The organism is Desulfovibrio sp. JC022, from assembly GCF_010470665.1.
Taxonomy (GTDB): domain Bacteria; phylum Desulfobacterota; class Desulfovibrionia; order Desulfovibrionales; family Desulfovibrionaceae; genus Maridesulfovibrio.
Genome location: NZ_VOPZ01000006.1, coordinates 173,015 through 288,357, shown reverse-complemented (window position 1 = coordinate 288,357; position 115,343 = coordinate 173,015). Strand labels below are relative to the sequence as shown.

General features: G+C 51.3%; 98 protein-coding genes and 1 pseudogene (2 of these 99 running past the window's edge). 59 read left to right on the top strand and 40 right to left on the bottom strand.

From position 1 onward, the window contains the following. On the top strand, positions 1–427 hold the 3' portion of the coding sequence (locus tag FMS18_RS11855; RefSeq protein ID WP_163294768.1) for a rhodanese-like domain-containing protein. It extends 686 nt beyond the left edge of the window; the window shows 427 of its 1,113 coding nt (coding positions 687–1,113); the start codon falls outside the window, past its left edge; the stop codon is at positions 425–427. A gap of 58 nt (positions 428–485) precedes the next feature. After that, positions 486–1,487, top strand: a complete 1,002-nt coding sequence (locus FMS18_RS20905; protein ID WP_271121207.1) for a rhodanese-like domain-containing protein — start codon at positions 486–488, stop codon at positions 1,485–1,487. Here the strand turns inward: FMS18_RS20905 and FMS18_RS11840 are convergent. Next, the gene (locus FMS18_RS11840; RefSeq protein ID WP_163294763.1) at positions 1,474–2,124 is read right to left on the bottom strand and encodes a molecular chaperone; all 651 of its coding nucleotides are present in this window, start codon (positions 2,122–2,124) and stop codon (positions 1,474–1,476) included. The genes FMS18_RS20905 and FMS18_RS11840 overlap by 14 nt on opposite strands. A 52-nt stretch (positions 2,125–2,176) precedes the next feature. On the opposite strand from FMS18_RS11840, the gene FMS18_RS11835 reads away from it, so the two are divergent. The 3 genes from FMS18_RS11835 (at position 2,177) to FMS18_RS11825 (ending at position 5,070) form a co-directional block, all read left to right on the top strand. Then, positions 2,177–2,464, top strand: coding sequence for a metal-sensitive transcriptional regulator (locus FMS18_RS11835; RefSeq protein WP_163294761.1), 288 nt, complete (start codon positions 2,177–2,179; stop codon positions 2,462–2,464). A gap of 204 nt (positions 2,465–2,668) precedes the next feature. Beyond that, positions 2,669–4,795, top strand: a complete 2,127-nt coding sequence (locus FMS18_RS11830) for a methyl-accepting chemotaxis protein (protein ID WP_163294759.1) — start codon at positions 2,669–2,671, stop codon at positions 4,793–4,795. Between the two features lie 20 nt (positions 4,796–4,815). Continuing rightward, a complete protein-coding gene (locus tag FMS18_RS11825) occupies positions 4,816–5,070 on the top strand; it encodes a hypothetical protein (RefSeq protein WP_163294757.1) in 255 nt (84 codons plus the stop codon). Positions 5,071–5,224: 154 nt separating this feature from the next. Here the strand turns inward: FMS18_RS11825 and FMS18_RS11820 are convergent, their stop codons facing one another. From FMS18_RS11820 to FMS18_RS11795, 6 genes are all read right to left on the bottom strand, one after another. Further along, entirely contained in the window at positions 5,225–6,097 is an 873-nt protein-coding gene (locus tag FMS18_RS11820; RefSeq protein WP_163294755.1) for a DMT family transporter, read from the bottom strand. A 109-nt stretch (positions 6,098–6,206) separates the two neighbouring features. Further along, positions 6,207–7,589: an SLC13 family permease gene (locus FMS18_RS11815; protein WP_163294753.1), complete on the bottom strand. Its 1,383-nt coding sequence runs from the start codon at positions 7,587–7,589 to the stop codon at positions 6,207–6,209. Between the two features lie 8 nt (positions 7,590–7,597). Next, positions 7,598–8,515 (bottom strand): NAD(P)/FAD-dependent oxidoreductase, encoded by a 918-nt coding sequence (locus FMS18_RS11810; RefSeq protein WP_163294751.1) that lies wholly within the window; start codon positions 8,513–8,515, stop codon positions 7,598–7,600. Between the two features lie 27 nt (positions 8,516–8,542). Then, the gene (locus FMS18_RS11805; protein WP_163294749.1) at positions 8,543–8,851 is read right to left on the bottom strand and encodes a thioredoxin family protein; all 309 of its coding nucleotides are present in this window, start codon (positions 8,849–8,851) and stop codon (positions 8,543–8,545) included. A 64-nt stretch (positions 8,852–8,915) separates the two neighbouring features. Then, the gene (locus FMS18_RS11800) at positions 8,916–10,439 is read right to left on the bottom strand and encodes a sulfatase (protein ID WP_163294747.1); all 1,524 of its coding nucleotides are present in this window, start codon (positions 10,437–10,439) and stop codon (positions 8,916–8,918) included. Between the two features lie 179 nt (positions 10,440–10,618). Then, entirely contained in the window at positions 10,619–11,326 is a 708-nt protein-coding gene (locus FMS18_RS11795) for a Crp/Fnr family transcriptional regulator (protein ID WP_163294745.1), read from the bottom strand. Between the two features lie 338 nt (positions 11,327–11,664). Between FMS18_RS11795 and nifA the strand changes: the two genes are divergently transcribed. Further along, positions 11,665–13,260 carry a nif-specific transcriptional activator NifA gene (nifA, locus tag FMS18_RS11790; RefSeq protein ID WP_163294743.1) on the top strand — a complete coding sequence of 532 codons (1,596 nt, stop codon included), beginning with the start codon at positions 11,665–11,667 and terminating at the stop codon, positions 13,258–13,260. 87 nt (positions 13,261–13,347) lie between these two features. Here the strand turns inward: nifA and FMS18_RS11785 are convergent, their stop codons facing one another. The 12 genes from FMS18_RS11785 to nifH all read right to left on the bottom strand — a co-directional run bounded on the left by FMS18_RS11785 (position 13,348) and on the right by nifH (position 25,536). Continuing rightward, positions 13,348–14,211, bottom strand: coding sequence for a hypothetical protein (locus FMS18_RS11785; protein WP_163294741.1), 864 nt, complete (start codon positions 14,209–14,211; stop codon positions 13,348–13,350). A 213-nt stretch (positions 14,212–14,424) separates the two neighbouring features. Beyond that, the gene (gene nifB, locus FMS18_RS11780; RefSeq protein ID WP_163294739.1) at positions 14,425–15,696 is read right to left on the bottom strand and encodes a nitrogenase cofactor biosynthesis protein NifB; all 1,272 of its coding nucleotides are present in this window, start codon (positions 15,694–15,696) and stop codon (positions 14,425–14,427) included. A 130-nt stretch (positions 15,697–15,826) separates the two neighbouring features. Next, positions 15,827–17,185, bottom strand: a complete 1,359-nt coding sequence (locus FMS18_RS11775) for a nitrogenase component 1 (RefSeq protein WP_163294737.1) — start codon at positions 17,183–17,185, stop codon at positions 15,827–15,829. A 2-nt stretch (positions 17,186–17,187) separates the two neighbouring features. Further along, the gene (gene nifE / locus FMS18_RS11770; RefSeq protein ID WP_163294735.1) at positions 17,188–18,552 is read right to left on the bottom strand and encodes a nitrogenase iron-molybdenum cofactor biosynthesis protein NifE; all 1,365 of its coding nucleotides are present in this window, start codon (positions 18,550–18,552) and stop codon (positions 17,188–17,190) included. A gap of 15 nt (positions 18,553–18,567) precedes the next feature. Then, a complete protein-coding gene (locus FMS18_RS11765; protein WP_163294733.1) occupies positions 18,568–19,023 on the bottom strand; it encodes a GNAT family N-acetyltransferase in 456 nt (151 codons plus the stop codon). Positions 19,024–19,093: 70 nt separating this feature from the next. Beyond that, positions 19,094–19,396, bottom strand: a complete 303-nt coding sequence (locus tag FMS18_RS11760) for a ferredoxin (RefSeq protein WP_163294731.1) — start codon at positions 19,394–19,396, stop codon at positions 19,094–19,096. A 132-nt stretch (positions 19,397–19,528) separates the two neighbouring features. Next, the gene (locus FMS18_RS11755) at positions 19,529–20,656 is read right to left on the bottom strand and encodes a NifB/NifX family molybdenum-iron cluster-binding protein (RefSeq protein ID WP_163294729.1); all 1,128 of its coding nucleotides are present in this window, start codon (positions 20,654–20,656) and stop codon (positions 19,529–19,531) included. Between the two features lie 112 nt (positions 20,657–20,768). Beyond that, positions 20,769–22,142 carry a nitrogenase molybdenum-iron protein subunit beta gene (gene nifK / locus FMS18_RS11750; protein ID WP_163294727.1) on the bottom strand — a complete coding sequence of 458 codons (1,374 nt, stop codon included), beginning with the start codon at positions 22,140–22,142 and terminating at the stop codon, positions 20,769–20,771. 31 nt (positions 22,143–22,173) lie between these two features. Further along, on the bottom strand, positions 22,174–23,811 hold the full coding sequence (nifD, locus tag FMS18_RS11745) for a nitrogenase molybdenum-iron protein alpha chain (RefSeq protein WP_163294725.1): 1,638 nt from the start codon (positions 23,809–23,811) through the stop codon (positions 22,174–22,176). An 18-nt stretch (positions 23,812–23,829) separates the two neighbouring features. Further along, entirely contained in the window at positions 23,830–24,204 is a 375-nt protein-coding gene (locus FMS18_RS11740; protein WP_163294723.1) for a P-II family nitrogen regulator, read from the bottom strand. Position 24,205: 1 nt separating this feature from the next. Beyond that, complete coding sequence (locus tag FMS18_RS11735; RefSeq protein WP_163294805.1) at positions 24,206–24,553, bottom strand: P-II family nitrogen regulator; 348 nt, start codon at positions 24,551–24,553, stop codon at positions 24,206–24,208. Between the two features lie 155 nt (positions 24,554–24,708). Further along, a complete protein-coding gene (nifH, locus tag FMS18_RS11730; RefSeq protein ID WP_163294721.1) occupies positions 24,709–25,536 on the bottom strand; it encodes a nitrogenase iron protein in 828 nt (275 codons plus the stop codon). A 324-nt stretch (positions 25,537–25,860) separates the two neighbouring features. On the opposite strand from nifH, the gene FMS18_RS11725 reads away from it, so the two are divergent. The 25 genes from FMS18_RS11725 (at position 25,861) to FMS18_RS11605 (ending at position 61,019) form a co-directional block, all read left to right on the top strand. Then, positions 25,861–26,967, top strand: a complete 1,107-nt coding sequence (locus FMS18_RS11725; protein WP_163294719.1) for a LeuA family protein — start codon at positions 25,861–25,863, stop codon at positions 26,965–26,967. Continuing rightward, a complete protein-coding gene (locus FMS18_RS11720; RefSeq protein ID WP_163294717.1) occupies positions 26,964–27,830 on the top strand; it encodes a hypothetical protein in 867 nt (288 codons plus the stop codon). Before FMS18_RS11725 ends, FMS18_RS11720 begins: the two co-directional genes overlap by 4 nt. A 211-nt stretch (positions 27,831–28,041) precedes the next feature. Next, the gene (locus FMS18_RS11715; protein WP_163294715.1) at positions 28,042–29,079 is read left to right on the top strand and encodes an AraC family transcriptional regulator; all 1,038 of its coding nucleotides are present in this window, start codon (positions 28,042–28,044) and stop codon (positions 29,077–29,079) included. Beyond that, entirely contained in the window at positions 29,060–30,325 is a 1,266-nt protein-coding gene (locus FMS18_RS11710; protein WP_163294713.1) for an MFS transporter, read from the top strand. Before FMS18_RS11715 ends, FMS18_RS11710 begins: the two co-directional genes overlap by 20 nt. Positions 30,326–30,553: 228 nt before the next feature. Beyond that, positions 30,554–33,235 carry an RND family transporter gene (locus FMS18_RS11705; RefSeq protein WP_163294711.1) on the top strand — a complete coding sequence of 894 codons (2,682 nt, stop codon included), beginning with the start codon at positions 30,554–30,556 and terminating at the stop codon, positions 33,233–33,235. A 146-nt stretch (positions 33,236–33,381) separates the two neighbouring features. Next, positions 33,382–34,203: an outer membrane lipoprotein-sorting protein gene (locus FMS18_RS11700; protein ID WP_163294709.1), complete on the top strand. Its 822-nt coding sequence runs from the start codon at positions 33,382–33,384 to the stop codon at positions 34,201–34,203. After that, entirely contained in the window at positions 34,200–35,495 is a 1,296-nt protein-coding gene (locus FMS18_RS11695; protein WP_163294707.1) for a hypothetical protein, read from the top strand. Before FMS18_RS11700 ends, FMS18_RS11695 begins: the two co-directional genes overlap by 4 nt. A gap of 37 nt (positions 35,496–35,532) precedes the next feature. After that, on the top strand, positions 35,533–36,015 hold the full coding sequence (locus FMS18_RS11690) for a MarR family transcriptional regulator (RefSeq protein ID WP_163294705.1): 483 nt from the start codon (positions 35,533–35,535) through the stop codon (positions 36,013–36,015). Positions 36,016–36,173: 158 nt separating this feature from the next. After that, positions 36,174–40,157: an acyl-CoA dehydratase activase gene (locus FMS18_RS11685; RefSeq protein WP_163294703.1), complete on the top strand. Its 3,984-nt coding sequence runs from the start codon at positions 36,174–36,176 to the stop codon at positions 40,155–40,157. Between the two features lie 19 nt (positions 40,158–40,176). Next, positions 40,177–40,779 carry a class I SAM-dependent methyltransferase gene (locus FMS18_RS11680; RefSeq protein ID WP_163294701.1) on the top strand — a complete coding sequence of 201 codons (603 nt, stop codon included), beginning with the start codon at positions 40,177–40,179 and terminating at the stop codon, positions 40,777–40,779. 17 nt (positions 40,780–40,796) lie between these two features. Then, the gene (locus tag FMS18_RS11675; protein ID WP_163294699.1) at positions 40,797–41,348 is read left to right on the top strand and encodes a hypothetical protein; all 552 of its coding nucleotides are present in this window, start codon (positions 40,797–40,799) and stop codon (positions 41,346–41,348) included. Positions 41,349–41,550: 202 nt separating this feature from the next. Then, entirely contained in the window at positions 41,551–43,104 is a 1,554-nt protein-coding gene (tssA, locus tag FMS18_RS11670; protein WP_163294697.1) for a type VI secretion system protein TssA, read from the top strand. Positions 43,105–43,149: 45 nt separating this feature from the next. Beyond that, positions 43,150–43,632, top strand: coding sequence for a type VI secretion system contractile sheath small subunit (gene tssB / locus FMS18_RS11665; protein ID WP_163294695.1), 483 nt, complete (start codon positions 43,150–43,152; stop codon positions 43,630–43,632). A gap of 11 nt (positions 43,633–43,643) precedes the next feature. Continuing rightward, positions 43,644–45,125, top strand: coding sequence for a type VI secretion system contractile sheath large subunit (tssC, locus tag FMS18_RS11660; protein WP_163294693.1), 1,482 nt, complete (start codon positions 43,644–43,646; stop codon positions 45,123–45,125). An 83-nt stretch (positions 45,126–45,208) separates the two neighbouring features. Beyond that, a complete protein-coding gene (locus tag FMS18_RS11655) occupies positions 45,209–45,691 on the top strand; it encodes an Hcp family type VI secretion system effector (protein WP_163294691.1) in 483 nt (160 codons plus the stop codon). A gap of 164 nt (positions 45,692–45,855) precedes the next feature. After that, positions 45,856–46,275: a type VI secretion system baseplate subunit TssE gene (gene tssE, locus FMS18_RS11650; protein ID WP_136674171.1), complete on the top strand. Its 420-nt coding sequence runs from the start codon at positions 45,856–45,858 to the stop codon at positions 46,273–46,275. 216 nt (positions 46,276–46,491) lie between these two features. Beyond that, entirely contained in the window at positions 46,492–48,222 is a 1,731-nt protein-coding gene (gene tssF, locus FMS18_RS11645; protein ID WP_163294689.1) for a type VI secretion system baseplate subunit TssF, read from the top strand. Continuing rightward, positions 48,186–49,226: a type VI secretion system baseplate subunit TssG gene (gene tssG, locus FMS18_RS11640; RefSeq protein WP_163294687.1), complete on the top strand. Its 1,041-nt coding sequence runs from the start codon at positions 48,186–48,188 to the stop codon at positions 49,224–49,226. The genes tssF and tssG overlap by 37 nt, the downstream gene beginning before the upstream one ends. Continuing rightward, entirely contained in the window at positions 49,223–51,913 is a 2,691-nt protein-coding gene (gene tssH, locus FMS18_RS11635) for a type VI secretion system ATPase TssH (RefSeq protein ID WP_163294685.1), read from the top strand. The genes tssG and tssH overlap by 4 nt, the downstream gene beginning before the upstream one ends. A gap of 21 nt (positions 51,914–51,934) precedes the next feature. Further along, positions 51,935–54,220 (top strand): type VI secretion system Vgr family protein, encoded by a 2,286-nt coding sequence (locus FMS18_RS11630; RefSeq protein WP_163294683.1) that lies wholly within the window; start codon positions 51,935–51,937, stop codon positions 54,218–54,220. Between the two features lie 26 nt (positions 54,221–54,246). After that, positions 54,247–58,080: a DUF2169 domain-containing protein gene (locus FMS18_RS11625; RefSeq protein WP_163294681.1), complete on the top strand. Its 3,834-nt coding sequence runs from the start codon at positions 54,247–54,249 to the stop codon at positions 58,078–58,080. Then, positions 58,077–59,141: a pentapeptide repeat-containing protein gene (locus FMS18_RS11620; RefSeq protein WP_163294679.1), complete on the top strand. Its 1,065-nt coding sequence runs from the start codon at positions 58,077–58,079 to the stop codon at positions 59,139–59,141. The genes FMS18_RS11625 and FMS18_RS11620 overlap by 4 nt, the downstream gene beginning before the upstream one ends. 10 nt (positions 59,142–59,151) lie before the next feature. Further along, on the top strand, positions 59,152–59,775 hold the full coding sequence (locus FMS18_RS11615) for a DUF3540 domain-containing protein (RefSeq protein WP_163294677.1): 624 nt from the start codon (positions 59,152–59,154) through the stop codon (positions 59,773–59,775). Between the two features lie 42 nt (positions 59,776–59,817). Then, positions 59,818–60,222, top strand: coding sequence for a DUF4150 domain-containing protein (locus FMS18_RS11610; RefSeq protein WP_136674163.1), 405 nt, complete (start codon positions 59,818–59,820; stop codon positions 60,220–60,222). Between the two features lie 8 nt (positions 60,223–60,230). Continuing rightward, complete coding sequence (locus FMS18_RS11605; protein ID WP_163294675.1) at positions 60,231–61,019, top strand: hypothetical protein; 789 nt, start codon at positions 60,231–60,233, stop codon at positions 61,017–61,019. Positions 61,020–61,160: 141 nt separating this feature from the next. On the opposite strand, the gene FMS18_RS11600 is transcribed toward FMS18_RS11605, so the two are convergent. Next, the gene (locus FMS18_RS11600) at positions 61,161–62,621 is read right to left on the bottom strand and encodes a type VI secretion system contractile sheath large subunit (protein ID WP_163294673.1); all 1,461 of its coding nucleotides are present in this window, start codon (positions 62,619–62,621) and stop codon (positions 61,161–61,163) included. A gap of 196 nt (positions 62,622–62,817) precedes the next feature. On the opposite strand from FMS18_RS11600, the gene tssJ reads away from it, so the two are divergent. The 6 genes from tssJ (at position 62,818) to FMS18_RS11570 (ending at position 70,307) form a co-directional block, all read left to right on the top strand. Continuing rightward, a complete protein-coding gene (gene tssJ / locus FMS18_RS11595; protein ID WP_163294671.1) occupies positions 62,818–63,390 on the top strand; it encodes a type VI secretion system lipoprotein TssJ in 573 nt (190 codons plus the stop codon). Positions 63,391–63,393: 3 nt separating this feature from the next. Further along, positions 63,394–64,773, top strand: coding sequence for a type VI secretion system baseplate subunit TssK (tssK, locus tag FMS18_RS11590; RefSeq protein WP_163294669.1), 1,380 nt, complete (start codon positions 63,394–63,396; stop codon positions 64,771–64,773). 4 nt (positions 64,774–64,777) lie between these two features. After that, complete coding sequence (locus FMS18_RS11585) at positions 64,778–65,515, top strand: DotU family type IV/VI secretion system protein (protein WP_163294667.1); 738 nt, start codon at positions 64,778–64,780, stop codon at positions 65,513–65,515. A 27-nt stretch (positions 65,516–65,542) separates the two neighbouring features. Further along, positions 65,543–69,049 carry a type VI secretion protein IcmF/TssM N-terminal domain-containing protein gene (locus FMS18_RS11580; RefSeq protein ID WP_163294665.1) on the top strand — a complete coding sequence of 1,169 codons (3,507 nt, stop codon included), beginning with the start codon at positions 65,543–65,545 and terminating at the stop codon, positions 69,047–69,049. Between the two features lie 10 nt (positions 69,050–69,059). Continuing rightward, positions 69,060–69,776 carry an AMIN domain-containing protein gene (locus FMS18_RS11575; protein ID WP_163294663.1) on the top strand — a complete coding sequence of 239 codons (717 nt, stop codon included), beginning with the start codon at positions 69,060–69,062 and terminating at the stop codon, positions 69,774–69,776. A gap of 141 nt (positions 69,777–69,917) precedes the next feature. After that, complete coding sequence (locus FMS18_RS11570; protein WP_163294661.1) at positions 69,918–70,307, top strand: PaaI family thioesterase; 390 nt, start codon at positions 69,918–69,920, stop codon at positions 70,305–70,307. Positions 70,308–70,431: 124 nt separating this feature from the next. Here FMS18_RS11570 and FMS18_RS11565 read toward each other — a convergent pair whose 3' ends face one another. From FMS18_RS11565 to FMS18_RS11540, 6 genes are all read right to left on the bottom strand, one after another. Further along, positions 70,432–70,812 carry a RidA family protein gene (locus tag FMS18_RS11565; protein ID WP_163294659.1) on the bottom strand — a complete coding sequence of 127 codons (381 nt, stop codon included), beginning with the start codon at positions 70,810–70,812 and terminating at the stop codon, positions 70,432–70,434. A 19-nt stretch (positions 70,813–70,831) separates the two neighbouring features. Continuing rightward, positions 70,832–72,031: a YgeY family selenium metabolism-linked hydrolase gene (locus tag FMS18_RS11560; protein WP_163294657.1), complete on the bottom strand. Its 1,200-nt coding sequence runs from the start codon at positions 72,029–72,031 to the stop codon at positions 70,832–70,834. 109 nt (positions 72,032–72,140) lie between these two features. Next, positions 72,141–73,703 carry a BCCT family transporter gene (locus FMS18_RS11555; protein ID WP_203544615.1) on the bottom strand — a complete coding sequence of 521 codons (1,563 nt, stop codon included), beginning with the start codon at positions 73,701–73,703 and terminating at the stop codon, positions 72,141–72,143. Positions 73,704–73,726: 23 nt separating this feature from the next. Next, entirely contained in the window at positions 73,727–74,890 is a 1,164-nt protein-coding gene (locus tag FMS18_RS11550; protein WP_203544614.1) for a Xaa-Pro peptidase family protein, read from the bottom strand. A gap of 27 nt (positions 74,891–74,917) precedes the next feature. Then, entirely contained in the window at positions 74,918–76,129 is a 1,212-nt protein-coding gene (gene dpaL / locus FMS18_RS11545) for a diaminopropionate ammonia-lyase (protein ID WP_163294652.1), read from the bottom strand. 250 nt (positions 76,130–76,379) lie between these two features. Further along, on the bottom strand, positions 76,380–78,131 hold the full coding sequence (locus FMS18_RS11540) for a sigma-54-dependent Fis family transcriptional regulator (RefSeq protein WP_163294650.1): 1,752 nt from the start codon (positions 78,129–78,131) through the stop codon (positions 76,380–76,382). A 148-nt stretch (positions 78,132–78,279) separates the two neighbouring features. Here FMS18_RS11540 and FMS18_RS11535 point away from each other — a divergent pair, with 148 nt between their 5' ends. Next, complete coding sequence (locus FMS18_RS11535) at positions 78,280–78,765, top strand: Fur family transcriptional regulator (protein ID WP_163294648.1); 486 nt, start codon at positions 78,280–78,282, stop codon at positions 78,763–78,765. A gap of 77 nt (positions 78,766–78,842) precedes the next feature. On the opposite strand, the gene FMS18_RS11530 is transcribed toward FMS18_RS11535, so the two are convergent. The 11 genes from FMS18_RS11530 to FMS18_RS11480 form a co-directional block, all read right to left on the bottom strand. Continuing rightward, a complete protein-coding gene (locus tag FMS18_RS11530; RefSeq protein ID WP_163294646.1) occupies positions 78,843–79,733 on the bottom strand; it encodes a M14 family metallocarboxypeptidase in 891 nt (296 codons plus the stop codon). Between the two features lie 98 nt (positions 79,734–79,831). Then, positions 79,832–80,587, bottom strand: a complete 756-nt coding sequence (locus FMS18_RS11525; protein ID WP_163294644.1) for a DUF362 domain-containing protein — start codon at positions 80,585–80,587, stop codon at positions 79,832–79,834. 135 nt (positions 80,588–80,722) lie between these two features. Continuing rightward, a complete protein-coding gene (gene torA / locus FMS18_RS11520) occupies positions 80,723–83,155 on the bottom strand; it encodes a trimethylamine-N-oxide reductase TorA (protein WP_163294642.1) in 2,433 nt (810 codons plus the stop codon). Positions 83,156–83,298: 143 nt separating this feature from the next. Further along, the gene (gene torD / locus FMS18_RS11515; RefSeq protein WP_163294640.1) at positions 83,299–83,964 is read right to left on the bottom strand and encodes a molecular chaperone TorD; all 666 of its coding nucleotides are present in this window, start codon (positions 83,962–83,964) and stop codon (positions 83,299–83,301) included. A gap of 9 nt (positions 83,965–83,973) precedes the next feature. Continuing rightward, a complete protein-coding gene (locus FMS18_RS11510) occupies positions 83,974–85,113 on the bottom strand; it encodes a NapC/NirT family cytochrome c (protein ID WP_163294638.1) in 1,140 nt (379 codons plus the stop codon). Positions 85,114–85,429: 316 nt separating this feature from the next. After that, a complete protein-coding gene (locus FMS18_RS11505; RefSeq protein ID WP_163294636.1) occupies positions 85,430–86,866 on the bottom strand; it encodes a sigma-54 dependent transcriptional regulator in 1,437 nt (478 codons plus the stop codon). Positions 86,867–86,869: 3 nt separating this feature from the next. After that, the gene (locus FMS18_RS11500; protein WP_163294634.1) at positions 86,870–89,383 is read right to left on the bottom strand and encodes a transporter substrate-binding domain-containing protein; all 2,514 of its coding nucleotides are present in this window, start codon (positions 89,381–89,383) and stop codon (positions 86,870–86,872) included. A 20-nt stretch (positions 89,384–89,403) separates the two neighbouring features. Then, on the bottom strand, positions 89,404–91,071 hold the full coding sequence (locus FMS18_RS11495; RefSeq protein ID WP_239061021.1) for an FmdE family protein: 1,668 nt from the start codon (positions 91,069–91,071) through the stop codon (positions 89,404–89,406). A 239-nt stretch (positions 91,072–91,310) separates the two neighbouring features. Continuing rightward, complete coding sequence (locus FMS18_RS11490) at positions 91,311–92,162, bottom strand: MerR family transcriptional regulator (protein WP_163294632.1); 852 nt, start codon at positions 92,160–92,162, stop codon at positions 91,311–91,313. A gap of 147 nt (positions 92,163–92,309) precedes the next feature. After that, entirely contained in the window at positions 92,310–92,576 is a 267-nt protein-coding gene (locus FMS18_RS11485; protein ID WP_163294630.1) for a hypothetical protein, read from the bottom strand. Next, positions 92,576–93,661: a hypothetical protein gene (locus FMS18_RS11480; RefSeq protein WP_163294628.1), complete on the bottom strand. Its 1,086-nt coding sequence runs from the start codon at positions 93,659–93,661 to the stop codon at positions 92,576–92,578. Before FMS18_RS11480 ends, FMS18_RS11485 begins: the two co-directional genes overlap by 1 nt. Positions 93,662–94,415: 754 nt before the next feature. Here FMS18_RS11480 and FMS18_RS21070 point away from each other — a divergent pair. From FMS18_RS21070 to FMS18_RS11385, 20 genes and pseudogenes are all read left to right on the top strand, one after another. Next, a pseudogene (locus FMS18_RS21070) lies at positions 94,416–94,652 on the top strand (BMC domain-containing protein); the annotation flags it as partial. A gap of 96 nt (positions 94,653–94,748) precedes the next feature. Further along, complete coding sequence (locus FMS18_RS21065) at positions 94,749–95,033, top strand: BMC domain-containing protein (RefSeq protein ID WP_275405829.1); 285 nt, start codon at positions 94,749–94,751, stop codon at positions 95,031–95,033. Positions 95,034–95,095: 62 nt separating this feature from the next. Beyond that, entirely contained in the window at positions 95,096–96,583 is a 1,488-nt protein-coding gene (locus tag FMS18_RS11470) for an aldehyde dehydrogenase family protein (RefSeq protein ID WP_163294624.1), read from the top strand. A gap of 30 nt (positions 96,584–96,613) precedes the next feature. Next, the gene (cutC, locus tag FMS18_RS11465; RefSeq protein ID WP_163294622.1) at positions 96,614–99,166 is read left to right on the top strand and encodes a choline trimethylamine-lyase; all 2,553 of its coding nucleotides are present in this window, start codon (positions 96,614–96,616) and stop codon (positions 99,164–99,166) included. Between the two features lie 67 nt (positions 99,167–99,233). After that, positions 99,234–100,163, top strand: coding sequence for a choline TMA-lyase-activating enzyme (gene cutD, locus FMS18_RS11460; protein ID WP_163294620.1), 930 nt, complete (start codon positions 99,234–99,236; stop codon positions 100,161–100,163). Between the two features lie 101 nt (positions 100,164–100,264). Continuing rightward, the gene (locus FMS18_RS20990; RefSeq protein WP_163294618.1) at positions 100,265–100,912 is read left to right on the top strand and encodes a BMC domain-containing protein; all 648 of its coding nucleotides are present in this window, start codon (positions 100,265–100,267) and stop codon (positions 100,910–100,912) included. A 4-nt stretch (positions 100,913–100,916) separates the two neighbouring features. Further along, positions 100,917–102,362 (top strand): acetaldehyde dehydrogenase (acetylating), encoded by a 1,446-nt coding sequence (locus FMS18_RS11450; RefSeq protein ID WP_163294616.1) that lies wholly within the window; start codon positions 100,917–100,919, stop codon positions 102,360–102,362. Positions 102,363–102,464: 102 nt separating this feature from the next. Further along, positions 102,465–102,749, top strand: a complete 285-nt coding sequence (gene eutM, locus FMS18_RS11445) for an ethanolamine utilization microcompartment protein EutM (protein WP_136674136.1) — start codon at positions 102,465–102,467, stop codon at positions 102,747–102,749. A 159-nt stretch (positions 102,750–102,908) separates the two neighbouring features. Further along, complete coding sequence (locus FMS18_RS11440) at positions 102,909–103,574, top strand: phosphate propanoyltransferase (protein ID WP_203544613.1); 666 nt, start codon at positions 102,909–102,911, stop codon at positions 103,572–103,574. Between the two features lie 147 nt (positions 103,575–103,721). Further along, positions 103,722–104,537, top strand: a complete 816-nt coding sequence (gene eutJ, locus FMS18_RS11435; RefSeq protein ID WP_163294612.1) for an ethanolamine utilization protein EutJ — start codon at positions 103,722–103,724, stop codon at positions 104,535–104,537. Between the two features lie 193 nt (positions 104,538–104,730). After that, a complete protein-coding gene (locus tag FMS18_RS11430; RefSeq protein ID WP_163294610.1) occupies positions 104,731–105,330 on the top strand; it encodes a hypothetical protein in 600 nt (199 codons plus the stop codon). Positions 105,331–105,340: 10 nt separating this feature from the next. Continuing rightward, positions 105,341–105,610 (top strand): EutN/CcmL family microcompartment protein, encoded by a 270-nt coding sequence (locus FMS18_RS11425; protein WP_163294608.1) that lies wholly within the window; start codon positions 105,341–105,343, stop codon positions 105,608–105,610. Between the two features lie 5 nt (positions 105,611–105,615). Further along, on the top strand, positions 105,616–106,164 hold the full coding sequence (locus tag FMS18_RS11420; protein ID WP_163294606.1) for a BMC domain-containing protein: 549 nt from the start codon (positions 105,616–105,618) through the stop codon (positions 106,162–106,164). A gap of 2 nt (positions 106,165–106,166) precedes the next feature. Next, complete coding sequence (locus FMS18_RS11415) at positions 106,167–106,511, top strand: hypothetical protein (protein ID WP_163294604.1); 345 nt, start codon at positions 106,167–106,169, stop codon at positions 106,509–106,511. 28 nt (positions 106,512–106,539) lie between these two features. Continuing rightward, a complete protein-coding gene (locus FMS18_RS11410) occupies positions 106,540–106,824 on the top strand; it encodes a BMC domain-containing protein (protein WP_203544612.1) in 285 nt (94 codons plus the stop codon). A gap of 106 nt (positions 106,825–106,930) precedes the next feature. Further along, the gene (locus FMS18_RS11405) at positions 106,931–108,040 is read left to right on the top strand and encodes a 1-propanol dehydrogenase PduQ (protein WP_163294602.1); all 1,110 of its coding nucleotides are present in this window, start codon (positions 106,931–106,933) and stop codon (positions 108,038–108,040) included. A gap of 150 nt (positions 108,041–108,190) precedes the next feature. Continuing rightward, the gene (locus tag FMS18_RS11400; protein WP_163294600.1) at positions 108,191–109,516 is read left to right on the top strand and encodes a 4Fe-4S dicluster domain-containing protein; all 1,326 of its coding nucleotides are present in this window, start codon (positions 108,191–108,193) and stop codon (positions 109,514–109,516) included. 29 nt (positions 109,517–109,545) lie between these two features. After that, complete coding sequence (locus FMS18_RS11395) at positions 109,546–110,097, top strand: BMC domain-containing protein (protein ID WP_163294598.1); 552 nt, start codon at positions 109,546–109,548, stop codon at positions 110,095–110,097. Positions 110,098–110,243: 146 nt separating this feature from the next. Further along, positions 110,244–110,594 carry a BMC domain-containing protein gene (locus tag FMS18_RS11390; RefSeq protein ID WP_368854167.1) on the top strand — a complete coding sequence of 117 codons (351 nt, stop codon included), beginning with the start codon at positions 110,244–110,246 and terminating at the stop codon, positions 110,592–110,594. 2 nt (positions 110,595–110,596) lie between these two features. After that, positions 110,597–111,019: a EutP/PduV family microcompartment system protein gene (locus FMS18_RS11385; protein WP_163294596.1), complete on the top strand. Its 423-nt coding sequence runs from the start codon at positions 110,597–110,599 to the stop codon at positions 111,017–111,019. Between the two features lie 116 nt (positions 111,020–111,135). On the opposite strand, the gene larB is transcribed toward FMS18_RS11385, so the two are convergent. From larB to larC, 3 genes are all read right to left on the bottom strand, one after another. Continuing rightward, positions 111,136–111,888 (bottom strand): nickel pincer cofactor biosynthesis protein LarB, encoded by a 753-nt coding sequence (larB, locus tag FMS18_RS11380; protein WP_163294594.1) that lies wholly within the window; start codon positions 111,886–111,888, stop codon positions 111,136–111,138. 176 nt (positions 111,889–112,064) lie between these two features. After that, positions 112,065–112,862: an ATP-dependent sacrificial sulfur transferase LarE gene (gene larE / locus FMS18_RS11375; protein WP_163294592.1), complete on the bottom strand. Its 798-nt coding sequence runs from the start codon at positions 112,860–112,862 to the stop codon at positions 112,065–112,067. A gap of 124 nt (positions 112,863–112,986) precedes the next feature. Further along, complete coding sequence (gene larC, locus FMS18_RS11370; protein WP_163294590.1) at positions 112,987–114,237, bottom strand: nickel pincer cofactor biosynthesis protein LarC; 1,251 nt, start codon at positions 114,235–114,237, stop codon at positions 112,987–112,989. 218 nt (positions 114,238–114,455) lie between these two features. Here larC and FMS18_RS11365 point away from each other — a divergent pair, with 218 nt between their 5' ends. Further along, positions 114,456–115,343, top strand: the 5' portion of a protein-coding gene (locus FMS18_RS11365) for a patatin-like phospholipase family protein (RefSeq protein ID WP_163294588.1). It continues 348 nt past the right edge of the window; the window shows 888 of its 1,236 coding nt (coding positions 1–888); its start codon is at positions 114,456–114,458; its stop codon lies off the right edge, out of view.

The following is a 115,343-nucleotide window of genomic DNA, read 5'->3' as shown; positions in this document are numbered from 1 at the left end:
CGGCTATAAGGACGTTCATGTTGCAGAAGCCGGATATCCCGGTTGGAAAGAGCTTTACGGCGCATCCGGTTCTGTTGAAGTGAAGTCCGGCGGCGAAGAAGGCAGCATCGATATTGAGCAGTTCAAGAAGATCATTGCTGAAAAACCGAACTCCATCATGCTGATTGATGTCCGTGATGCTGACGAATTCGCTCAGGGACATATCCCCAGCGCAGTGAATATTCCCGTGGATATGCTGGAGAAGAAGATCAAGACTCTCTCCGCAGACAAGCCCATAGTTTTTGTCTGCACCACCGGAGCACGTAGCGGCGAAGCGTTCTATATGACCATGGATATGCGCCCCGACATCAAGGAAGCTTACTACCTTGAAGCGGAAACCGACTTCCATAAGGACGGTTCCTACACCATCCATACTCCCAAAAAGTAATTGAATAACAACAGGGGCCGGAATTTTAATTCCGGCCCCTGAATTTACCGGAGCAGCCATGGCCGGAACCAGAGCTTTACTGACAACGGTAATCGTCACATTTTTTATGTGCCTTATTTTTTTCTGCGGATCAGCTCAGGCGGTAAGTGATTTGCCCAGTTGGTGGGCGGATGCCCGGAATGAGGCTGATCGCTATGGTTATGGCTTGCTGGATGAAAAGGGATTGACTGACAAGTTGAAGAACGATTCTGAAACGCTGCTGCTGGATGTGCGGGCTGGATACGAATACAAGGATGGACATATCCCGCAGGCCCTGAACATGGAATTCGATTTAAGCGAAGAGCAGTATATTTCGGAAGAAAAGGAAGCTGCATTCAGGGATTTGCTTGGACCGGACTTGAGCCGTCCGGTAATTATCTATTGTCGAAGTTTCAGGTGACTGCGCAGTGCCATTGCGGCGCGCCGGGCAGCGCGTCTTGGTTATAAGGAAGTATATCGTTACCCCCACGGCTGGTTTGGCTGGGTGGAAAGCCATCCTCCGCCAAAACAGGCTGTCGATTTGAGAACATACCCGGACATGAACTTCTCTTTCAGCGGCAATACTGAACAACGTAAATATCTGGGGTTGCAGGAAGGGCAAAGTAAGTTGAACCTTGGTTCCCTTGAGGCAAAATATTTTCTGCTCCTACTGGTGGAAGAAGGTCATGCTGAAAATGCACAGGCGGTACGCAGTGTTGATGATGCCCGCAAGGAATTGGAATGCTGTACCCCGGACATGTTTTTCATCACTGTGGGCTTGGGCATGAATCGCCGTGAGGCCATGCGTTTTGACAAAATAAATAAGTCCGGTTTCCCTATTCTGGCTGATCCGTTGGAGCAAAGCACCGCGATGAGAGAGGGGCTGGATCTCCCGATAGTGTTCATGCTTCAAAAGAGAGATCAGGGCTTTGCAGAAATGTTTTCATGCAACGATCTGGTTTCCGGCCCGGCACCGCTGGTTAAAAGGATCAACGACGCCTTGAGCGGAAAACCGGGACGAAAGTGTGTCAGGAGGAAGTGATTTCTTCCAGTATGGCAACCAGCAGATCTGATGCTGCAACATAAAATTGCATTGCATCGCTGTTAGAAAGTTTTTCATTGAATTTGCGGACCCAGATAAGTTTTTCAGTGGCAAATTCACGGGCCCCGGTGAGGGAATTTTCATCGTTGCCGCCCCAGCCGTTGGCAAGCAGCACGTAGAGGTATTCCAGTTCAATGCACAGGTGGTCCATGGGTTCGGAAGCCTGTTCTCCGGTAGGTGCGAGACCTGCGGTTTCAAGGCGTTTGCGCATGGCAAGATGGGGTTTACCCATAACTTTGCCGGAGCCGGGTTCGTAGCAGGATTCATAAAGCGGGGCGGTTATGCCGCTGCGGCTGTTGATGAAGAGCCGGACATGTTCGGATTCAAGGTTTTCGCAGAATTCGTCGGTAATTTCCGGGCAGGAAGCTGCAATATTTTTCAGCGGCTCTGAAAGGGATTGCAGGGATTCCGTTGAAAGTGTAGCCAGTGCGGGCAAACCCTCGTCCAGAAGTGCGGCGCATTCTTCGGGGTTTATTCCCCGGAAAATTATTGCGCATAGTTCAATAGAATTGAGTAGGCAGACCTGATCAAGGTTTTCCTCTTCGGACGCTGGGGAGGGGGTGTTTTTATCAGTCATCGTGCGACTCTACTTAATCTCTCACACACATACAAGATGAAGGAACATGGTCATGCCCGAAACAGCAGCAGAGCAGGAAAAAATTAAAAATGATGTGCTGAAGCGCATGAAGCGTATTGAAGGTCAAATTCGTGGAATTCAGGGAATGATCGAAAGCGGCAAGGAGTGCGGCGACATTCTTACTCAGGTTAAGGCTGCACGCTCGGCCCTTAAATCTTCCAGTAAATTGATTATGAAACGTTACATGCTTAAGTGCTACGCTGAAGCCCTTGAGAACGGTGAAGACCCGGTGCAGGCAATGGACAAGTTTGTCACTGTCATGACTAACTATATGGATTAGGCTTTTGTTATTTGGGGGAATGTTCAGGTATATATAATTTGCCAATAAAAAGAGGAGGAACTTGTCAGTAATTTCCCTCGCATGGGTTGACGTATTAAGCAGAACGCACTTACAAATTAAGGTAGCCATAACTAATATCTTGCCGTGATGGTTGCAGGTTCGGTTGGCTGTACTAAAATAAGATCAGTTTTCAAGGGGAAGGAGATGCGTAAACTCAATATATCCATTGCAGGGAAGCTGGTGATGGGGTTCGGAATTATGGTTCTTATCCTCTGCGGGGTCGGAGTCAACTCTTTCACCTCTCTGGTAAGTCTTGAGCAGGGCGGTCAGGAAGTCGTTAAGACCTTTCCCTATGTTAATGCGGCTTCAAATATGGAAAATGTTGTCAACCGTTTGATGTGGCTTAGTACCAAGGTGCGGGCCATGGAGCACACTACCGAAGTCAATGATATCTGGAAGCAGAACGAAAGTAATTTCAATGTCTACCGCACTTACTCCAAAGCATTTTTGGATGGCGGTGAAACCGCTGTGGGGCACCTTGCTCCTGCTACCAATGAAAAAAGCACAGAGGCACTAACTAAGGCTCTTGATATTTACGAGAATACTTTCGCGCCTGCAGCTCTGGAGATTAAAAGCCAGATGCTCCGCTATTTGGAACTTGGCATGCAGGCCGCTAAAGCTTCCGGCGATGAAAAATCGAAACTGCTGGATGAAAAGGATACGGTCGGGGCCAGACTGTGGGAACTTGATTTTGAAGTGGAAATGGCCGGGGATGAACTTTTCAAGCTTCTTCACATTATTCAGGAACAGGCCAGAGATGAAATAACCGGTGCAGTTGCGCAGTCCGCAGAGACAGGGGCTATGGCCCGTATGACCACCCTTGTGGGGATTGGGGCCGGGATTTTGATTTCCATTTTTCTCGGTTTGTTCATCACCCGCAGCATCACAAAGCCGGTCCGTAATATTATCGGTTTTGCCGAAACCGTGGCCGATGGTGAACTTAATGCTGAAATAAAAGGAACCTATTCCGGTGAACTTGAGCGGCTGGTTGACTCCATCCGGGTAATGGTCGCGGAGTTAAAGAATAAGCTTGGACAGGCTCAGGGAATAATTGATGCAGTGGCAGCCAGTTCTCCCTGCCTGCTGACCGATGCTGAGGGCCGGATCAGCTTGATCAACAAGTCCATGCTTGATGTGCTTGGTAAATCCGGAAACCCCGGACAATATGTAGGTGTCAGTACCGGCTCCCTTATTGGCGGGAGCGTGGACGGCAATTCTCCAACGCAGGTGGCTTTGAAGAAGCAGAAAAGGGTTCAGTGCGAACTTGATTTTATGAATGGTGCCGGAGTCCGCAAAATTATAGATATCTGTGCCAATCCCATTGTTGATCTGGATGGAAATAAACTAGGAGTTTTTACCATCTGTTTTGATCTGACCGAGATCAGGGAAAAGGAATCCATGATCACTTCGCAGGCTGAAAAAATTGCCAGCATCGCCGGAAGGGCGGAGTTGATTGCCGCTGAAATGAACAGTTCGGCAGATGCTCTCATTGATCAGGTTAACAGTGCTGCGGACGGGGCTGCCGTGCAGAATGAAAGAACCACTGATACCGCCACTGCCATTGAAGAGCTTAACGCCACGGTAATTGAAGTTGCTTCCAGCGCATCTGAAGCGGCTGACAACGCCGATTCTGTAAAGGGCAAAGCTACTGAAGGGGCGCAGGTGGTCGGGGAAGTGGTGAATTCCATCACTTCCATTAGCGATCAGACTGCTGAAATGAAAGAAAATATGGATGTCCTAGGTGATAAAGCTCAGGAAATCGGCAGTATTATGAGTGTGATTCAGGATATTGCCGACCAAACAAATTTACTCGCACTTAATGCTGCCATTGAAGCGGCAAGGGCTGGCGAGGCCGGGCGCGGATTTGCGGTAGTTGCGGATGAAGTGCGTAAGCTTGCCGAAAAAACAATGGACGCAACTCAGGATGTGGGCAAGGCGATCAGTGCTATTCAGGCTGAAACGGATAAAAATATCCGTTCAACTGAAATGGCCCTGAGTACTGTTGCTTCCACCCGAGAGCTGGCAGACGGATCAGGTGCGGCCCTGAATGAAATAGTTGAGGCCGTGAACAGTACCGTGATTCAGGCGCGGCATATTGCCGAGGCAGGACAGCAGCAGTCTGAAGCCACAGAGCAGATTTCCCTGAGCGTGGAAGAGGTTTCCAGAATTTCTTCTGAAACAGCTGAAGGTATGACTCAGGCCCGTCAGGCAGTGGACTCATTGGCTGAACAGGCCCGTCAGCTTCACGATTTGATCGCAGAAATGCAATAATTAACCAACAGGTATAATAGATGAAAAAAGTAGTTTTTAGCGTAATTATGATTCTGGGTATGGCCGCAGCAGCTGTGGCCGGAGACGATCTTAACCGTTGTTTTTACAGTATGGACCGCAACGGCGACGAAGCTGTCAGTGCTGAAGAATTCAAGGCCGCACTCCCTAACTCAGCAGCAGCTTTCGCAGAAGCCGATGCAGACAAAAGCGGTTCACTGGATCACGATGAATGGGAAGCCTTTAAAGAATCCAAGGGGATTGAAGATAGTCACTAAGGCTAATAAATTTCATGGATAAACATATTTGCGGGAGTGCAGGGTTATTTCCTGCGCTCCCGCAAATTCTTATTACAGGGATGGATTCATGGACAGCTCCTGAATTTATCCCGGACAGAGCTTTGTCAGTACGGATTTGTGCTTTGGCTGCTGATTATTCCACTGAATCAGGAGATCCAGCCAGAAACATGCCTCCCAGAACGAGAGCGGCTCCGCCGTATTGCACGGGTGTGAGCGTTTCGTCGAGGATCAGGAAGGCAAGGACGAGGGTTGCCACCGGGATCAGGTTGGAGAATAGGATTACGTGGGCGGCCTTGATTTTGGTCAGGGCGTAGTTGATGACGAAATAGACCAGAAAGGTGATACCCAGTCCCAGATAGACCAGTGCGCCGAAGGCCTGCCAATTCAGGTTCTCCGGCATGGGAGACATGATTGCACCGGGCAGAAACAAAATGGTGGCCCCGAAGACCTGAATGGCCGAGAGATACATGAAGTGGTAGCGGGCGGCGAGATGCTTTACGGTCAGGGCATAGCAGGTGGCGGATAGCGTAGCGCAGAAGATGAAGAAGTTCCCCAGCAGCGGATTACTACCGTGTTCGTTGGCTTCCCCGAAAGCAGAGACAATGCCTACACCCACAACAGCAAACAGGATTCCGGCCATGCAGCGGCGGCTGATTTTTTCTTTGTAAACAACATAAGCCCCGATAGCCACGGTCATGGGTACGCAGGCGACGATCATTCCGCCCTGTGATGCGGATGTGTATTGCAACCCGAGAGTTTCAAAGGTGAAGAGCAGGAATGGTTCGCAAAGCGCAAGAAGCAGGAGCATTTTCCAGTCACCTTTTTGATATACAGGCTTGGGAATGCGTGACCAGAGGATGAGATAGAGAAGGGAAGCGAAAAGTACCCGGCCCAGAAGAATCTGTTCCAGAGTAAAGGTTTCCTGCACCATTTTGAGGACGATGAACCCGCCGCCCCAGATGATGTGAACCACGGCAAGGGCCACGAGAAGAAGGGTTTTAGACATGAAAATATCTCCTGAACGGTCACGGTAGACCTTCAGTAATTTAAATTTGATTTGATAATTAGGGTAAGGCGGGCCGCAGAAATGCAGCCCGCCTTTTATGAAGATGTGTTTAGAAAATCCACTGCCAGTAGGTGGAGGCTACAATCCAGACCGCAACGGCTCCGCAAAGCATTCTGATTGCCATGATCAGCATCAGGTAGCGCATGCGTACGTATCCGGTGGCGAACATGATCAGCGCGGCGGCAAGCTCGTACGGGAAGAGGAACTGGTCCAATCCGTAGAAGAAGCTGTACAGCAGCGGCTTAATGTCCATGCCAAGGGTGGTGGCGATTTCAGCCAGCGGGATACTCAACGATGTGGCCGCGGCAACAGGTGTCAGAGCAAAGTTGGCGAGAATCCCGGTGCAGTAGGCCAGCAGTGATGAACCGGCCAGACTCTGGACACTTTCGAGGTATGGCACAATCTTTCCGGCCATCCATGCGGGAATACCGAGGCTTCCGGCTACAATACCGATAGCCATACACCCGACAATGAAGAAGAGGATGGAGAATTGAACCTGAGCCACGTCTTCTTTCTTGAGCAGATTGAAGAGCGGGGTAAAACCCAGCAGGACCACGGCGCAGAAAGCGTAGTAACCGGGAATGCCGTGCAGTGTTTCAGTGGCAAAAGCGGCAAGGGCCAGTGTGGTCAGCATCAGGGTTTTCTTCTCGTCACGGGTGATGGACCCCATGGAGGCGAGATTCTCGCTGGCGTGCTCAAGGCATTGGTCCATGTATTTGCCCAGTTCCTTTGAACCGAAGAAGTGCAGGATTCCCACACAGGCAACACCTACAAGCAGGGCGAAAGCGATGTTCTCAATAAAGAAGCTCAGCCATTCAATGGGGACGCCCATATCCTTGACCATGAGCAGGCCGACAATACCGACGTTATTGGGCAGGTAGTTGGTGGCCGGGACGGTGGCACCGAAGAAAGCGGCCATAATCAGGGTTGTTGCGGCTTTGGAACCCTTATCCAGCTTCATTGCCGAACACATGCCCGAGGCAATAGCCATGAACAGGATGGTTACGGTGATGACATCCGGGATGATGGCACCAACGGCGTAACCGGCAACAATCATGGCGACGTAGAGTCTTAGGGGAGTGCGTCCGATGCGGGTGATAGCCAGCAGGGCGATGCGGTTGGAAAGCTTGGTTTTTTCCATGAGTACGCCGATAAGCATTCCGCACATGCAGACCCATGGGATGGGGGTGGTCCAGCCCACAAAAGCAAGGTCCGGGGTGGCGATCCCGGTAACAATGTAGGCCATGAGCAACAATACCGCTGTGGCGAACAGAGGCATAATCTCAAAGGCGAAACCCGCGATGGCGAAGATCGTTTCAAACCAGTAGAGGGCGATCTTGGGATTACCCGGATCGTGCATGATGAAAGCTCCGGCAGCACCGATTGCAGCGGCCATAGCCCATTTTTTTATTGTTTGCATTGCGTTGGTCATGGTTGTTCCTATGTGCGAATATATCTTTCAGCAGCCAAAGCCGCAATTGTTCCGTCGGACATGGCGGTGGTGATCTGGCGGTAGGCTTTATCGTTGATATCGCCTGCGGAGAATACGCCGGGAATGCTGGTCGCCATGTGTTCATCAGTGATGATGTAGCCGTTTTTGGAAAGTTTGATCTTTTCAGCAAAAAGTTCGTTATTGGGATTCTGGCCCAGAAATACGAAGGCCCCGTCCACAGGTACGGTTTCCTGTTGGTTGGTAGCTACATTTTCCAGCACAGCGGCTTTGAGTTCGTCATTTTCCACAACGAGATCGACAACTTTGGTCTCAGATCGGGCATCCACTTTACCGGTGCCAAGCAACTGGTCCTGAGTTCCCTGCGCAGCAAAGAAACGGTCCATTATTTCAACGAGAGTTATGTGCTCAATGCCGAGGGTGATCATGTACAGGCTTTCATCAAAAGCACTGTTGCCACCGCCGACTACGAGAACTCTTTTACTCTTGTAAGGACCTCCGTCGCAGATGGCGCAGTGGTGGACCTGATCGCACTCAGTGGGCACATCAAGTGGAATTGGCTTGCGTCCGGTGCAGATGATAACTGTTTTGGCTTTGAAAGTTCCTTCGTCTGTTTCCACGCTTTTCATATCTCCTTCCAGAGACATATTTTCAATTTCGCAGACTTCTTCAACTTCCACTTCAAGGCTGTCCACATGGGCGCGCATCTTTTTCATAAGATCCATGCCGTGGATGGTGGGGTAGGAAGGAAAGTTTTCCACCGTATAGGTGGAGTTGACCAGTCCTCCGGTGATATTTTCTTCAAGAATTACGGCTTTCAGTCCGGCGCGGGCTGCGTAGATGCCTGCGGTCATTCCGGCAGGTCCGCCACCCACAATCACCATATCGTATATTGTGCTTTCACTCATGATCTCTCCCGTTGCTTGTAATTGCTTCTATGCTGCGGCGAAGAAAGCTTTCATTTCTTTGGGATTCATCAATCCACCTTTGCGGGCCACCATTTTTCCGCCTTTGATGACGAAGATGGTCGGGGCGCGTTCGGAATCAAGGTCAGCCAGTGCTTCGGGGTTGGCTTCGCTGTCCAGTTTGAACAGGTTTACATCGGGATTTTTTTTGCTGAATTTTTCCAGTACCTTTTCCATGTTCTTGCAATGCGGGCACTGCTGCTTGTAGCAGATGAGCACACCGGATACGGTCTCGGCTACAGTTGCGCTGTAGTTTGCGTCAGTCAGTTCGGTAAACATGATTTCTCCACTGAAATATTATTATGGGCGGTCGGGATAACCTGACCGCCCTTGTTGGTTTGAATTAGGTCGTGCGCAGTTCGCCGATGACGAGTTTGAGCTTCTGGAGCAGCTCTTCGGCTTTTTCGGGATTCTCTTCAGCAATGTTGTTCAGCTGGAAGGGGTCCTTGCGGCGGTCGTACAGTTCGTTGTGCTGGGGAACTTCGATCTTGGCCCCGGCGGTGCAGGTCCACATATCCTCGGACATGACTTTGTCGGCACCTTCCACGCAGTCGGCGTTGTTCTTTTCATCTTCACTGACCAGCCAATGCACGTAGCTGTATTCATCGGTGATGATGGACCAGGACATGCCGTAGTATCCGGCAATGGCGTAATCGCGGATCTTGTCCACTTCGCCCTGCATCATGGGCAGCAAACTTTCGCCCTGATAATCTTCAGCACCGAAGGTTTTCATGCCGTGATCGCTGATGCCGTCTTCGGTATCGAGCAGGTCGAGGACATCCATGATGGTTGCGGTTACGTCAACGTTCTGCACAAAGGAGGAAATGCGCTGTCCGCCCTCAACTCCGGGGATGTGCATCATGAGCGGCACGTGGACCAGCTCTTCGTAAGGCCAGGGGCGGGATTTACGCATGATACCGTGGCCGTGTTCAGCTTCGCCCATGGGCTGGCCGTGGTCGGACATGATCACAACCATGGTTTCATCCATGAGTCCCTGCTCGCGGATGGAATCCAGAGTCCTGCCTACCCAGCGATCCACGTCAGTGATTTTTTCCATGTACAGAGCGCGGATGTGTTCGCATTCGCGCTCGGTGATACGGCCTTCCACCGGAACCCACGGGGCGAGCATGATGGGGTTTCCTTCGTACTCGGGATCGTAGGGGCAGGGTTCGCCTTTCCATACGGACGGCGGATCCCAAGGCTCGTGGGGATCAAATGAATCGATCCAGAGGAAGAACGGGCGGTTCTTGTCGCGGCGTTCCCTGAGCCAGCTGTCGGTGCGGTTCATAACCTTGGCAACGTAGCTGTCTGCTTCGGTGCGGCGGTGCTGCTGCTGGCGCAGAAAGCAACCGATTTCGTCCAGAAGCTGCGGGCTTTCATCATCGATGTATTCGCCGTTTTCATCCCAGACCATGGTGGCGGAGGTGAAATCTTCGGGTTTAAGGGCCGGATCGAGAGGCTCGTTTTCAAAAGTGGTGTGGTCCAGCTCCTGTCCGGGGCAGAAGTCCACATAATCGAAACCGCGGGAGTAGCCGAACTTGGCGAGGCGCATGGGGGCGGTGTCGTAAATGAGCGCGGTCTGCATGTTGCGACCCCAGAGGATGTCGGTGATGGTGGTGTCATCACTGCCTAAAGGCTGCCATCCACCGTAAGGGAGGGTGAAGCGTCCGGTCATGAGTGCGCGGCGTACCGGGACGGTCGGGACTCCTTCACTATAAGCGTTTTCGAAAAGAACGGATTGACGGGCGAAACGGTCAAGATGCGGGGTCTTGACCGTCTCGTTGCCGTAGCATCCGAGATAGTTGAATTGCAGGGTATCCAGCATGATGAATACCACGTTTTTAATCTTGCTTTTGTCAAAGGACATTATGCAGCTCCTTGAAAAATGTTTGCGAGGCAGTAGATTTTGTCTCGCGCTTTTTTTCACATATGGAGCAGGAAAAGGAAAAATTCTGTCTCATATGAGACAAAAACAAATTGAGTTGAATTTTTTTGAGTGGGTCAGAAGGGAAAATGAAAGGTTTAGTTCGTTGGTTGTCGCTTATCTCACAAGCTTAAATTTTGGAAAAGCAGCCCGCCCGCTTCACGGGAAAGTGTTTCAGGATCGAGGATTTCCAATGTGGTTTTGGTGAATTTACCGATGACCCCTTTTTGGCGCAGGGCCTTGATTACCCGGCACAAAGAGCTGCGGTGAACTCCAAGGGTGGAGGCCAGTTCGCTTTGAGTCAGGCCGGGGGAAAAAGATTCGGATTCGCCGTTTTCCTGCCAGAGTTGGTACAGGGAACGGCTGACCCGCGTACTCACCTCAAGCAGGCCGGAATCAAAAAGCTGGGCGAAAAAAGCCCCGGCCTTGATGCCCAGTGAATGGATCAGATTACAGGCCAGCTCCGGGTGCTGGCGAAAGAAATCATCGTTTTCCAGAATGTATTTGGGAAAACGGGCTACCACGCATTCTTCCAATGTGTGCAGGCTGTGACTTTGGAAAATAGAGCTGTGAATGTGTGAAACTTCATTGAAAAGGGTGCCGGGACCGATGCGCATGACCACCCGCTCCTGTCCGCTCTCTGAGAGGCAGGAAAGTTTGACAGAACCTTTGAGTAAGAAAAAGAAGTAGTTTGGATCATTGGCTTCTATCTCGTGAGCCTTGGGCAGGGAGGTCTGCACTGCTTTATCAAGTACACTTTCCCAAATGGAGTTCACTCCTTCAATACTGAAAAGGGCCTTTTCCTGACGGAATGTTTTGTCTGTAGGCATGGCTAACCATAGTAGGCTTGGTGCGGGGAGTCGATAGCTTTGTGGTTGTGAAAAATATTAGGCCGCCAATTGTTCGCAAATCAGTGTATCTAGTTCGGTAGTTTTGATAATGGGCCAGATAAGGCTCTGCTGCATGAATTAGACGAGAAATAGGTCGGTGGCAGAGTTTGTTTTTGAAGCTGCAAATGGCCAAGATCAGTTTTCCATTAATGTTCATTGGTTTGTGATAATTGACATAAATGTGAATATTTTCAAAAATTCATTTTCTCATAATGTCCAGAAATTAAAAAGTATTTCTCTGTTTGCAGTAATGGCATCTCCCTTGCTTAACTGCATATATGTATCCTTCACTGCATGGATTGAAACTTTCCGCGCTGCTGGCCATTTGTCAGGCCATTGAGCAGGCTCTTGATCTGGAGTCCGCACTTGACGGTGTGCTTAGTATTCTTTCGGAGAACCTGAGCATGAAGCGGGCGACAGTGACCCTTTACGACCCGGAAACAAAACAGCTTTCAATCAATGCCTCGTATGGTTTGTCCCTTGAGGAAAAACAGCGCGGGGTTTACCGCCTTGATGAAGGGGTCACTGGGCGTATTTTCCAGACCGGGGAGTCTTATTATGTGCCGGATATCAGTAAGGAGCCGCTTTTCCTTGATAAAACCGGAGCCCGCAAGATTGAGCGCGCTAAAACCGGATTCATCGGTGTGCCGATTATTCTTCACAGCGACCCCATCGGTGTTCTCAATGTGGATCGTATCTTCGGTGATCATGTCGCTGCGGAAGAGGATGTTGATTTCCTGAAGATCGTGGCTACGCTCATCGGTCAGTTTATAAGTCTCAACGAGAAGATCATGGAACGTGAGGCTGCCCTCAAGCGTGAGAATACTTCTTTAAAGTACCAGATTTCCAAAAAAACAAAGGGCCTCTACATTGTCGGGCAGAGTTCAGCCATGGTTGAGGTCCAGCGGCAACTTGAAAAAGTGGCACCCACCAAGGCCACAGTGTTGCTGCTCGGTGAATCCGGTGTGGGCAAGACGCTCATGGCCAAGATCATCCACGAACTTTCAGATCGCGCAAGGCACCCTTTTATCAAGGTTAACTGTGCTTCCATCCCGGAAAATCTTCTTGAGTCCGAATTATTCGGTCATGAAAAAGGATCTTTTACCGGTGCGGCTTCCACTCGTCCGGGCCGTTTTGAAGAGGCTGACGGCGGGACAATTTTTCTTGATGAGATCGGGGAATTTCCCATGAGCCTACAGGCCAAGCTTTTGCGGGTCTTACAGGAAAAAGAGCTGGAAAGGATCGGTTCAAACAAGACTCGCAATATTGATGTGCGTATCCTTGCGGCCACCAACCGCGACCTCGGGTTGTTGGTGGAGCGCAATGAATTCCGGCTGGATCTCTATTACCGCTTGAATATTTTTCCCATCACCGTGCCGCCCTTGCGGGAACGCAAAGAGGACATCACCGGGCTGCTCAATTATTTCATCCAGAAAATGGCTGAGGATTATGGTCGAAAAATGTTTTTTACCCCGGCGGCTCTTGATTCGCTTATGATTTACGATTGGCCGGGCAATGTTCGTGAGATGCAGAATCTGTTGGAGCGGCTGGTTATCATGTCCGACTCCGAATATATTACCCTTGAATTTCTTAAATCCTATCTTGCTCCGGGCCAGCGTGGAGTCTCCAACAGTTCTGATGGAGAAGTCAGCGTTCCTGCTTCAAACGATGCTCTTCCTCATTGCACCTCGCTCAAGGAAGTGGAGCGTAATGAAGTTGTCGCCGCTCTGGAACGTAGCGGCTGGATTCAGTACAAGGCCGCAGAAACTCTTGGCCTTTCTGCTCGTCAGATGGGCTACCGGGTTAAGCGTTACGGTCTTGAATCCATGATCGCCGAAGGGCGGGCGCGGCTTAGGCGTATGAAGAAAGGTTAAAAATTTCCTGACTGGCTAGTCCGCGATCATCGAGATTGCGGTTAAAAAAAAGAGGCTTTCCACGTCGGGTGGAAAGCCTCTTTTTTCCTAGTGATGGCAGGCTTTGAAAGCCTTGCCTTTGTAGCTGTATTCCCATGAATCGCGCAGTAGAATCTGCCGCGCTTCTGGAAATTCCACCTGAATAATTACGTCATGACGTCCTTCCGGGTGAGTCCAGATGGCACTGCCTCCGCCCCATTTGATGGGGATTTCCATGACTATCGTTCCCTCTTCATCTGTAGGCCGCCAGTGCCTGAGAATCTGCCCGTCAAAAATGGCCCGTCCGTCGGGCAGGATGACCACTGAAGCACCGGAGGGTGCTTTCCAGAGTCCCCAGGCCCAGCAACCACCTATATTTTTGAAGCTGCCGCTGGTTCCGGCTTGTTTCGGGGAATCATACGGGGTGTCTTCCTTGGCTGTGTCTTCGGGGAAATTCCATGTGGTCAGAGAGTGCCTGACCAGCTGTTCGGCTTCGCGGTCATCATCGGGATAACGGCCCTGAAAGATGTAATTCACTCCATTATGGCTACTGGCTGCCAGCAGTGATTCAAATGTCCTGCCGTCTGCTTTTCCTTCATATTCACGGAAAATTGCAGGGGCACCGGAGACATGTCCTTTGGTTTCGGAAATCTTATTCTGCAATGGAAAGCCCTGCTGTTTAAGGGCGGTAATCCAATTATCAAGCAGTTTCTCCAACGGAATCTTTTTACCGGGAGTGACATAAAGTTCCACACTGGAATCAAGTGACGGGGATATGCATTGCTTTACCCGGTTATCTCCGCGGGCAACTTGGTTATCGCTCCATCCGGGAGGGCAGTTGACCCCTTTGGCTACCTCATCGGCACTGGCGGAGGTGATACTGAAAAGGGTTAGTATAAAGAATAGAAGTACGGTTTTCGCGGTCATTTTCATTTGAGTGCTCCAATCTGGGTTTTGTCAAACATAATCGGTTTTACAAAATTTTGCCAGATAGTGGAGCAGAGGATATTTGAACTTTGTTCTGACTATCAAGGGAGAAGCCCCGGCAAGAGCAACTTTGCCGGGGCTTCACAGTGTAATTTATAGAAACGGAGCATTTCTATAAAATTTTATTTTATTGCAGATAGCTGTTTATGGACAGAATTTTTATCCGCACTTGGTGCCGGTTCCGGTGCAGCAGGCATCAGCAATAGAGCCGCGCCGTCCTTTATGGATATCCATATCCCCGCCGTTGTAGATAGTACGCAGTGCGTCTTCGATGAACCCGCCGATCACGTGCGGTTCCACGCCGTTTTCAGCCAGTTTTGCCTGCGGAGTTTCCCCGATGGCCGCCGCAAGCACCGCGCGACAGTCACTGAGGGTTGTCGCAAGCTCGGTCCAACGCTGCGGACCGCATCCGGCCTTGGGAGCGGGCCGTTTCTCCACCAGTTTGAAGTCGCCATCGCCGTCCTTGGCCCAGATGTGGAATTCACGGGCTTCACCGAGATGCTGATTGACCAGCATGCCTTCGCGGGAAGCAACCGCCACGTATGGGCGTGGTCCTTTCACATCAATGGGTTTCAGCTCGGAACAGGATTTTAAGGTGCCACAAAAAGCCACGGATTTATCATCACCCAGCAGTCCCACAGCATCTGCGCGGCAGCGGCGGCAGTGGGTCATCTGTTCAATGGTTCCCCCCGCTTCCTTGCGCAGAGAGTTAATCATTTTATGGTCCGGCTCTTCAAAATCAGCAAAAAGGGTATCCGCAGTGGGCTTGAGCGGGATCATGTTCTGAATGTCCGTGCCAAGTTCCGCTGCCACGCGGGCCACTTCCGCAATGTGCTGGTCGTTGATTCCGGGAATGACAATGGAGTTAACCTTCACGGTAATGCCACGTTCTTTCAGCCCTTTAATGGCTGCAAGCTGGCGTTCCAGCAGGACCTTCGCGCCTTTTTCGCCACGGTACACAACCTTGCCGGCCTTGACCCAGGAATAAATTTTAGCCCCGATTTTCGGGTCAACCGCGTTGATGGTGATAGTCACATGGGATACGCCCAGTGCCTTCAGGTCATCCAGATAAGGCAGGATGCCCATGCCGTTGGATGACAGGCAGAAGATCAAATGGGGATGCTTTTTATTGAGCAGCCGCATGGTTTCCAGAGTCTCTTCCGGATTGGCAAAAGGGTCGCCCGGTCCTGCGATACCCGCCACGGTGATACGCGGTTCTTTTTTCAGCACTGCGTCCATATATTCCGCAGCCTGAAAAGGTTTGAGCACACCGCTGGTCACGCCGGGGCGCGATTCGTTCACGCAGTCGTATTTACGATTGCAGTAGTTACACTGAATGTTGCACTTGGGGGCTACCGGGAGATGTACACGTCCACAGGAACCTGCGGTTTCTTTGTTAAAACACGGATGTTTGGTGGTATCTTTTTTCATGATATATCTCCCTGTTATGCCTCCGGCGGCCCTGCCGGGAGCCTTAAACCCTTTTGGGAAAAGGGTTTAAGAATCCCAAAACTTTTTATTAGGGCTTCGCCGCTGGTGTTATTAAATAGTCCTTTATTTCTTACATATAGCCATAGCCGACAGGGTTATCGGCCTGTTTCTTTTCGAGCATTGCGTTGACTATGCGGTCGAAAAGGTGCTGCGTTCCGCGATAGCCCAGCGTCGGGATGCGCTGCCCGCCGAAGCGGTCATGTACAGGAAAACCGAGCCGGATGAGCGGGATTCCCCATACCTTGGCGTAGCGGTAGCCCTTGGAATGACCGATGAGCAGGTCCGGTTTCAGTTCCCCGGCCCGTTCGGCGATGTCGTGGAAATCAACTCCTTCGTGGATTTCCGGGGTGGTCCGGCCTACGCCCTCGGTTACTGCGGAGATGGCTTCAGCCATGCCTTTTTTTTTTGCTCCGGACCCGGCAAGGACCACGTCCACGCCGATCTCGGCCAGAAAAGCGCACAGTCCGGTAACGAGGTCTTCCTCGCCGTAAACAACGGCCCGCTTGCCGAAAATGTATTTGTGTCCGTCCACGTAAGCATCGATGAGCCGGCCCCGTTCGCGTTCGTAACGGGCGGGCATCTTTTTGCCGGAAACAGCTTCGAGAGTTTCGAAGAAAATATCGGATTCACGCAGGCCCATGGGCAGGCCGATGCGGTGGTTGGCTACACCGAACCGCTCTGCAAGGCTGGTTCCGCCGCTCTTGGCGGGAACACAGCGGCCCAGTTCGATGGTTGCTGCCGCGCCGGACATCTTTTTAATGTCCTCAACCGGAGTACCGCCGACGGGGATTTTCACGTAATCCTCCAGTGCCGGGCCATCGAGGGTTTCGGAAATATCGGGCAGGATGGTCGCCTTCAGGCCGAAATCTTCACAAATATCGAAGAGGTGACGCACATCTTCACAGGAAACCATGTTGGGCAGGATGTTTACGTGTCCGTCGTCTTCCGCTTTTTCAGTGCAGAGCTGTTCGACCATGGAACGCACTGCGCCGTGCCAACCGTCCATGTGGGTGCCGTTGTAGCTAGGTGTGGAAACCTGCACGATATCCGGCAGGTCGAGGTCGCCGAATTCTTTATTGAATTCATTGAGATACATGGGAACATCATCGCCGATTGTTTCGGTGAGGCAGGTGGTCGCCACGCCCACGATTTTCGGCTCGTATTTTTTCATAACATTGAGGATGCCCTTTTTCAGGTTCGGGCCGCCGCCGTATACAGCGTGCTTTTCACCCAGAGCTGAAGAAGCAATATCCACAGGCTCACGAAAATGGCTGATCACGTAACGGCGCATGTAAGTAGCGCAGCCCTGCGAGCCGTGCAGGAAAGGTATGGAGCCTTCAACGCCGCGAAAGGCCAGAGATGCACCTAACGGCGTACAAAGTTTGCAGGCATTAGTGGTCGATGTAAAATTTTTACTCTTAGTAGTCATGGCTATTCTCCTGCTTTCTTCGATCTTCTAGGTACAAAGTTCCAGACCGGGCTCATTGCTGAGGCGTGAATTTCGCGGGCGAAATTGAGCATGCCTTCGAAACCTTCGAGGGCTTCCTTGCGCTCGTGGTTGTGATCGCAGAACCCCACTCCCATCTTGAAGGCGATGGGGCGTTCTTTTACGCCGCCGACAAAGATGTCCACGTCCTTTTCCTTGATGAATGCAGAAAGTTCCAGCGGGTTGGCGTCATCCACGAGGATGGTGCCGGGATCGGAGATACGTTCCAGTTCAGCGTAATCTTCCTTGGTTCCGGTCTGGGAACCGACCATGACCACTTTCATACCCAGATGGCGGAAAGCCTTGAGCAGGGAGAAAGCCTTAAAGGAACCGCCCACGTACATGGCGACTTTCTTGCCTTCGAGATCTTTGCGCATGCGGGCCAGTTCGGGCATGAGCTTGGAGAGTTCGTCGCGCACGAGATTTTCCGTGCGTTTGACAATGTCCGGGTCGACATCCTTAAAGAAATCAGCAACCTGATAGAGGGAATCGGCCATGTCTTCGATGCCGAGGTAGGAGACGCGCATGTATGGCTTGCCGTATTTCTCCTTCATCATTTTTGCCAAGTCCAATGTCGCCCCGGAACACTGTACAAGATTAAGGGCCGCGCCGTGGCTGCGTCCTATATCCTTCACACGTCCGTCGCCGGTGATGTTGGCGACGACCTCCACCCACATCTTTTTGAAATATTCGCGGATGATCCAGATTTCCCCGGCAAGGTTGAAGTCGCCCAGGATGTTTACCGAAAGGGGGGAAACATCGGATACATCCTCGTTGCCCACCAGCTTGAACATGGCTTTGCAGGCCGCGAGATAGCCTTCGCGCTTGCTGCCCTTGAAACCTTCGGACATGACCGGAAGTACGGGAATTCCTTTCTTCTCGCTCATCTTTCTACATACCGCTTCAAGGTCATCACCGATGATGCCGACAATGCAGGTGGAGTAGACGAATGCAGCCTTGGGGCTGTGACGGTCGATGAGTTCATCAAGGGCTGCTTCAAGCTTCTTTTCACCGCCGAAGATAACGTCTGTTTCCTGCAGGTCGGTGGAAAAGGAGAGGCGGTGCAGTTCCGGGCCGCTGGAGAGCGCGCCGCGGATGTCCCAAGTGTAGACCGCACAGCCGATGGGACCGTGAACCAGATGCAGGGCGTCTGCGATGGGGTATAGCACCACCCGCGAACCGCAGAAAACACAGGCTCTCTGGCTTACTGCACCGGCAAGCGATTCCCGGTTGCAGGCCATGTCCAGTGCTCCCTCGCCCGTACGGTGGATCTGGTCTTTGCGTTCTTCTAAAATTGTGTATTCATTCATTGTTTTGCTCCGTTGCTATGCGTTCGTCTTGCGAAGGCAGATCAGGCTTGTGTTGCTCCAGCCGATCTTTTGGTAGAATTTCAGGGCCGGGGTATTGTCGCAGTCTGCAAGTAATTGCAGCCGTGTTGCTCTTTGTTCTTCTGCGAATCCGAGAATGGCTTCCATGAGTTGTGAGCCGATTCCCGCCCCCTGCCTGTCGCTGCGGACAACCACGTCTTCCACGAGGATGGACGGACCGCCTTCAGCTGTTGAGATTACAATCTGACCGGTGCACATGCCGACCACTTCACCATGTTCTTCCGCCACCAGAATGCGTGCCCGGGGATTGCCTAGCAGCATTTTGAGGCCATTCAGCTGTCTGCTCCCATCCACTGAAAAGTCTTTCTCGACGGAGAACAGAGATTTCAGCAGATCGGTCATGGGAACCAGATCAGCAGAGTTGGCGTTACGTATATGAACTGTGGTCGGCATATGCTCCCTCATATGGTTTTCCAAAATCCAGAAGCGTGAACTTTGAAATGTTGATTTTGCGTTTGTTTAATTAATCGAGCAGGTAATCTGCACAGGGCTCGCCGTCTTCAAGGCCGTCGAGGATTTCATCGATCTTTTCTTCTGAGTCCACACCCTTGAACCACCAGTTTTCCGGCTGGATCACGAGGATGGGACCGTTATCACACTGCTTCAGACAGCTGGTGGCTACCACCAGTGCGTCCAGACCACGGTCGATGGTTTCTTCTTCGATGTATTGCAGGAAACCGTCAGTCTGCTTGTGACAGATACCCTTGGGTTCGCCCGTAGCGCGGAAACTCTGACAACAGATGATCATTCTTTCAGGGGTAGCCATAATTTTTATCTCCTCGTATTTGATTATGCCTCCGGCGGCCCTGCCGGGGGCCTCAAACCCTTTTGGGAAAAGGGTTTAAGGATCCCAAAACTTTTTATTAGGGCTTCGCCGCTTCGCGTTAAGACTTGTTAATTACTTCTTGCATTTGCCTTTTTTCCCGCCGCCGTAGAGCACGTCCACTGTGCCTTCTACGTTTTCGTCGGTCTGGATTGTCCTGATACCTTTGGCGGCAAGCACTTTTTTCGGGGTCTCCCCGGCTGCGGAGCAGAGTAATACGAAGCAGTCGTTCAGCATTTCAGCCAGTTTTTCCCAGCGGGATTTTCCGCCGCCCGGTTCCGGGGCCTCTCTTGTCTCCAGCAGGCAGGCCAGACCATCTTCGCGGGGGCCGAAAATCATGAGTTTATGGGCGTGGCCCAGATGCAGGTCGATATCCATACCGCTGGAGCTTGCCACCGCTACATTAGGGCGGCTTTTACTCGGTTTGGGCAGGTTACTTGATACCGGCTTCTCCAGTTCGATGGATGATCCGCATCTGAGCCACGGCTCCATGAGTTCAATATGTTTTGCGGCGAGTGTTCTGGCTTCCGCAATCTGCTCGTCACTCACTGCTGAAAATTCGCTGTCTTCATTTGGAATAAAGGGGGTCAGTCCCATGATGTCCGCGTTAAGCATCTTTACGGCTATGGCGATGTTTTCGATCTGGTCTATGTTTTCGTTGTAAATTGTTGTGTTGACCTTCACGGTCAGCCCTGCTTCCTTGAATGCCTTGATGGCTGCGGCCTGTTCATTCATAAGCAGCTTGGCGGCTTCGGGCAGGGGGATGTTCTTGGTTGACGGGCGAATCCAGGCATAGATTTTTTCGGCGGTAGCTGAATCCGCCGCGTCCACCAGAACAGTAATGTGGGAAATCTTGAGTTCTGCCAGTTTTGCGGCATATTCCGCACCGTTTATGCCCAGAGTTGTCAGGCAGAGGGACATGCGCGGGTATTTATCGTGGACCAGCTTCAGGGTCTTGTAAGTTGCTTCGAAATTTGCCAGCGGATCGCCGGGGCCGGTAATGCCCACAACTTTGATTTTTTTGCCGGACTCAATCAGCCCATCAAGCATGCTCAATGCATCTTCGGGCATGATGGCTGCCGGCTGCTTGGTCATGGGAGCAAAGTTGGTGCGGCAAAAAGTTCTGGGAGCAACCGGAAGGTGAACGCGGGCTACAGAAGCGCGGGCTGAGGGTCCGAAACAGGGATGTGAGGTGGTAGTCATCGGTTTCTCCTTAAAAGCGGCGAAGCCCTAATAAAAGTTTTTGGGATCCTTAAACCCTTTTTTCAAAAAGGGTTTGAGGCCCCCGGCAGGGCCGCCGGAGGCCTCTTAGGTATTAAAGTACAAGTTCGAATGTTTCTTCGGGGGAATCGCGGTCTTTGCGATCCAGCAGCAGTCCGAGAATCTTTTCCAGCAGTCTCAGGCCGCCTTTGTAGCCCACGGTGGGGAAGTACTGGTGTCCCTGACGGTCAGTGATGGGGAATCCCCAGCGCAGGAACGGGATGTCTTCGTCACGGGCAATATATTTGCCGTAGGAGTTACCCATGAGCAGATCCACAGGCTCGTTCTTGATCCACTGGTGCATGAGGAACATGTCGCCTTTGGCTTTGACCTTACATTCGTAGGGCATGTCCGAGGTGAGTTCCTTGATCCGTTTTTCGAATTTCTTGCCGGGAGTACCGGTAACGACGTAGACCGGGCACATATCGATGGAACGGAGGAATTCCACCATGGAAATGAGCTGGTCGGGATCACCGAAGATGGCGACTTTTTTGCCGTAGAAGTACTGGTGCATGTCGGAGATGAGGTCCACCAGCTGTCCACGCTCGTAGGAGATGGTGTCGGGGATGGAAACTCCGGCCACGGTGCGCAGCACGTCGATGAAACGGTCGGTGGCTTTGAGCCCGAAGGGCATATCCAGCACGGTACAGGGAACCTTGTGCTTGGAATCCAGCCAGCGGGCCGCGTCTGCGCTGCACCATTCACCAAGGGCGATGGTTCCGGTAGCCTGTCCTGCTTCTTTGAGCTCTTTGATGGTCACGCCGCCGTCGGGGAACATCTTGTATTCACCGCTAAGGGGACCGTTGAGCACGCCGGAGGTATCCGGGAACATGGTGGTGTCCACGCCGATCATGGTGCAGAGACGCTTGATCTCTTCCATGTCGCAGGGTTCCACCCAGCCGGGGATGATGTTTACTTTGCCGTTCTTCTCTGAAGAAGGCTCGGCCAACTGGGCCATGGCTTTAACCATGTTGGAGAAACCGGTGACATGCGATCCCACGTAACTGGGAGTCGGTGCGCCGAATACGGTTTTACCTTCAGGGATCTTGCCGTCCTTGGTGGCCTTGGTAACGATCTGTTTAAGGTCATCACCGATGGTCTCGGAAAGGCAGGTGGTGTGCACCGCGATCACTTCCGGTTCGTAAACCGTGAAGATGTTGTTAATGGCCTGAATGAGGTTGGCCTGTCCGCCGAAAACCGATGCGCCTTCGGTAAAGGAGCTGGTCGCTGCGGATACGGGTTCTTTATAGTGTCTGGTCAGCATGGACCTGTGGTAAGCACAGCAGCCCTGTGAACCGTGGGAATGAGGCAGACAGCCTTTGATTCCCAGCGCGGCGTACATGGCACCGATGGGCTGACAGGTCTTAGCCGGGTTGACGACCAGCGACTTGCGTTCTTTGATTTCTGTGGGTGTGTGTCTGAGTAACATGTTTTTCTCCTGCTGTTTTGTGGCACTCTGGCTATTCCCACACGAATGTTGCGGTGAGCTCGGGGTTTTCCTGCCAGGGGGCCTTCATGTAGCTCCAGACCTTGCTGCCTACGAGGCGGTCGATTTCTTTGTAGAAGTTGATCGCGCCCTTGAATCCTGCGTAAGGTCCGCCGGAATCGTAGCTGTGCAGCTGTTTCATGGGTACGCCCAGTTTCTGGATGGAATACTTTTCCTTGATGCCCGCGCAGAAAAGGTCGGGCTTCATTATTTCCACCAGCTTTTCCGCTTCGTACTGGTTCAGGTCATCAACAACGATGGTGCCTTTATCCATGTCGGGGTTCAGTCCGTCGTAGTGCTTGAACTGGTAACCTGCGTCCTCAAGTGTTTTGATCTCTTCAGGAGTTTTGCGCGGTTTGTAGTGTACTTCATCAGCTACAACTTCGATTTCTTCGATGTTACGGGAGTCCGCATCAACTTTGATTTCCGGGATTACGCGGCGTCCTTCGTAGTCATCGCGGTGTCCGAATTCGTAACCTGCGGAAAGGGTCTTCATGCCCATTTCATTGAACAGTTCCTGATAGTGGTGAGCGCGTGAGCCACCCACAAACATCATGGCTGTTTTGCCTTCAGTGCGGGAGCGTACGTCTTTGGCAATTGCTTCCACTTCGGGCATCTCTTCAGCAATCACAGCTTCAATCTTTTCAATGAGTGTTTTGTCGCCGAAATATTCGCCGATTTTGCGCAGGGATTTGGCTGTTGCTTCCGCGCCGATGAAGTTCACCTTGATCCAGGGGATGCCGTATTTAGTTTCCAGCATATCCGCCACGTAGTTGATGGAGCGGTGACACATTACACAGCTCAGGTCCGCGTGCTGTGCGGATGCGAACTGGTCATATGTGGAGTTGCCGGAGAAGGTGGCGATGTTGGTAATGCCGCATTTTTTGAGTACGCGGTCGATCTCAAAACCGTCACCGCCGATGTTGTATTCGCCGAGCAGGTTGATTTTGTATTCTTCTTTGCGCGGTTCATCGTTTGTTCCCACCAGATGAGTGAAAACTTCGTTGTTGGCGATATGGTGACCGGCGGACTGGGAAACACCCTTGTAACCTTCACAGGAGAAGGCAAAAACGTTGCAGTCGCCGAATTTTTCTCTCATCTTTTTGGCAACGGCGTGAACATCGTCACCGATCAACCCCACCGGACAGGTGGAGAAGATACAGATGCCCTTGGGATGAAAGAGGTCGTATGCTTCCTGAATGGCAGCTTCGAGTTTCTTTTCACCGCCGAAGATAATGTCCTGATCCTGCATGTCGGTTGAGAAGCAGTAGGGCATGTAGTTTTCACCGTCAGGGCCTGCAGAGGTCTGGTTACGGCGGGTCAGCCAGGAATAAAATCCGCAGCCGATGGGGCCGTGGGTGATGTTCACGATGTCGCGGGTGGGGCCCATGATAACGCCCTTACAGCCTGCATAAGTGCAGCCGCGCATGGTGATGATACCGGGAATGGTTCTGACGTTGGCGACGATTTCAGGCGGTGCTTCGCTTTCAGTCGCTTCGTTGATCATAATCTGTTTGGCGCGCTTGCGGGCAACTTTCGGCGGATACTTCTTCAGAAGTTCTTCCTTGATGTCCGCCGGGTCCCACTGCACCACTTTGGTCTTGCTACTCATAATAATTCTCCTGAGTGGTTAGGCGATGGACTTCGCGCCTGTTTCTCCGGTTCTGACCCTGACAGAGTCGCCTACGGGGCAGACGAATATCTTGCCGTCACCGGGTTTTCCGGTTTTGTTGACTTTGATGATCTCTTCCACCACTGCGCCTACTGATTCTTCGGGAACAACAGCGGTCAAAATACGTTTGGGGTAGAGCTTGCCTTTTTCACCGAGGACTGCGGCGGCTTCTTCGTAGCCTTCTTCCGCGCCCTCAAGTACAGTAGCGTTTACAAAACCTTTTCCGCGGCCCTGTGCCTCGTGGGCGAAGAAAGCATCTATGCCCGCTTCGGTGAGGGCCTCTTTGGTGCGGTTCATCATGTTCATCCGCACAACTGCGATGACCTCTTTCATGCTATGCCTCCTCTGCCGGAGCCGCTTCGTTGATGCCGGAGCTGATGGTGTAGACGTCTTCAACTTCGGTTACGAAAATCTTACCGTCACCGAATGCGCCTTTTGCTCCGGATCTTGCCGCGTCCATTACGGTGTTGATTACAAAGTCTTTATCTTCAGCCTTGACCACGCTCATGAGCATGGTTTTGGGGATTTCGTCGTAAGTTACTTCGCCGATTTTGATGCCGCGCTGTTTACCGCGGCCTGCAACGGAATATTTGGTTACTGCGGGGTAGCCGTTGTCCATGAGCGCGGCCAGTACGTCGTCCGCTTTTTCCGGTCTTACAATTGCTCTCACCATGATCATGATATTTCTCTCCTTGCTCTGCTATTTGATGCGCTGTGCGCTTTAAGAATGGATTGATTTTGCCTCCGGCGGCTTAAACCCTTTGAAAAGGGTTTAAGAATCCCAAACTTTTTTATTAGGCTTCGCCGCTTTGTGTGGAGGAGGTGGGGGAATTTCTATTATGCTTCCATGAGTCCGTAATCGAGGAGCAACTGCTCCAGTTCTTCGATTTCCAGCGGGGTGGGGACAACGAACATTTCGTTTTTGTCGATGGCATCGGCGAGGCCCATGTAAGCGGTGGCCTGCGGTACGCTGTCGTCCCATTCGATTACGGTTTTACGGTTGATTTCCGCGCGCTGTACGTCATTGTCGCGGGGGACGAAGTAGATCATCTGGGTGCCCAGCTTTTTAGCCAGCTCTTCGATCATCTCTTTTTCGTTATCAACGTTACGGGAGTTGCAGATCAGGCCGCCGAGGCGTACTCCGCCGGATTCCGCGTATTTCATGATACCTTTGCAGATGTTGTTGGCTGCATACATGGCCATCATTTCACCGGAACAGACGATGTAGATTTCTTCGGCCTTGCCGTCGCGGATGGGCATTGCGAATCCACCGCAGACAACGTCACCGAGTACGTCGTAGAATGCGTAATCAAGGCCTTCAGACTCTTCGTATGCGCCGAGGTTCTCAAGCATGTTGATGGATGTGATGATACCGCGACCTGCACAGCCGACTCCGGGTTCCGGGCCGCCGGATTCAACACACCATGATTCACCGAAACCGGGTTTGCGGATGTCCTCAAGTTCAACGTCCTCACCTTCTTCACGAAGGGTATCGAGAACTGATTTCTGGGCCAGTCCGCCCAGCAGCAGGCGGGTGGAGTCCGCTTTAGGGTCACAGCCTACGACCATAACTTTGCGGCCCATTGTTGCCAGTCCGGCTACAGTATTCTGGGTGGTGGTGGATTTTCCGATTCCGCCTTTTCCGTAGATTGCTACTTTTCTCATTTTTTTTTCCTCCATGTGGTTTGGATTGTTTTCGTGTTGCTGATTCTCCTAAGGCAATCCGTGTGCCAAACTTGTTTTTGTATCGTAAGTAACTGTATTTGATTGGAAATGTGCCTAGGATAAAGAAAAATTAAGACATGCGAAAAATGTAGATTCTTATGAATGCTCTGCACAAAATTGTAGGAAACTACATTTTCGTAGGTTGCGTATGGAGAAGGAAAAGTAGGGGATGTTATATAAATTAAGGTAGATAGGATGGCAGGGCTGTTTGGCACCGATTATGCTGTATGGATTTTGAACTATTTAATCCATCTGGAGTACATAATGTTGATCGATACCACCCTGCGTGAAGGCGCACAGTTGTTCGGGGCTTATTTCAATCTGGAAACCCGCAAGCGCATCGTATCCTCACTTATTGATATGGGCGTGGATGAGATAGAGCTGGGCTGGGTCGGCCAAGATGATCTTACGGTCTTTGCTGCCCATGCCCGCACTCTCGGCGGAGATACGGAATTAAGTGTCTGGTCTCCCTGCCGGGAGAAGGCTATTGAAACAGCGGCGGAGCTGGGGCTGCCCCGCATTAATATCGGGGTTCCGGTTTCGGACCTGCACATTGAGAAACGTTTAGACTCGGACCGTCAGGATATTTTGCGTAAGCTGGCTGCGGCAGTGCGCAGGGCTAAAGAATGCGGTTTTGAATACATTTCCGTGGGCCTTGAGGATATCTCCCGTGCTGATGGAGATTTCGCCCTTTCCATGGCCCTGCATGCCGAGGTCTGCGGGGCTTCGAGGGTCCGCCTTGCGGATTCACTGGGGCAACTGACTCCCCTTTCCATGGAAAAACTGGTCAAGGAATTCAGAGCGAAGCTGAATATTGATATTGCCGTGCACTGCCACGATGATTTCGGCATGGCTACGGCCAATTCATTCACCGCCCTTGAGGCGGGGGCCGATTACGCGGACTGTTCGGTCATCGGCATCGGCGAGCGTTCCGGCATTGCCGTCACCGAGGAACTGGTGGCCCGTTTGGCTCTGCGTGAGGGTAACACCCGCTACTCCACCGCAGTGCTTAAGGAAGCCTGCATGCTGGTGGGCGCGGCAGCCAAGGTTGCCATCCCGCGCACCAAGGCTGTAGTCGGCACCGATATTTTTGCCTGCGAATCAGGGCTGCACACCCATGCCCTGAGCAAATCCCCGGAACTGTTCGAGCCTTACGATCCAGATTCAGTGGGTACGGCCCGTAAAATGGCCGTGGGCGGCAAGAGCGGGCGGGCAGCGGTGCGCAATGCCCTTGATGAATACGGTATTGATTGCGGCACGGACTCCCTTTCCACGCTTACCGAGGCCGTGCGCCAGCTTTCCCTGCGCCTTGAACGGCCTCTGACCCGCAGTGAATTTATCAAGCTAAATGACGAGGAGGTCTACACATGAACACCTTGAGACGTCTCTATCTGACTGAGGTCGGGGAATTGATTGCCCAGCACACCACCGATGATTTGCGCCGCAAGACCCTGCAGCCGGTCCAGACCTATGCCAACGGCACGGTTAAATCCCTGCCGTTGGAAGAGCGCACCCCGGTTTTTACCCCGGTGGGGATAATTGAAGCTGAGATGGTTACATTTTATAAGTCCGGTAAGCTGAAGCGGGTTTTTCCGCTTAACGGGAAGCTGTCCGGCTACTGGACACAGGAAGATGAAGGCAAGCTTGCCGAGCCATTGACCATTGACACTCCGGCTGGTCCGCTAACAGCCAAAGTCATCAGTCTTTGTTTTTACGAGGATGGTGGATTGCGTTCCATGACCCTTTGGCCGGACGAAAATATTGCCGTGCAGACTCCGGTTGGTGTCATCAGAACCCGTGTGGGCATCAGCTTCAGTCCGGGAGGGCGCATCCGTTCTCTTGAGCCTGTCGAGCCGGCACCGCTGCAAACCCGCATCGGCAAAATCACTGCTTTTGATTCCGATGCAGTAGGCATCAATGGGGATTTGAATTCACTGGTTTTTGATAATCAAGGGCAGGTTGCTTCTCTGTGTACCACTTTAAGCATGGTCACCGCCCGCCACTATTCCGGGGCGGAGTTCCTTTTTGTGCCTGAATGCCGTGAATCTTTATGCTCTGAAAGTGAGCGCGAAATGGTGCCCATGCGTGTGGTCTTTGATGATCAGGGTATGGAACTCAGCGTGACTCCTGACTCAGAGCCGTCTTATGTGGATTTTGAAGATTATGAAATCAGTACTGCGCCGTTTCTGCCGCAGCTGGATAACTTGTCGAATGGGCTGATTTGTTCGGTTTGATGTTGAAATATTTAGTTTAAGATGACGTTTCGTTCCAGAGAATTACCCTGCAAATAAAGTTAATATCCGATTCGCCTAACAATATCGCCCCATTAGGGAGAGGGATAAGTTAAAAGTATACTCCACACTTGACAGTTAAGTAGGTTAACTATATTCGTAAGGAAAATGAAATTCAAACTCAGTTAGGGTTTGCCGAGTCAGGAGTGGAGTAATGGAAAACAATACGCTTTCCGCTATAAATAAAGGTTGTTGGGGAATCGAAGATGCCTCATCTAAAAGTGCTGTCCGTGCATTTGAATCTGTAAGGGGGGATGGGGCAGCGGAACCTCCTGTCTGGCGGGAAATGGAGCTTCGTCCCGGATTGCGGCTTAGTGCTTTTGAAGCCGCTCTTTTTAAGGGTTTTTCTTTCAGCTACCACAAGAAAAACAATTATATTGATTTTGGCTTTTTCCTTGAAGGATCAATCATCAACAATATGCATGAAACTTCCCTCGGGCCTTTGCGGGTGGAGAATTTACCCGGTAGCGGCGGTTTGGGTTTTTTCCATGAAATATCGGGTGTTGTCGAGTCTACAGTTGAGGGGCGGGCGAGGACCATCCATTTGCATATCAGCCCTGAACTACTGCACGAATTGCTCTGCACGGATATGGATTCAATTCATGATGATTTGAAAGGGGTGTTGGAAAATCGGAATGCAAATGAGTTTTTTATCCATCATACCATGGACCCGGCGGTGCAGGCCGCGGCTAATGAATTGTTTTACGGCTTTGTTGGTGACAATTGCAGCAGGCTTTATCTTGAAGGCAAGGCACTTGAGTTGATTGGCTTGCAGGTCATGAAGCTTGAATCTCCTGAGCGGGGTCGCAGTTCCGGGTTGAGTCTGCTCGAGATAGAACGCATTAAATCCATTCAGGATGAGTTGAAGGAAAAATTTGATAATCCGCCGACCATGGCTGAACTTGCCCGGGCGCATATGATGAGCATCTCCAAAATTCAAGCTGGTTTTCAGCAGCTTTACGGTATGACTGTTTTCGCTTTTCTCAAGGAATATAAGTTACGTAAGGCTCGAATGCTTTTTGAAGCAGGAGATATGAATGTGAGCGAAGTAGCATGGGCTTTGGGCTATACAAATCTGAGCCATTTCAGTGCGGCATTTAAGAAAAAGTACGGAGTGTTGCCAAAGAAGTTTTTGACTTCAGTGCGAGATAAAAAAGTGAGGAGTTACGCCAATGAAAAGTTCAAACAATGAAAGACCGCAAAAGGCTTCAAAATTATTCAAGCTTTCCCTGTTGGCTTCCATGTATTTGTGTCAGGCCATACCGCTTGGTTATGTGTTCGGCAGTTTACCGGTTATCCTGCGTGAGCAGGGGGTGAATCTTAAGGCCGTAGGGGCAATTTTCGCACTTCATCTGCCGTGGGCCTTGAAGTTCCTCTGCGCTTCATGGGTGGACCGTAAATACATACCCGCCCTTGGCAGGCGCAGGTCATGGATACTTCCCTTGCAATGGAGCGGGGCGGCGGTGTTGGTCTGCGTGTCCTATTTTCCGCCGTCTGCTGATTTCGGCATCATGTACGGCCTGCTCCTTCTTTTAAGCTGCGTCATGGCCACCAATGATATTGCCGTGGATGGCTATGCTACTGATATTCTGGAAGAAGAGGAGCGTCCGTGGGGCAATTCCATCCAGTCCGCAGCCCGTTTTGCCGGGCTTATGCTCGGAGGCGGGGTCATGCTGTTCATGAACTCAAATTTCGGCTGGCAGCCCCTCTGCCTGTTTCTTGCCGCTGCTGTATTCTCCTTCAGCCTTCCGGTTCTTTTTCACCGGGAGATTGATCCCCTCATAACAGTACCGGCGGACAAGGAAAGCAGCGGGGAAGGGGTGTGGGCTTTTATTAAAAAGCGTGAAGTTCTCAGGGTTCTCCCTATTCTGATTGCTCCCACGGCGTTTGCCTTTACTTCGGTGCAGATGCGCACCCCGCTGCTGGTTGATATGGGATTTGATTCCCGAAGCGTGGGTACTATCCTCATGCACTGCGCCTACCCTGCGGGATTAGCCGGGACTTTTCTCAGCGGATGGTTTCTACACCGGGTGGGCGGGCGTGTTTTTTTGCGGGTTTTCTGCTCCACAGTGATCTTGCTGGCTGCGTATACGGTTTTCGTGGCCTGCTCCGGGGTAATCCCTTACTGGCAGGCGGCCCTGCTCTTGAGCATTGATAATATTCTCATCGGAGCGGTCATGGTCTGGAGTTTTACCCTGATGATGAAGGTGAGTGCCGGAAAGAATGCCGGGACCGGGTTTGCTGTCTTAAGCAGCTTGTTCATCATTATACCCATGGCATGTGGCCCTGTTCTCGGTCATGTGGGGGACCTGCTCGGTATGGAAGGGTTATACATTCTTTTGGGACTGCTTTGCTTTGCCGGATTTATGGTGGCTGAATTTGCCGGACGCCATGAAGGCAGGGTTGGAGCAGCACGTATGGTTGAATTTCCCGGATAGTGGATTGATTGTGAATGACTAGTTCCGGGCCTGTGGTCCGGGGCGGTAAAGGCTGTACGGATCTCCGTTACAGCCTTTATTTTTGCTTTCGTAAAACGGTTAATTTTAAGGTCTTATGGAGTAGTTTCGGTTTTCAGCCTGAGCTATGACTAAGGCAAAGGATGTTTTTGTCTGGGTGAAATTCTATAACAATAGTTAAGTTGCTTAATTAAATACAGAGGTAAAGAAATGAATCAAATAAAACAAATGCTGATTTCCTTCGCCACTAAAAGGAGCTGGATGACCATTGCCATGCTTCTGCTGCTGGCGGTGTTTTGCGGCTCTTTTTTTCCGAAGGTGGTTATTGATACCGATCCTGAGCATATGCTTCCACCGGACGAACCTTCCCGGGTTTTCCACAATCAGGCCAAGGAGAAATTCGCCCTTTCAGAAATTGTTGTACTCGGCATTCTTAACGAGCAAAACCCGCACGGAGTTTTTAATCCCGATACCTTAAAGCGTGTCCATGAGCTGGCGGAGTTTGCCCGGACCCTGCGCTGGGAAAATCCTGACGATCCCTCAAAGATGGATGGGGTCATCGAAGTGGATATGATTGCTCCGTCCATGGTGGAGCATATCAGTCAGGATGGGCCGGGAGCGATTTCATTTGACTGGCTCATGTCCCGGGCTCCGTCAACCCAGTCGCAGGCCGACATTGTAAAGGAAAAGGTTTTTTCCAACCCCATGCTGGTGGGGCAGATGGCTTCCGAAGACGGCAAGGCTATCTGCATCTACCTGCCTTTGACCGACAAGTATCAGAGCTACCGTGTTTATACTGCTTTGCAGGAGAAGATAAAGGAACTGGGCGGTGATGATGAATACCACATTACCGGTCTGCCCGTGGCGCAGGATGCAATCGGGATTGAAATGTTCACTGAGATGAGCCTGGCTTCACCGCTGGCCATGGGTACCATTTTTCTGCTTCTGTATTTCTTTTTCCGTAAGCTTTCATTGACCTTCCTGCCCATGATCATCGCCACCCTTTCCGTGGTCATGACCATGGGAACCATGATCGGCTGCGGATTTGAAGTGCACATCATGAGTTCTATGATCCCGGTCTTTTTAATGTCCATTGCGGTGGTGGATTCCATCCACATCCTATCGGAATTTTTCGACCTCTATACACCGGAAAAGGGTAGGAAACAGACCATTGTCGAGGTCCTGAATATCCTGTTCATGCCCATGCTCTATACTTCGCTTACTTCGGCGGCGGGCTTTATTTCCCTTGCCCTCACTCCTATTCCCCCGGTCCAGATATTCGGCGTGTTTGTGGGGCTGGGCATCATGGTCGCCTGGCTGCTGACCATCATGTTCGTTCCCGCCTATATATTGGTCCTTCCGGCCCGGATCTTCAGCAACTTCGGGCTTAGCAAACACGGCAGCGGCAAAACCACTTTGCTGTCCCGGATTCTGGAAAAAACCGGGGGAATCTCTTACCGCTACGCCAAACCGCTGCTGGGGCTGTTCCTGATATTGCTGGTTGTTTCCGCATGGGGAATAAGCAAAATCCAGATCAACGACAACCCGGTTAAGTGGTTTGCACCCAGCCATCCCATCCGTCTGGCCGACACCGCCTTGAACAGGCATTTTGCCGGAACCTATCCTGCTTATCTGATTCTGGAGAGTGAGGAGAATGAAATCAATTTCTCTGCATCCGATAAACGCAGGCTTACTGAGAAGTTCGTTAACTTTACCGACACCCTCACCCCTGAATTTCCGGACGCACGGGAGAAAGGGGTGATTTTCATGGCAGAGCTGATGGAGAAGTCTGATCCGGCAGCGGATTCGTTTCTTGACCGGGCAGCGGCTTTTGCCGGGCGTAAGGCGGAGAAATCCACAGGTGACGATTTCTACCTGTATGATGAATTCAGCAGTTTTTTCAGTCTTGAAAAAGAACTCCTGAAGCCTTTTAAGCAGCCCGCAATGCTCAGTTACCTTGCCGGATTGCAAAAGGAAATCGAGAAAGCGGGACTGGTGGGCAAGAGTACTGCCCCGGCTGATCTGGTCAGCAAAATACATCAGGAACTGACGGATGGCGAGGATGCCAGCTATCGCGTGCCTGAAAAAATGCAGACCGTTGGTGAATGCTACATGCAGTTCCAGCAGAGCCACCGTCCGCACGATCTCTGGCATTACGTGACCCCGGATTACAACGGAGCCTGCGTGGTTTTCCAGCTTACCAGCGGTGATAATATGGTCATGGAAGCGGTGGAAACCTTTGTCAGCGACTACTTCAAAAGCAATCCTCCGCCCTGCGACATCACTCACAACTGGGCCGGATTGACTTACATCAACGTGGCTTGGCAGAGCCAGATGGTGGAAGGCATGCTGCGTTCATTTATCGGTAGTTTCGCCATTGTCCTGCTCATGGCTGTGTTTCTGTTCCGTTCATTCAAATGGGGTGTGTTGTGTATGGTTCCGCTGACCATAACCATCGCTTTCATTTACGGTTTCATCGGTCTGATAGGTAAGGATTACGATATGCCTGTAGCGGTTCTCGGCGTACTTACGCTGGGAATGTCGGTTGACTTTGCCATCCATTTTGTGGAGCGCAGCCGGAAAATCTACTCCAAGACCGGATCATGGAAGAAGACCCTGCCCAGAATGTACGGTGCCCCGGCAAGGGCCATCAGCCGCAATGTGCTGGTTATCGCCATCGGGTTCCTGCCCATGCTCATTTCGGCTTTGATTCCTTACCGCACCACCAGTTTGCTGCTTTCATCCATCATGATGATTTCTGGCATCCTGACTTTGGTAGCCATGCCCGCAATCATCACCGTGGCCTCAAGGTTCTTCTTTGCCGGAGCCAAGCTGGAGATTCCGGCGCAGTCCAGTTCTGATGCAACAGTGACGGTGAAGGTTAATCAATAATAAAATACGATTTGTCCTCTCAAGGCGGCGAAGCCCAAGTAAAAGTTTTTGGGATTCTTAAACCCTTTTGGAAAAGGGTTTAAGCCGCCAGAGGCGAAATCTTTGCAATAAAAAGCGCGAAGCGCATCAAATCAAAGAGGCTTCACATGAAATCAAAAATATTATCTTTCATAGCAACAATGGCACTGGTTTCATTAATGAGTGCATCCGCAATGGCAGCACCTGACGTTGAAACCATAGTCAACAACGCCAACCACATGGCCCTTTATCAGGGCGAAACCTGCAAAGGTAAAGTGCACCTTGAAATCACCGATAGCCAAGGGCGTACCAGAGAGCGGGACTTGAACATCCTGCGTAAAGATGCGGGCGACGGTGACTCCAGACAGCTGTACATGTCCTACTTTAAATCCCCGGCAGACGTGCGCAAAATGGTTTTCCTTGTGCACAAAACCGTTGAACCGGGCAAGGACGATTCCCGCTGGCTGTACATGCCCAGTCTGGACATGGTGAAGCGGATCGCTGCCGGGGATAAAAGGACCAGTTTTGCGGGCTCCGATTTCCTGTATGAAGATATCTCCGGGCGCAGCCTGCATGAAGACGTGCACGAATTGATCGGGACTGAAAACGGCTGCTACATGCTCAAAAACAGTCCTAAAAATCCCGGTGATGTGGAATTTTCCCACTATGTTGCTTACGTGGATATGAAAACCTATCTGCCCATGAAAATGGAGTATTTCAAAGGATCGGACAAACCTTACCGGACCATGGAAGTGATTAAGGTAGATGAAATAGCCTCAGATAAGAGTGGCGAAATCTATCCCACGGTTACCGTTTCAAAGGTCAAGAATCTTGAAACCGGAAGCGAAACTGTAATGACTTTCTCCGGCGTGGTTTATGATCTTCCGGTCAAGGAATCCATCTTCGGCGAAAGATATCTGCGTCGTCCGCCGAGGGAATTGATGCGATGAGGGTGTTCAGAAGTAAATGCATAATGGTCTGGTTGGTGCTGTTTGCAGCACTGGCTGGCCCGGCTTCGGCAGCGGAAAGTGGAGGGGATGGATTTTTTGAATCCTTCTGGGAGCAATTTGCACCGCTGGAATTCAACGGTTTCATTGAAGCCCGCGCAGGAGCGCGCACTCAGCAGGACCCGGAAGAAAAACAGATCTCCATGGCTGAGATCCGCTTACAGGGTGAAATATTCACCTACACCGATTGGGCTGACTTTAAATACAAAGGAGATCTACGCGCGGACGGTGTGACTGACCGAATTGTCTATGAAACCCGTGAATTGTGGATGTTCTCCCGGCCAACGGAGTTTATGGATATAAAATTCGGGAGGCAGGTGCTTACCTGGGGCACGGGCGGGCTGGTCTTTCTGAACGACCTTTTTCCCAAGGACTGGCGGTCATTCTTCATGGGCAGGGATGCGGAATATCTGAAGGCTCCCTGCAACTCGGCCAAGGTCAGCTTCTTTACCGAACTGGCCAATGTCGATCTGGTTTATTCCCCGAAATTCGAGCCGGATCGCTATATTGACGGGGAATATATCTCTTTTTTTAGTGGACTGGAGGACCGCATCGTGGGCCGGGATAATATCCTCGACACCGACGAGCCTGATGAATGGTTTGAAAATGATGAGATCTCGGCTCGTATTTACAAGAATATCAACAATTATGAGCTGGCCCTGTACGGTTACTGGGGCTACTGGAAAAAGCCTGCTGGAATGAATTCGGATGATGAGGCTACGTTCCCGGCACTTAATGTGTACGGCGCAAGTATTCGCGGTCAGGTCGGACCCGGCATCGGGAATATTGAAGTTGCGTGGTACGATTCCACCAAGAGCAGGGGCGGAACCAATGCGGACGTGGATAATTCCGAGCTTCGCTATCTGGTGGGCTATGCTCAGGAGCTTTGGACCGACAGCAATTGCGAAGTGCAGTATTATGTGGAGCAGATGCTCGATTACGGCAATTATCTCAATGTGCATAATCCCAAGTATCCCAAGGATGAGTTCCGGCATGTGATCACCATGCAGTTCACCCAGCAGTTCATGAACCAGAACCTGACCTTGAACTTTGACGCCTATTATTCGCCCAGCGATGAGGATGCTTATTTGCGGCCCGGATTACAGTACAAGGTGTCTGACCGGATGACCGTTGGTTGCGGGGCTAACATTTTTATAGGTGCCCATGAACAGACCTTTTTCGGTCAGTTCACCAACAACTCCAACGTTTATAGTTCAATTCGGTATAGTTTTTAGCTTGACAGAGATAGTTAAGTGCCTTTATCAAAATCATATGGACAATAAAGAAGAAGAGATCCGTTACATGACTGGCAGGTTGACCCGTATAATCAATAAGCACAGCAGGATTGAGGAGCAGCCCATAGTCCTCGGCGATGGGCTGGAACTTACCCCGCGGGAAATTCGCTGTTTGCACGCCATTGGCCTCAATGAAGGTGCTAATTTGAAGAGCATTGCTTCCGTGCTGGGGGTGACCAAGAGCGCGATCTCGCAGATGGTCGGGAAATTGGAAAAACGTGGGGTTGCCCGTAAGGAACATGCTCCTGATAACCGCAAGGAACTTCTGGCTCGACTTACTGATAAAGGTTGGGAAGCTTTTAACATTCATCAGGAATTTCATGAGCGGCATATGGCTAATCTGAAAGATCGACTGGGTGAATTCACAGATCCGCAGCTGGCTACGGCTTCGGCTGTACTTGCGGTGGTGGAGACCGTGGTGGATGACCGGCTGGCTGAAATGTTCGGGAAGAAAGCATAGATTTGATACGGTCCGCGTTATTTATGAGGTGGCGCGTATCGGGCGATCCATGCACCCCCAGTATGGTTACGCCTCCCTGTGAGACCAGTCTGTTGTGTGTAATGCAGATATTTTTTTGCTACAATAGTTAAGCAGCTTAATTAAAATAGGAGAAAAGAATGAACAGCATAGGTATAGACATTGGTTATTCCTCGGTAAAAGTGGCTGTTCTTGATGAGCAGCGGAAGATAATTGCAAGAAGGTATATGCTTCATAAAGGGCGTCCGGTTCAGGTTCTGAGCCAGATGTTGGATGAGCTGAAGCAGGAGTTTGGTACAGAGACACTTTACGGGGCAGTAGTCGGGTCCGGTGGGAAGATTTTCTCAGAAGAGGGTCAGGTTTATGGTGCTAACTATCTGGCTGCTGCGGTGGAAGGAGCACGATTGCTCGCTCCCGCCTGCGCGTCGATTATCGAGATCGGTGGGCAGCGGGCCGGTTTTATTACCGGGTTTAGCGCGGCGAAGAAGGGGGGCATTGAGTTTTCACTTAACCCTGATTGCTCTGCCGGGACAGGCTCATTTCTCGAAGAGCAGGCTTCGCGCATAGGTATTGAGATTGAGGATTATTCTCGTATTGAGGCTGAGGCAAATTCAACCCCCAGAATTGCAGGGCGATGCAGTGTTTTTGCCAAGACCGACATCACCCATCACCAGCAGGAAGGGGTATCTATTCCGGATATTCTGCGCGGGCTGGCCTATGCTACAGCCAGAAATTACCGCAATGCGGTCATGCGCGGGTTACCCAAACGTGCCCCGTTCTTTTTTGCGGGGGGGGTATCACGGAACAAAGCTATCATTTCTGCTCTGCGTAAGGTGCTGGATTTAGATGATGACCAGTTAGTAGTTCACCAGCAAGGGAAGGTTGCCGGAGCTGTGGGGGCAGCGGTTATTGGATTTAAAGAACTAAAAACAGTGAATGTCGCGCTGTTGCTGGATTCCCTTAAAAAGCGTCGCGGGCCTCTTTTTTGTGAAGAAGATAAGGTCGTTTTGCCTGCCCTGTCTGGTTATGGAGTTGCAGACGTTACGGGCAAGCATATCTGCCGGAATATCTCTATGGAAACAGATCCCGTGGATTGCTGGGTCGGAGTGGATGTGGGGTCCACCAGTACCAACGTAGTGTTGGTTGATTCTGATAACCGGGTGCTGGGTTACCGCTATTTGCGTACTGCGGGTGATCCGGTCAAAGCGGTTAAAACCGGGCTGGCCGAGCTTGGAGATGATTTTGCCGGGAAAGTTAATGTTCTCGGCGCGGCAACCACCGGTTCTGGACGTAACATGACCGGGCGGCTTATTGGCGCGGATATAATCAAAGATGAAATCACTGCACAGGCCCGGGCTGCGGTCAGCTTTTGCCCGGATGTGGATACGGTCTTTGAGATCGGCGGGCAGGATTCAAAGTTCATTTCCATTAAGAACGGAGCTGTTTCAGATTTTCAGATGAACAAGGTCTGCGCCGCCGGAACCGGCTCATTTATTGAGGAGCAGGCTAAAAAGATCGGCATTGCACTGGATGATTACGCGGATATTTCTTTCAGGAGTGAAGCCCCTCTTAATCTGGGTGAACGCTGCACCGTGTTCATGGAAACCAGTATTGCCGCACATCTCGCGCAGGGTGATCCAATTGAAGATATTGCAGCCGGGCTTTGCTATTCCATCATTAAAAATTACACCAACCGGGTGCTCGGCCGCAAAAAAGTAGGGAAGAAAATCCTCCTGCAAGGCGGGGTGGCCTATAATCAAGCCATTATCAATGCATTTCGCGCTGTCCACGGCATGGAAGTACAGGTGCCGCCATTTTTCAGTGTTACCGGAGCTGTCGGCGCGGCTATCATTGCCCGCGAAGAGATGGAAGGGGCAACATCGTTTAAAGGGTTCTGCTTGGAAAATGAGCAGCCGGATTTAGTAGAAGTTGAAGCCGAGCCGCAATTCGCTCCCGGTTCATTCAACAAGCAGGTGCAGGACTTTATTTTCCGCGACTATGACGGAGTTGTTGATCCCCGGAAAAAGAGTGTGGGAATGCCCCGCGCCCTGTTCTCCTTCGGTATGTTCACCATGTTTCATACTTTCTTCAAGGCATTGGATATGAACGTGGTCCTTTCCGATTTCACTTCCGGGGAAACTATCAGGATGGCTCAGGAATACGCACTTGATGAAACCTGTTATCCGGTCAAGCTGGTCAACGGTCATGCTGCAGAGCTGGTTAAGCGCGGAGTTGATTATCTTTTTTTTCCTGATCTTTTCACTGCTTTCCATCCCAGCTCCAAATCCCGTCAGAACTACGGATGCCCTTACATGCAGCTGGCTTTTAAAATTGTCAGTGAAGCCATGAAGCTTGACGATAAAAACATCAAGCTGCTGGCTCCCACCCTTGCTTTCAGTCAGGGGCAGGAGTTCGTGCAGTCTGAATTTATGTCCTTGGGGAGGCAGCTGGGTAAAACCCCGGAAGAGGCGGGGGCCGCCCTTAAAGCTGCAATGGAGGCGCAGCATGATTTGTTGAAGCGGATGAAAGAAAGGGGATGGGAAACTTTGAATTCCCTTGATCCCAACACCAAGGCTTTTGTGCTTATTTCCAAGATATACGGAGTGGCCGATCCGGTGCTGAATATGGGTATCCCGGATAAATTAGCTGAAATGGGCTATCGGACCATTCCCCTCTATGATCTGCCGGAATCGGATATTTTCATGGAGCATCCCAATATGTTCTGGCCTTTTGGTCAGCACATGTTGGCCGCTGCCAAGCTGGTGGCCAAGCATCCTAATCTCTACCCCATATTCCTGACCCACCACGGCTGCGGACCGGATACGGTCTTTGCCCATTATTACGGGGAAATCCTGAAGGATAAACCATCCCTGACCATTGAGGTGGACGAGCATTCATCCAGCGTGGGTGTACAGACCCGGGTGGAAGCATTTGTGAACAGTTTGAGCAGGGTGCCGGAGCGCGAGGCTCTTGCAGTGGAGGAATATGTGAACATGGGCAGTGCTGATCCGGTGAATATTCTGACTGATTATTCACAGCTCGGTTCCCGTCCTCTGTTGCTGCCGGACCTTTATCCTTATTCTGATATCGGCTGCGCCGTACTTAAGGCCGGCGGGATTGATGCCCGGGTTATCCCTGCCACTTCAAAAGAGTCTGTGGATGTAGGGAGCAGGTATTCTTCCGGTAATGAGTACTTTTCCCTGACAGCTCTGCTGGGGGAGGTGCTTTCTTCCTTGCAGAAGAATATGGGCGCAGTCAGTCCGGCTGTACTAATCCCCCAGAATGAGGGAGCTGAAGTGGACGGTCAGTACAGCCGTTTTATGCGCTGCGTATTTGATCAGGAAGGGCTTGAGGATGTGCAGTTGATATCCCCGTTTATGGAAGAGTTGCGCATGCTCAACGATGACGATGCCCGTATGCTTTTTCTCTGCCTGCTGGCCGGCGATCTTGTGTTGCATGCTCCTGCTGAGTCGCGTTCGGATACCCTTGAGTTTTTGCTCCGGCTTGCCTCACGCGGTCAATTGAACATTGAGAAGCTTGAATCAACTGCCCGGATCATTCGTGAAAGTCTTGCTTTGCAGGATCATGAGGGTGCAATCATGGCCATTGGTGAGCCATTGGTCCTTTATAAATCCGCACTTAATGACCATATTTTTAAGAGGCTGGAAGAACAGGATCGCCGGGTGATTTACGCTCCTTTGAGCGAATATGTCTGGAATCTCTGGTATGACTATTACAATTTCAACAAGGTTGATTCCCATTCGTCCATGCGCAGCAATATCGCCCTGTTCAAGGAATATATGGAAAGGATTTCAGAGCGGCTGGGCGAATTCAGCCATTATGAAAGCAATTTCGGCTCCCTTAAGAAAACCGCTGACCGGGGGCTTGGATATTATTCCGGTGGATTCGGCCGTTACCGGGGAGCCAAGATCATGGAAAGGGTGGCCGGGGTGAAAGGAGTTATCTCGGTTACTTCCATGTACGAGAATACCGGGATCAGCCTCGGTATCCTAAAGGATCGCCTTGATGACAAGCCCTATGCTCCGATTTTGTCCCTGACCTTTGACGGTAACCGGAATGAGAATAACAGGCTCAAAGTGGATTCCTTTCTATACAATCTTTAACCGCAGCAAAGAGGTTACAATGAATAAAGAACATAAGGCCGGAAAGCATTGTCACGGCGGGCATGGCCGTCATAGGCGGGGGCCCACCAGTTACGGCATGCATGATTCAAGTCTGGTCTTCAAAACTCTGGCTCTTCAGGATGGGAATGTTTTCCTGGATCTGGGGTGCGGTCCCGGAGATTACTCGATTCATGCCGGGCTCGAGGTGGGACCATCGGGCAGGGTTTATGCTTTTGACAGCAATAACGTGATGCTGGAGCATGTCAAATTGCAGGCTGAGGAGAACGGACTGAAGAATGTCAGCACCTATCTTGGTGATATGACCGGTAAGTTTCCTTTTGAGGATGGCAGCGTGGATACCTGCTTCATGAGTACTTCCCTGCATTGTATGAACCTTGAAGAGTATGGTGAATCTGTTTTTACAGAGGTCCGCAGGGTTTTGAAAACTTCTGGGCAAGTGGCTGTGCTGGAATGCAAAAAAGAAAGGACCGATTTTGGTCCGCCGTTACATATGCGTATCTCCGGTGAGGAACTGAGGGTTCTGATCGAACCGCTCGGCTTTACTGAACTACATTATATAGATCTAGGGTTTAATTATTTAATTTGTTTTAGAAAAGTTTAATCCTGAAGAGGGGAAAAATGAAGATTCTCAATCTTTACGGTTCACTTAACGGTCAGACCGAAAAAGTAGCCCTTGAAATCGAAAAAGCGGCAGTTCAGGCCGGGCATAATGTCAGCACAGTCAATCTTAAAAAGGAAGGTGTCCTTTTCGATTTGCTGAATTACGATTTCACATTCATTGGTTCCGGGGTTTATACTTGGCTTCCGGGAAAGTCCGTGCAGGACTGGATCAACAGACAGCTCGCCTACGCCCGTGAAAAGAACCTGATTCTTCCCGGATCACCGCGTATTCCCGGAAAATTTGCCTGCGTTTACTGCACTTATGCAGGGCCGCATACCGGGGAGGCTGAAGCTGTGCCGGCCATTAAGTACATGGGGCAGCTCTTTGATCATCTGGGTATAACCGTGGCTGATGAATGGTCGGTCATAGGTGCTTTTGTCCCGGAAAAGATGCAGCATTTCAACATCAGCGGACGGCTGGGAAATATTGAAGGCCGTCCCAATGCCGATGATTTGAAACAGGTCCGGGAAAAAACGATCGGGTTGTTGGGATCTTTGCAGTCTGCATAGTTTATTTAAATATTATCTCTCGTCGGTTTTGGCATTATCTTAAGCCCCGTAGTATTTTCACATAGCGGGGCTTTTTTACTCCGTTCTTTGTTTGCCACTATGCGTATGTATGTTATGCTTTTTGGGGTCTCTGGTCTGTTCGTAGAATCTTAGGACGAAATATCCATCTGGTATTCAGTACGTATTCGATAGCGGAGGAAGCATGGAACTACTCGATCTGGGCAGGAAGCCTGTCAGCGAAGAACATCCGGCCGGGGCAGATGCCCGTTACGAGCCGGAGTACGACCGTTTGCAGCAGGAGATCGACAAACTTGCCAGTGCCACTGCGGGCGGAGCCGTGGATTGGAAACGGGTGATCAAGCTCGGTTCGGTTATTTTGAGCAGCAAGTCCAAAGATTTAAAGGTCGCTTCATATCTTGGTGTGGGACTTTTACACCTTAAAGGAGTCGAAGGTCTTTCCGCCGGGGCGCAGCTTCTGCTCGATTTGATTACTAATTTTTGGGACACACTTTATCCGGCTAAAAAACGTATGCGCGGCAGATTCGGGGCCATCAGCTGGTGGGTTGAGAAAGCTGAAAAATATCTCAAAAAATATGACGGGGGTGAGCTTTCCAAAGAAGTAGTGGATCTGCTGGATAAGCGCATCACTGAGTTAGATGCGGCTTTAGCGGAAAAATCTGAAGATGCGCCAGTATTGAGGGATTTGTCCGGCTATGTTCGCCATCTGCCTGTAGTGGCGGAGCCTGAGCCCGAACATCCCGCTTCTGTCGGGGAAGGGGATGGTTCCGGCTCGGCTGCATCCACCGAAACTGTTCCTTCTGCTTCTTATGTTGCGTCTGGCGTAGGCAATATAAATTCTTCCGAAGAATATTCCGCCGGGTTTAAAGCCATGCTTTCCTCTCTCGGACCTCTTTCGGAATATCTTCTCGTGAATGATCTTGCCGCTGCTGAGGGCTATAGGTTGCGGCGCATGTCCGCGTGGATGCCTATTTCCTCCCTTCCTCCTGCGCAAAACGGGCGGACCATGGTTCCTGCGCCGGACGGCCCGGTCAAAGATTCTATTCTCAGCCAGCTTCAAAAGTCTGATTTCGCAGGGGCCTTGCGTGAGGCCGAGTCCCGTGTCGGGGAATATCTTTTCTGGCTCGATTTGAGTCGCATGTCAGCTGAGGCCCTTAAAGCTTTAGGTGCTGGATACGTCGAAGCACTGACCGCCCTTGAATTGGAAACGGAAATTTATGTGCAACGTCTGCCCGGTATGGCTTCCTTGAGCTTTGCAGACGGTACTCCTTTTGCTGATCCCAAGACCCGTTCGTGGTTGCAATCTCTTGGCAAAAGCAAGGGCGGTGCTCTCGGGACAGAGGATAAGGCGGACAAAGTTTCTGAAATAATGGCTAAAGCGAACCAATTTGCAGCGGATAAAAAAATGTTCGAGGCAGTTTCTATCATTTGTGATAGTATCAATACATCTCCCTCTTTGCGCTCTGTTTTTCGGCTGCGTTCCGGGTTGACCGGATTGCTTACGGCAGAGGGACAGGCCGGAGTGGCCCATGTGCATGCAGTTGAATTGCTGGAACAAATTGACAGTTCCGGCCTTGAGCAGTGGGAGCCGGAACTTGCTTTATCCGGTTTGCTGGCTGCCTACGGGGCCATGGTTGCCGAGGGCGGACCGGAATCAGCAACAAAGAGTGTTGAAATTTTACAGCGTATCAGCAGGCTCAGTCCTGTTGAGGGGTTGAAGATTAACGGAGTTAACTAGACGGTTTGGACTGTTCCCAGAAACTTTTCAGCGGAGGTCTTGAATATGGCTAAAGAAGGTTCCGTAGCTCCCAAGGAGCGGGTCAACATTGTTTATAAGCCTGAGACTGGCGACGCGAAAGAAGAGGTCGAGCTTCCTCTCAAGCTGCTCGTGGTCGGAGATTTTACCCAAAAAGATGATGATCGTATGGTCGAGGACCGCGATCCGGTGAATATCGACAAGGATAATTTCAACGAAGTTCTCAAGGCTCAGGATCTGGAGTTGAACATGGGTGTTGAGGATAAACTCAGCGGCGACCCTGACGCGCAGATGGCGGTTAAGCTCAAGTTTGAAAGCCTCAAGGATTTCGACCCGGACCGGATTATCAGTCAGGTTCCGGAACTTCAAAAACTCATGGAGCTTCGTGAAGCCCTGAAAGCCCTGAAGAGTCCGCTCTCCAATGTGCCGGAATTCAGGAAAAAGGTTCAGGAACTGGTCAAGGATGACGGCGCGCGTGAAAAGCTGCTCAAAGAACTTGGAATCGAGTAGGGGGAATATCCATGGCAGAAGAAAAACTTGAACAACAGCAGGCTGCGCAGTCCGCTGCCGAAGGTTCGCTTCTAGATGATATTGTGGAGGCCACCAAACTCAAGCCCGAAGATGAAGCCTATTCTGTGACCAAGGCGGGCTTGCAGGCTTTTCTTGAGGAAATGGTCAAGCCGGAACGCGAAGGAGCCAAGATTTCCGGCAATCTCGTGGATGACATGCTGGCCCAGATTGATGGAAAATTATCCGCCCAGATGGACAGCATTATGCACAACAAGGAATTCCAGAAAATGGAATCCTCGTGGCGGTCACTCAAATTCCTGATTGACCGTACTGATTTTCGGGAAAATGTGCGTATTCAGATGATGAATGTTTCCAAAGAGGACCTGCTTGATGATTTCGATGATGCACCGGAAATTACCAAATCCGGTCTCTACAAGCAGGCCTATACCGCGGAATACGGTCAGTTCGGCGGGCAGCCTTTCGGGGCTATTATCGGTAATTATGATTTTGGACCCGGCCCGCAGGATATGAAACTGCTGCAATATACTGCTTCGGTTTCTGCCATGTCCCATGCGCCGTTTATTGCCGCTGCCGGTCCGAAATTTTTCGGTATTGAAAAATGGAGTGAGCTACCCAATCTTAAGGATCTCAAATCCATTTTTGAAATGCCGCAATACGCCAAGTGGAACTCTTTCCGCGAGTCGGACGATGCCCGCAATGTGGGGCTGACCCTGCCTAAATTCCTGCTGCGGCTTCCTTACGGACCGGAAACCCTTCCGGCAAAAAGTTTCAACTATCAGGAGTCTGTTTCCGACGGAGATGATGACTTTTGCTGGGGCAACACAGCTTTTGCTTTTGCCTCCAAGCTGACCGATTCATTTGCCAAGTACCGTTGGTGCGCAAACATCATAGGTCCGCAGGGCGGCGGGGCCGTGGAAGACCTGCCCCTCTACCAGTACGAGGCCATGGGCGCGGTGCAGACCAAGATTCCCACGCAGGTGCTTCTTTCCGAGCGCAGGGAATTCGAGCTTGCCGAGGAAGGATTCATCGGTCTGACCATGCGCAAAGGCAGTGACAATGCGGCGTTCTTTTCCGCTAACTCCTGTCAGAAACCGAAGTTCTTCGGCACCAGCAAAGAAGGCAAGGAAGCCGAGCTTAATTACAAGCTCTCCACCCAGTTGCCTTACATGATGATCATGGACCGCTTGGCCCACTACATCAAAGTTATCCAGCGCGAAAATATCGGTACATGGAAAGAGCGTGGCGATCTTGAGCGCGAACTGAACACCTGGATTTCCCAGTATGTCACCGAGATGGACAACCCCGCACCCAGTGTGCGCAGCCGCCGTCCCTTACGTATGGCCAAGATTGAGGTCAGCGATGTGGAAGGCGATCCGGGCTGGTATCAGGTTTCCCTGAAGGCCCGCCCGCATTTCAAGTACATGGGTGCTTCTTTCACCCTCTCATTGCTGGGTAAGCTGGAGAAGGAATAGTTAGTCGAAAGAGTCCGGCTGCCGTACCCACGGCAGCCGCTGAAACGGTCAACCTTTAATCATGCATTTTGAGGAGAAGGGTTATGGCACTTACTTCGTATATGAAGGTAACAGGAAAGACTCAGGGACAGATCAAGGGTGATTGTACTCAGATGGGCGATAAAAAAGATACCATGCTTGTTTATGCGCTGGATCACAATGTTGAAATTCCCAAGGATACCCATACCGGGCTTCCCACCGGGCAGCGTATCCACAAACCGTTCACCGTGACCAAACACGTGGATAACGGTTCCCCTAAACTGGCTCAGGCCTGCTGTAAAGGTGAGCAACTCACTGTTGAAATCGACCACTACCATATCGATGCCACCGGAATTGAAAAGAAGTACTACACCATCAAGATGGAAGAAGCGATCATCGTCAACCTGCACAACTATAAGCCGGTGACTTTCCTGCCCGACAACAAAGGGTATCACGACATGGAAGACGTCAGCTTTACCTATTCCAAAATCACATGGACCTACGCTGACGGCAATATTGAATACACTGACGACTGGAAATCCAGTTAGTTGATGCGCTCTGCGCTATTGATGAGGAAAAGCCTCCGGCGGCCTCGCGGGGCGCCCTGCCGGGGGCCTCAAACCCTTTGGAAAGGGTTTAAGGATCCCAAACTTTTTAGTTAGGCTTCGCCACTGTGTTTTGGACATTGTGGCGTGATTTGGAAGGGGGAGCTTTGACCACTCAGCGACTTCTTGAACGTATCCGTTTCATGGAAGAGGACCCGGATTGGCGGGATTCTGCCGAGCCGGGGCAGGTGGTCAAGTCTGTGCTGGATTACCTGCGCATGATCCTGAATACCCGGCAGGGTAATGCCCAGATCGCGCCCGATTTCGGGGTCCCGGATTTTACGTCCATGATCGGGGCCACCGGGTTGGATGCGGTACGCTCCATTGAGGAGTCCATGACCGAGGTTATCCTAAAATATGAACCCCGGCTGGCAAACGTGAATATAGAATTTGTTCCCATGGAGGATAACCCGCTGGCTCTGCATTTCAAGCTGCAAGCCAAGCTGGCCTTAGAGGGCCAAGACATGCCCGTAGTATTCGAGACGGTTCTCGATCCAGACGGACAAATTTCAGTGAAAGATAACTAGCTGCCTCCGGCGGCCCTGCCGGGGGCCTTAAACCCTTTTGCAAAAGGGTTTAAGAATCCCAAAACCTTTTGAGTGTTTAGTGCCCGGTTTATAAGCATTCGCTACTTTTGGCATCACAAGGCGGCGAAGCCCTATTAAAAGTTTTTGAAGAGTCCAGAGAAACTTTTTCCAAAAAGTTTCTCTGGCCCTCGGAGAGCCGCCGGAGGCATCTTAAATATGATAGAAAAGTATTATCAGAGGGAACTGAGCCATTTGCGCGAATTGGCGGTGGAATTTTCCAAAACCCACCCCGCGCTGGCTCCCATGCTGACCGGACCGGGCGCCGATCCTGATGTGGAGCGGCTTCTGGAAGGCTCGGCATTTCTGTCCGGCATGATCAACCAGAAGCTGGACGATGAATTCCCGGAGATAGTACACGGTCTGGTGCAGCTGATTTTTCCGCACTATCTGCGGCCTATCCCTTCCACTACGATTATTAAGTTTAAGCCCAAGCCGAGCTTGATGGAAAGCATCCGAGTTCCCATCGGCTCGCAGATCGCTTCAATCCCTGTCAGCGGCGTTCCCTGTACTTTTTCCACCACTTATGACGTGGACCTGCACCCCTTAAGCATTACCGGAATTGATCTGGTTAAGGGGGCCGGAACTTCGGGAACTTTGACTATTAATCTGGAACTTACGGGTATCCCTTTGGATAAATGGGAGAACTCCAGTCTACGCTTTCACTTGACCGGAGACGCGGCTAACGCTTCCATGCGTTATAAATTTTTGTTCAATTATATCCGGGAGATTCAGATAAGTTCTGAGGATGGAAGCCTGTGCATATTGGGGAAAAACAATTTTAAGGCTGTGGGGTTTGAAGATGAAGAAGCTTTGCTGCCTTATCCCTCGCAATCCTTTCCGGGCTACCGGATTTTGCAGGAATATTTCATCCTGCCGGAAAAATTCCTTTTTTTTGAAATTACCGGGCTGAATAACTGGCGCAACCGGGGCGGAGGATCAAAGTTCAAGATTGTTCTGGAACTGGAAAAAATTCCTCAGACCTTTGACCGCTTTACCAAGGAAGATCTCTGTTTGTTCGCTACTCCGGCGATCAATTTATTCAAACGTGATGCCGAGCCGGTGATTCTGGATCATAAGAGGCCGGAATATCAGATACGTCCGTCCGGTGATTCCGGGGGCGATTATCAGGTTTATTCTGTGGATTCAGTGGTGGGTTACGTGCAGGGTACGGTGGAAGAAAAACCGTATAAGCCATTCCATATGTTTAATCCGCAGGCCGGGGAAATGCCAGTGTATACGGTACATCATCGCCGCTCTCCTGTCCGGGACAAAACCGATATTTTTGTTTCCGTGGCCTATCCGGCGCAGGGGGATGAGCCTGCGAATGAAACCCTTTCCATGGCTTTGACCTGCACCAACGGAACCCTGCCGGAAAAACTGCGTTACGGGGATATCAGCAAACCGACCGGAACTTCCCCGGAGCTGGCCTCGTTTGAAAATATCCGCCAGCCCACTTCCCCGGTACAGCCCCCGCTGGGCCGCAACCTGCTCTGGCGGCTGCTCTCGCACCTTTATCTAAATTATCTTTCCGTGGCTGATGTGGAGAGTTTGCGGGCCATGGTCAAGCTTTACATTTTTACCGATACCCGTGACCGGGGTTCGGTGGTGGCCAATACCAAAAGGGTGGAAGCCATTTCCGGCATGGATGTAAGCGAGGGGGACCGTCTGGTGCGTGGGCTGGTCATGCGCGGGCGGGAAATTAAGATGTCGCTCAGCTGTGACGGCTTTGCCAACAGCGGCGATCTTTATCTGTTCAGTTCAGTGATGAACCGTTTTTTTTCGGGCTATGCCTCGGTGAATTGTTTTACCCGGCTGACCGTTGAGGACACCTTAAACAAGGAGCTGTACAAGTGGGCTGCGATGATCGGAAACCGTCCGCTTCTGTAACCGGGAACCTGTTCGATAAACCGACCGGGTATTCCTTTTTTCAAGCCATCCGGCTGTTGCGGCTGCATTCGCATACCTGCACGGGCAAGGAGCTTGAAGAATTTTTCCGTGATCACCTGCGGGTGCGTCCGCAGCTCTCCCTTGGTTTTCCGGCTACCGATCTAACCGACATTGAACAGAAAGAAGGGGACAACGGCGACCTCTACCATCTTGAAGCCACTTTTCTGGGGCTTTACGGGGCATCTTCACCGCTTCCTGTTTTTTATACTGAGGAATTGCTGTCCGAGGCTTCCGATGACAAGTCAGTTACCCGCGATTTTTTGAATATTCTGAATAATAACGCATATGTGCAATTCTTCCGGGCCTGGAGCCGTTCCCGGCTCATGATCAAAGCAGTGGATGAGCAGGACCATTCATGGCTGGAACGGCTGGACAGCCTGCTCGGCTACGGTCATTACAAGGCTTTTTCCCATGTTCCCCCGGAATGCCGCCGTTATCGCCATATCGGTCTTTTGACCCAGTACCCGCGCAGTGCACTGGGTCTTGAAACTCTGCTTAAAGATTCTCTGCAACATGACAATATCCATGTGGAGCAATGCGTGTTGCGCAAGGTCAAAATTCCCGAAGATCAGCGTTTTTGTCTCGGGGAAAATTCCAATGCGCTGGGCGAGCGGTCATGGATCGGGGAAGAGCTGGAAGACCGCAACAGCAAGTTTGCAGTGCATTTGCATAATCTTGATTCAGGACGTTTTCACCAGCTGCTGCCCGGAGACGGCAACGGCAAGAAACTGGATAATCTGGTGCGTGGCTATCTGGTGGAACCGTTTATGTATGATCTGGTTCTTGAAATGAAGCCCGGTGAGGCCAATACCGCAGTGCTCGGTGGTGAGGAATGGTCCGGCCTTGGTTGTGATACCTGGGTTTTTGCCGGGGATCATCTGGAACATGCAAAAGCGTCTTTCCCCAATAAGGGCGGACACATCCAAGAGAGGTATGAAGCATGATCAATGTCGATATAAGAAATTTGCTTTCAAAGTTGGACACCTTTTGCACTAACGCACTGCACAACGCTGCGGGCCTTAGTGTTTCGCTAAGCAATTACGAAGTTTCGGTGGAGCATTTTTTCCTCAAATGTATTGAGGAAGTGAACAGCGACCTACCGCTTATCTTCCGTCAATACGGGGTGGAATCCCCGCGGGTTACAGCCGCGCTTAGTGATGTGTTGCAGGATTTCAAGACCGGGAATTCCGGCAAACCCGTGTTCTCACCCATGCTGCTGGAGCTTTTTGAGGATGCATGGCTGATTTCATCGGTGGAGCTGGGCGAAACCCGCATCCGTTCCGGGGCCGTGCTGCTGGCCTTTTTGGGCAAACCGAATTTTTATGCTTCCGGCAATTATGGTGATCTATTTTCAGCCATCAACCGTGAAATCCTGCTTAAGGAATTCTGGACCGTGACCAAAGCGTCGGTGGAATATAAAATGCCGGCAGCCGCACCGGGAACTGGTGCAACCGGACCGGCTAAAGGTGAGGGTGGATTCATTGAGCGGTTCTGCATCGACTTCACTGCCAAGGCCCGTGAGGGCGGCATTGATCCGGTTTTCGGACGTGACCCGGAAATGCGCCAGATGGTGGATATCCTTGCCCGCCGTCGTAAGAACAATCCTATTCTGGTGGGTGAACCCGGCGTGGGTAAGACTGCGGTAATTGAGGGAATGGCCCTGCGTATCACCGAAGGTGACGTGCCGGAAGTCCTGAGTGATGTAACTTTGCTCGGTCTGGACATGGGCTTGCTTGAAGCCGGAGCCGGGATGAAGGGAGAGTTCGAGAATCGTCTCAAGGGCGTCATTGATGAGATTAAATCCAGCGAAACACCGATCATTTTGTTCATTGATGAAGCGCACACCCTTGTGGGAGCCGGAGGTTCCGCCGGGGGCGCGGACGCCGCCAATCTGCTCAAGCCTGCACTGGCCCGCGGGGAGCTGAAGACCTGCGCTGCCACCACATGGACCGAGTATAAGAAATATTTTGAAAAGGACCCGGCTCTTGCCCGCCGTTTTCAGTTGGTCAAGTTGGATGAACCTTCGGTGGATACCTCGACTATCATTTTGCGCGGGCTGCGTGAAAGCTACGAAAAAGCACATAACGTGATCATTCGTGATGATGCCAACGTGGCGGCGGCAGTCTATTCCGACCGTTATATTGCCGGACGTTTCCTGCCGGATAAAGCCATTGATCTGCTGGATACCACCTGCGCTCGGGTCAAGGTCAATCTCTCGGCAAAGCCCGGACGGCTGGAAGATTGCCAGCGTATTGTACAGGCCCTTGAGAGGGAAAAGAAGGCCGTGGACCGGGATCGCAGTAACGCAGTGGAAGTGGATGAAGATCACTACAAAGAGCTTTTAGAACAGATTGAAGACAAGAATGCTGAGGCCGCAGAAATCAGCGAAAAGTGGCTCAAGGAAAAGGACGCCGCACACGCAGTGCTGGATGTTCGGGCCCGGATTCAGGAAGCACGTAATGGTGATCCTGTTGCTGTAGAAACAGGCGAAGGCGAGGCCATCGAAGACAATGTTGTTGGAGGCGGAGATACACTCACCAAGCTTAAAGAAAAATTAGACAAGGCCGATGCAGCTTTAGCCGAACTTCAGGGCGATGATCCCATGGTCCAGATTGAGGTTACCCCTGATCTGGTGGGCCGCGTTGTTTCCGATTGGACCGGAATCCCGGTGGGCAAGATGGCCCGTGACGAGGCGGCTACTGTTGCCGACCTTGATGAAAAACTCAATGTGCGCATCAAAGGACAGGATCAGGGGCTTGAGGCAATTGCCGAGGTCATCCGCGCTTCCAAGGCCGGGATCAAGAACCCGGACCAGCCCATTGGTGTTTTCCTGCTGGTCGGTCCTTCCGGTGTGGGTAAAACCGAGACCGGACTTTCGCTGGCTGATCTGCTTTTTGGGGATGAGCGTTCCGTAGTCACTGTGAATATGAGTGAATTTCAGGAGAAGCACACTGTTTCCCGGCTGATCGGTTCCCCTCCGGGCTATGTGGGTTACGGCGAGGGCGGCATGCTTACTGAGGCCGTGCGCCGTCAGCCTTATTCCGTGGTTCTTTTGGATGAGGTGGAGAAGGCCCATCTGGATGTCATGAACACCTTTTATCAGGTCTTTGACAAAGGCGTGCTCACCGACGGCGAGGGCAAGGATATCAACTTCAAGAATACCATTCTCATCCTGACTTCCAATCTTGGCACGGACGTTATTCAGGAAATGACCGCTGAAGGTGAGGACGAGATGCCCATGGATGCGGTGCTTTCCGCAGTGCGGCCCATTCTTTCCCAGCATTTCAAACCCGCCCTGCTGGCCCGCATGAATGTGGTGCCGTTCTTCAGTCTCAACCCCGAAGCCATGAAGCTGATCACTAAACTCAAGCTGGGCAAGTTGGAAAAAATGCTTCTTGCCAACAACAAGATGAAGCTGAGTTATGACGAGGATGTGGTGGAGCAGATTGCGGCCCGTTGTACCGAAGTGGAAACCGGGGCCCGCAACATTGAATACATTTTGAACGGCAATGTGCTGCCGAAGATGTCAAAGGAAATCCTGCTGCATATGGCCGAGGGCGGTATGCCTGCGGCAGTGCATCTGGGTGTGGACGGGGACGGTTCCTTTAGCATGGAATTTTCCGCTGAATAAAGAGCATGAGAGGGTAGTTTTATGGCAGATAACTCCAAGCCCAAATTTGTTTTTGAGTCCAAGGGTGCAGATAAGAATACCTTCAGCGTAGTCCGCTTTAAGGGGGCTGAGGGGCTTTCGAGCATTTACCGTTTCAGCATTATGTTGATTTCGGATAAAAATGATCTTGATATAGGTTCAATTCTCCAGAATCCGGCGGAATTCACCATCAAACGCGATGACGGGGATATCCCGTTCAAGGGCATGCTCAGCTCCTTTGAGCAAATGCATCAGGTGGGGAAGATGTGTTTCTACCGGGCTGAGCTGGTGCCCAAACTCTGGTGGGCCACCCTGACTCATTGCAACCAGATTTTTCTCAATGAGAATGCGCAGGGCTTCCTCGGCGACGTACTCAAGAAAGCTGGACTTAAAGAAGGTCTCAGCTTTGATTTCAAGCTGCAAGGTTCTTATCCCTCTTGGGAATATATCTGCCAGTACGATGAATCCCATTTCAATTTTGTTTCCCGCTGGATGGAACGGGACGGCATGTATTACTATTTTGAGCAGACCGATCAGGGTGAAAAGATGGTCATCACCGACACCCACATTTCCCATTCTCCCATGAAAGAAGGGACCAGTTTGACCTATTCCCCGCCCAGCAATCTTGACCACACCCATCGCGAAGAGATCGTCAAGAATTTCATGCTCAAGCAGCAGCCTTTGCCCAAAAAAGTGCTGCTCAAAGATTACAATTACCGCAAGCCCAGCCTTGAAATGAAGGCAGAGGCCATGGTCTCGCAGCAGGGCATGGGGGAAATCTATCTTTACGGCGAACACTTCAAGACTCCGGGGGAAGGAAACACGCTGGCCCAGATCAGGGCGCAGGAATTTCTCTGCCGGGAAAAGGTCTTTCATGGTGTGTCCACAGTTCCTTACATTCGCACCGGGTACATTTTTGAGCTGAAGGATCATTACCGTCAGGATTTCAACCAGCGTTATCTGACCACGGAAGTTGTTCATGAGGGCAGTCAGGAGGCCTATCTTGTTTCCGGTCTGGGTCTCAATCTGGCTGAAGATGAGGATCGGCTCTACTACCGCAATTCATTTACCTGTATTCCTGCCAACACCCAGTTCCGGGCCGAGCGCAAGGCTGTGAAGCCGAAGTTCTCCGGGACTCTCAATGCCAAGATCGATGCCTCCGGCAGCGGACAGTATGCCGAGCTTGACGGTGATGGTCGTTACAAAGTGATTATGCCTTTTGATGAGTCCGGGCGCAGTGGCGGCAAGGCCACCACATGGTTGCGCATGGCCCAGCCTTATGGTGGTTCCAACCATGGCATGCATTTTCCTTTGCACAAGGGGACCGAAGTGCTGATCACTTATATTGACGGGGACCCGGACAGGCCTCTCATTCAGGCTGCGGCCCCCAACCCTGAGAATCCAAGTCTGGTCAAGGATTCCAATCAGACCATGTGTCAGATTACCACCGGAGGGCAGAACCGTATCCATATGGAAGACAAGGAAGGAGGACAGCGTATACTGATGCATTCTCCCAAGTCCGATACCTGGATTCGGATGGGTACGCCCAATGATCCGCCCGCTGCGGCAGATGAAAGCGGCTGGGAGCGTGAAAATGAAGGCGGAGAAGCTCAGGACGGCTGGAAACTGCATACCAAGGCGCATATGGAGGTTTTCGCCGGGTCCTCCGCTGAAACACTTATGGGGAACGAGTTCAAATTTGTGCTCGGCTCGTCAGAGTTGGTCAATGTAGGTAACGACACAAAGATGTTTGTGGCCTTAAAGGAAGATGTCATTGCCGGATTGGAATCAACCTTCAAGCTTGCCGGGCTTATTGAGTGTACGCTTACAAAAAATGTTCTGGTCTTGGGTACTGCCCGTAAGCTTGAGACCGAGCGCGAAGAGCTGATGGCCGACCATAAACGTATGTCAATCGACATGACCAATCTTAACGCCACTTGCGCGGATATGAATGGTGAACTGACTTCTCTGCGTGCGGACCACAGCAATCTTGTGGCGGATCATTCCGACCTTAAGGGTGCTACCCAGCAGCTTGCCGGGGAAGCTTCCAAACTTGCCGGGGAAGTGGAAAATCTCGGCGGGCAGATGACCGAGGTGGCGGGAAGTGTTTCCAAGGTTTGCGGTGAGGTGACCAAGCTTGCGGCTGAGCGAAATGATGTAAATGGTGATGTCATAGATACTGCTGGCAACAGGACCGGGCTGGTGGGATCTTTGTCCACCGTATCGGCTGAAGCCAGCAGCATTTCAGGGGAAATGAACAACATTGCCGGTCTGATCAGTAATATTTAACCGTTAATCTCTAGCATCGGAGTGTCATGAAGATATTCAAGGAAAAGCAGCATTCCTTTTTTCCTCGCCCGCTGGGCATTCGGGATAAATATTACCTCAGTGTCGGGGTTATGGCTTTTTTTGACCTTAATGATCCCGACAGCCTGCTCGATGAACAGGAACTCTGGAAAACCGTACCCACGCAGCTCGGACCTAAACCTATTATTGATCAGGGTGTGCCCAAGCCGCGTGGTGAGTTTTTGGTCAGTGGATCGTGTTTTGCTCCGCGCGGGCAGTCCCGTCCGGCCTCGCAGGTGCAGGTGCGGATAGGGGACAAGGAAAAAAAGCTCAATATCTTCGGGGACCGTTACTGGAAAAAAGGTTTGTTCAGCGAACCTGAACCATTTGTGGAAATGCCCTTGGTCTGGGCTAATGGTTTCGGTGGGCCGGATTATCCTAAAAACCCATTGGGTAAAGGCATGGGCAAGGTTCTCATGCATGATGGTTCCGAGGCTGTTCCCCTGCCGAATATCGAGCTGCCGCAACAGCAGATAGGTTCGCCTTCCCAGAAACCTGACCCGGCAGGTTTTGGCCCGCTTGATCTCATGTGGCCTCAGCGGGCTCAGAAAAACGGCACCTATGATGAAAAATGGAAGAATGAACGCTGGCCATTTTTCCCTGATGACATGAATTACGAATTTTTCAATGCAGCCAGTGCAGATCAGTTCATGGACGGTTATTTCAAGGGCGGTGAGCCTGTTGAAATTAAGAATATGCACCCGGATTTCCCGCTCATTGAAAGCGCGCTGCCCAGTTTGCGCATGCGCTGTTTTGTGACCGTGAATAAGAATTTTAAGCCGCACAAGTTTCCGGTGGGGCCACTGCCATCCCACCAGATAAGCGAAGATGAGGAGTTCCGCGAAGTTTCCACCCGTTTGGAAACAGTATGGTTTTTTCCTTCGATCATGCGCGGGCTCCTCATCTATCGCGGAACCACCGAAGTTGTGGACGATGAAGGCGCGGATGTGCTGCGGGTTATGATCCGCCATGAAGAGCAATCCACTGAGCCAAAGCCCCTTGAGCATTACCGGGACTTGCAGATCAAGCTTCTTGATCGCGGGGTGGACATTGATATGTCCAAGGCTGAAGAGGCCATGCAAAAGGCCAAGAAGACTCTCGTAAAAGTCAAGAATATTCCTAAATTCGCTGATGAAATACGCCAGAAAGCCCTTGGCAACCGTCCTGCCATGCCCATGCAGGACCCGGAAGAGGTAGTGGCCGGGGCGCAGAAGATGATTGCCGGTCATTACAAAACCCTGGACAGTCTGGAATCCATGGCCCGTAAGGCCCATGCCGAGCACGGGCATCTGGTGGAAATTAACCTCGGAGTATTCGATAAATTTCGAGGTAAGATTGCAGATCTTGAAAAGAAATTGAGTGCTACCGGAGCAAAGTTCTCCGCTACCAAGAAACAGCTTGAGGCAAGCCGCAAAGCTGCGGTCAAGGAGTCTTCTGCTAAGCTGAAAGGGATTAAGCCGGAATATCTCAAGCAAAACGGGCTTGACCCTGATGAGCCGATCTCTGCTGAATTTCCTTTCCATAAAAAGGTTAATCCGTGGCATGATCGGGGCTTCCCGCTGGTTGTGCGCTGGCGCAGGGCACTTGAAAATGACCGCGAGAGTATGAAAAAACTCACAGACCTCGGCCTTGATCGTAAAACCATCAAGCGTATGTGGCTGGGCGTGAATGATGAGGGCCTGACCGAAACCCCGGCAGACTGGGGGCTGGACGGCGATGATGACTTTAGCGTTCCCGCAGGGCTGGTGTTGCCCCGGTTTGACGGCCCGGTGCTTAATCATATCAAGAGTAATCCGGGTAGATTTGCAGAAGGCAAAGAACTGCTTGTTCCCGGTTCAAATGAAGATGCACTCTTCCTGCCCAGCGCGACACTCATTGATCTTCCGAGCATGGTTGCGGCTGCTGCGGCTCCGGTCGTCTGCGTGGCTGACGAGTTGCAAGCCATGTTTATGGAACAGAAAGTGGGAGATTTTTGCTCCATCCTGACCCTTGGATCCCCCAAAGACAAGCCGGGCAAGGATGCGGCTAAGGAATTGAAAAAAGCTCTCGCTGTTTTGATTGTCCGCCCTGAAAAGTGGAGTGATGACAGAGATCTTAAAGCAGGGTGGGCCGATTGGAAGTCAGCACTTAAGACTGCTCAGCCGCTGGAGCTTGAGCATGGACGTACTGTTTTTGAATCAAGCAAAAAGGGCAGCGATATCCGGCAATGGGTGTTGGATCATCTACCTGAAGAATATGGGGCGGAGCATTCAATCTCCATGTCCATGCCCGAAAAAGGCAGCCCCCCGGATGAAAATTTTTTGAAAGGTTTTATGCCCCCGTTCCCGGATGTGAAAGGTTTGGCAAAGGGCATCCATGCTGAGGTCAAAAAGAGTATGGAAGCTAAATTCGCGCCGCTCAAGGCAGAGCAGGAGACCCTGCTTATCAAGATGCGTGAGAAGGCCGTCAAATATGCCAAGTACGGGACTGATCCATCAAAGGTTGTTCTGGGGGGCGCAAAGCCGAAGCAGTCCCCCGCAGAGCTGGGTAAAGATATTGCCGCCAAGATCAGAAGCCGGGCCGCTGATTTGAAACAACGCAACCTGCTTAGCCCTGAAGTTGCCGCAAAAATGGAAAGCGAAGCAGCTAATGCGGAAAAAGCAGGTGCAAAGCTTGATGCCCACAAGGCGGACCTGCTCAAAAAGTTTGAGGCCAAAAAGATCGAACTTGCTGAAGGACTTAAAAAACTTGAAGCAAAAGAATTACCTGATGATGCCGCTGCCAAACTGGCGGAACATGGTTTGAGTGCCGACTCCCTGCGTGTGCTGACCCGTGAGGAAGTCCAGCGTTACCACGAGCAGGGTAAATCCCTTGTGGGAGCAGTGCTTTCCGGGGTGGATCTTTCCGGTCTTGATCTCAGCAATGTCGATTTGAGTAAATGCCAGCTCCAAAAAACTAATTTTAAAGGCACGATTCTCGATGGCTCAAAGCTGATTCAAGCTTTGGGGGTTGGGGCCGATTTCAGCAAAGCTTCCCTCAAAGGGGTGGATCTTGGACGCGGGGTATTTAGTAAAGCCCTGTTTAAAGAGAGCGATCTCAGCGGGACCATTGCCGCGCAGGCGATTTTCAAGGGTGCGGATTTTTCCAAAGCCGTGCTGCATGATGCCAATTTCGACATGGCTATCCTTGAGAAAACTGATTTTACCGAAGCTGATCTCAAGGGTGTGCGCATCAATATGTGCATGATCAGCGGTAGGGCGGATCGGTCCGATTTCAGCCAATCGACCATCAAAAAATCCATCTTCAAATCTTCTTCACTCAATCATGCAAATTTTAGTGAAGCCTCGGTTAACGAGTCGTTGTTCAATGATGTTGAGGCCCACAAAACCGACTTCACTGACGCTAACCTTGATAAACTGCGCACCGGACGTAATTCTCAATTCAAGGATTCGGATTTCCGCAACGCGACCCTGCGCGGCGCGGCCCTGCGTGAATCAGATTTTACGGGCTCTGATTTCCGGGGTGCGGATTTTGAGAACGGGCTGATCGATAATTCGCAGCTGGTCCGGGCCAATCTGAACGGGGTTTCCGCCAAGGGTGCGCGTTTCACCAAAAGTAACCTTGAAGCCGCATCCATGCGGGCAGCCAATATCCACATGGGCGGTATGCGCAAAGCCCGGCTGGTGGATACCGACCTGCGCGGCTCTAACCTTTTTGCAGTGGATTTCTACAAATCCGTGCTTGGTGATACCCGTTTTGAGGCTGCCAATTTAAAGCGCAGCCAGCTGCATGGTAAACTCGAACTGCTGGATGACGACTCATGAGCATATTGAATCGCGAACAGATACTTGCGGCAATTGCCGATAACCAGACTCTGCGCAATGTGGATCTTTCCGGGGCCGACCTTTCCGGCGCGGACCTTACCGGGGGGCGTTTCCACAATGTGAAGTTGCATGGTGCGGACCTTTCAGGTGCCAATATCCTCAAAACCGGATTCAAGAATTGTGAATTCAACGAGGCCCGTTTTGATGGAAGCGACCTGACCAAGCTTAATTTCCAAGGTATGAACTTTGCCGGGGCTTCTTTTAAGGAAACAAAAATCCACATGGCTATGCTCCAGAAGGCCGATTTCAGCGGGGCTGATTTTTCCGGTGCGGAATTAACATGGTCCATGGCCCAGCATTCAAATTTTAAAGGCGCGAATATGCGTTCCATGAAGATCGTCAAAACTGTGCTTTCTCATTCCGATCTGGACGGGGCTGACTTCTTTGGAGCGAATCTGGACCGGGTAGTTTTCAACGGCTCTTCCTTTAAGGGCACGAAATTCAAGGGCGGAACCTATTTCAAGATAATGATGCGCGAGGCGGATTTGGAGAATCAGGATATTTCCGGACAGCTTTTTTCGCAGGTGCTGTTGGATAGTGCCAACCTGCGCGGGGCCAACCTCTCCGGGGCCGACATGACCATGTCCAATTTTATGGGCGCGGACCTCACCGGGGCCGATCTTTCCGGGGCAACATTGCGGAGTTGCATGTTTAGCGGAGCTGTTTTGCGTGAAGCGGATTTCAGCCGTGCGGATCTGACCAAGTCTTATTTCGGCGGGGCTGATGCCACCATTGCCGATTTTACCGGGGCAACCATGGTGCATGCCATTTTTGCCAAGGCGATTTGTCAGGCCACTAAATTTGTCGGAACCAGTTTGCAGCATTCGGATTTTTCGCATGCGGACCTGACCCATGCGGATTTCAGCAGGGCTTCCATGTATCGGGCCAAGCTGCATCGTATAATTGAGAAAGGCACGCACTGGGATGGTGCGTCCCTGATTATGCTGCAAGGCACGGATAAAGATATGGAAGAAGCCGAAAACTGGGTGCACGGAGGATAAAGGAGAAGATATGAATAATTTGGCGAAAAAGCATGAAGCAGTCAGTCCTCAGCTTGAGTATGGGCGGGTGATTTTGGCTGACGCCGGTGTTGTGGTTGAAACTTCCCTTGGAGAACTTGAAGCGCAGAAGGCGGTCAGTTGTCTGGTCAGCCCGGAAGCTGGTGATTCCGTGCTTCTTTCTGTGGACGCACAGGGCGGGGTTTGGATTCTGTCCGTACTCAGCAGAGCTGCGGAGACAGCGACTTCTCTGGAAGTTGAAGGTGATCTTACTTTAAGGAGTACGAACGGAAGTCTGACCATTGCTGCTGACGATGAATTGAACTGCATCAGCGATAAGGCTGCCTTGCATTCCAATGAAGTTGAAATTTCAGCGGGTAAGGTTTCCCTTACTTCACGTTTGTTCAACAGTAACGTGGAGCGGGTTAAGCGTGTGGCCGGGAATGTGGATGATGTCAGCCGTGAATTTACCCGCAGGGTGGTTAACTATTTCCGGTTCACCAAGGAACATGAAGATTGTCAGGCTGAGTCCCGCAGGCAGTTGGTGGATGAGACCCTGACTATGCAGAGCAAGAATACCATGATCGTTTCCGAGGAACATGTGAAAGTTGACGGTGAGTTAATTCACATGGGCTAGTCTTGTGCAATTGGGATTTTATCTCTGACCAAGGAGTGATATATGTTTGCGCTTACCATGGGAGCTGGGATGGACATGGGTTTCCCGGATGTCTGCCTGACCCCGGCAGGTCCGGTTCCGGTACCGATTCCTTATCCGAACATTGCCGAGTCTGCGACTTCGGCTCCGGCAGCTTATAATGTGCTTTGTGATTGCATGCCAACCTTGAATCAACTTTCGCTGGGCTTGGTCAGTGAAGGTGATGAACCCGGCGTTGAAATGGGAGTGGTCTCACATCTGGAGTCGGGGCAGACCGAGTACATTGTCGGCTGCATCACCATTCTTGCCGATGGCATACCCGTGCAACGGCTGACCAGCGTGACCGGGCAGAATTGCCTTGCGGTATTACCCAACGCGCCCGGAATATGCGCTGTTCCAAGTCAAGTTACTGTGCTGACTTTAGGTTAGGGGGGAGCATGGCAAAATCAATTTTCATATCAATACTCGAAAAAGACGAAGCCAAGGGTAAGGGTCTGTTCCAGACTGTTACCCGTTACGGCCTTGGCGTGAACGGTCATTTCTGGTCCGATAATCTTGAGAAAATGGAATGGGCCGGACCTATCGGCGAAATGGAAAAACCGGAAGTGGGTGTCTGGCTGATCAAGGGCGGCAAGGCCAGCTTTGAAAACCCGGAAACCCGTTTTGGTCTGGGGTTGCTGGCTGCGGCTGTGCAGGCTAGGCGCGGGCACGGTTTTCCGATCCTGTGCATCTGCGATGACGGCGAACTTGATCCCGCAACCCTGCCGACCATGCTGCGCGGCGCGGAAGTTGTGGATGAGGCAAAACTGGGTGCCAAGCTGGCAGCCAAGGCCAATATGCCGATTAAGAAAGTCGCAGCAGAATACCGTTTTGATCTTTACTCCCTGCCAAGTCTGGGGCTGTGGCTGGAAGTAGGGCCTGCTCCGGGCCACGAATGGAAAGGCGCATTGCTGGGAGTTTGTGATGGCGACGACTCTGATGCTGGAATAGGGGCACACGGCGTGGGCCCTGCCGGACAATTGCCGGAAAAATGCGTGCTCAATTATCCCATGAAGGGTTTGAAGATGGAACTGGGCGGCAAGGAATTTATCGGCTGGGCCGTGAAAAACGAGTTGAGCGAAAATGAATCATATTTCGTAAAAGTCAGCGGAACACCGGAAGCACTGCTCTTCGGAGAATTCCCGGACGGCGATGACGCGGAATTTTATTCACTTCAACTTAAATGACCTGAAGCAAGTGAAGTACTACCATAGAACGTGGCGAAGCCTTATTAAAAAAGTTTGGGATTCTTAAACCCTTTTCAAAGGGTTTAAGCCGCCGGAGGCATGCTCGTTTTAATAAAAAGCGCGTAGCGCATCAAATCTGTTTTACCAATTAAACCCAAAACTAATGGGTGCATTTCCGGGCAGAATTTCCGGTCCGGGGCTGAGTGAAATTTCAAGGGGAACCGTCTCGCCGGACGGTTCTCCTTTTTTTATGCTCAAATCATGGGGTTCCGGGTAGCCCTGCTTTTGTAGAAAGAGTGACACTGCTTCTGTTAATTGCATTTCAATGTCGCTGAATTCTTTGCGTTTTTCAGTAGACAATAGGATCAGGAAATGAATCAGCCGAGACAGGTAGAGCCGTACATTAATTGGTCCGCCGTCCATGGAAACCGCACCGAGCAGGAAAGCCTGATCGCCATTGAAGGCTAAGGTGTTTATTCCAGCCTGCCGGAAATCCTTGATCCGTTCTGTGCCGATGGGGGGATTTATCGGGGATGGTTTTGGTCCTTCCGCAAGCGGCAGTCCTTCCAGTCGGACACTGGAATGGTTGGAGAAAAGCGTACCTCTGCCATATTCAGATAAACTGCGCGCGCAAAGTGCTGCTGCGGCCCAGACGGAACTGACCCAGAGCGGACCCCGTTCGGAAAGGGAGGTGTTATCAAAACCGGCTTCCGTCCCATGCATGGTCCTGCCCATGATCGACCCGGCACAGCCCATGATCCATCCTGCGGCAGGTTGTTGGCGCAGGGTTTTCCAGCGTCCATACTCCGCTCCTTCCAGCAGGGTGGGGATGAAGGGCAGCTTGTCTGTTTCAGCCCAGTTTTGCAGCTCAAGGAATTGCGGTCCGAACGCAATTATTGCCGGGGCCAGCATGGATTCTGCGAAATTCATAATCCTTTCCAGAATTTCCATGGACCGGGGGGTATTGCTTAAACCGTGATCCAGCAGAACCAGATCCGGCGGTGATGCGCCAAGCTCTTCCTCAAGTTTATTCAAAACCGGAAGCAGGTTGTTCTCAGTGACAGGGACAAGCATGAATTCCACACTGGTCTTGCTGCCGGAGGGGACCTGCCGTCCCAGCAATTCCAGCCCGCGCCATGCGGCTTCCATTTTTCTGAAGGCGGGATCGGCGAAGATTGCTTTCAGGAGTTCGTTTTTGGGTCTTTCGTGCTGGCTTATTGTGCTTGGAGATTGTTGTTCTGATTGTTCGCTGTCAACCATGGAAAGGATATCGTCCAGCAGTGCGGAATATCTTTGGTTGGATGCGGTTGATTGTTCTGACGGGGGGGATTCTTTAGCCATCTGGTTAATAATAACCTTGAAAACCGAGGTCTTGCTGATGTTCTTGGGTCTGAAATCAGCCAGCCTGCTGATGCAGATGCTAATATTTGCCACGGGGAATTGGCTCCGGTCCAGCGGGATATCCAGAGTTGGCTGGAGTTCTGTGAGTGCTTGGTCAAGGGAAGACGGGCCAGCCTTCATGCGCGGGGGATTGTCCGTTTCCAGTGTAGGGGAGAACGGAGCCAGTGCCAGTATTTTGAAAGCCGGCAGTTCAATATGCATGAAAACCTCACTGTGGTTGTATTGCAGACAGGAATTGCAACCATATTAGCGCATCTTGCTCTTCGGGGAAATAAAGAGTTGCAGTTTTGCAGTTAAATTGTATCAGCCGTCGACATAAAGTTCTTTTCCGTGTAAATTGATATTAAGTACTGAATTCTCTTTTAGTGGTTCCAACTATGCAATCGGAGGGCGGATTGTGCGCGGCAGATTACTGATACTCCTGTTATTACTGCTTGTGGTTGTTTGCAGCTGTGGCGGAAAGAAAAAACCGGTAAACCCCACAACCGTGACCACACCCGCAGCAAGTCCGGAACAGATGAAGTGGACTTACCAGATTAATGCAGTTTCCTTTAAGCTTGGTGTGGATAAGAATTTAAATGAATATGACGGGGCACCGCATTCGCTGCTGCTCTGTTTTTATCAGCTTTCAAATCTGAGTAAATTCAATGAATTGACCGGGACTTCCACCGGAATGGAAAAGCTGTTCAATTGTACTTCTTTTGATCCCAGTGTCACGCAGGTTAAGCGTGAGTTTGTGCAGCCTGGAAAGAATTCCACAATAGTTATGGACCGGGCCGAGGGCACAAAGTTCGTAGGTGTGGTGGCCGGATATTATGATTTGCAGGGCAAGGCTTCGCGTACCTGGCAGATCCCTATGGATGTGAGTGAAACCGGCATGCTCTGGTGGGGGGATACGTGGTACGCCCCGGCCAAACTGGATGGCATGATCATTCTCGGCCCCAATGAAATGCAAAAGGTGGGGGAGTAGGAAATGCATGCTGATAAGCCGCTTTTCTGGCATCAGGGATTATTTTTGCAGCCGCAGCATTTCCAGCTTTCGGACCTGCATCAGTTGCATCGTTTCCGGGCCTTGCGTCAGTACGGAATGCCTTATTTTTGGGGTGTTGCCGGTCTTAAAATCCGTAAAGGGGCACTTGAGCGCAGGCAGATAGAAGTAACTGAGATTGAAGTTCTTTTTGATGACGGACATCTGGTAACCTTTCCGGGTAACGCCCATATTGAGCCACGTTCCTTTGATAAGGCCTGGGAAGAAGGCGGAAAGCCGTTCATGGTCTATCTGGGGCTTCGTAAATGGAACCCGGAAGGGGGCAATGTTTCGCAGGTTGAAGATACTGCCGCTTCGGTGAATACCATGTATGCTGTTTCCCCGGACCCGGTGGAGCAGCCGGATTTGCTGGGCAGCGGTCCAGCGGCTCAGCTCAAACCCATGCGTTACGTACTGCGGCTGTTCTGGGAAGACGAGTTGGACGATCTGGGGGCCTACAACATAATCCCGCTGGCCCGGCTGGAGCGTGATGTGCAGGAAGTGCGTCTTGATGAGAGCTTTGTGCCGCCTTGTATTACCCTGAGTGCTTCCCGCTGGCTCTGCCATGTGTTCAGCGATATCAGCGATCAGGTGGCTTCGCGCTGCCGCAGGCTGGAGCAGTATAAAAATCCTGCCGGACTCGGGTCCGGTGATCTTGATTTCACTTCCACGGTATTTTTGCTGGTTTTGCGCAGCCTGAATCGTTACGCCCCGCAATTGGATCATTTTGCCACGGCCCCGCATATCCATCCATGGCATGCTTTCGGGCTGCTGCGCCAGATGATAGGGGAATTATCCTCGTTTTCGCGGGAGATGTCCGCCCTTGGCGAAGGGCCGGACGGGCAGAAGATCCTGCCTGATTACGATCATGAAAACATCGGTCCCTGCTTTGAAAAAGCCCGCGAAATCGTGACTAACATTCTGGACAGCCTGACCGCCGGACCGGAATTCATGAGCCAGTTTGTTTTCAGCGATCCATATTTTACTGTGGAGATGCCGGAACGGGCCTTTGCAGCCGGAAATACCTTCTGGTTGTTGGTCAAGACCGAAAATCCGGAACAGGCTTTGCCGGAGCTGCTGAAAATTGCCAAGCTTTCCGCCACCCACGGCATGAGTACCCTGCTGGCCCGTGCGGTGCAGGGGATCGGTATGATCCATATGGAAAATCTGCCACCCGGTCTGCCGAGGTCTAAAGGGGCCTTGTGCTTCCGTATTGATACGGACTCCCCGCATTGGGAGGATGTCGTCCGTTCAGGAAGTCTTTCCCTTTATTGGGACAGCGCACCCAGTGACCTTGCGGTCTACATTGCCGCTATGAGGGGATAAAAATATGCACCTCTCCGATTGCTTCCTCGAACTCTTTACCTACATCAGGCTCCTGACCGGATCACCGGAAATGGTCGGGGTGGAGTACGGGCAGGTGCGTGATGATGTTAGGGGCCTGATCAGCCGCATGGATGACCGTAGTGATCTGCTGGATATTCCCGCAGGGCTTTACGATGATGCCCGGTTTGCGGTTTTTGCATGGGCGGACGAGGCTGTGCTTGTTTCAAAGTGGGAAGGAGTGCGTGAATGGCTTAAGCATCCTTTGCAGCGGGAATTTTATGGAACAGCCAATGCGGGCGAAGAGTTTTTTGAGCGTCTGGATAAGTTGTTTAACCGTAATAACGGTCCGGTGGATCAAAGTCTTTTTGCGGATATGGAAAAAGAAGGTGAAGACCCTGCAAATGCTAACGGAAATGGACTCGTCGAAGTTCTGGAAGTCTATGCCCTTTGTCTCTCGCTCGGTTATACCGGGAAGTATTTCAGTGAGTCCGGGGAAAGCCGGCTTGAAGAACTGCGTCGGGAATGCGTAGCCCGTATACCCGGAAGCGATACGGCAGACGGCGGACCAGCTTTTCCGCAATCTTACGGAACAGGGGAGTCCGCGCCGCGCAAGTGTTGTTACGGGCGGGTTTTCGATCCGGTTTCTCTGGTTTTCTTTCTCCTGCCTGTGTTGGTCACGGGGGGGATGTATCTGGCGTACAAGGTTCTGCTTGAGCACAGCCTGAAACTTTGGTTCGGGTGATTCTTTAAGGAGTGACAAGGCGAAAGCATGAAGAAATTTCTACTCAATCTGCTCAAGATTGTCCTGCTGGTGCTGCTTTTTGTGCTGGCGGCAGTGGGGTCCTACGCCCTTGTAAATTATATGGGCTGGCCTTGGTGGGCCGGGGCCTGTCTTTTTGGTGGATTGATCGGGTTGATTGCCGCTGTTCTTTTTATCCGTAAATGGATGCTGCGCAGGCGGGAGAAAAAATTTGTCAAACGCATTGTGGATCAGGATGATTCCGCCATTGCCGCTGCTCCGTTGCATGAGCGTTCCAGATTACAGGAATTGCAGACCCGCTGGATGGAAGCGGTTCACCTGCTTCAGAATTCGGAGCTTCGCAGGCACGGTAATCCCCTTTACGCCCTGCCGTGGTATATGGTTTTCGGGGAATCTGATTCAGGCAAGAGTACTGCCGTAGCCAGCAGCAGATTGACTTCTATCCTTTCCGATGTGGGCCCCACTCCCGGCGTTTCAGCCACCCGCAATTGTGATTGGTGGTTCTTTGAGGAAGCAGTCATCCTCGATACCGCAGGCCGTTACGCCATCCCTCTTGATGAATCGCGGGACAAGGAAGAGTGGGAAAAATTTCTGACCCTGCTGGTTAAGTACCGCAAGCGTGAGCCGCTCAATGGCTTGATTATCACTCTCCCTGCCGATCGTCTGCAATCCGGTGATGAGGACGGTCTGCAAGAGTACGGGCGCAGTTTGCGTAAGCGAATCAATGAACTCATGCGTGTGCTGGGGGTGCGTTTTCCTGTCTACGTGCTGCTGACCAAGATGGATCTGGTTTTCGGACTCAAAGGGCTGGCCGAGGTCCTGCCTGCCGAGGCTAGGTCACAGGCCATGGGTATGGTCAATGAGTCAGTGGTTTCTAATCCTGAAGAATTCGTGGACAGCGCAGTTTCCGGGGTAATTGAACGGCTTCGTGATTTGCGGGTGACCCTGCTGGACCGCGAGAATCGTTTTGATCCCGCATTTCTGCTTTTTGCCGATGAACTGGACCGTTTGCGTCCGCGTATCCGGGCTTTTGCAGATGGGGTTTTTGAAGAAAATCCTTATCAGGAACAACCCTTGTTCCGGGGTATTTATTTTTCCAGCGGTGAGCAGAGCGGGGAACAGAGTTCCGCTTTTCTGGATAGTCTTCCCTCCTTGCAGAATGTGCAGACAAAACTGCCGGGCACGCGGCAGGGTTTGTTTCTGCACGATTTTTTTTCAAAGGTGCTGACCCGTGACCGCAATCTGTTCACTCCCATTATTGAATTTTTGAAATGGAAGCTGTTGACCCGCAATCTGGGTATGTTTGTCTGGTTGTTGTTGCTTTTCTTTGTCTGCGGTTTGTTCAGCATGTCTTTCTTAGGCAACCGTCGCGCTCTGGATGACCTGTTTACCGCGTTTCCCAAACCGCCTGAATTCTCTGAAAAGATTGATGAACGCATTGTGGAAATGGAAGGTTTTCGCCAAAAGATTCTACATCTTCAAAAGCTTAACACTAATTGGTGGGTTCCGCGCATGGGCCTTGATGTGAGCCTTGAGGCTGAGAAAAAAGCCCAACAGCTTTATGTGGAAAAATTTGAATCCGTGCTGCTTAAGCCCGTGGATGAGAAATTAACCCAAACGATAGAGGGATTGCATGCAGGCTCCTCGGAGCAGGTAATCAGTGATTTTGTGAAGTTGCTCGGCTGGCGTATCGACCTGCTTGATAACCGTCTGGAAGGCGGGGGGTCAAAACCCCTTGCCCCTTACGAACTTCCTTCGGGGCAGGCTTTGTCTGTGGCTGTAAAGGGTTTTGACCCGGATCTGATGAAATACTACGCCCGGACCTATAGCTCTTATCTGGATTGGGATGATAATGCTGAAGCCTTAAATGAACAGCGGCTGCTTTTGCAGGCCCGGCTGGGTAAGGTCTTCAGCCTCAAAGGTTCGGATTTTAAGTGGCTGGTGGATTGGGTCGATGCCAACCCCGAGGTTCAGTCGGTTACCCTGCGTGATTTCTGGGGCGGGCCGCGTCTGCATTTTGAAAATGAGGTTAATGTTTCCCCCGCTTACACAACCATCGGGCGTAAGATGCTTGAGGATTTTCTTGCTGAATTGCGCCGGGCCATGCCGGATAATTCCAGCTTCGCACAGCGTGAAAAGGATTTCTGGAGCTGGTATGCCGGACAATTTTACAGGACATGGTACACATTTTCCGAGCATTTTACCGAAGGTGAGAGGCAGCTGCTGACCAAGGACGACTACAGCAACATGGCTCATTCCATGGCCAATCCTGACAACCCTTATTTTAAGCTGATTGTCAGGATGAAGGAGGAATTCTCATCCATCAAAGGATTAGAAACACCTCCGCAATGGGTTGATGATCTTTTTGGTTTTAATATTGTCCTGACCCAGTACAAGGCCATCAAAGCCAAAGGGGTAGAGGAATCTTCCCAGAAGGCCGAGGAATCCCTGCGTAAAATAATGGCCGATCTGGGCGGCAAAATGGCTGAGGATATAGAGGAACGTATCGAAGGAGCCAAACAGCTCAATGAGTACATGCAGGTGCTGAACGATATGGCCGGTTTTACCACCAGTCAGGAAACAGCTTTCAAGAGCGCGGCTGCTCTCTATCCGGCTACCGGTCACACTTCCGGGGGGGGCGGAACTGAAAGTAAGTCCGGTGAAGGTGCGGTCAAGAAAAATCCCGTGGATGGAGCCACAAGAGCCATGGCTGCTCTGCGGACCCGTATGCGCGGGGGGGGCAAGGGCACGCATGTCTTTTGGAATCTTGTGGCCGGACCCCTTGAGTTCATGGTTTATGTGATCACCATGGAAGCTTCCTGTGAATTACAGAAGCTTTGGGAAGGGAAGGTGATGGCTGAAACTTCCCATGTTCCCCCGGAAAAATTGCGGGCTACCCTGTTCGGCAAGAGCGGTATTGTGGGTAAGTTCACGTCCGGCAGTGCCGCGCCTTTTCTGAGTCGTGGTGTAAAAGGCTGGCAGAGCCGTAAATGGCTGGGTATTCCTTTTCCGTTCCGGGAAGAGTTCTTTGTTTTTCTTAATGACGGGGAACAGGGAGCGCAGGAAATTCAGCCGGAATACAAGGTCAGTCTTTCCACAATTCCCACTTCCGTAAACAGCAATGCCACGGAAGAGCCGTATGCCACTGTCCTTTCCCTTGAGTGCGGCACCGGAAAACAGGAACTTGTAAACTACAACTATTCCGAAAAAATGGTTTTTAAATGGAAACCGGACCAGTGCGGTACAACAACCCTGACCATCCGCTTTCCGGGGCTTGATCTGGTCAAAACGTACGAAGGCAAGTTGGGGTTTGCCAAATTCCTGTCCGAGTTCCGCAACGGCGAAGTTAGTTTTACTTCCAAGGATTTTCCAGAACAGGGTAAAGGTCTTGAGGGGCTTGGCGTAAGCAGCGTTAAGGTCGGCTACAATTTCAGCGGGGCCGCTCCGGTCATTGAAGTGCTGAATATCAAGCCCTTGAACCTGCCTAATTTTATAACCGACTGCTGGCAGCATTAAGGAGGCGGATGTGCTGACTGTTTTTTACAGAAGATTCTACATCCTGCTCTTCCTGATCTGGCTTGGAGCGGTGTCCGGTCTTTTTGTCCTTTCCGTATGGGGGGATTTTGATACGTTCATTCGGGATTTCAGCATTTATACCCGTATGGCGGGTAATGGAACTCCCGCAGTTGTGAACGGTTCGCAGACATTTGTGCAGGCCGCCAAGGAAGAAGTGACCTCTGTTCGCCGGGAAGTTGTGCATGAAGTGCGCAAGGTGGAGCGCGAAACAGAACAGTTGTTTGAAGGCAATAAAACAGCCGATTCCAATGCCTCTGACCCTATCAAAAGGGAAATCCAGCAGGATCTTGCCGCTAATCGCACTGTTCCCGTATCTAAAGAAGCGGCTGGAGGCATAGGCATGCTGGACAGCCTTGAATTTACCCATACCGAAAATGAGTTTCTGGCTCGTTTGCAGACATCCAGCAAGGTGGGCAGGGTAACGTATTTCTGGCTGGATAAGCCTTCCAAGCTGGTGGTGGATTTGCGTGGCAAGTGGCGTTATTCCGTGCCGAGGAAAACTGATTTCATCTCAGGGTTCGTGGGACAGGTCGTGCTGGGCAGGCATACAGATCGTCTGCGGCTGGTCTTTAATTTCCGAGATCCGGCAGCTGAAAAAGGGCCGTCACCGCAATTGATCCGCACCCCGCAGGGTCTTGATATTGTGGTTTCAAAATCGGGGCAGTGATTAATTTTCTTGATTGATGATGGGGCTTCTGTGTTCAGGAGGAACTTCGCTGGTGAATGGCCGAAATTTGCTTATATTGGGATTTTGCATTAACTCCCGGCTTTTTCACATTGTCGAAAGGATAACTGAATGGGGAAAGTTATGAATATCAATACACACGAAAATATAGATCAATCCCTTTGCGGTGAGCCTGTTTCTGTTGCTGAAGGAAGCAGCGAGGTCCGCCTTACCTGTACCGGGAATATGGCAGCCGATGGCAGCGGGCTGGTCCATGGCGGGTTTATTTTCGGTATGGCCGATTATGCGGCAATGCTGTCCGTCAATCATCCTAATGTTGTTCTGGCTGGCGCAGAGAGCCGTTTTTTGAAGCCCTCGCAGGTTGGTGATGTCCTAATCGCCAAAGCCCATGAGCAGGAGAATGATGGTCGCAAACATATCATCAAGGTGGATGTGTCCTGTAACGGGGACGTTGTTTTTAGCGGGACTTTTACCTGCTTCGTCACCAAGGAACACGTTTTGGCAGGCGCATAGGTCCTTTTACTGGAATACGCAAAAGCAAGATCAGCAGTTATGAAGTAAGCTGCGCTCGTTTAAAAAAAAGCCCCGAAATGCAACCGTTGCACTTCGGGGCTTTATTACGCCTTCCGGAATTTAATTAATCCAGAACAACTATTGCTTCGATTTCAATGCGACCGCCAAGGGGCAGAGCGGCAACCTGAAATGCGCTGCGTGCGGGGAAAGGTTCGGCAAAGTATTCAGCGTATACGCCGTTTGCGGGTACGAAGTCAGCGAGGTCAGCCATGAATACGGTGGTTTTTACAACGTTATCCAGAGTTCCGCCTGCTTCGGTTACGATTGCTTTGAGGTTCTCAAGAGCCTGACGAGTGCACTCTTCAATGGAACCTTCGCACATTTTGCCGGTTTCGGGGTTGATGGGCAGCTGACCGGAAACATAAAGGGTGTTGCCGGCTTTGATTGCCTGAGAATAAGGGCCTACTGCTCCGGGAGCATTGGTGGTTTTGATCTGTGTTTTCATTGTATTAATCTCCTTAGGATTATTTCTTGTCGGTATATATTACAGGAATTGCCGCGTACATCATAGCCGCATCAAGAACCTGTTTTTTACTTACATATTCGTTGGGAACATGGCAGGCATCAAGGGTGCCCGGTCCGTAGCCGATAACCGGGATATCGTTTTTGCCCATGATGGCTACGCCGTTGGTTGAAAAGGGCCATGTGGTCAGGGTGGCTTCCTTGTTAAAAAGTCCCTTGAAGGCTTCCTTGGTAGCATCAGTCACAGCATGTTCTTTTTTGAGCTTCCATGCCGGGAAGATGCATTCTTTGGAGCAGGTTTTCCCGGTGTAGGAAGGTTCTTCAAAGAGGTAAGCTTCAACTTCGGCCCCGGACTCAGCCACACTGGGCAGTTTTTTGATCTGGTCGATGGCGTACTCGGCTGATTCTCCCCAAGTGAGCCGTCTGTCGATGGATATTTCACAATAATCAGCGACGGAACATCTGGACGGGGCATGGGAGTTCACTTCGGAAACAACAAGGCAACCCTTGCCAAGTTCACTGTCTTCGATTTCCATGTTTGAATTCAATGATTCCAGATCAACAATGATGCGGGCCATTTTGTAGATGGCATTGTCGCCCATGTGCGGGGTGGAAGCGTGGGCGGTTTTGCCGGAAACGGAAACTTTCAGTTCCATGCGGCCTTTCTGGGCCAGTGAAACTTTGTCATCACTGGGCTCGGCAAGGATGACAAAGTCGGGACGCAGGCCGAGATCTTCGATCATGTATTCCCAGGCTAGACCTTCGCAGGGTTCTTCCTGCACACTGGCGCAGACCATGTAGGTCAGGCCGTCGGTGAGAGCGAGGTCCTTGATGACTCTGCCCGCATAAACCATGGAGGCAATGGCGGATTTCATGTCTGTTGCGCCGCGCCCGTATATCTTCTCATCGTCCTGCTCGCCGGAAAGGGAGGGACGGGACCATAACTTTTCCTCACCGGTGCCGACAACATCCATGTGTCCGTCAACACAGATAAGGGCCGGGCCGTTGCCCATGGAGCCGCAGACATTGCCCATCTCGTCTGTTTCAACCTTGTCGAATCCGAGCTGTTCCATTTTTTCGCGGACAGCTTTTGCCACCCCGCCTTCCTGACCGGAGAGGCTTTCAATGCGAATCAGTTCGCTGGCAAAATCGTAAATTTCCTGTTCGTAATGTCCGGTGCGTGCAACAATTTTATCAAACATATGTCTTTCTTCTTGCTTTGAAATTTTGCCCGTTGGCGCGGGGGAAGTGGTGCTGTCCGCGCCAACGGGTCTCAGTAGGTAATGTCCTAGGAGTGGAGGTCCTACGTTGCTAGTCTGCGAATTCCTCGCGGAACATCTTGATGGTGCTGATCATGCACAGGAAGAGCACGAACATGAGCGGCAGGGCGAAGATCAGGCTGATACTCTGGAGGAGTTCAATACCTGTCTTACTACCGAGCATGAGGGTCAGTGCCATGGCTGCCTGAGCGATGGTCCAGATGGTTTTCATTTTGTTGCTGGGGTTGGCTGCGCCGTCCTGACTCATGGAGCTTAAGGTGAAGGTGGAGCTGTTCAGGGAAGTGATAAAGCAGGTGAACAGAGCCAGTACAACACCCCATGAGATAAGAGTTCCCAAGGGGAAACCTTCAAGGACGATGAAAGTTGCCGCCTTGGAGGAGGCTGCTGCCGCCTTGAGTGCTTCAACAGGAGCCTGAATACCGATGGTACCGAAGAATGCTACCCAGAGGAAAATTCCGAGGCAGGGCAGGATCATGGAACCGAGGATGAATTCACGTACGGTGCGGCCTTTGGATACGCGGGCGATGAAGGGACCTACAAAGGGTGCCCAGGCAATGGCCCATGCGTAGTAGTAGATCGGCCAGCCAGTGATCCATGAAGTTTCTTCTTTGGCTGCGAAAGTAGGCAGCATGAGGCCGTCGCGGAAGAAGTCGTTCATGTAGTTACCGAGGGAATCAAAGTATACGTTGAGCATGGTGGTGGTCGGTCCGACAAGACCTACCAGCAGGATCAGACCCATGAGCAGGTATGCGTTGTAGTCGGAAAGGACTTTGATACCTTTTTCAAGACCGGTGGTGGTACAGAGTACGGTGATACCGGTGATGGTACCGACTACGAGAAGCTTGGTCATGGTGGAGTCCGGGGTTCCCAGCAGGTAAGAGAAACTTACGCTCAGGGAAAGTCCGGTCTGGCCCAGAGAGGTGGAGATACCTGCGATGGCGCCGAATACACAGATCAGGTTGACGATTTTACCAAGGTTGCCGTTGGCTTTGTCGCGACCCCAGGGGAGCAGGATGTTGGAGATCAGGCCGCTCTCTTTTTTACGATACATCAGGTAGCCGAGGATCAGGCCGACTACGGAGAAGGCGGACCATGCCTGAATGCCCTGATGGATGAAGCTCTGCTTCATGGCGAATTCGGCTGCGGCCGGGGTCATCGGATCGATACCGGTGGTCACCAGCGGATTGATGTAGTGGTAGACAGGTTCTGCAACCCCCCAGTAGAGCATTACAGTACCCATACCGGCGGAGAAGAGCATTCCCATCCAAGAGAAGGTGCTGAACTCAGGTTTTGAGTCATCGTCACCAAAGCGGATGTTGCCGTATTTACTGAAGGCGAAGAAGAACATGACCATTACATAGAGGAAAGAGCCTGCCATGTAGATCCAACCGAAAGTCTCGGTCAGGTAGTTCATTGTTCCGATACCTACATCGTACAATTTATCGGGGAAAAGCAGTCCTGCAAGGACAACCATGACGATGAAGGTCATAGTGCTGGTGAAGAGCATCTTACCCTGTTTAAGTGTGGTCCCCTGTTCTGCGGTCTCAGTCCCGGTCATGGGTTTTGCTGCGACAGCTGTGTTACCGTTTGACATAATAATCTCCCTCTTATTCCTGACTAATCAATGACGATAATGTGTTCGCTGGCGCGGCGGGTCAGCCACTGGGCGCCGTCTTCGGTGATCACGATGTTTTCTTCGTGAACCATATCCTTACCCTTGGCATAGGTCATGCCGGGTTCAAGTGTGATAACCATGCCCGGTTCGAGGACAGTGTTGTCGGTGGCGGTGTTGGAAGGCCATTCGGTGAGCTGGGTTCCCAGACCGTGACCGAGGCGGCCTACTTCGTTGCCGAGTGCTCCGCCTGCTTCCATGATGGACCACATGGCGTTGTAAACGTCGGTGGTGGTTGCACCGGGGCGGGCAGCGGCAAAACCTGCGTCGGTTGCTGCGTAAACGCAGTCGTATGCGCGTTTGGTCTCATCGCTGCAATGGCCGAATGCGAAGTTGCGGTCGAAGTCGGAGAAGTAACCGTCGTACACTGCTCCTACATCGATGATCAGCACATCGCCTTCTTCAATGACGCGGGAAGTGGGACCCATGATGATGGAATCGTAACCGTCGGGACCGGAACCGGAGATGAGGTATTTTACGAACTCGGCACCTTCCTGAAGCATGTTGATGCGCATCTGGGTGCAGATTTCGCGTTCGGTCTGGCCTACTTTGGCGTGAGAGGGGATCATGTCAAAGCCGTGGTTGGTGATGGCGCAGGCGCGGCGTATTTTTTCAACTTCAGCAGGGGATTTGATGCTGCGCAGGTAGTGCATATCTTCAGCAATATCGACGAATTCCTTGCTGACCTTTTCGGTGATGGTCAGGTAATCGGCGGTGGGCATGCGCAGGTAGGACTGCAAACCGAGGGTCGCACCAATGCGGCCGAATCGGCTGGGCAGGGAATTGAGGACATCGGATACAAGGGTAATTCCATCATCTTCGGGGTTGGGGGATGACCAGGTGCGGATGTCTTCAATCCATGTGGCCCGCATGCCGCTGGCACCGATGCCGGGAATTACGGCAATAGGTTTACCTTCAAGGGGGATGACCAGGAACCAGGGACGGGTCGGGCTTTCCCAGAACTGGGTGTAGTAACCGGTGTAGTAGCGGATGTTCGGCTCGGTGGTCAGGAAAACAGCATCGAGTTCTTTCTCACGCATGAGTTTCTGCATGCGTGCTGTTCTTGCTTCAAATTCGGAAGTAGTAAAACCAAAATCGAGAATTTCCATCATATACTCCTTAAAAGTTGTTCTGAACTATAATTTTTCCCGTCCGAACCAGACCACATCACGATAGGTCTGGGGGGAGGTGTCCCCTTCTGTGCTGATGCACAGAACTTTCGAACTGGCGTTAAGTCCAAGTTTTTCCCTTGCATCGCGTCCTTCTTCTTCCTGCATCACCCAGTGCAGGAAGCCGGTGGTTGCTGCTCCGGATTCACCGGATACAACCTGCTGGTCTCCTTTCATGGGTGCTCCCAGAATACGCATGCCTTTGGCGGCAATATCGTCAGAGCAGGAAGCGTAAGCCAGAGGATAATCGCGAAGCATTTCCCAGCTGGTCAGGTTAGGCTCGCCGCATGCGAGTCCGGCCATCAGGGTTGCGAGGTCTCCGTCCACGGTGTGGGGGGTGCCGTCGTTGGCGCAGGCGGAAACGTAGAAGCAGTTTGCTGCTTCAGGTTCAACGAGGATAAAGGTAGGGGCATCCTCGCCGAAAGCGGACATGAAGAATCCGAGCATGGCTCCGGCAAAACATCCGACCCCGGCCTGAAGGATTACATGGGTGGGACGCTCCACGCCTTCGGCCTGCATCTGCTCGAGAGCTTCAAGGGCGAGGGTGGTGTAGCCCTGCATGATCAGGTTGGGGATTTCAGTATATCCGTCCCAGGCAGTGTCCTGTACGGTGATCCATCCGTTCTCCTGAGCGGTATCCCAGGCCATGCGAACGCAGTCGTCATAATTGAGATCGGAGATGGTGCACTCTGCGCCGTGAGCTTTAATGTTCTCACTGCGCACAGGATCGGACCCTTTGGGCATGTAAATGATCGCTTTCTGGTTGAACTGCTGGGCAGCCCAGGCCAGACCGCGGCCATGGTTACCGTCTGTGGTGGAGGCAAAGGTGATGTCGCCTACAGCGTCGCGCACTTCCTGAGATTTCAGGTAGTCGCAGCTGACTTCGGTGATGTCTTTACCCAGCTTGCGGGCAAGGTATTCCCCGACAGCGTATGACCCGCCGAGGACTTTGAAGGCGTTCAGGCCGAAACGGTAGGATTCGTCCTTGACCAGCACTTCACCGAGCCCTAGAAGGTCAGCAAGGTTGTCGAGTTTTGCCAGCGGGGTGGGATCATATGCATCAAAAGTGGAATGGAAGTTCCGCACTTTTTCAGCAACCTCTTTGCTGAGCATGGAGACATCCGCTCCGGTTGTCGGGGCTTTGAAGCTCCCGTTGTATTGAATCTTTACTTTAGACAAGGTGTATTCTCCTCTTCTCCTCGAAATTTAATCTTTGCAGATTGGTTTCCCCCTAAGCAGAGAGCGTGCCAAAAATTTATCACGGTAATAAAGTGATTAAAAACAACGAGATGTGAGAATGTGGGCGTCCTGGGAGTGTTTGAAACGCTATTCTCAAAATGATAAAGTTCTCATTTTGAGAATAGCACTGAAAGCGAGCGGGAAGAAGAGGAGCGGAAGCAGATGAATCAGGTAATAATGGTTACGGGTGTCAATCGCCCAGTTTGCGGTAAAGGGTGGCCAGCCCGATACCAAGGGATTTGGCCGCTTTTTTCTTACCGGAGGTTGTGTCGCCGTAATATTCTATGGCCCGTAAAATAGCTTGTTGTTCCAGTTCTTTAAGGGAAACTATCGGGCATTCCGGTCCTTGCGAAATCTGAACCTGTTCCTGCCGGAAGTCATCTTTGGATTGCAGAAAACCGTTGTGCAGCCCGGCTTCATTGATGATCCCCTCGGGTGTTGCCATATTAACCAGATATTCAATGGCGTTTTCCAGCTCGCGAATATTGCCGGGCCAGTCATAATTACGCATGCGCTGGACAATAGACGATTGCAGCTTTATCTTGTTTTTTCCGAATAAATCGCAGTATTTGGAAATAAAATGGTTAACCAGTAAATCAAGATCGTCGAGTCGTTCCCGCAAAGGAGTGGTCTGGATGGGGATTACGTTCAGGCGGTAATAAAGGTCGTCCCGAAACATGTTCTGGGCCATGAGTTCGTGGAGATTGTCGTTACTGGCGGCAATAACCCGGATATCAACAGATATGGGCCGGTTTCCGCCCAGACGGGTGATCTTTCTTTCTTGAAGAACCCGCAGTAATTTTACCTGTAAGTACAAAGGCATACAGGATATTTCGTCCAGAAAGAGCACCCCTCCATCGGCAAGTTCGAATTTACCGATCTGACCTTGGCGCAATGCACCGGTGAATGCTCCGCCAACGTATCCGAATAATTCACTTTCAAGTAGCGTGTCCGGGATGGCTCCGCAGTTGATAGCTACAAACGGTTCTTCGGACCTGTCCCCGATGGAGTGGATGGCACGGGCCACAAGTTCTTTACCTGTGCCGCTTTCACCGCTGATGAGAACTGATGAGTTGGTATCCCCGGTGGCGGTTATCTGCTCTTTTAATTGGAGAATATGTGGTGATTGTCCGATGATATTGTCTAAACTGCTGTCGAAGGTAACTGTGGCGGCTTGCAATGATTTAGAGACAACCGAACGGATGGTGTCGAACACTAAAACTGAAGAAAAACGGCTGTTTGTCGAGTCGATTTCAGCTTGTTTACCGACAATCATCTGCTGGCGGCCTTCTTGTTCCACTGTGTATTCATTTAAATCCGAGAGGGTGAAGCCCGTGGGGGTGACAGAGAAATTCTCAAATTGAGAAGGAATTGTTTTACTCAGAATTTCCTCAGCCTGATCGTTCTTGTAAGCCACCTTTCCTTTGGCATCGTAGATGAGAATTCCTTTTTCATTGGTATTTACCACTTGGGACATGATGTTCAGCAGGTCGGTTATGTCCTGCAATTCCTGCCGTTCACGTACCCGCACTGCGATGCTGCTGGAAAGTAGGGAGAGGAAATTCATATATATTTCCCGCCGCTCAAGCATCTGCGCGCGGGCGTCAGAGGAAAAGCAGATCATTTCCATGGCCCCGTATGTGGTGACACCATCCGAAATAGGCGCGCATACCGAGCAGAGTTCGCGGCAGTTGGCTTTGGTTTGGCAGCCTTTGCAGATCTTGTTTTGGCGAGGGTTTTCAATGAAGAGCGGAGTACTCCCCTTCAAGGTGTTTTTCAGCAGGTTTCCCGCACTCTTAATGCTTTTGCCGATGTTCTGGGAATAATCCCCGGTTCCGGCAATACGGATGAGCTCTGTATCCACAACCTCAACTTCAAGCCCGGTAATGGCTGAAATTGTTTCCGCGTAATATTGAATCTGTTCTTGGAATTTAAGCAGCATTTTTTCTCCTCTTGAAAATCCTGTTAGCGCAATATTCTCATTTTGAGAATAGATTTTGTTGATCAAAAGATAATTTATAAGTGATATTCTTCTATATAAAAAACGAACACGGATGTATTTTTAGCGTTTATTAGTCCTTGACATTTAAATGAAATTGGATTTCATTTTCGTCATGACCAACGAAGCAGCAAAAATATTTGTGGATTATCTGGCACGGAACGGGCTGAGTATGACTCCCCAGCGTAAGATAATTGTAGAAACATTTCTGGAAACTGAGGGGCATTTTTCAGCAGAGGATCTTTTGGTTCTTGTGCAGAAGGTTGTTCCAGAAGTCGGGCAGGCGACAGTTTACCGAACCCTGAAATTGCTTGTTGATTGCGGGCTTGCCGAAAGTCTTGATTTTGGTTGCGGGGTTGCGCTTTACGAGCATTCTTACGGGCATGATCATCATGACCACCTTGTTTGCACAAATTGTCAGAAGAAGGTGGAAGTGGTGGATGATGGAATTGAGCGCAGGCAGGAAGTTCTGGCGCGGGAGAACGGATATGTATTAACTCATCATCGCATGCTGCTTTTCGGACTCTGCCCAGATTGTCAGGAACTAAGAGACAAAGAGCAGGAAATTGAATCCTGAAAATCCCCCGGAGTATTGCTTCGGGGATTTTCTTTATCAATTCAGATTGCCTATGGAAAGAATTTGTCCAGATGGGTTTAAATCTTTTGATCAAGCACATAATCCAAACCGCCCCTGATCGCGGCGATCTGTCCGGCAATACTTGATTCCGGGGTCATCCAATCCCCGTCGGGATAGATTTCCGTGGTTGAATGGTAGGGGGCGTCGGTTAGTATTCCGCTCAAGCCAAGTTTTTGCATGGGATAAAGGATCACTCCATGGGACACAGCCGGTTCACCGAGAATCTTTCCCTCTTCATCCAGCGGGGCAATAGGGGTGACTTGCTCTACCGAACGGTTCATGGCGTTCTGGAAATCAAGTTCAGGCCTTTCTTCATCCGCCACCAGATAGAATCCCTGCGGGATATCGCCATTTGTGCATTCCACACCGTCGCGTGCCGCCAATGCGGGCCGGAATACGGTTTTGTCGCGGTCAGTTGTTTCGTGCAGGTCAATGTGCACTGCGATTTTGCCTGCAATAGTGGAGACAAATTGTTTGAGCAGTGCGGATTCCTCAGCTTCTTCATTGGCGAAGGATCTGTTGGGGTCAACCGCATATGGATTCCAGCGGTTGTTGGTTTCATAACCCCACGGACTCACGCAGGGGACTACAACCAGATTGAATTTTCCGGCGTAATCTTTGGCTGTGGTTTCCAGAAATTCGAGGGCTGCATAAATACCACCTGTTTCATAACCGTGCACCCCGGCGGTAATCAGCGCGCTGGGCAGCTCTGCCGACCAATTCGCTGAGAGAAGTGCGTAAAGCGGGTATCGTTGTGGATCGTAGGACAGTTGACCGTATTTTTCTGCGCGGTATGAATCCGGCAATGCAAAAATTCTGTCCAGAACATCATGCTTGTAGTTTTTTTCAAGAGAGGTTTCGGCCAGCCACTGGCTTTTTTCCAGCTCTCCCCATTTTTTATTACTCATAACAATCCTTTTTTCAAAAAATTAGGTGATATGCGTAAAGACATATCACCTAATAAATTCATTTAAAAGAGGAATGGGCTGGATTGGCCGCCGGAGGCTTATCTTAAGTGCCCGATATCCCGCCAGTTCAGACTGAGAATCTCCGCAGCCCTGCGGTCCAAGTCAACTGCATCGAAGCTAGCGAGGATCAGTTTCGGGTCAGGATCGCAAAGCGCGCCGCCGAGGTGGTATTCAGCCAGCCCCACGCTGGCGTCCATAACTGAAAGCCATGGCGGGATGTACATGTTCAGTTCTTTAACCGACAGCTGCATCTGCTGGTGGAAAAATGATTTTTTCCAGCTTCCGGTGGAATAATGGGCCGGGGGCGCAAAACCCATCATATTCTTGATGGCTCCTGTTATACCGGCCAGTGAATGGGCTTTTAAATTGGGCAGGGAAATAATTTTGTGGCTGAAGGCTATTTCAGGCAAAAAAATGGTCGGGAACACCTTGGCCCCTTCCATTTTTTTTTCGCAAAGCGGGGCGTGATTCAGGTCCAGCAGTGTTACGCCGTATTCATTTGCCAATTTTTCATAACCAAGCAGTCGGAAAATTTCATCAGTCTCATAATTTAAATCCCCGCACCCCTCGCCGATGACGATTTCCGCATCCGGGCTTGCTGCCTGCACATATTCAATTACTGCGCGGCAGAACTCAGGGTCAGTTGTCACCGGAGGAGTGGAAGCATTAACCAGATTGGGCTTGAGCAGAATTCTATTCTCAACAGCGATGGCTTCAGCCGCTCCAATTTTATCCAGTGCTTCTTTGACTGAACTACGGTAGTCCGTGAATTTTATTTCTGCTACGGGGGGCATGGTTTTCCTTATTTATGGTTATTTGGTCAGAATGAGTATTCGCTCCATTGTAAAAATTATTTCCGTAAAAATAAAGCCCCGCAACATGCACATGCTGCGGGGCTTCGGGCTTTATGGAGTTAGGAGGTTTGGGCTTTATGCTCCTTTGGGGGCGTCAAAAACAGTTACTGCCGGGGCTTTACCCTTGAATTTTTCAATCTGGACCAGTGCGGAGTTGGCGATGGTGGCCTGAGCCAGCTTGGAGGAACCTTTGTCCACGGTGAGGACGTTTACGTGACCGTATTTGCACATGGTATCGTCTTTTTTGGGATTGAGCGGATCATACCAGCCGCCTTCACGCAGACGCACAACACCGGGCATGATGCGCTCGGAAACCTTGGCTCCAGCCAGCACTTCACCGCGGTCGTTGAAGACGCGGACGATGTCGCCGTTCTTGATGCCGCGTTTTTTGGCGTCAGCAGCACTGATAAGTACAGGTTCACGATCTTTGATGGCGTACTGGTCGCGCAGGGACTTAACGTTATTCATCTGGGAGTGCAGCCTGTCTTTCGGGTGCGGGCTGAGCAGGTGCAGAGGATATTGCTTTGCCTTGGGGGAACCGAGGTATTCAATAGGTTCAATCCAGCTTGCATGGGGCGGGCAGTCATCGTAGCCCATTTTTTCAATATCTCTGGAGAAAAGCTCAATCTTACCGGATGCAGTCCCAAGGGGTTCGAAGAGCGGTTCTTCGCGGTAATCCGCATGGCGGGTCCACTGCTTGGCTTCTTCGGTAACCGGGAATTCAACCTGCTTGTTTTCTGTCCAGAAGGTATCGAAATCAGGCATGGACAGTTTTTTGCCGTCAGCCTGTTTTTTGGCGGAGTTGTAGAAGGATTTTACCCAGTCCATTTCGCTTTTGCCTTCGGTGAAAGCCTTGCCGTGGCCCAGTTTCTCAGCCAGCAGGGAGAAGATTTCATAGGTGGGCTTGGATTCGTAAAGCGGCTTGATGACTTGCTTCATGGGCATGATGTAGCGGGCGGAGTAGTCGCCACCGCGCTCAACATCGTTCTGCTCAAAAGAAGTACAAGCAGGCAGGACGATATCAGCAAATCTTGCGGTGGGGGTCCAGAACATTTCATTAACGATGATGGTTTCCGGTTTTCTCCAGGCCTTGATCATCTTGTTGCGGTCCTGCTGGTGGTGGAAGGGGTTTCCGCCGGCCCAGTAGATGAGTTTCAGTTCCGGGTAGGTGACCTTGCCGCCGTTGAAATCAATGGTCTTGCCGGGTTCAAGCAGGCAGTCGGTGAGCCTTGCAACCGGAATTGCCGGGGGCATATTTTTAGGAGCCTTGCCTGCGCCGAAGCCGGGGAGGCCCGGAGCGTTGGCAGTGGGGGAACCCGCACCGGAGTAGTGGTAAGCCAGACCGAAGCCGCCGCCGGGGAGGCCGATCTGTCCGATCATGCTGGCAAGGGTAACCAGTGCCCAGTGGGCCTGTTCGCCGTGGTCGGCGCGCTGCATGGACCAGCCGGACATGAGCATGGTGCGGCTCTTTACGCTGGCGCGGGCGATGTCGGCAATGGTTTTAGCGGGGACGCCGCAAATCTTTTCAGCCCATTCCGGGGTTTTGGGAGTCTTGTCGGTTTCGCCGAGGATGTAGGCCTTAACCTTATCGTAGCCCACGGTGTATTCATCGAGGAATTCCGCATCGGCCAGCTCTTCCTTGATCAGCACGTAGGCCATAGCCAGCATCATGGATACATCGGTGTTCGGGCGCGGGGTGATATGTTCTGCGCCGAGGTATTCGATGCTGTCGGATTTCATGGGATCGATGGCGATGATGCGTTTACCTGCCGCCTTGAGCTTGGCGATCCAGTCCTGTCCTTCGTGATCAGGGATGGACCAGCCCATGCGCAGGGTGGTCAGCGGATCAGCACCCCAGAGGATGATGGTGTCGGAGTGCTCGATGATGGTCGGCCATGAGCTCTGCTGGGAGTACACTTCCATGTTACCCATGACGTAGCCCATGATGATCTGGGAGGCTCCGGTGCTGTAATCACCGACGCAACTGGTGAAGCCGCCCTGAAGGTTCATGACTTTGCGCAGACCGGATGCGGAGTTATGCAGCTTGCCGAGGTTACGCCAGCCGGGGGTGCCTGCATAAATGGCCGCTGGGCCGTGGTCTTTTTTCACGCGGTTCAGTTCGCCCGCAACCAGTTCAAGAGCCTTGTCCCAGCTTACACGTACAAATTCGCCGGTGCCGCGTTCTGCGGTGTTGCTCTTATGGCCGTTCTTCAGGAAATCCTTACGGACCATGGGGTATTTGATACGGGTCGGGGAATAAACATAGTCCGGGGTGGCTTTAACCAGAGAAGTGGGGTGATTGTCTTTGGAAAAGGGAACAGCTTCAATGAATTTGCCGTCCTTGACCTTGGCCCGGAATGCGCCCCAGTGGGCGGCGGTCATGATGTTTTCTTCGCCTCCGGCTGCAAAAGCCGGGGTCAGCACGGAAGGTCCCAGCAATGAAGCCAGACCCGCTATGGCTGAATAACCAAGAAATTTACGCCTTGAAATTTTTGTCCTCTTACTCATTTGTCTCCTCCAGATTAATTAAAAGATGCCTCCGGCGGCCCTTCGGGGAGCCTCCCGGCGGGCTTAAACCCTTTTTGAAAAAAGGGTTTAAGAATCCCAAAAACTTTTATTGGGCTTCGCCGTTGTTGACGTTTGTTTGTGCGTTATTGGGGCTGGGTGCTGTTCAGTTTAGATTCCAGCCAGTTTTGGTCGGCTTGCAGAAAATCCGCTGTCAGCTCAGCTGCGCTGGTGTAGAACCCTTCCGGCTCGACCTCTTTGCAGGTGTTTGCGAAGTCGGGAATCCAGTTCAGCAGATGTGTTTCGAGGAATGATTTGCTGCGGGCAAAAGCAACTGTTGTATCCTCGGTTTCTTCCTGCTCAGTGCTTAAAAAGGCCATGAATTCCAGCAGGACTGCCACGTGGTCCGCAGGTTCGGTAAATGAACCGTTAACCCCGATGCCGTATTCGGCCATCAGTTTGGAAACCTCGGTTTCAGCCTGCTGGTGGGTCGTGTTGCTCTCGCTGGTGAAGAAAGACTCGTAGGGAGGCACGGCCAGCGGGCCGCCTGCCCCGAGAAACAGGCGGCCGTATTCACTGGCTAAGTCGAGGATTGAATCGTCGGTATGTGTCTTTCCTAATTCGGAGGTTACCCTTTCAAGAGCTTCATTCTTTCCGGTGAACGCGGACACTGTTTCAGGGAACCGGCTGTTTTCGCCTGCGCGGTAGGAGTCGAGCTGCTCCCGGTTCAGCTCACGCATGAACAGGCTGGACAACCAGCGGTAGGCAACGGTCCGTTGTTCTTCGAAATTAAGTTCTGTTGTTACGTTCATGACTCTCTCCTAATGGGTTCCGCCCATGTCCGATGCGTGCATTTGCAGATATTTGAGGAAGAAGCGGTACTCTTCCTTGGACAGGGAAAGGTTATGCTTCATGGCCTTGAGGTTGCCGATCCACTGGTTGGCCTTGAAATGGGCCGGGGGAGTGGCACTGTGGCAGGTACTGCAAGCACTGGTCAGCATTTCGCTGCCGTAATTCCAGAGCGGTGCACAGGAGGGGATCATGTCTGCGGTTTTGACCCAGCAGATGAGATTTGCTTCATGCCAGACCTGTTCGGTGTCCGGGTCGGTCATGGTGTTGGATTGAACAACATCGCCTTTGATTTTTTTCGACAGACCGGCGGAGAAAATGCGTTTGCCCTGTTCTTCGTAAATCATGGCTTCAACACCGTCCTGCTGCCAGCCGTGGATGCTGATTTTGGCCCAGTCGCCGTCTTTTTCCAGAACGGTCAGCTTGGTGGCGGGCAGGATTTTACCTGCGGGACGCCCGTCTTTTTCCTTGAACAGGGGAATAATCTTGATGGGGTATTGTTCTTTACTGCCCAGTCCGTTGTCTGCGGCTTCGGTCTTCAACTCGTCAAAGACTGCCTTGAATCCGGAAGACATATCCGGGAGTTTGTGCACGATACCTTTGTGGCAGTTGATACAGGTCTGGCCTTCGGAAAGACCTTTTTCCATGCGCTTGGCATCTTCGGGCTTTTTGAATTTGCTGAAATCAAAGGCTTGTTTGTTGTGGCAGGAGCGGCATTCGCGGGAATCATTGGCTTCCATTTCCGCCCAGACGCTTTTTGCCATGCGCAGCCGTTCTTTTTCAAATTTTTCAGGGGTATCGAGAACTCCGCGCAGGGACTGGACTACCTCACGGGCAGCTTGAGCCTTGCGGACCATCATGGGTACGAAATCTTCAGGCAGGTGGCAGGAAGTACACTCGGCGCGTACACCTGATCTATTTATATAATGGGTGCTTTTTTTGTAACCGGGAAGGACGTTTTCCTTCATTTCGTGGCAGGACATGCAGAAATTCTCTTCCATGTCCGTGTCTTTTCCGTCAGTAGCATAAGTGGACCCGGCAACAAAAAGGCTGGTTACAACTGCCAGAGCAATTGCTGCCTGAATCCAATTAGCAAACTTCAAAATCTTCATAGCTTCCTCCGAGATGCTTGGTTTCCGCTGTGCGGATACCGCTTAAAAGCAACGGGGATGCCAGTTTTGTTATCTTTTTAATTTACTGTTTATCCAGATGTTTACGAGAAGATATGCTTGTTGTGGCTGTTCGATGAAAATGGACTGTACGAAAAATAAAGACAGGATGTCCTTTTGAAATGGACAGGTGTCCAAAAAAGCTGGACAGCGAAGCTTAAAAAAAGTTTTTGGGATTCTTAAACCCTTTTTTCAAAAAGGGTTTAAGTCGCCGGAGGCGAAATCATTTTAATAAAAGCGCTAAGCGCATCAAACCTTCTTATCTGCTGATTTCGTGCTTCTTTAAAAGAGAATACAAACGGCTGCGGCCCAAACCGGTAATTTCGCAGGCCTGATTGATATTCCAATTGGTATAGGTCAGCACCCGGTTCAGGTACTCGTACTCGAGACGGCTAAGCGCATCCTGCTTGAAATCTTTGTAGGTGGGCGGAGTGGCGGACTTGTCGTCCTGCGTGAGGGAGTGCGGCTCTTGGTAAAGCGTTTCAATCTCGCTGACCGGGGTTTGTTCCGCAACATTCAAGCGGGATTGGATCGCAGCAGTACGCAACCGTTCCGGCAGATGATGCTGAAAAATCAGAGGTTCGTTGCTGGCAGCGATAAACGCACTTTCCAAGGTTCCTGCAAGCTCACGAATATTTCCGGTCCATTGGTGTTCTTTTAAAATTTCAAGGGCTTCGGGGGAAATCTTTTTGAGTGCTGTGCGATAACGTTCCGCAATGCGGGAGTTGAAATGCTCAGTCAATAGTTCAAGATCTTCCAGACGTTCGCGCAGGGGGGGCAGATGGATAGTCATGGTCTGCAAACGGTAGAGCAGATCACTGCGGAAAGTTGCATGGGCTGCCATTTCATTTAAATTCTGGTTGGTGGCGGCTACCAGCCTGAAATCACTGTAGACTTCATCCCTTCCACCCACGGGTCGAAATTTTTTTTCCTGCAAAACTCGCAGGAACTTACGCTGGCTTTCTAAGGGGAGTTCCCCGATTTCATCAAGGAAAAGGGTTCCGCCGTCAGCTTCGCGAATAAGTCCGCCGCTGGCCTGATCCGCTCCGGTGAAGGCTCCTTTGACATGTCCGAAAAGAGTGCTTTCAATGAGGTTTTCCGGGATGGCTGCGCAGTCTACTGTTACAAATCGCTTGGTCGAGCGGGGGCTGTTTTCGTGCAGGGCGCGGGCAAAGAGTTCTTTTCCGGTTCCGGTTTCCCCGGTGATGAGCACTGCGGCGTCGCTGCGCGCGGCTTCCCACATGGAGTTCAGGGCTTTTTTTAGGGCAAAGCTTTCGCCGACAATTCCGGCCCGTTTGGTCGGGGGCTGCGGTTTCATGTTTGCAGCGAGATTGTCGCGGTATTGCAGTACCCGCTTCAGGGGCAGCAGAATTTTTTTAGGCGAAAGGGGTTTTTGCAGATAATCCCATGCGCCGTTGCGGATAGCCAGTTCCACGCCGTCCGGGTCACCCTGTCCGGTCATGATGATCACTTCCGGGGCTACGGGAAGTTCTTTCAAGCGGGGCAGCAGGTCCAGCCCGTTGCCGTCCGGCAATCGTACATCAAGAAATACGGTATCGAATTCCCCGGATAATCCTTTGCGCATGCCATCTGCCAGTGAATGGGCGGATTCCGCACTGTGTCCTATGTTCTGGATCAGTTCGGTAAGGAAATTACAGGTGGGCTTGTCGTCATCCACAATCAGTACATGCGCCATTGTTTACTTCTCCCCGAGGTCGATAAATTTTGCCACAGCTTCATTAAGTTCCCGGATACTGACCGGCTTTTTGAGCAGGGCGGCAAGCCCCAGCCCTTCAGCCTTGCTTTCATCAAAACGGGAGCTGTATCCTGTGCAGAGGACCACCGGAAGCTCCGGTCTGATTTCCATTACTTTACGGGACAGCTCATCCCCGGACATGCCAGGCATATTGTAGTCGCTGAGCATCAGGCTGTATGATCCGGGGTTGTTTTTAAATGCAGCCAAGGCCAGCAGCGGGTCGGAAAAAGGATTAACGGAATAGCCGAATTTTTCCAAAACTTCAGTGTAGGATTCCAGCAGGTCCTGCTGGTCGTCCACAAAAAGGATGCGTCCGGAACCGTGTTCGGAATCCTTGAAGTCTTCGGCATCATCCGCCGGAATGTCTTCACACATGGGAAATGAAATACTGAACTCGGTTCCCTTGCCGGGAGTGCTGTCCACTTTGATTCGTCCACCGTAAGAGGTCACGATTCCGGCAACCACAGCCAGTCCCAGCCCGGTACCTTCTCCCGGAGGTTTGGTGGTGAAAAAGGGATCGAATATGCGGTCCAGCACTTCCTTTTCCATGCCCGGACCGTTATCGCGGACCCGCATCATGACCGCCCGTTCGGGATCAATGTCCGTTCCGCTGATCAGGTCCTGCGGAACCCGGTTTCCGGTGCGTAGTCCGATTTTAATTTCGCCGCCTTCTTTGTCCATGGCCTGTGCCGCGTTCATGCACAAATTCATGACCACCTGTGAAATCTGGGTGGAGTTGGCCATGACGACCACTCCATCTTCAAGGTCAAGGTCGATCTTGCAGGTCTGCGGTAGGGAAGCACGCAGTAAACTTTCAGTTTCCTTAATCAGTCCGTCCAGTTTTAACGGTTTGGCGGATTCATTACGCGGGCGGGCAAAGTCCAGCACCTGCCGGACAACATCACGGCCCCGGTAGGCGGCAGTTAGTATGGCGCTGACCTTTTCAGTCATACCCTTGTCTTCAGGCTGGTGGAACATTTCAATCATTTCCCCGTTGGCAATGATTGCCCCGAGGATGTTGTTGAAGTCGTGGGCGATTCCTCCGGCCATGGTTCCCAGAGATTCCATGCGCTGGGCGCGCAGGATCTGTTTATCCTTTTCCAGCAAGCGCAGTTCCGCACGCTTGCGGCTCAGGACCTGCTCAAAGGTGGGCACAAGGGATTTGAAAACCAGTACGGATTCATCGGAAAAAATTTCATCACGGGCAATACCGGCAACAAGCTGTTCCCGGTTGCTGTTGCGGAAACGGACCAGCATCAGATGGCGGGGGATTCCGTAATTACGGCCAGCGCATGTGTTCAGGTCAATCTGCCCATTCTGATCTTCACAGGTTTCCTTTACTGTTTCAGTGTGGATGGGCAGGAAATCGAAATCTATGCCGGGGCTGGTGCAGCGGATATCAAGTCCCGTGTCAGTCTGTACCGCAAGAAAGGCTAGTTCGGCCTGAATGGCTTCAAGTATGCGGGCCAGACATATTTCACAGGTGTCCTGCTCGGTGGAGGCGGTGATGGACTGCATGAGCATGTTGTTAACCGCTTCAAGGGTGGCGGTGCGCTTGCGCACAACGCTCTTCAGGCTGGTGTTCCAGCCGAGGATCAGGGCAAAGCCGCCGAGGCAGAGACCTGAAATAATCAGGGTCCAGGCGATCAGACGGTCATCTTTGTAAAAGGGAACTGTTTCGGGGGTGAACCATCTTTCATGAATTTCAGATTGTTCTTCCGGGGAGACTGAATTCAGCGCGGTGAGCAGCTCGGTGCGTAAAAGTTCCATGCCTTTGCGAACAGCCATACCGCGCACAGCAACATAATCGGTGAAACCGGATATTTCCATATCCTCGAAACGTTCACGTTCCAGCAGATTGGCGGCTACAGCAAGATCCAGCACTGCTGCGTCGGCATCGCCTATGAGTACAGCCTCAAGAGTGGAAGAAGGCGGCCCGTTTATGGACAGCAGTGAGATATTGTTGCCGTAAAGTTTATTTATATAGGTGCGCACTCCGGCCCGGTAAGGCAGGGCTATGGTTTTGCCTTTCAGGGAACTTAAGGTTTTCCCGAAGCTGGATTTTTCGCGGGTGACTATTACCGTGGGCTGCTGGATGTATGGAAAAATAAAGTCCATATTTTTTAACAGTTCCGGGGTCCGTTCCACCAGTGGAATGAAATCCACATCACCCAGCTCCACGGCAAGAAACATGCGTTCCTGATCCGTGCAGCGGGTGCGTTTGAATTCCCGGCCCAGTTTTTTACTCAGCAGTCGCACATAATCAGCAGTGATGCCCGAATAGTTTCCCTTGTTATCCACAAATTCATAAGGAGATGAGTTCATGCAGGTTCCCAGCTTGATTAGAGCCGGAGCATGGTCACTCTCAAGGGCGGCGGTTTCATTGCCTGCGGCCGGTCCGGCAAGGACCGTCCACAGGATGGTGAGCATTAAAAACAGGGCCGGAAATACGCGCATTTATTATCCTTTAATAATTTCTATTTACCGAAGGGACATTTGGGGAATGAGCAGTGTGCGCATTCCATGCACATGGCACCGTTAGCCATGGCTGCGAGGTCGCTGCGGCTGATTTCAATCCCGGCCAGCAGACGGGGCAGGAGCAGATCCATGCTGGTATGCTTGTGGAACAGGGCGCAGGCCGGAACTCCGATGGTTTGTATGCCGTTGATTTTACCCAGCAGGGTCATGGCTCCGGGCAGGATGGGGGCACCGTGCAGGATGTTGCCGAGTCCCGCGTCGATGAGTCCTTGACGGGTCACATCATCCGGGTCCACGGAAAGTCCGGCGGTGGTGATGATCAGGTCACAGCCGGTTTCTATCAATGCCTTGGCTGCCTCGGCAATCTGTTCCCGGTCATCCGGGCAGATCACGGTTTTCTCGATGCTGCTGCCAAGCGTGGCCAGCTTGCCTGCGATAATGCCTTCGAAGCGGTCCTGAATCAATCCGTTGAAAACTTCATTGCCGGTGATAAGTACCCCGGCTTTGGCTGCGCGGAGCGGTTTCACATTGAAAATGGGACCGTCTTCAAGCACACGCAAGGCCTTGTCGAACTCGGCCCGTTGCAGGAAAAGCGGGATGGCCCGTGTTCCGGCAATACTGATTCCTTTGGATATCAGAGAGTAGCCCTTGCGGCAGGCGGCCATTACCCCGGGCACGTGATTGAAGGCTTCCAGACGGTCTACATCCACAGTGAGCATCCCGGCGGCAGAAGAGATGATTTCCATCTTGCCTTCTTTGGGTTCTCCTTGGACCTCAACATTTTCACCGCACATGAGTTTTGCGAAACTGCGGGCGCAATCGTTTTCATGTACCCAGTCCTCGCCCAGCTCGGATTCGGCCACATATATTGAGTTCTTGCCGATACGTTGCAAGCGGCAGAGATCGCCGACTTCAAAAGTATGCCCCTTACGGAAAGCCGGGCCTTTGCTCTTGCCCGGTTCAATGCGGGTCATGTCATGCATGGCTTCCTTGCCCACGGCTTCTTCAATGGGCACGGTTTTGATGGAACCGGGAAAACTTGGGATTACGGTGGAGTCGCCTAATATCTGTTTGTAAGGACTGTCTCCCTGACAGGCACGGCAGATGGCACCGTGGTAACGGGGATAAGGTTCGCCGCAGACCGGGCAGTCCAGAACCTTACCCTTGCTCCGTTTTTTCATGACCCTGTCAGTAACGGTCACTTTTTCCATATTGCAGATGGAGGCCCCGGCAAGGGCGATCTGGCGTTGCAGCAGTGCGGTATCCTGTTCCGGCTTGGGCTTAAGCTTGTATAGCCATGTTTTCAGCTCTCCGTATTTGTCCATTTTTTCCGGACAAACCGATACACGTATCCCTTCACCGCTATGTTTGTCGTAAAGAGTGACCGCGTATCTGCCGAGATTTTCCACCTTGAGCCAGCCGTTACCGATGGTGCAGGGCGTCAGCATCTGGGCTGCATCCGGCAGGCACCACGGGGTTTCAGCCAGAACTTCGTAGAGTGTTCCTTCCGGTATTTGGGTTTTGGCTGCTTCAATCATGTACCCGCCCAGCATCAGTCCCGGTGCGGGATAGTTGTGGAACAGGGTCGCCATGTCTTTGAATTCTTTATAGGAATAGTTGCCGATGGGCAGTTCGTCGCCTTTGATTTCTATTTCGTGATCGCTCATTAAGACCTCCTGATCAAATATAGTAACACTAATCAAGGAGCGAACCAAAGCCTAATATTGTCTATATTTCAGAGTGTTGTGATGCCAGGGGCTGAGGCGGGTGCTTCTTGTGGTCAGTTTGTCCGTAAAAAGGGGACAGGTGGACGGCGAAATTGTCCATAAAAAGTGGACACGACGATAAAAAAGGCCCGCTTCGATAAGGAAGTGGGCCGATGTTCAATGCGTGTTGAGGTGCGGGACTATGTTTCCTGATCGCCGTGCCGCGAGCATTTGATCAGGACTTCGGTTACAAATTTATCACTGTTACTGGTGGTCCAGTAGTCGGTTACAAACCGCTCAAAGGAATCTTCACCCAGTATGTAGCCGTTGTTGGCAGCCCAGCGTTCCATCTTCATGTAGGTTTTATGGATGTCTTCGTGGGCACCGAGGTGGTAGCAGGAGAGCATCATGCTTCCGCCGAATTCATATGTGTTTTCTTCGCTGCATGGGACAACTGTCTTTTGCAGCATCGTGATATCCTGATCTTCGCCTTCAATGCGGTTTTTGCGGGATGAGAAATTGATGATGACCGGTCCGGTTATCTCGTTGTTCACATCTTCCACATGCTGGGTGAATTCAAGATTGATGATTGACCATTGCAGGTCGTTTTCAAATTTCTGGTTCTGAAAGAGCAGGTCGCTGCTTTCAATGTACTTGATTGAAACTTCGTTAATATTGTTGTCAATTACCATTTCCGCTTCGCGAACCAGTTCATACCAGTCTTTGACTGATACATGCCTGCGGCGGATTTTTTCCTGCTCGTCCTCCAGTTCCCTGATTTTGGTCCGGAACGAGTGCTGGATGGATTTGAATACGTGTTGCGCGCTGCCCTCGATGAATTCCTTCATCTCTTCGAGAGTGAAACCCATCTGCTTGTAATATTTGATAACCGGGACTGAGAGCAGGGATTCCCGGGTGTAATACCTATAGTTATTGTAATCGTGTCGCTGAGAGGGGATGAGATTTATCTGGTCGTAATAACGCAGTGCTTTTTTGGAGATGTTACAGATTTTGCTCATGTCCCCTATGAAATAGCGTTCCTTGTACTTCACTGGTCTCTCCTCCAGTTATATGGTCCGGTATTTCGAAGATTATTTCAACAGAATCTTTACGTGCGCTGATGTACGTACCTCTGGATATGAAAGCGGGGAGCGTCTCTTTCGAGATAGCTCCCCTAACTTCGGTGAGGTATTTGGTTATTAACCTTTGATGTAGTTATTGATTGTTTCGGCTCCTTCAGCGTGAGCGCGGTAGTAAACGCGCAGTTCCTGATTGGAGTCGAGGTCGAAGCGGGATTCTTCAATGAGTCCATTTGCTTCGGCGGTCATCAGTGCGTTGATGACTGAGGGCTTTTTAAAGGCCTTGAATGTTCCGTACTGATCTTTAAGGGCGTCCATGACGCAGTCAGCGCAAGCTTCTTCTACTTTGGTGAAGTGCTTAAGGATAGCGTAGTTAAGAGGGATCATTATTTTGCCTCCTCGTTGTTCTTGAGCAGATCCATGGGGTTCATGGAGATGATGAAGATACCGATTACCATGATTACAGCTGCAGCCCATGCGACGGGAGGCATAGCCCAGCCTTCCATACCCATGGCAACACCAAGGATTATCCAGCATACGAAGGGACCCCAGAAGGAGAAGGTTCCGTTGCAGGACATACCCAGAGCTGCACCGCACATGGCGTTTCCTTTGTACCAGTACATGAAAGTAAGGTATGCGGAAAGACCGGCCAGTACAAACCAGATAATGGATTCGCTGTCGGTGAAGGACTGTACAACCATACCGAAAGCATCAACGTGAGCGATGAAACCGAACAGGGGTACGAGAATGAAAAGGTTGGAGAAACCGGCGGTAACCTGACGGATAGTGATGCCGATTTCGGGGTCGATCATGGAAGTACCGTAACCGCAGACACAACCTTCAATACCCCAGCATACTGCTGCGAGGAAACCGAAGAAGAGACCGAGCATCATGTCGGGGCCGCCTGCGCCATCGAGGCTGGTGGAGCCGATCATGAAGCTGGCACCAAAGCAGATGGCGATACCGAGCAGCATGCGGGCGTTGAGTTCCTGTTTAAAGAGGAAACGGCCAAGAATAGCACCTACAGCCGGGCAGAGCGCGGCAATGGGAACTACGAGGGAGCCGGCAAGCTGAAGGCCTACAACATAAGCGGTACTTGCAAGAGGACCACCGATTACTGCAGCAGCGACCATTACCATGCCGGGTTTAGTTTTGATACAGCGTACAAAATCGGCGAAACGGCCGCGAAAGCCAGCAATACCGAGAGCCCAAAGTGCGCTACATGTGTCGGTGGTTGCCGCGCCCAGAGCACCGAGAAGATACATCACCGCGAAAGCGGACAGTCCGGAATTTTCACCGTACCATTCCACCCAGACACCTTTAGACATGCCCAGAGTCATGAACGCGGTATAAAAACCATACAGCAGTCCGGAAAGAAGGGCGATAACAATACCCTTTCTTTTAAAGCTGGTCGCCAGCTTGTGCTTTGCAGCGACGGCTGCCGGGTTGGTTGCAATAGTTGCTTCCCCCATGGTCGTCTCCTTAATCATTAAAAGTTAATCTGAAATTCACACCCTCGATCCCTGCATTTACATCACTGGTCTATGAATTCGCTTCCACTTAGCAGGGAAAAAACATCCTTCCCCTTGCGGGAAGGTCCTAGTTCTCTAATTTATATCCTTTCCCTTAAGGGGAAGGTCAATGCGGTTTTTTGAGTCAAGCTTCAGAAACTCTTGTTATGATATGTTTGGGAGTTGGTAAAGTGTTTAAATATCCTTTTATTTTAAGTGTTTATCTCGATGTGTCGGAAATTAGAAAATATTTTCCACATATTACCTCCTAAGCTACCCTGTTTTAGATTGAATGCAAGTTTTTATTGTTACATTTGGGTTACAAATTAGATCCTCTATTCAGTCCTTATACAGACCCTTCGGTGCAGTAAATTGACAACAAATGTCGTAAAGCTGTTGTGAAATTGAATATTGGTTCAACCCAAGTTTTGCCTGATGATAATTAAATTCAAGAAAAGGTATTACGAAAATACTGTCGTTGATTTTGAGAATCACGAATTTTTTGTCGTGACGAAAATGTCATTCCTTAAAAGTCTGTCTTTTTAGGGTCTTACAAGAAAAGTTGCTAATTTTGTGAAATCTTTGTTGACCTTCCCCCTTAGGTCAGGGGCTACGCTGTTTGCAGGATGTGGAAAAGGTGGATTCTTAAGAAAAGCATCCGTCAAAAGTCATAAGTCATGGTTTTGAACTGCAATACCAGCTCAATGGAGATTACATGAGGTATCAAGGCGAAGAAGCTCTCGGGCTTATCGAAACTCTCGGAATGGTTCCGTCCATCGGCGGCGCGGATCAGATGCTTAAAACAGCAGATGTTAAACTCGTTGGTTATGAAAACATCGGTTCTACCCTCGTAGCCGTAATGGTTAAGGGTGATGTTGCAGCCGTTAAGGCTTCTGTGGATGCAGGTGCTGCTACCGCAAAAGAAATCGGCGAACTTACCGCACAGAACGTAATGCCCCGCCCCATTCGTGGCGTCGGCGATATCGTTTCCGTTCATGGTGTGGAGACCACGGACGAAACTGATTACTCCGGCCCCCGTCCTCGGGCTATGGGTCTGATTGAAACATTCGGTATTGTTTTCATCCTTGAGGCGGCAGACGCCATGATGAAAGCCGCGGACGTAGAACTCATCGGCTACGAAAACGTTGCTTCCGGATACATTTCCGTACTGGTTCAGGGTGATGTGGCAGCATGTCAGGCCGCTGTTGAAGCCGGCGTGAAAGCTGTGGAACAGATGGAAGCGAAAGTATACGCATCCCTCGTTATCCCCACACCCCATCGCGATCTGGAACAGATCACCAAGATTTACGCAATCGACAACCTGCTTCCTTAAGTGAAGCTTTGGTTGATGCCGGGTATTAAGTAACGTTTCAGTCACAGGTAAAGGGGTAAGCGATGATTGTTGACAACGATTTGCTCTCCATCCAGCAAGCCAGAATTCTGGCGGAAGTTGCTCACGAAGCACAGAAGAAGCTGGCAACCTTCCCGCAGGAGAAGCTTGATGAAATAGTCGAGCAGCTTGCGGACGCGGTTGAGGAGCATGCCGAGGAGCTGGCGCTCATGTCTCATGAAGAGACTGACGGCGGCAAATGGCAGGACAAGCTGGTCAAAAACCGCTTCGTTTGTAATCAGGTCCGTAAGGAATTGCGCGGTATGCGCTGTGTGGGTGTTATCAATGAAGACCCGCAGAAGAAGATTACTGACATCGGCGTGCCCGTTGGCGTTATCGCAGCTCTCTGTCCAGTGACCGGTCCGGTTTCAACCACGGTTTATAATACCCTGATTGCGATTAAATCTGGAAACGGTGTTATTTTTTCCCCCCATCCCGGTGCAGTAAAGAGCATCGGCCGGGTTCTGGATATCATGATCGAGGCCGGAGAAGCTTGCGGGCTTCCTGAAGGCTGCCTCTCCTATCTGGAGACGGTTACAAAAAGCGGAACCTGTGAACTGATGAATCACAGGAACATATCGCTGGTCATGGTCACCGGAGTTCCCGGGATGATCGAATATGCCCAGAAAACCGGCAAACCGGTCATTTACGGGGGAACCGGCAACGGTCCGGCTTTTATCGAACGTTCTGCCGACATTGGGCAGGCTGTTAAAGATATCATTGCCAGCAAGACTTTTGATAACGGGATTGCTCCTTCAGCGGAGCAATCCATCGTTGTCGATTCCTGCGTTGCCGTTGATGTACGCCATTCTCTCAATTCCTGCGGGGCATATTTCATGTCCGAAAGCGAGGCTGAAGCCCTTGCCGCACTGTTCATCGCGCCTGACGGGCAGCGCAGGAAAGGCATGGCCGGGCAGGCCGCGCAGACACTGGCCCGTAGAGCCGGTTTCAGCGTACCCGAAACTACCACCGTGCTGGTGGCGGAACGTAAATATGTTTCCGACACCGACCCCTATTACAGAGAATTTCTTTCCCCTGTTCTGGCCCTTTATGTGGAAGACGACTGGATGCACGCCTGTGAAAAGTGCATTGAGCTGCTGCTCCACGAAAGGAACGCCCACACACTGGTCATTCACTCCGCAGATGAGGATGTGATTCTCCAGTTCGCGCTGAAGAAGCCTGTCGGCCGACTTCTGGTCAACACCCCGGCTGCTTTCGGCGGTATGGGGGCCACCACCAATCTGTTCCCCTCAATGACTCTGGGCAGTTCTTCTGCCGGGTTCGGAATCACTTCCGATAACGTTTCACCTGCGAATCTGATCTATATCAGAAAAGTCGGTTGCGGCGTCAGACGTGCTGAAGAAGTGCTGGAACAGAATGGTCAGGCAGGCGGTCAATATAAAGTCAAAGAAAACGATTCCAATATGGTGCAGGTCATTCAACAGATCCTGCAAAAGGCCATTGAAGCCATAGATGATCCAGCGGATCGCTAAGAATCAAATCCATTAAACGGAGGAAATACAGTGGATCTTCAAAGTTTTTCCAACAAGCTTGCTGAAGCTACCAAAAACCTTTCCGACGCTGAACGCGCCTCACTGAAAAAGATTTTTGAGGGTGTCTCTGCCGAGGTATTCAAAGAAGGCGCAGGACAACCTGCTGCTGCAACCTGCACTACTCGCACCGAGACTAACGGTATCCCCAACGGTCCCACCGATCGTCACCTTAAGCTGAAAGAGAACTTCCTTAAGCATGTTCCCTCCATCAGTGTTGAGTCCGCTCGCGTTATGACCGAAATCGCCAAGGCAAACCCCGGTATTCATCCGGCAACCCTGCGCGGTATGAGCTTCAAAGCATGCTGCGAACAGGCTCCTCTGGTAATTCAGGACCACGAACTCATCGTCGGTAACCCCACCGGTGCTCCCCGTCGCGGTTCTTTCTCTCCTGAAATCGCATGGCGCTGGATGAGAGACGAGCTGGAAACCATTGCTTACCGTCCACAGGACCCCTTCCATATTTCTGAAGAAGACAAGAAATACATGAAGGAAGAGCTTTTCCCCTTCTGGGAAAGCAAGTCCCTCGACGAGTACTGCGAAGGTCAGTACCGTGAAGCAGGTCTCTGGGAACTCTCCGGCGAATCCTATGTTTCCGACTGCTCCTACCACGCTGTAAACGGTGGTGGTGACTCCAACCCCGGTTACGATGTCATCCTGATGAAAAAAGGCATGCTCGACATCAAAGCCGAAGCGCAGGCCCACCTCGAGGAACTCGACTACGATATTCCCGAAGATATCGATAAAATTTACTTCTACAAGTCCATCATCGACACCGCTGAAGGTGTAATGATCTACGCAAAGCGTCTCTCCGAGTACGCAGCTCAGAAAGCAGCTCAGGAAACTGATCCCAAGCGCAAAGCTGAACTGCTCAAAATCTCTGAAGTCAACGCCCGCGTACCTGCACACAAGCCCGAGACTTTCTGGGAAGCTGTTCAGGCAGTTTGGACCATCGAGTCCCTGCTGGTTGTTGAAGAAAACCAGACCGGTATGTCCATCGGCCGTGTTGACCAGTACATGTACCCCTACTTCAAGGCTGACCTCGAAGCAGGCCGCATGACTGAATACGAAGCTTTCGACCTCGCCGGTTGTATGCTCGTTAAGATGTCCGAAATGATGTGGATCACCAGTGAAGATGCTTCCAAGTTCTTTGCCGGTTACCAGCCTTTCGTAAACATGTGCGTCGGTGGTGTTACCCGCGAAGGTTTCGACGCAACCAACGATCTGACCTACCTGCTCATGGACGCGGTTCGTCACGTTAAAATCTACCAGCCCACACTGGCCACCCGTGTTCATACCAAATCTCCTCAGAAGTATCTGAAGAAGATTGTTGAAGTTATCCGCGCAGGTATGGGTTTCCCCGCTGTTCACTTTGATGATGCACACATCAAAATGATGCTCGCTAAAGGCGTTTCCATTGAAGATGCCCGCGACTACTGCCTCATGGGTTGTGTTGAGCCTCAGAAATCCGGTCGTCTCTACCAGTGGACTTCTACTGCCTACACCCAGTGGCCCATCTGCATCGAGCTGGTCATGAACCACGGTGTGCCCCTCTGGTACGGCAAGCAGGTCTGCCCCGACTTCGGTCCTCTTGAAGCTTACGACACCTACGAAAAATTCGACGGTGCTGTTAAGGAAATGATCAAGTACGTTACCAAATGGACCAACGTTGCAACCGTAATTTCCCAGCGCGTTCATAGGGATCATGCTCCTAAACCCCTCATGTCCCTCATGTACGAAGGCACCATGGAGTCCGGCAAGGACGTAGCCTCCGGCGGCGCCATGTACAACTTCGGTCCCGGCGTTGTCTGGTCCGGTCTCGCAACCTACGCCGACTCCATGGCAGCCATTAAAAAGCTGGTCTTCGACGAGAAGAAGTACACCCTCGCTCAGATGAACGAAGCTCTCGTTGCTGAATTCAAGGGTTACGACCAGCTCAAGGCCGACTGCCTTGCTGCACCTAAATACGGTAACGATGATGACTACGTAGATATGATCTGCGCAGACCTCGTTCACTTTACCGAAGTGGAGCACCGCAAGCACAAGACCCTGTACTCTGTGCTCTGCCACGGAACCCTGTCCATCTCCAACAACACCCCGTTCGGTCAGCTCCTCGGTGCTTCCGCTAACGGACGTGATGCCTGGATGCCTCTTTCCGACGGTATCAGCCCGACTCAGGGCGCGGACTACAAAGGACCCACCGCGGTTATCAAGTCTGTTTCCAAGATGGCTAACGACATGATGAACCTCGGTATGGTTCACAACTTCAAGATCATGTCCGGCCTGCTTGATACTCAGGAAGGTGAAAACTCACTTATTACCCTGCTGCGTACTGCAAACACTCTGGGTAACGGTGAAATGCAGTTCAACTACCTTGATAACGCAACTCTTCTCGACGCTCAGAAGCACCCCGAGAAGTACCGTGATCTCGTTGTTCGCGTTGCAGGTTACTCCGCATTCTTCGTAGAGCTCTGCAAAGACGTACAGGATGAAATCATCAGCCGTACTATGATGGAAACTTTCTAGTACCGACTATTGATTGAATAAAAGACCCTCGGGATTTGAAGTAATAATACAGCAAGAGATAAGTACCGTGATTGAAAGAAAAGCTCAGATATTCAACGTACAGAAGTACAATATGCATGACGGACCGGGAGTGAGAACTCTCGTATTCTTTCAGGGGTGCCCCCTGCGCTGTGAATGGTGCTCAAATCCCGAGGGTCAGTATAAAAGATACGAGATCCTTTTTAAAAAGGATCAATGTATCAACTGCGGAGCGTGTGTCTCCGTCTGTCCCGTCGGCGTTCATAAGATCGACGGAGCAGGAAAACATTTCATCGACCGCGATGTCGAATGTGTAGGCTGCCGCAAATGTGAAAACGCCTGCCTGCAAAGTGCACTGGCAATTGTTGGTGAATCAAAGACCATTTCCGAACTGCTCGAGATTATCGAAGAAGACCGCCCGTTTTACGAAACTTCCGGCGGCGGCGTGACTCTCGGCGGCGGTGAAGTTCTTTCCCAGCCCGAAGCAGCGGCCAGCCTGCTTCAGGCCTGTAAGCAGAACGGCATCAATACTGCCATCGAAACCTGCGGTTACGCCCGTCCCGAAGTGATCGAAAAAGTAGCCCCCTTCGTGGACCTCTTTCTTTTCGACGTCAAACATATGAATTCCGAACGCCACCGCGAAATCACCGGTGTGCGTAATGAGATGATCCTCGGCAACCTGATCTGGCTCCTTGAAAACAGGTACAACGTCAGAATCAGAATGCCCATGCTCAAAGGTGTAAACGACGGTGAAGAAGAAATCCTGCAACTTGTGGAAATGCTCAAGCCTTATCAGGAACATAAAAATTTCAAAGGGGTGGATCTGCTTCCTTACCACAAGATGGGCGTTAACAAGTACACCCAGATGGGATGGGAATACCCGGTGGAAGGTGACCCCAAACTGAGCAATGCCGATCTCGAACGCATTGAGCAGGCCATCAGTAAATACAATTTTCCGGTCTCAGTGATCAGACACTAAGCCAACGCCAATCAAATCTATCCATGTGGATTTGATTAAAAAAAAGAATTTATTTTTGGGCGAGAGATTCGTTCAAATCAGCGATTAGGGAGAACATAGCTATGAACTCACTTGGATTCATTGAAACAAAAGGACTGCTGGCCGCCATCGAAGGTGCAGATGCAATGCTTAAGGCTGCCGCAGTAAATCTTTTGGAAAAGAATATTTCCGGCGGCGGGCTGGTGACCATCACAGTCAGCGGTGAGGTTTCCGCTGTACAGGCCTCTGTTGAGGCCGGGGCAGCAGCCATCGCACGAATCGAAGGTGCAGAGTTGGTTTCCCGTCACGTAATCGCTCGTCCTTACGATGAACTGGACAAGATTATCGCAACTGGCATGCCGGTTGTGGAAGCTGAAGAAATTTCACGGGAAGTAGCACAATCGCCCGCTTCTGCGGCAGAGCAGGCTGAGCCTGCTCCCGCGGAAGAAAAAGTCGAAGCTCTAGAATCTCCGAAAGAGAAGTCTGAAGCCCCGGCAGTGCAGGAGTTCGCACCTGAAGCCCCGGCTGCTCCCGAAGTAAAGGAAGTTGCCCCGGCAGAGGAATCCCCGAAGTACCGGGCCGCGGAACTCAGGAAAATGAAAATCAGTAAGGTCCGGCAGATTGCCAGAAACTTGGACGGTATTTCCTTGACTAATGAAGAGGTTAAGAAAGCCACCAAGAAGACACTTATTGACGCGATTATAAATGTTACCAGGCAGATAGAGGAGTAATCCAATGGTAGACAAGGATTTATTGTCCATTCAAGAAGCCCGTTCACTGGTTCGTGCCGCTAAAACAGCACAGGCTGATCTGGTGGAAATGACTCAGGAACAGGTTGACGGCATTGTAAAGGCTATTTCCGAAGCAGCTTACGCTCAGGCGGAATGCCTTGCAGCACTCGCTGTTGAAGAGACCGGTTTTGGTAAGGTTCAAGACAAGAAGACCAAGAACATTCTTGCAAGTCAGAGCCTTTACGAAGCTATCAAAGATATGAAGACCATCGGTGTGCTTTGCGACGACAAGGAAAAGAAGATTGTCGAGATCGCCGTTCCCATGGGTGTTATTGCAGGGATCGTTCCCTCCACCAACCCCACGTCTACGACTATCTACAAATCCATGATTGCCTTGAAGTCCGGGAACGCAATTGTGTTCACCCCGCACCCCAGCGCAAAAAAATGCATCGGCAAGACTGTTGAAATTATCCGTTCCGTGCTGCACGACTGCGGCGTAAGTGAAGATCTGGTCAGCGTCATGAGCGTGCCCACCATTCAGGGTAGCGGCGAGCTCATGAAAGTTTCCGATCTCATTCTTGCAACCGGCGGTCCGGGTATGGTTAAGGCTGCATACAGCTCCGGTACCCCCGCTCTCGGCGTAGGTGCTGGTAACGTCCCCGCCTACATCGAAAGATCCGCTGACATTAAAGATGCGGTCACCAAGATTTTTGCAAGTAAGACCTTTGATAACGGAACCGTCTGCGCATCCGAGCAGTCCATTATCACTGAGTCCTGCATTGCCGAGCAGGTCAAAGCTGAAGTTATCGCCCAGGGCGGTTACTTCCTTTACGGCGAAGACCTGACCAAGGTTAAAGCTGTCATGGAACGTGGCAACGGTTCCATGAACCCCGCAATCGTAGGCCGCGATGCCTGCTACATTGCCAAGCTGGCCGGAATCTCCGTGCCTGCCGGAACCCGCCTGCTCGTCTCTGACGAAAAAGGTGTCGGTCACAAGTATCCTTTCTCTAAGGAAAAACTTACCGCGCTGCTCGGTTTCTACGTTGTTGAAGATTGGAAAGGTGCTTGCGAGATGTGTCACGCGCTGCTGGAAAACGGCGGCATCGGTCATTCTCTGGCCATCCATTCCAAGAATGAAGAAGTTATCCGTGAATTCGGTATGAAGAAGCCTGTTTCCAGAATGCTGGTTAACACTCCGTCCACCCACGGTGCTGTAGGCCTCACTACTTCTCTCTTCCCCTCCTTTACCCTTGGTTGCGGTACTGTAGGCGGAAGTTCCACTTCCGATAACGTAACCCCGCTCAACCTCATGAACGTGAGAAGAATGGCATACGATCTCGGAAACGTATCTTGTGAATCCGCTCCTGCGGCTCATGCATCTGATTCCGATTCCATCGATGTTCAGGCTATCACTGCCATGATCGTCGAGCAGCTCAAGCAGATGGTATAGCAGGAAGCAATAACTTCCCGCTCGAAAATATAAATAGCTATTCCCGTACAGGGATTAGAGGGTGGCCGAAAGGCTGATAAATCAATTTAAAGGAGAACTAAAATGTCCTCATTGAACGCACTGGGTATGATTGAAACCAAAGGTCTCGTTGGCGCTGTTGAAGCTGCTGATGCAATGGTAAAAGCTGCAAACGTAACTCTGGTCGGTAAGACTCAGGTTGGCGGCGGTCTCGTAACCGTTATGGTTCGTGGCGATGTTGGTGCTGTTAAAGCTGCAACTGACGCTGGCGCAGCAGCAGCTCAGAACGTTGGTGAACTCATCAGCGTACACGTAATCCCCCGCCCCCACGGCGAAGTTGAAATCATCCTTCCTAAGTCTGAAGGTTAATTAGTCTTGAATGGTTCCGGCTTGCCGGAACCATCAAGGCCGGGGAAGGAAAGCTTTGCCCGCATGCTCTTTCCTTCCCCGGCCGTAATCGAATAGGCCGTACCGCGCGTTGCGCGATACCTGATCAGAACGGACAATTTTTTTCACACAGAAATGAGCATGAACGAACAAGTCATTAACGATATCATGGAAGGGGTCATCAAAGGCGTAATCGACCAGTTGAAGACCGAAGCTCCGCATGTTTCCGTATCCACCGGAGCAACCGAGCCTATCCCCGTAGAACTTTCCGCCCGTCACGTTCACCTCAGCGAGCAGGACGCCCTTGAGCTTTACGGCAAACCTCTGACCCCGGTTCGTGAACTTTCCCAGCCCGGTCAGTTTCTTTGCGAAGAGCGTGTGCGCCTCATCGGCCCCAAAGGCGTAATGGACAACGTTGCTGTACTCGGACCCGCACGTTCCGCTTCACAGGTAGAAATTTCAAACACCGAAGCCCGTACCCTTGGTATTAAAGCTCCGGTTCGCCAAAGCGGCGATGTTGCCGGAACTCCCGGTATCATCCTCGCTTCCCAGACCGGAATTGTCGGTCTCGAAGAAGGCGTTATCGTGGCTGCACGCCATATTCACATGGCTCCCGAAGACGGAGACAAGTTCGGCGTGAAAGACAACGACCGCGTCAGTGTTCGCCTTGAAAGTGACCGTCCGGTTATTCTCGAAGACGTTGTCTGCCGCGTACATCCTTCGTTCAAACTGGCTATGCACATCGATCCCGATGAAGGCAACAGCGCAGGCTGGAACAAGTCTGTTACCGGTAAGATTGTAAGATAGGGATTTGAGGCGCTTCGCGCTTTGATTGAAAGATTTCGCCTCCGGCGGCTTAAGCCCTTTTTGAAAAAAGGGCTTAAGAATCCCAAAAACTTTTAGTTTGGCTTCGCCACTGATTACGTGAGAGTGGTCGGGGAAGAGAAAGTAATCATGGATTTTTCAGCAATTGACCAGCAGATCAGCGATCTTGAAAGCTGCATTGAGAACACCGTTCCCGTCAGTGCGAACGAGGAACTTCTGGTGGGCGTGGACCTCGGTACTGCGTACATCGTGGTGGTTGTCCTGAACAGCAAAAAGGAGCCTGTGGCCTGTGCCATGGAATTTGCGCGGGTCATCAAAGACGGTCTGGTTGTTGATTACATGGGTGCTACCCGCATCACCCGCAAGCTGGTGGGCGAGCTTGAAGAAAGACTGGGACGTAAGCTGGAGCGCGCAGCCATCGCCGTTCCTCCGGGGACCGGGAAAAAGGACGTCACCACCCACCAGTACGTGGTGGAAGGTGCCGGACTGGAAGTGACCAACGTGCTGGACGAGCCCACCGCAGCCAACGCGGTTCTCGGCCTTGAAAACGGAGTTATCGTCGACATCGGCGGCGGTACCACCGGCCTTTCCGTTTTGGAAGAGGGTGAAGTCACTTACGTAGCTGACGAACCCACCGGCGGAACCCACGTGACTCTGGTTCTTTCCGGTAATTTCAAGGTCAGCTTTGAAGAAGCCGAAGACCTGAAAAAGGTCAAAGAACGTCAGGATGAGATCCTGCCTGTCGTCCGCCCGGTGGTCCAGAAAATGGGCACCATCGTTAAGGCGCACATCAAGGATCGTGATATTTCAGCCATTTATCTTGTAGGCGGTACATGCTGCCTCAAGGATATGGAAAAAGTGGTGGAAAAAGAAGTGGGCATCCCGGTCTACAAACCGGCTAACCCGTTTCTGGTAACCCCGCTGGGCATTGCCCTGAACTGCTAAGTCAGCAGATTGGTTAAACAAAGAGGCGAAGCCTAATAAAAGTTTTTGAAGAGTCCAGAGAAACTTTTTCCACAAATCCGCAGGACAGCGGATTTGCCCGGTGCCAAAAGCACCGCCCCACAGGGGTAAGCCCCAGGAAGGGGCGCAATAAAAAGTTTCTTTGGTCCCCGAAGGGCCGCCGGAGGCATCTTAAATGAGCGTAGACGTAAATGAACTGGTTAAATCCATCGCAGCAGAAGTGCTGAAACAGCTCCAGCCTGAGTCAAAAAAGGCTTGTGCGCTGGTTCTGGCTGAACGCGACTGCCTTGTTGCCGAGAAAGTCCGCAATACAGTCGGCGATGAATACGAATACTACTTTTTCGGCGAAGAAGCTTCCTGCGCTCAGTTCTGCCGTTACATAGTGCCTTCCCTGTGCGTCTGCGAAATGTCTGACCTTGCTGTCGGTAAAGCTCACGGCAAGATTATGACCGAGGTCCTGCGCCAGATGTTGCTGGGTCAGACCGTGGAAGTTCTGGCCTTTGGTTACGAAGAATACAGCCAGACTGCTCCCGGTCCGCTGTATGCACTTTATCAGGCCCATGAAAAGACTCTCGCTGGCTTCGGCATGAAAAGATTTCAACCCAAGGCACCCGAGTCCCTGAAATTCAGGGAATCACTGATCACCGAAAAGGTGGTCAGTGGTGCGGCGGCACAGGGTGCTAAAGAACTGGTGGTACTGTCTGCGGCACGGGTAACCCCCCTTGCCGAGGAAGCAGCCAAGGAATTGAACATTAACATCAGCAAGACCCTCTAAGGATTGTTTTATGATTATCTGTAAAGTTGTAGGCAATGTCTGGGCCACCCGCAAGAATGATGATTTGAGCGGGGAAAAGCTGATGGTTGTTCAGCGGCTGGATATCGAAGAAAAGGGCAGTGAAGAAATTTTCGTAGCTGTGGACTGCGTTGGCGCGGGCATCGGCGAGCAGGTTCTGGTCACTACCGGAAGCTCCGCACGCATGGCCCTGCGTAACCACGAAGCACCTGTTGATGCCGCCATTGTCGGTATCATCGATGAAGTTCAGGCACAGGTTTAGGTCTTATGGAAACGCTGGGAATAGTTGAGTGCTGGCACATTGCATCCGGAGTACGGATTGCTGATGCCATGATGAAAGCTGCGGATGTAGAGCTTGTCCGTGCTTCCACTATTTGTTCCGGCAGATACCTGATTTTTGTTACCGGTGATCGCGCTGCTGTAGCTGCCAGTGTTGACGCTGCAGAAGCTGACGGCAGTAAGATCAAAGCCAGCTTTGTTATTTCAAGCCTTTCTCCGGAAGTGGCTGCTGTGTTGAAAAGTCCCATTGTTCTGGCGGATGTACAGGCTCTGGGAGTTATCGAATGCCGCAATGTTTCCACCGGTGTGATGGCTGCTGATGTGGCGGTCAAGCGTTCCGGTGTGGAGTTGGCCCGTTTTGTAGCAGGGCAGGGTATCAACGGTAAATCATATTTCGTTATGAGCGGCGATGTAGCTGCGGTTCAGGAAGCCGCAGACGCTGCATCAGCCGCTTTGGGCAACAATCTTATTGAGGCGGTCGTCATCCCCGGACCCGACGCCTCGGTCGTAAAGGCCTTAGTACGGGGAACGAGGTAAAGATGAAAAAGAAACTAATCGAAGCGGGCAATCTTGATTCATTTGTTTGCCCGGACAGTGACACTCTCTACGTGGACAATACCATGCTCCTTACTCCCGGTGCCAAAGATGAGCTCCGTAAGAGAAAGATCAGCATTGCCCGCGTTGAAGATGCCGCCGCTGCTGTTGCCGAAGCCGGTAACGGCGGATGCGGTAACCCGGACTGCACCAAAGATGTTTGTGACGAATGCGAAGATCTGGTCATGGGCATTGCAGTTCTGCTGAAGGAAGAATACGGAATCACCGATCTTGGACAGCTCAAGGAAATGAGTTTCAAGCTTGCTGAAGCCGTTAAAGGAAATATTTAAAAGTCTAGTATCCTAAGAGGAGAAAATTATGTCATCCAACGCTCTCGGAATGGTAGAAACCAAAGGTCTGGTCGGCTCTGTAGAAGCAGCCGATGCTATGGTTAAAGCAGCAAACGTAACTCTCGTCGGCCGTGAACAGGTCGGTGGCGGCCTCGTAACCGTTTTGGTTCGCGGCGATGTTGGTGCTGTTAAAGCAGCAGTTGACGCAGGTGCAGCAGCAGCTGAACGCGTTGGCGAACTGCGCAGCGTACACGTGATACCCCGTCCTCACAGCGAAGTGGAAGTTATTCTTCCCAAATGCGCTGTAAAGTAAGGACTTAAGGGGCGCAGGTACCCATCACCCCTCACACCTGCGCCCCTATACAAATTTTATGTTGAATAGATTTTAATCCTGATATTTTGATTCATTGGAGAAAAGGGTGACACAGTTCTACGGCAAAACAAAAATCTGCTACGGCGAGGACGCTCTGGATAATCTGGAGACTATCCCGGCAACGCGGGCTTTTATTGTTACCGATTTATTTATGGTTAAGACCGGTTTTGCTGACCGGGTCCGTACCCATCTGGATCGCAACGGGATTCCCTTCATCGTCTTTGATGAGGTTGAACCCGATCCTTCCCTTGAGACAGTTACCAAGGGAGCACAGATTTTCCTTAAAAATCAGGCTGACCTGATTATCGCCCTTGGCGGCGGTTCACCCATTGATGCGGCTAAAGCCATTTCCTTTTTTGCCGGCAAGGCTCTTGAAGGAAAGGTAAAGCCCACACTGGTTGCCATCCCCACCACTAGTGGTACCGGGGCTGAAGTTACCAGTTATGCTGTGGTCACCGATAAAGTTAATGAGGTAAAGATTCCTCTTAACGATGAAATGCTCATCCCGGATATGGCTATCCTTGATGCCCGTTTCACCCGTTCCCTGCCTCCGCATGTTACTGCGGCAACAGGTATGGACGTGCTGACCCACGCCATTGAGGCATATACTTCCCGTGATGCCAACGCTTTTACTTCCATCTACGCAAGATACGCTATCCGTTACGTATTCAAGTATCTCAAGCGGGCCTACATCAACGGTGATGACATGGAAGCACGCGAACATATGCTGCTCGGTTCCTGCATGGCAGGCATGGCTTTCAACAACAGCGGACTGGGCATTACTCATTCCATCGCCCATTCTCTCGGCGGAATTTTTCATGTGCCTCACGGACTGGCAAACGCGGTAGTCCTGCCCCACGCAATCAAGTTTAACAGCTTTGATGTGGGCATCCGTTACCACGAAATTGCTACCATGCTGGAACTGCCTGCTGAAACCGTTGAAGAGGGCACCAGATCTCTCATTGATGCGGTCAGCGAACTCAATGAGTCCATGGGCATTCCCAACAATATCGGCGCATTGAAGATTGATGAAAGTGTTTTCAAAACCAGCCTGAACACCATTGCCCGCAACGTGCTTGAAGATATCTGCACTGCGAGCAACCCCAGAAATCCCTCACGTGATGACGTAAAGGAACTTCTGCTCAAGGCTTGGTAAGAGGTTTTTGAGGCGCTATCGCGCTTTTGGATAATTCGATTTTGCCTCCGGCGGCTTAAACCCTTTTGCAAAAGGGTTTAAGAATCCCAAAACCTTTTATTTGTTTATTTTCGAGTTTTTGAATCTAACCGTTTGAATAGGTGAGATAAAATGGCTGTAAATATAGTTGATATTATTCGCGAGACAGGCGTTGTCGGTGCCGGTGGTGCCGGCCTGCCGACTCACGTTAAAGCTGAAGCAACTGTTGATACCGTTCTGGTAAACGGTGCCTCCTGTGAACCGCTGCTCATGAGCGATCCTTACCTCATGGAAGCGGAAGTGGACACCATGATCCGCGGCCTTGAAGCGATCATGGATTGCACCGGAGCCAAGAAAGGCATCATCTGTCTCAAGGGCAAGCACGCCAAAGCTGTTAAAGCCGTTGAAGACGCGGTTGCACGTGACACTTCCGGTCGTCTCGAATGTTTCGTACTTAAAGATTTCTATCCTGCCGGTGATGAACAGGTGCTGGTTTACGAAGTTCTGGGACGCACTGTTCCCGAACGCGGTATTCCCCTTCAGGTGGGTGCTGTAGTCAGCAACACCGAGTCCCTGTTCAACGTGGCTCTGGCTCTGGACGGTAAACCGGTAACCCACCGCTACCTGACCGTTGCCGGGGAAATTAAGACCCCCATGGTTGTTAAAGTTCCCGTGGGAACCCTTGTTTCCGACGTGCTCGAATTTGCAGGCGGACCGACCATTTCCGACTACAAAGTCGTAGACGGCGGCCCCATGATGGGCCGGGTTCTTCCCGATACCAACCAGCCGGTAACCAAAACCACCAGCGGTCTTCTGGTCCTGCCCCCGAACCACAACGTGGTTGCAGGCAAGGTAATGGACCCCGAAAAGATCCGCCGCATCACCAACACTGTCTGCTGTCAGTGTTCACGTTGCACTGATCTCTGTCCTCGTAACCTGCTCGGCCATTCCCTGCATCCGCACAAGCTGATGCGTGTGATTGCCAACAACGAGCTGGATACTGAAGTCGCTAAAGAAGCACTGCTTTGTTCCGAGTGCGGCATCTGTGAAAAATTCGCCTGTCCTATGATGATTTCCCCGCGTGAGGTAAACGCCCAGATCAAGCAGGTCCTGATGAAGGAACGCGTAACCTGGGAATCCAAGGGCAATGAACTGAAAGCCAACCCGTTCCGCGCAAGCAGAGCTATTCCCACCAAGCGCCTTATTCAGCGTCTGAATCTCGGCAAGTATGACGGTCATCCCGAATACGCTGGTGAGTATACTCCCTCTGTGGTCAACATCCGTCTCGGTCAGCACATCGGTGCCCCGGCACAGTGTGTTGTTTCCGCAGGTGACAAGGTAAGCTGCGGCGACCTGCTCGGTGAAATTCCCGAAGGCGCAATGGGCGCAAGGGTTCACGCCAGCATTGACGGCGTTGTTGAAAGCGTTGAAAACGGCGTAGTAGTTATTAAGAAATAATTATCAGGGATTCCAAAGAGGATTTAGATATGAATTTACGTACTATCGGTTGTGTAGAACTGAACAGCGTTGCCCTCGGCATCCATACCGCAGATGAAATGCTCAAAGCAGCATCTGTCGAGCTGGTAATGGCTCGCCCCACATGTCCGGGTAGATATATTGTTGTTATTTGTGGTGACACCGGTGCTGTTAAAAGTTCCGTTGAAGTCGGTTGTGAAATTGGCGGCGACATGGTTGTTGACCACTTTACAATCCCCAGCATCCACGAGGATGTCATTCCCGCACTGAGCGGAACTTCCATCGTGCCCCGTATCAATGCGCTGGGCGTGATTGAAACCTACACTATCGCATCCTGTATCCTTGCAGCTGATGCAGCTGCAAAATCTGCGGATGTCAGCCTGGTCGAAATCCGTATGGCTGCCGGTCTTGCAGGTAAAGCATTCGTAACCATGACTGGTGATGTCGGCTCCGTTAAAGCTTCTGTTGAAGCCGGAATCGAAGTCGTTGCCGAATCCGGTCCGGTTCATAGCCACGTGGTTATTCCTTCCCCCAGCGAAGAAATTAAAGCGCAGCTTATTTAAAGAAGATGCCTCCGGCGGCCCTTCGGGGACACTGCCGGGGGCCTTAAACCCTTTGAAAAGGGTTTAAGAATCCCAAACTTTTTTAGTTTGGCTTCGCCGCTTCGGATGGTAATACGCCGTTAAAATTTTTTAGGAGTACAAACATGATGGACAATGACAACAAACAGCGCATTATTCAGGAATACGTTCCCGGTAAGCAGGTTACCCTTGCCCATCTTATTGCCAGCCCGCACCGGGATATTTATCTCAAGCTCGGTTTGGATGATAATTCTTCCGGGGCCATCGGCATCATGACCATCACTCCCAGCGAGGGCGTGATTATCGCTTCTGATGTCGCCACCAAGGCTGCTTCTGTTGAGATCGGTTTTCTGGACCGTTTCGGCGGTTCGCTGCTGATTCTCGGCGATGTCGCCAGCGTGGAAGCTTCACTCCGCGCAGTGCTCGATTACTTCGAGGGCACCCTGCATTATTCGTCTGTGGAATTGACCAGATCCTAGCCGTGAAAAAAACAATGTTTGTGGGCGAGACCCGTTGCGGTAAAAGCTCGCTGATTAAAATCCTTTCCGGGGAATCCTACTCCCCGCGCCGGGCCATGGCTGTGGAACATTTCGGCCCGTTCATCAACACCCCCGGTGAATTCCTCGAAAACAGCTGGTTCTACCACGCTCTGATCACTTCATCCGCAGATTGCAAGGTCTTGGCTATCGTCCAGGATGCCACCCGACGGACCAGCCTCTTTCCGCCACTTTTCGCATCCATGTTCAATCGTAAGGTCGTCGGCCTTGTCTCCAAAGTTGACGCACCAAACGCCGATCCTGAATTGGCTGAACGCTTTCTCAAGCAGGCCGGGGCAAGGGAAATTATCCGCACCAGTTCTGTCAGTGGTGAAGGTATTGAGCAAATTTTAGAAGTTATCGACTAGCTCAACTTACGATAGCGGCGAAGCCCTATTGAAAGGTTTTGAAGAGTCCAGAGAAACTTTTGCAAAAGTTTCTTTGGCCCCCGGAGGGACTGTCGGTAGACCCGCCGGAGGCATTCCTATTTATCAATAGCCTTATTAATCTTGCATGCTGCGCAGGCCGCGCCGAATCCGTTATCAATATTAACTACGGTCACTCCGCTGGCGCATGAAGTGAGCATGCCGAGCAGGGCGGACAGGCCGGAGAAACTGGCCCCGTAGCCTACTGAGGTCGGCACGGCAATGATGGGCTGATCCACAAGACCGCCGATTACGCTGGATAGCGCGCCTTCCATACCTGCTACCACTATGAGTACTGAAAATTTGCGAATCTCATCAATGCGGTCAAACATACGGTGAATTCCTGCCACCCCGATGTCGGAGATGATGGCGGCGCGGCTGCCGAGCATGTCGCAGGTGACCAGTGCTTCTTCGGCAACGTCCAGATCGGAAGTCCCGGCAGTGATGATGCCCACGGTGCCGCTGTTGTATTCGATTTGTTTGCTCTTACAGGTCAGGGTATTGGCTGTAGCATTGTATTCCACATGCGGAAAACGAGAAGTAGCATGTTCGGCGGTTTCTGCTGAAACGCGGGTAGCCAGTACGTTGTTGCGTCCGCACATGTGCTCAAAAATATCACCGACCTGCTGCGGGGTTTTGCCCGCGCCGTAGATCACTTCCGGGAAGCCGTTACGCAGGCTGCGGTGGTGGTCGATCTTGGTATGACCGATGTCCTGATAAGGCAGGTCGCGCAGTTTATCCAAACCCTGATCCACATCCATGCTGCCGTCTTTTACCGCATTCAATATATTTTTTAAATTATCATTAGTCATATCTGATGTCTCCGACGGCCTCGCGGGGGCGTAAGGCTCGATGCGCTGCGCGCTTTTTGATGATAAGTTTTTGCCTTCGGCGACCCTGCCGGGGGCCTCAAACCCTTTGAAAAGGGTTTAAGGATCCCAAACTTTTTTAATAAGGCTTCGCCGTTTTGTTTGGTAAATCGTCTGGTTTATTTCATGTTCAAGCTTCCCATTTGGTATCCGCCCAAATCGAGTGATACATGCTTGTAGCCGAATTCTTTTAATTTATGATTGATGTTGTGAATATCGTTGGCGTTGATGAAATCCTGCAATCTGTCCGCCGGGACTTCTATGCGGGCAATTTCGCCGTGGTGGCGGACCCGCACAGCCGGGAAGCCGATTTTCATGAGAAACACTTCGGCCTGTTCGACTTGTCGCAGGGCTCCGTCTGTTACCTTCACATCCGCAGGCATGCGCGAGAGCAGACAGGCGAAGGACGGTTTGTTCCATGTGGGCAGGTTGAACTTTTTGGAAAGCTCTCGAATTTCTGCTTTGGTCAAGTCGGTTTCCACAAAGGGGCTGCGGATGCCAAGTTCTCGCAGGGCCTTGATGCCGGGACGATAGTCACTGAGATCATCAATGTTAGTCCCTTCAAGGACGTGGTCAAAGCCGTGTTCTTGCGATACTCCCAGCAACTTATTGAATAAAATTTTCTTACAGGTGTAGCAGTGATCCGGCGGATTCATGCGCAGTTCTTCAGGGAAGTCCATTTCCAGCACAGCATGCTTTACACCCATCTGTTTTGCGAATTTCCTTGCCTCGCCTTGCTCCCATTTTGGAACGTAGGGCGTGGCGAGAGAAGCGGCTACGGCTCGCTCGCCGAGAGCTTCTTTGGCTGCGTGCAAAAGCAGAGTACTATCCACGCCACCTGAAAAAGCTATGACGGCTCCGCGCGTTTCATTGAGAAGCTTGAGCAAGCTTTTATATTTTAAAGCAAGTGTGTCCATTAAAGTAACCAATCAAAACTATTAAAAGTTTTTGAAGAGTCCAGAGAAACTTTTTCCAAAAAGTTTCTTTGGCCCTCGGAGAGCCGCCGGAGGCATACTCTTTTCTTTAAAAGCGCGTAGCGAATCAAATATCTCTTACTTTCCCGATCTGTAAATATACTTCGCTTAAAGATATGCCGTGCGCCTTGGCAAGCGCGCGGCAGTCTTCGAGTTCGGGCTTGGAGCGAATAATTTTGCCATCGAGAAGGGCATTCTTCATGGTTACCGTACCAAGCGGTGTTTCGAGCTTGTCGAATGATACGCCGAGCACTGTTTTTTCTATGGCAATGCTTTTGATGCCCAAGGTGCTGGTGTGCTTAAATATCAGCCGTTTAAATTTGTCTTCGTCTTCGGCTGAACAGAGCAGTGAAAGGGTGGTTGCCGGACGGTTCTTCTTCATGACGATGGGCGTGAAATGTACATCCATGGCTCCGTCCTCCATGAGCTGATCAAGTGCCGCGCCGAGCATTTCCCCGGTCATGTCGTCGATATTGCATTGCAGCAAACGCGCGGGGATTGTAGGCAGATAATCGGCCTGCTCGTCTTTGGATTGTAGCTTGATATTGGCAAGCTGCACCCGAAGCACGTTGGGAATGTCATTGTCCCGGTGCCCGATGCCGTATGCGGTTTTCTGTACGCTCATGCGCGGGGAATCGGAAAAGTTATCGACCAGTTCGGCGAGTATCGCCGCTCCGGTGGGAGTGGTGGTTTCTTTTGGTACAGCTCCTTGGGTGGTTGGTTTTCCGGTGAGGATTTCAGAAGTTGCCGGGGCGGGAACGGGAATTTTACCGTGCGCGCAATTGACAAAACCGCCGCCCAGTTCAATGGCTGAGCACCAAATATTGTCAATGTCGAGTTCATGGAAACAGATGGCAGCTCCAATGATATCCACGATGGAATCAGTGGCACCGACTTCGTGAAAATGGACTTCGTATAGGGTGCTGCCGTGAATTTTGGCCTCGGCCTCGGCAACTCGCTTGAAAATTGCGAGACTGGTTCTCTTGACTTTCTCGCTGAGATTGCTGGAATTGATGATCTTTTCGATGTCATTCAGGTTACGGTGATCGTGATGGTGGTGATGACCATGATTATGCGTATGTCCGTGTCCTTCATGTTCCTCATGTCCATGATGGTGATGCGCAAGCTCCACATCTACGCGGGTCCCGAAAATTCCTTTGCGGGAATCTTTTGATACCTTGAAGGAGAACTCGTCATCCAGTCCAAGCTTGGAAAGTTCGGCCTTGAGGAATTCTGGATCAACACCCAGATCGATCATGGCGGCGAGGTTCATGTCACCGCTGATGCCTGAAAAGCAATCGTAGTAGAGTATATTCATCTCGTTTCCGTGCGTTCGTTGGATAAGTTTTACATCTCAAATATCCTATTAACCGCTTATACTTTTAAACGCTTAGGCTGCAATGTCCAGTTTTGTGAAGGGCTGGACCCCTGCTATAATGAAATGTTAAGGAAATATTACTGTCTTTTTCCTGCTAAGTTTTTGGATAAGGATAATTGGAACAGACAATCATGCCATATGTTATGGCGGAGCAATAAATGATTATGAAATTTAAGCATGAATATGCTGGACGGGTTTGCAGACAGCTTTTCTTTTTTCTGCTGCTGATTCTGATTTCCGGATGCGGCTTGAAGCGCAATCCCATTCCCGTGGAAATGCAGGCACAGGCCAGCCTGCCCGGATATGATCAGGTCCGTTTTTTCGGGGACACTACCCCGAAACATATGGATACGGTCATGGAAAAATGGGCCGAGCTAAGCAAAAACAATAAGCTTCCTGCGGAGATTAGTTTTCTGTCCCTTTCCGGGGGCGGCGCGGACGGGGCTTTCGGTGCGGGGTTCCTCTGCGGATGGACCGACAGGGGTGACCGCCCCACCTTCGGGCTGGTTACAGGAGTCAGTACCGGGGCGCTTATCGCTCCTTTTGCCTTCATGGGGTCGGATTATGATCCGTTCATTGAAATGTTCTATACTACTTTTGAAACCAGTGATCTTGTCCAGCAGCGCTCCTATGTTTCCGCTGTTTCCGGAGATTCGGTTTATAGCACCGAACCGCTTCGGGAAGCACTTAAGCAGTTCATTAATCACGAATTTATAGCCAAGATCGCAGCCGAACACCGCAAGGGCCGCAGGCTGCTTATCGGTACCACCAACCTTGATGCCATGCGCCCTGTCTATTGGGATATCGGAGCCCTTGCCCAGTACGGGACCCCGGAAGCGGATCAGCTTATCCGGGATGTTATTTTGGCTTCGGCTTCTGTTCCGGTGGCCTTTCCACCTGTCTATTTCAAGGTTAAAGCCGGGGATAAGATTTACGATGAAATGCATGTTGACGGCGGGGTCAGCAATCAGGTTTTCTCCTATCCGCCCAGTATCCACCTTGCTGAGGAACTGGAAAAGATAGGCGAGCATAGGAAGATCACCCTC

Bases quoted from the DNA above. Each gene is read 5' to 3' on its own strand.
- FMS18_RS11840 (WP_163294763.1), bottom strand. From the start codon at position 2,124: ATGACTGATAAAAACACCCCCTCCCCAGCGTCCGAAGAGGAAAACCTT.
- FMS18_RS11835 (WP_163294761.1), top strand. From the start codon at position 2,177: ATGCCCGAAACAGCAGCAGAGCAGGAAAAAATTAAAAATGATGTGCTG.
- FMS18_RS11830 (WP_163294759.1), top strand. From the start codon at position 2,669: ATGCGTAAACTCAATATATCCATTGCAGGGAAGCTGGTGATGGGGTTC.
- FMS18_RS11825 (WP_163294757.1), top strand. From the start codon at position 4,816: ATGAAAAAAGTAGTTTTTAGCGTAATTATGATTCTGGGTATGGCCGCA.
- FMS18_RS11820 (WP_163294755.1), bottom strand. From the start codon at position 6,097: ATGTCTAAAACCCTTCTTCTCGTGGCCCTTGCCGTGGTTCACATCATC.
- FMS18_RS11815 (WP_163294753.1), bottom strand. From the start codon at position 7,589: ATGACCAACGCAATGCAAACAATAAAAAAATGGGCTATGGCCGCTGCA.
- FMS18_RS11810 (WP_163294751.1), bottom strand. From the start codon at position 8,515: ATGAGTGAAAGCACAATATACGATATGGTGATTGTGGGTGGCGGACCT.
- FMS18_RS11805 (WP_163294749.1), bottom strand. From the start codon at position 8,851: ATGTTTACCGAACTGACTGACGCAAACTACAGCGCAACTGTAGCCGAG.
- FMS18_RS11800 (WP_163294747.1), bottom strand. From the start codon at position 10,439: ATGTCCTTTGACAAAAGCAAGATTAAAAACGTGGTATTCATCATGCTG.
- FMS18_RS11795 (WP_163294745.1), bottom strand. From the start codon at position 11,326: ATGCCTACAGACAAAACATTCCGTCAGGAAAAGGCCCTTTTCAGTATT.
- nifA (WP_163294743.1), top strand. From the start codon at position 11,665: ATGTATCCTTCACTGCATGGATTGAAACTTTCCGCGCTGCTGGCCATT.
- FMS18_RS11785 (WP_163294741.1), bottom strand. From the start codon at position 14,211: ATGAAAATGACCGCGAAAACCGTACTTCTATTCTTTATACTAACCCTT.
- nifB (WP_163294739.1), bottom strand. From the start codon at position 15,696: ATGAAAAAAGATACCACCAAACATCCGTGTTTTAACAAAGAAACCGCA.
- FMS18_RS11775 (WP_163294737.1), bottom strand. From the start codon at position 17,185: ATGACTACTAAGAGTAAAAATTTTACATCGACCACTAATGCCTGCAAA.
- nifE (WP_163294735.1), bottom strand. From the start codon at position 18,552: ATGAATGAATACACAATTTTAGAAGAACGCAAAGACCAGATCCACCGT.
- FMS18_RS11765 (WP_163294733.1), bottom strand. From the start codon at position 19,023: ATGCCGACCACAGTTCATATACGTAACGCCAACTCTGCTGATCTGGTT.
- FMS18_RS11760 (WP_163294731.1), bottom strand. From the start codon at position 19,396: ATGGCTACCCCTGAAAGAATGATCATCTGTTGTCAGAGTTTCCGCGCT.
- FMS18_RS11755 (WP_163294729.1), bottom strand. From the start codon at position 20,656: ATGACTACCACCTCACATCCCTGTTTCGGACCCTCAGCCCGCGCTTCT.
- nifK (WP_163294727.1), bottom strand. From the start codon at position 22,142: ATGTTACTCAGACACACACCCACAGAAATCAAAGAACGCAAGTCGCTG.
- nifD (WP_163294725.1), bottom strand. From the start codon at position 23,811: ATGAGTAGCAAGACCAAAGTGGTGCAGTGGGACCCGGCGGACATCAAG.
- FMS18_RS11740 (WP_163294723.1), bottom strand. From the start codon at position 24,204: ATGAAAGAGGTCATCGCAGTTGTGCGGATGAACATGATGAACCGCACC.
- nifH (WP_163294721.1), bottom strand. From the start codon at position 25,536: ATGAGAAAAGTAGCAATCTACGGAAAAGGCGGAATCGGAAAATCCACC.
- FMS18_RS11725 (WP_163294719.1), top strand. From the start codon at position 25,861: ATGTTGATCGATACCACCCTGCGTGAAGGCGCACAGTTGTTCGGGGCT.
- FMS18_RS11720 (WP_163294717.1), top strand. From the start codon at position 26,964: ATGAACACCTTGAGACGTCTCTATCTGACTGAGGTCGGGGAATTGATT.
- FMS18_RS11715 (WP_163294715.1), top strand. From the start codon at position 28,042: ATGGAAAACAATACGCTTTCCGCTATAAATAAAGGTTGTTGGGGAATC.
- FMS18_RS11710 (WP_163294713.1), top strand. From the start codon at position 29,060: ATGAAAAGTTCAAACAATGAAAGACCGCAAAAGGCTTCAAAATTATTC.
- FMS18_RS11705 (WP_163294711.1), top strand. From the start codon at position 30,554: ATGAATCAAATAAAACAAATGCTGATTTCCTTCGCCACTAAAAGGAGC.
- FMS18_RS11700 (WP_163294709.1), top strand. From the start codon at position 33,382: ATGAAATCAAAAATATTATCTTTCATAGCAACAATGGCACTGGTTTCA.
- FMS18_RS11695 (WP_163294707.1), top strand. From the start codon at position 34,200: ATGAGGGTGTTCAGAAGTAAATGCATAATGGTCTGGTTGGTGCTGTTT.
- FMS18_RS11690 (WP_163294705.1), top strand. From the start codon at position 35,533: ATGGACAATAAAGAAGAAGAGATCCGTTACATGACTGGCAGGTTGACC.
- FMS18_RS11685 (WP_163294703.1), top strand. From the start codon at position 36,174: ATGAACAGCATAGGTATAGACATTGGTTATTCCTCGGTAAAAGTGGCT.
- FMS18_RS11680 (WP_163294701.1), top strand. From the start codon at position 40,177: ATGAATAAAGAACATAAGGCCGGAAAGCATTGTCACGGCGGGCATGGC.
- FMS18_RS11675 (WP_163294699.1), top strand. From the start codon at position 40,797: ATGAAGATTCTCAATCTTTACGGTTCACTTAACGGTCAGACCGAAAAA.
- tssA (WP_163294697.1), top strand. From the start codon at position 41,551: ATGGAACTACTCGATCTGGGCAGGAAGCCTGTCAGCGAAGAACATCCG.
- tssB (WP_163294695.1), top strand. From the start codon at position 43,150: ATGGCTAAAGAAGGTTCCGTAGCTCCCAAGGAGCGGGTCAACATTGTT.
- tssC (WP_163294693.1), top strand. From the start codon at position 43,644: ATGGCAGAAGAAAAACTTGAACAACAGCAGGCTGCGCAGTCCGCTGCC.
- FMS18_RS11655 (WP_163294691.1), top strand. From the start codon at position 45,209: ATGGCACTTACTTCGTATATGAAGGTAACAGGAAAGACTCAGGGACAG.
- tssF (WP_163294689.1), top strand. From the start codon at position 46,492: ATGATAGAAAAGTATTATCAGAGGGAACTGAGCCATTTGCGCGAATTG.
- tssH (WP_163294685.1), top strand. From the start codon at position 49,223: ATGATCAATGTCGATATAAGAAATTTGCTTTCAAAGTTGGACACCTTT.
- FMS18_RS11630 (WP_163294683.1), top strand. From the start codon at position 51,935: ATGGCAGATAACTCCAAGCCCAAATTTGTTTTTGAGTCCAAGGGTGCA.
- FMS18_RS11625 (WP_163294681.1), top strand. From the start codon at position 54,247: ATGAAGATATTCAAGGAAAAGCAGCATTCCTTTTTTCCTCGCCCGCTG.
- FMS18_RS11620 (WP_163294679.1), top strand. From the start codon at position 58,077: ATGAGCATATTGAATCGCGAACAGATACTTGCGGCAATTGCCGATAAC.
- FMS18_RS11615 (WP_163294677.1), top strand. From the start codon at position 59,152: ATGAATAATTTGGCGAAAAAGCATGAAGCAGTCAGTCCTCAGCTTGAG.
- FMS18_RS11610 (WP_136674163.1), top strand. From the start codon at position 59,818: ATGTTTGCGCTTACCATGGGAGCTGGGATGGACATGGGTTTCCCGGAT.
- FMS18_RS11605 (WP_163294675.1), top strand. From the start codon at position 60,231: ATGGCAAAATCAATTTTCATATCAATACTCGAAAAAGACGAAGCCAAG.
- FMS18_RS11600 (WP_163294673.1), bottom strand. From the start codon at position 62,621: ATGCATATTGAACTGCCGGCTTTCAAAATACTGGCACTGGCTCCGTTC.
- tssK (WP_163294669.1), top strand. From the start codon at position 63,394: ATGCATGCTGATAAGCCGCTTTTCTGGCATCAGGGATTATTTTTGCAG.
- FMS18_RS11585 (WP_163294667.1), top strand. From the start codon at position 64,778: ATGCACCTCTCCGATTGCTTCCTCGAACTCTTTACCTACATCAGGCTC.
- FMS18_RS11580 (WP_163294665.1), top strand. From the start codon at position 65,543: ATGAAGAAATTTCTACTCAATCTGCTCAAGATTGTCCTGCTGGTGCTG.
- FMS18_RS11570 (WP_163294661.1), top strand. From the start codon at position 69,918: ATGAATATCAATACACACGAAAATATAGATCAATCCCTTTGCGGTGAG.
- FMS18_RS11565 (WP_163294659.1), bottom strand. From the start codon at position 70,812: ATGAAAACACAGATCAAAACCACCAATGCTCCCGGAGCAGTAGGCCCT.
- FMS18_RS11560 (WP_163294657.1), bottom strand. From the start codon at position 72,031: ATGTTTGATAAAATTGTTGCACGCACCGGACATTACGAACAGGAAATT.
- FMS18_RS11555 (WP_203544615.1), bottom strand. From the start codon at position 73,703: ATGTCAAACGGTAACACAGCTGTCGCAGCAAAACCCATGACCGGGACT.
- FMS18_RS11550 (WP_203544614.1), bottom strand. From the start codon at position 74,890: ATGGAAATTCTCGATTTTGGTTTTACTACTTCCGAATTTGAAGCAAGA.
- FMS18_RS11540 (WP_163294650.1), bottom strand. From the start codon at position 78,131: ATGCTGCTTAAATTCCAAGAACAGATTCAATATTACGCGGAAACAATT.
- FMS18_RS11535 (WP_163294648.1), top strand. From the start codon at position 78,280: ATGAAATTGGATTTCATTTTCGTCATGACCAACGAAGCAGCAAAAATA.
- FMS18_RS11530 (WP_163294646.1), bottom strand. From the start codon at position 79,733: ATGAGTAATAAAAAATGGGGAGAGCTGGAAAAAAGCCAGTGGCTGGCC.
- FMS18_RS11525 (WP_163294644.1), bottom strand. From the start codon at position 80,587: ATGCCCCCCGTAGCAGAAATAAAATTCACGGACTACCGTAGTTCAGTC.
- torA (WP_163294642.1), bottom strand. From the start codon at position 83,155: ATGAGTAAGAGGACAAAAATTTCAAGGCGTAAATTTCTTGGTTATTCA.
- torD (WP_163294640.1), bottom strand. From the start codon at position 83,964: ATGAACGTAACAACAGAACTTAATTTCGAAGAACAACGGACCGTTGCC.
- FMS18_RS11510 (WP_163294638.1), bottom strand. From the start codon at position 85,113: ATGAAGATTTTGAAGTTTGCTAATTGGATTCAGGCAGCAATTGCTCTG.
- FMS18_RS11505 (WP_163294636.1), bottom strand. From the start codon at position 86,866: ATGGCGCATGTACTGATTGTGGATGACGACAAGCCCACCTGTAATTTC.
- FMS18_RS11500 (WP_163294634.1), bottom strand. From the start codon at position 89,383: ATGCGCGTATTTCCGGCCCTGTTTTTAATGCTCACCATCCTGTGGACG.
- FMS18_RS11495 (WP_239061021.1), bottom strand. From the start codon at position 91,071: ATGAGCGATCACGAAATAGAAATCAAAGGCGACGAACTGCCCATCGGC.
- FMS18_RS11485 (WP_163294630.1), bottom strand. From the start codon at position 92,576: ATGATCCCTCTTAACTACGCTATCCTTAAGCACTTCACCAAAGTAGAA.
- FMS18_RS11480 (WP_163294628.1), bottom strand. From the start codon at position 93,661: ATGGGGGAAGCAACTATTGCAACCAACCCGGCAGCCGTCGCTGCAAAG.
- FMS18_RS21065 (WP_275405829.1), top strand. From the start codon at position 94,749: ATGGGTCTGATTGAAACATTCGGTATTGTTTTCATCCTTGAGGCGGCA.
- FMS18_RS11470 (WP_163294624.1), top strand. From the start codon at position 95,096: ATGATTGTTGACAACGATTTGCTCTCCATCCAGCAAGCCAGAATTCTG.
- FMS18_RS20990 (WP_163294618.1), top strand. From the start codon at position 100,265: ATGAACTCACTTGGATTCATTGAAACAAAAGGACTGCTGGCCGCCATC.
- FMS18_RS11450 (WP_163294616.1), top strand. From the start codon at position 100,917: ATGGTAGACAAGGATTTATTGTCCATTCAAGAAGCCCGTTCACTGGTT.
- eutM (WP_136674136.1), top strand. From the start codon at position 102,465: ATGTCCTCATTGAACGCACTGGGTATGATTGAAACCAAAGGTCTCGTT.
- FMS18_RS11440 (WP_203544613.1), top strand. From the start codon at position 102,909: ATGAACGAACAAGTCATTAACGATATCATGGAAGGGGTCATCAAAGGC.
- eutJ (WP_163294612.1), top strand. From the start codon at position 103,722: ATGGATTTTTCAGCAATTGACCAGCAGATCAGCGATCTTGAAAGCTGC.
- FMS18_RS11430 (WP_163294610.1), top strand. From the start codon at position 104,731: ATGAGCGTAGACGTAAATGAACTGGTTAAATCCATCGCAGCAGAAGTG.
- FMS18_RS11425 (WP_163294608.1), top strand. From the start codon at position 105,341: ATGATTATCTGTAAAGTTGTAGGCAATGTCTGGGCCACCCGCAAGAAT.
- FMS18_RS11420 (WP_163294606.1), top strand. From the start codon at position 105,616: ATGGAAACGCTGGGAATAGTTGAGTGCTGGCACATTGCATCCGGAGTA.
- FMS18_RS11415 (WP_163294604.1), top strand. From the start codon at position 106,167: ATGAAAAAGAAACTAATCGAAGCGGGCAATCTTGATTCATTTGTTTGC.
- FMS18_RS11410 (WP_203544612.1), top strand. From the start codon at position 106,540: ATGTCATCCAACGCTCTCGGAATGGTAGAAACCAAAGGTCTGGTCGGC.
- FMS18_RS11400 (WP_163294600.1), top strand. From the start codon at position 108,191: ATGGCTGTAAATATAGTTGATATTATTCGCGAGACAGGCGTTGTCGGT.
- FMS18_RS11395 (WP_163294598.1), top strand. From the start codon at position 109,546: ATGAATTTACGTACTATCGGTTGTGTAGAACTGAACAGCGTTGCCCTC.
- FMS18_RS11390 (WP_368854167.1), top strand. From the start codon at position 110,244: ATGGACAATGACAACAAACAGCGCATTATTCAGGAATACGTTCCCGGT.
- larB (WP_163294594.1), bottom strand. From the start codon at position 111,888: ATGACTAATGATAATTTAAAAAATATATTGAATGCGGTAAAAGACGGC.
- larE (WP_163294592.1), bottom strand. From the start codon at position 112,862: ATGGACACACTTGCTTTAAAATATAAAAGCTTGCTCAAGCTTCTCAAT.
- larC (WP_163294590.1), bottom strand. From the start codon at position 114,237: ATGAATATACTCTACTACGATTGCTTTTCAGGCATCAGCGGTGACATG.